Source organism: Amycolatopsis heterodermiae (assembly GCF_034929455.1).
In the GTDB taxonomy this organism is placed as follows: domain Bacteria; phylum Actinomycetota; class Actinomycetes; order Mycobacteriales; family Pseudonocardiaceae; genus Amycolatopsis; species Amycolatopsis heterodermiae.
Window position 1 is genome coordinate 55921 of sequence record NZ_JAYFSI010000016.1, and the last position, 112662, is coordinate 168582.

Annotated in this window: 114 protein-coding genes and 1 riboswitch (2 of these 115 cut by a window edge); of the genes, 44 read left to right on the top strand and 70 right to left on the bottom strand. The window is 71.1% G+C overall.

Features of this window, described 5'->3' with window-relative positions; translation table 11 throughout:
• The 18 genes from VA596_RS43940 to hrcA form a co-directional block, all read right to left on the bottom strand.
• On the bottom strand, positions 1–648 hold the 5' portion of the coding sequence (locus VA596_RS43940) for a permease (protein WP_323335854.1). The gene continues 369 nt to the left of window position 1, outside the view; the window shows 648 of its 1017 coding nt (coding positions 1–648); its start codon is at positions 646–648; its stop codon lies off the left edge, out of view.
• Positions 649–759: 111 nt separating this feature from the next.
• Positions 760–1185 carry a YbjN domain-containing protein gene (locus VA596_RS43945; RefSeq protein WP_323335856.1) on the bottom strand — a complete coding sequence of 142 codons (426 nt, stop codon included), beginning with the start codon at positions 1183–1185 and terminating at the stop codon, positions 760–762.
• A complete protein-coding gene (locus tag VA596_RS43950) occupies positions 1182–1997 on the bottom strand; it encodes an isoprenyl transferase (RefSeq protein WP_323335858.1) in 816 nt (271 codons plus the stop codon). The genes VA596_RS43945 and VA596_RS43950 overlap by 4 nt, the downstream gene beginning before the upstream one ends.
• A 42-nt stretch (positions 1998–2039) precedes the next feature.
• Positions 2040–2801 (bottom strand): DNA repair protein RecO, encoded by a 762-nt coding sequence (gene recO / locus VA596_RS43955; RefSeq protein WP_323335860.1) that lies wholly within the window; start codon positions 2799–2801, stop codon positions 2040–2042.
• A 49-nt stretch (positions 2802–2850) separates the two neighbouring features.
• Positions 2851–3312: a CD225/dispanin family protein gene (locus VA596_RS43960; protein WP_323335862.1), complete on the bottom strand. Its 462-nt coding sequence runs from the start codon at positions 3310–3312 to the stop codon at positions 2851–2853.
• A 70-nt stretch (positions 3313–3382) separates the two neighbouring features.
• Positions 3383–4471 (bottom strand): RDD family protein, encoded by a 1089-nt coding sequence (locus tag VA596_RS43965; protein ID WP_323335863.1) that lies wholly within the window; start codon positions 4469–4471, stop codon positions 3383–3385.
• A 186-nt stretch (positions 4472–4657) separates the two neighbouring features.
• Positions 4658–5107: a DUF2752 domain-containing protein gene (locus VA596_RS43970; RefSeq protein ID WP_323335865.1), complete on the bottom strand. Its 450-nt coding sequence runs from the start codon at positions 5105–5107 to the stop codon at positions 4658–4660.
• The gene (locus VA596_RS43975) at positions 5104–5427 is read right to left on the bottom strand and encodes a CD225/dispanin family protein (protein ID WP_323335867.1); all 324 of its coding nucleotides are present in this window, start codon (positions 5425–5427) and stop codon (positions 5104–5106) included. Before VA596_RS43975 ends, VA596_RS43970 begins: the two co-directional genes overlap by 4 nt.
• A gap of 28 nt (positions 5428–5455) precedes the next feature.
• On the bottom strand, positions 5456–5758 hold the full coding sequence (locus VA596_RS43980) for a CD225/dispanin family protein (protein WP_323335869.1): 303 nt from the start codon (positions 5756–5758) through the stop codon (positions 5456–5458).
• A 1-nt stretch (position 5759) separates the two neighbouring features.
• Positions 5760–6656 carry a GTPase Era gene (era, locus tag VA596_RS43985; protein ID WP_323335871.1) on the bottom strand — a complete coding sequence of 299 codons (897 nt, stop codon included), beginning with the start codon at positions 6654–6656 and terminating at the stop codon, positions 5760–5762.
• Positions 6653–6991 carry a cytidine deaminase gene (locus VA596_RS43990; protein ID WP_323335872.1) on the bottom strand — a complete coding sequence of 113 codons (339 nt, stop codon included), beginning with the start codon at positions 6989–6991 and terminating at the stop codon, positions 6653–6655. The genes era and VA596_RS43990 overlap by 4 nt, the downstream gene beginning before the upstream one ends.
• Complete coding sequence (locus VA596_RS43995) at positions 6984–8330, bottom strand: hemolysin family protein (protein WP_323335874.1); 1347 nt, start codon at positions 8328–8330, stop codon at positions 6984–6986. The genes VA596_RS43990 and VA596_RS43995 overlap by 8 nt, the downstream gene beginning before the upstream one ends.
• Before the next feature lie 9 nt (positions 8331–8339).
• Positions 8340–8909, bottom strand: coding sequence for an rRNA maturation RNase YbeY (gene ybeY / locus VA596_RS44000; protein WP_323335876.1), 570 nt, complete (start codon positions 8907–8909; stop codon positions 8340–8342).
• Positions 8906–9982 (bottom strand): PhoH family protein, encoded by a 1077-nt coding sequence (locus tag VA596_RS44005; protein ID WP_323335878.1) that lies wholly within the window; start codon positions 9980–9982, stop codon positions 8906–8908. Before VA596_RS44005 ends, ybeY begins: the two co-directional genes overlap by 4 nt.
• 90 nt (positions 9983–10072) lie before the next feature.
• Positions 10073–10432 (bottom strand): histidine triad nucleotide-binding protein, encoded by a 360-nt coding sequence (locus VA596_RS44010; protein WP_323335880.1) that lies wholly within the window; start codon positions 10430–10432, stop codon positions 10073–10075.
• Positions 10433–10857: 425 nt separating this feature from the next.
• On the bottom strand, positions 10858–11610 hold the full coding sequence (locus tag VA596_RS44015) for a 16S rRNA (uracil(1498)-N(3))-methyltransferase (RefSeq protein ID WP_323335882.1): 753 nt from the start codon (positions 11608–11610) through the stop codon (positions 10858–10860).
• 8 nt (positions 11611–11618) lie between these two features.
• Positions 11619–12788 carry a molecular chaperone DnaJ gene (gene dnaJ / locus VA596_RS44020; protein WP_323335885.1) on the bottom strand — a complete coding sequence of 390 codons (1170 nt, stop codon included), beginning with the start codon at positions 12786–12788 and terminating at the stop codon, positions 11619–11621.
• 31 nt (positions 12789–12819) lie between these two features.
• Entirely contained in the window at positions 12820–13842 is a 1023-nt protein-coding gene (gene hrcA / locus VA596_RS44025; protein ID WP_323336106.1) for a heat-inducible transcriptional repressor HrcA, read from the bottom strand.
• Between the two features lie 241 nt (positions 13843–14083).
• Here hrcA and VA596_RS44030 point away from each other — a divergent pair, with 241 nt between their 5' ends.
• The 4 genes from VA596_RS44030 to VA596_RS44045 are packed head-to-tail and all read left to right on the top strand — an operon-like array spanning position 14084 to position 16498.
• On the top strand, positions 14084–14488 hold the full coding sequence (locus VA596_RS44030) for a YbaB/EbfC family nucleoid-associated protein (RefSeq protein ID WP_323335886.1): 405 nt from the start codon (positions 14084–14086) through the stop codon (positions 14486–14488).
• A complete protein-coding gene (locus tag VA596_RS44035) occupies positions 14488–14808 on the top strand; it encodes a type VII secretion target (RefSeq protein ID WP_323335887.1) in 321 nt (106 codons plus the stop codon). The genes VA596_RS44030 and VA596_RS44035 overlap by 1 nt, the downstream gene beginning before the upstream one ends.
• A complete protein-coding gene (locus VA596_RS44040) occupies positions 14805–16010 on the top strand; it encodes a hypothetical protein (protein ID WP_323335889.1) in 1206 nt (401 codons plus the stop codon). The genes VA596_RS44035 and VA596_RS44040 overlap by 4 nt, the downstream gene beginning before the upstream one ends.
• The gene (locus VA596_RS44045) at positions 16007–16498 is read left to right on the top strand and encodes a hypothetical protein (RefSeq protein ID WP_323335890.1); all 492 of its coding nucleotides are present in this window, start codon (positions 16007–16009) and stop codon (positions 16496–16498) included. Before VA596_RS44040 ends, VA596_RS44045 begins: the two co-directional genes overlap by 4 nt.
• Here VA596_RS44045 and VA596_RS44050 read toward each other — a convergent pair.
• Both VA596_RS44050 and VA596_RS44055 read right to left on the bottom strand, forming a co-directional pair.
• Positions 16495–17349, bottom strand: coding sequence for an aldo/keto reductase (locus tag VA596_RS44050; RefSeq protein WP_323335891.1), 855 nt, complete (start codon positions 17347–17349; stop codon positions 16495–16497). The two genes, VA596_RS44045 and VA596_RS44050, sit on opposite strands and share 4 nt — an antisense overlap.
• 76 nt (positions 17350–17425) lie before the next feature.
• Positions 17426–18916: a CoA-acylating methylmalonate-semialdehyde dehydrogenase gene (locus tag VA596_RS44055; RefSeq protein WP_323335893.1), complete on the bottom strand. Its 1491-nt coding sequence runs from the start codon at positions 18914–18916 to the stop codon at positions 17426–17428.
• Positions 18917–19051: 135 nt separating this feature from the next.
• Between VA596_RS44055 and VA596_RS44060 the strand changes: the two genes are divergently transcribed.
• Together VA596_RS44060 and VA596_RS44065 are read left to right on the top strand one after the other, a co-directional pair.
• The gene (locus VA596_RS44060) at positions 19052–20689 is read left to right on the top strand and encodes a PucR family transcriptional regulator (RefSeq protein WP_323335895.1); all 1638 of its coding nucleotides are present in this window, start codon (positions 19052–19054) and stop codon (positions 20687–20689) included.
• 28 nt (positions 20690–20717) lie between these two features.
• On the top strand, positions 20718–21080 hold the full coding sequence (locus tag VA596_RS44065; protein ID WP_323335896.1) for an SSI family serine proteinase inhibitor: 363 nt from the start codon (positions 20718–20720) through the stop codon (positions 21078–21080).
• A gap of 95 nt (positions 21081–21175) precedes the next feature.
• Here VA596_RS44065 and VA596_RS44070 read toward each other — a convergent pair whose 3' ends face one another.
• The 3 genes from VA596_RS44070 to VA596_RS44080 form a co-directional block, all read right to left on the bottom strand.
• Complete coding sequence (locus VA596_RS44070) at positions 21176–22609, bottom strand: DUF4153 domain-containing protein (RefSeq protein WP_410171975.1); 1434 nt, start codon at positions 22607–22609, stop codon at positions 21176–21178.
• 635 nt (positions 22610–23244) lie between these two features.
• Positions 23245–24267, bottom strand: a complete 1023-nt coding sequence (locus tag VA596_RS44075; protein WP_323335899.1) for a HAMP domain-containing sensor histidine kinase — start codon at positions 24265–24267, stop codon at positions 23245–23247.
• Positions 24264–24956 (bottom strand): response regulator transcription factor, encoded by a 693-nt coding sequence (locus tag VA596_RS44080; protein WP_323335900.1) that lies wholly within the window; start codon positions 24954–24956, stop codon positions 24264–24266. Before VA596_RS44080 ends, VA596_RS44075 begins: the two co-directional genes overlap by 4 nt.
• A gap of 220 nt (positions 24957–25176) precedes the next feature.
• Here VA596_RS44080 and VA596_RS44085 point away from each other — a divergent pair, with 220 nt between their 5' ends.
• The 5 genes from VA596_RS44085 (at position 25177) to VA596_RS44105 (ending at position 31439) form a co-directional block, all read left to right on the top strand.
• The gene (locus VA596_RS44085) at positions 25177–26730 is read left to right on the top strand and encodes an NCS1 family nucleobase:cation symporter-1 (RefSeq protein WP_323335901.1); all 1554 of its coding nucleotides are present in this window, start codon (positions 25177–25179) and stop codon (positions 26728–26730) included.
• Positions 26731–26740: 10 nt separating this feature from the next.
• Complete coding sequence (locus tag VA596_RS44090; RefSeq protein WP_323336108.1) at positions 26741–27523, top strand: nitrilase-related carbon-nitrogen hydrolase; 783 nt, start codon at positions 26741–26743, stop codon at positions 27521–27523.
• Positions 27523–28905 carry a dihydropyrimidinase gene (gene hydA / locus VA596_RS44095; RefSeq protein WP_323335902.1) on the top strand — a complete coding sequence of 461 codons (1383 nt, stop codon included), beginning with the start codon at positions 27523–27525 and terminating at the stop codon, positions 28903–28905. Before VA596_RS44090 ends, hydA begins: the two co-directional genes overlap by 1 nt.
• Positions 28906–28914: 9 nt before the next feature.
• Positions 28915–29913 (top strand): TIGR03842 family LLM class F420-dependent oxidoreductase, encoded by a 999-nt coding sequence (locus tag VA596_RS44100; protein ID WP_323335903.1) that lies wholly within the window; start codon positions 28915–28917, stop codon positions 29911–29913.
• Between the two features lie 71 nt (positions 29914–29984).
• Positions 29985–31439 (top strand): alpha/beta hydrolase, encoded by a 1455-nt coding sequence (locus tag VA596_RS44105; RefSeq protein ID WP_323335905.1) that lies wholly within the window; start codon positions 29985–29987, stop codon positions 31437–31439.
• A 75-nt stretch (positions 31440–31514) separates the two neighbouring features.
• On the opposite strand, the gene VA596_RS44110 is transcribed toward VA596_RS44105, so the two are convergent.
• Positions 31515–32603 (bottom strand): SAVED domain-containing protein, encoded by a 1089-nt coding sequence (locus tag VA596_RS44110; RefSeq protein ID WP_323336109.1) that lies wholly within the window; start codon positions 32601–32603, stop codon positions 31515–31517.
• A gap of 185 nt (positions 32604–32788) precedes the next feature.
• On the opposite strand from VA596_RS44110, the gene VA596_RS44115 reads away from it, so the two are divergent.
• Positions 32789–34075, top strand: a complete 1287-nt coding sequence (locus VA596_RS44115) for a helix-turn-helix domain-containing protein (protein WP_323335907.1) — start codon at positions 32789–32791, stop codon at positions 34073–34075.
• Between the two features lie 4 nt (positions 34076–34079).
• Complete coding sequence (locus VA596_RS44120) at positions 34080–34817, top strand: toll/interleukin-1 receptor domain-containing protein (RefSeq protein WP_323335909.1); 738 nt, start codon at positions 34080–34082, stop codon at positions 34815–34817.
• Positions 34818–34930: 113 nt separating this feature from the next.
• Here the strand turns inward: VA596_RS44120 and VA596_RS44125 are convergent, their stop codons facing one another.
• From VA596_RS44125 to VA596_RS44140, 4 genes are read right to left on the bottom strand one after another with little or no spacing between them, the layout of a single operon-like run.
• On the bottom strand, positions 34931–36157 hold the full coding sequence (locus VA596_RS44125) for a serine hydrolase domain-containing protein (RefSeq protein WP_323335910.1): 1227 nt from the start codon (positions 36155–36157) through the stop codon (positions 34931–34933).
• 9 nt (positions 36158–36166) lie between these two features.
• The gene (locus tag VA596_RS44130) at positions 36167–36979 is read right to left on the bottom strand and encodes a siderophore-interacting protein (protein ID WP_323335911.1); all 813 of its coding nucleotides are present in this window, start codon (positions 36977–36979) and stop codon (positions 36167–36169) included.
• Between the two features lie 42 nt (positions 36980–37021).
• A complete protein-coding gene (locus VA596_RS44135) occupies positions 37022–37381 on the bottom strand; it encodes a hypothetical protein (protein WP_323335913.1) in 360 nt (119 codons plus the stop codon).
• Positions 37378–37794: an SgcJ/EcaC family oxidoreductase gene (locus tag VA596_RS44140; protein WP_323335914.1), complete on the bottom strand. Its 417-nt coding sequence runs from the start codon at positions 37792–37794 to the stop codon at positions 37378–37380. The genes VA596_RS44135 and VA596_RS44140 overlap by 4 nt, the downstream gene beginning before the upstream one ends.
• A gap of 98 nt (positions 37795–37892) precedes the next feature.
• On the opposite strand from VA596_RS44140, the gene VA596_RS44145 reads away from it, so the two are divergent.
• On the top strand, positions 37893–38600 hold the full coding sequence (locus VA596_RS44145) for a TetR/AcrR family transcriptional regulator (RefSeq protein ID WP_323335916.1): 708 nt from the start codon (positions 37893–37895) through the stop codon (positions 38598–38600).
• A gap of 3 nt (positions 38601–38603) precedes the next feature.
• Here the strand turns inward: VA596_RS44145 and VA596_RS44150 are convergent, their stop codons facing one another.
• The 4 genes from VA596_RS44150 to VA596_RS44165 form a co-directional block, all read right to left on the bottom strand.
• Positions 38604–39524, bottom strand: coding sequence for an NADP-dependent oxidoreductase (locus VA596_RS44150; RefSeq protein ID WP_323335917.1), 921 nt, complete (start codon positions 39522–39524; stop codon positions 38604–38606).
• Between the two features lie 108 nt (positions 39525–39632).
• The gene (locus VA596_RS44155; protein WP_323335919.1) at positions 39633–40325 is read right to left on the bottom strand and encodes a hypothetical protein; all 693 of its coding nucleotides are present in this window, start codon (positions 40323–40325) and stop codon (positions 39633–39635) included.
• Positions 40326–40335: 10 nt separating this feature from the next.
• Positions 40336–41568 carry a radical SAM family heme chaperone HemW gene (gene hemW, locus VA596_RS44160; protein WP_410171973.1) on the bottom strand — a complete coding sequence of 411 codons (1233 nt, stop codon included), beginning with the start codon at positions 41566–41568 and terminating at the stop codon, positions 40336–40338.
• Between the two features lie 48 nt (positions 41569–41616).
• Positions 41617–42033, bottom strand: a complete 417-nt coding sequence (locus VA596_RS44165) for a VOC family protein (RefSeq protein WP_323335921.1) — start codon at positions 42031–42033, stop codon at positions 41617–41619.
• Between the two features lie 79 nt (positions 42034–42112).
• On the opposite strand from VA596_RS44165, the gene VA596_RS44170 reads away from it, so the two are divergent.
• From VA596_RS44170 to VA596_RS44210, 10 genes are all read left to right on the top strand, one after another.
• Positions 42113–42685, top strand: coding sequence for a TetR/AcrR family transcriptional regulator (locus tag VA596_RS44170; protein WP_323335923.1), 573 nt, complete (start codon positions 42113–42115; stop codon positions 42683–42685).
• A 64-nt stretch (positions 42686–42749) separates the two neighbouring features.
• Positions 42750–42836: a putative leader peptide gene (locus VA596_RS50755; RefSeq protein ID WP_371827718.1), complete on the top strand. Its 87-nt coding sequence runs from the start codon at positions 42750–42752 to the stop codon at positions 42834–42836.
• A gap of 103 nt (positions 42837–42939) precedes the next feature.
• Positions 42940–44634, top strand: coding sequence for a nitrite/sulfite reductase (locus VA596_RS44175; protein ID WP_323335925.1), 1695 nt, complete (start codon positions 42940–42942; stop codon positions 44632–44634).
• Positions 44631–44786 carry an Insertion element protein gene (locus tag VA596_RS44180; RefSeq protein ID WP_323335927.1) on the top strand — a complete coding sequence of 52 codons (156 nt, stop codon included), beginning with the start codon at positions 44631–44633 and terminating at the stop codon, positions 44784–44786. The genes VA596_RS44175 and VA596_RS44180 overlap by 4 nt, the downstream gene beginning before the upstream one ends.
• Positions 44783–45478, top strand: a complete 696-nt coding sequence (locus VA596_RS44185; protein WP_323335928.1) for a phosphoadenylyl-sulfate reductase — start codon at positions 44783–44785, stop codon at positions 45476–45478. Before VA596_RS44180 ends, VA596_RS44185 begins: the two co-directional genes overlap by 4 nt.
• Positions 45479–45488: 10 nt before the next feature.
• Positions 45489–46409, top strand: a complete 921-nt coding sequence (cysD, locus tag VA596_RS44190; protein ID WP_323335930.1) for a sulfate adenylyltransferase subunit CysD — start codon at positions 45489–45491, stop codon at positions 46407–46409.
• Entirely contained in the window at positions 46409–47671 is a 1263-nt protein-coding gene (locus tag VA596_RS44195; RefSeq protein WP_323335931.1) for a sulfate adenylyltransferase subunit 1, read from the top strand. The genes cysD and VA596_RS44195 overlap by 1 nt, the downstream gene beginning before the upstream one ends.
• The gene (locus tag VA596_RS44200) at positions 47668–48411 is read left to right on the top strand and encodes a sirohydrochlorin chelatase (protein ID WP_323335933.1); all 744 of its coding nucleotides are present in this window, start codon (positions 47668–47670) and stop codon (positions 48409–48411) included. The genes VA596_RS44195 and VA596_RS44200 overlap by 4 nt, the downstream gene beginning before the upstream one ends.
• Before the next feature lie 193 nt (positions 48412–48604).
• Positions 48605–49237, top strand: a complete 633-nt coding sequence (locus VA596_RS44205; protein WP_323335935.1) for a cyclase — start codon at positions 48605–48607, stop codon at positions 49235–49237.
• 78 nt (positions 49238–49315) lie between these two features.
• Complete coding sequence (locus tag VA596_RS44210; protein ID WP_323335936.1) at positions 49316–49828, top strand: DUF3291 domain-containing protein; 513 nt, start codon at positions 49316–49318, stop codon at positions 49826–49828.
• A 1-nt stretch (position 49829) separates the two neighbouring features.
• On the opposite strand, the gene VA596_RS44215 is transcribed toward VA596_RS44210, so the two are convergent.
• Positions 49830–51110, bottom strand: a complete 1281-nt coding sequence (locus tag VA596_RS44215; protein ID WP_323335937.1) for an alpha/beta hydrolase family protein — start codon at positions 51108–51110, stop codon at positions 49830–49832.
• Between the two features lie 88 nt (positions 51111–51198).
• Positions 51199–51774 carry an ArsR/SmtB family transcription factor gene (locus tag VA596_RS44220; protein ID WP_323335939.1) on the bottom strand — a complete coding sequence of 192 codons (576 nt, stop codon included), beginning with the start codon at positions 51772–51774 and terminating at the stop codon, positions 51199–51201.
• 101 nt (positions 51775–51875) lie between these two features.
• On the opposite strand from VA596_RS44220, the gene VA596_RS44225 reads away from it, so the two are divergent.
• On the top strand, positions 51876–52649 hold the full coding sequence (locus VA596_RS44225) for an enoyl-CoA hydratase family protein (RefSeq protein ID WP_323335940.1): 774 nt from the start codon (positions 51876–51878) through the stop codon (positions 52647–52649).
• 52 nt (positions 52650–52701) lie between these two features.
• Here VA596_RS44225 and VA596_RS44230 read toward each other — a convergent pair whose 3' ends face one another.
• From VA596_RS44230 to VA596_RS44245, 4 genes are all read right to left on the bottom strand, one after another.
• Positions 52702–53523 carry an alpha/beta fold hydrolase gene (locus VA596_RS44230; protein ID WP_323335942.1) on the bottom strand — a complete coding sequence of 274 codons (822 nt, stop codon included), beginning with the start codon at positions 53521–53523 and terminating at the stop codon, positions 52702–52704.
• A 67-nt stretch (positions 53524–53590) separates the two neighbouring features.
• Entirely contained in the window at positions 53591–53950 is a 360-nt protein-coding gene (locus VA596_RS44235; RefSeq protein ID WP_323335943.1) for a barstar family protein, read from the bottom strand.
• Positions 53947–54411 (bottom strand): guanyl-specific ribonuclease, encoded by a 465-nt coding sequence (locus VA596_RS44240; protein WP_323335944.1) that lies wholly within the window; start codon positions 54409–54411, stop codon positions 53947–53949. Before VA596_RS44240 ends, VA596_RS44235 begins: the two co-directional genes overlap by 4 nt.
• An 11-nt stretch (positions 54412–54422) precedes the next feature.
• Positions 54423–54626 (bottom strand): hypothetical protein, encoded by a 204-nt coding sequence (locus VA596_RS44245; RefSeq protein ID WP_323335945.1) that lies wholly within the window; start codon positions 54624–54626, stop codon positions 54423–54425.
• Between the two features lie 59 nt (positions 54627–54685).
• Here VA596_RS44245 and VA596_RS44250 point away from each other — a divergent pair, with 59 nt between their 5' ends.
• The 3 genes from VA596_RS44250 to VA596_RS44260 all read left to right on the top strand — a co-directional run bounded on the left by VA596_RS44250 (position 54686) and on the right by VA596_RS44260 (position 58395).
• Complete coding sequence (locus tag VA596_RS44250) at positions 54686–55651, top strand: quinone oxidoreductase family protein (RefSeq protein ID WP_323335947.1); 966 nt, start codon at positions 54686–54688, stop codon at positions 55649–55651.
• Between the two features lie 150 nt (positions 55652–55801).
• On the top strand, positions 55802–56851 hold the full coding sequence (locus VA596_RS44255; RefSeq protein ID WP_323335949.1) for an alpha/beta fold hydrolase: 1050 nt from the start codon (positions 55802–55804) through the stop codon (positions 56849–56851).
• A gap of 89 nt (positions 56852–56940) precedes the next feature.
• Positions 56941–58395, top strand: a complete 1455-nt coding sequence (locus VA596_RS44260) for an amino acid permease (RefSeq protein ID WP_323335950.1) — start codon at positions 56941–56943, stop codon at positions 58393–58395.
• Here VA596_RS44260 and VA596_RS44265 read toward each other — a convergent pair.
• Genes VA596_RS44265 through VA596_RS44275 form a run of 3 tightly spaced genes read right to left on the bottom strand, consistent with a single transcriptional unit; the run spans position 58392 to position 60380 of the window.
• Positions 58392–59441: an NAD(P)H-dependent flavin oxidoreductase gene (locus VA596_RS44265; RefSeq protein WP_323335952.1), complete on the bottom strand. Its 1050-nt coding sequence runs from the start codon at positions 59439–59441 to the stop codon at positions 58392–58394. The two genes, VA596_RS44260 and VA596_RS44265, sit on opposite strands and share 4 nt — an antisense overlap.
• 19 nt (positions 59442–59460) lie before the next feature.
• On the bottom strand, positions 59461–59817 hold the full coding sequence (locus tag VA596_RS44270) for a nuclear transport factor 2 family protein (protein ID WP_323335954.1): 357 nt from the start codon (positions 59815–59817) through the stop codon (positions 59461–59463).
• 53 nt (positions 59818–59870) lie between these two features.
• A complete protein-coding gene (locus VA596_RS44275) occupies positions 59871–60380 on the bottom strand; it encodes a MarR family winged helix-turn-helix transcriptional regulator (RefSeq protein ID WP_323335956.1) in 510 nt (169 codons plus the stop codon).
• A gap of 107 nt (positions 60381–60487) precedes the next feature.
• Between VA596_RS44275 and VA596_RS44280 the strand changes: the two genes are divergently transcribed.
• Positions 60488–62263: a family 20 glycosylhydrolase gene (locus tag VA596_RS44280; protein WP_323335958.1), complete on the top strand. Its 1776-nt coding sequence runs from the start codon at positions 60488–60490 to the stop codon at positions 62261–62263.
• 218 nt (positions 62264–62481) lie between these two features.
• Positions 62482–63735 (top strand): hypothetical protein, encoded by a 1254-nt coding sequence (locus VA596_RS44285; protein ID WP_323335960.1) that lies wholly within the window; start codon positions 62482–62484, stop codon positions 63733–63735.
• A gap of 40 nt (positions 63736–63775) precedes the next feature.
• Here VA596_RS44285 and VA596_RS44290 read toward each other — a convergent pair whose 3' ends face one another.
• Positions 63776–64339 (bottom strand): hypothetical protein, encoded by a 564-nt coding sequence (locus VA596_RS44290; protein WP_323335962.1) that lies wholly within the window; start codon positions 64337–64339, stop codon positions 63776–63778.
• A 95-nt stretch (positions 64340–64434) separates the two neighbouring features.
• Between VA596_RS44290 and VA596_RS44295 the strand changes: the two genes are divergently transcribed.
• The 3 genes from VA596_RS44295 to VA596_RS44305 are packed head-to-tail and all read left to right on the top strand — an operon-like array spanning position 64435 to position 66032.
• Positions 64435–64881: a pyridoxamine 5'-phosphate oxidase family protein gene (locus tag VA596_RS44295; RefSeq protein ID WP_323335964.1), complete on the top strand. Its 447-nt coding sequence runs from the start codon at positions 64435–64437 to the stop codon at positions 64879–64881.
• Positions 64882–64908: 27 nt separating this feature from the next.
• Entirely contained in the window at positions 64909–65490 is a 582-nt protein-coding gene (locus VA596_RS44300; RefSeq protein ID WP_323335966.1) for a hypothetical protein, read from the top strand.
• 20 nt (positions 65491–65510) lie between these two features.
• Entirely contained in the window at positions 65511–66032 is a 522-nt protein-coding gene (locus tag VA596_RS44305) for a PH domain-containing protein (RefSeq protein WP_323335968.1), read from the top strand.
• Here VA596_RS44305 and VA596_RS44310 read toward each other — a convergent pair.
• Both VA596_RS44310 and lepA read right to left on the bottom strand, forming a co-directional pair.
• Entirely contained in the window at positions 66012–66581 is a 570-nt protein-coding gene (locus tag VA596_RS44310; protein WP_323335970.1) for a Uma2 family endonuclease, read from the bottom strand. The genes VA596_RS44305 and VA596_RS44310 overlap by 21 nt on opposite strands.
• Before the next feature lie 132 nt (positions 66582–66713).
• Positions 66714–68555, bottom strand: coding sequence for a translation elongation factor 4 (gene lepA / locus VA596_RS44315; RefSeq protein ID WP_323335971.1), 1842 nt, complete (start codon positions 68553–68555; stop codon positions 66714–66716).
• A gap of 115 nt (positions 68556–68670) precedes the next feature.
• On the opposite strand from lepA, the gene VA596_RS44320 reads away from it, so the two are divergent.
• A complete protein-coding gene (locus VA596_RS44320; protein ID WP_323335973.1) occupies positions 68671–69291 on the top strand; it encodes a class I SAM-dependent methyltransferase in 621 nt (206 codons plus the stop codon).
• Here VA596_RS44320 and VA596_RS44325 read toward each other — a convergent pair.
• Positions 69288–69662 (bottom strand): VOC family protein, encoded by a 375-nt coding sequence (locus VA596_RS44325; protein ID WP_323335975.1) that lies wholly within the window; start codon positions 69660–69662, stop codon positions 69288–69290. The two genes, VA596_RS44320 and VA596_RS44325, sit on opposite strands and share 4 nt — an antisense overlap.
• Positions 69663–69685: 23 nt before the next feature.
• Positions 69686–70567, bottom strand: coding sequence for a DMT family transporter (locus VA596_RS44330; RefSeq protein ID WP_323335977.1), 882 nt, complete (start codon positions 70565–70567; stop codon positions 69686–69688).
• Between the two features lie 352 nt (positions 70568–70919).
• On the opposite strand from VA596_RS44330, the gene rpsT reads away from it, so the two are divergent.
• Entirely contained in the window at positions 70920–71180 is a 261-nt protein-coding gene (gene rpsT / locus VA596_RS44335) for a 30S ribosomal protein S20 (RefSeq protein ID WP_323335979.1), read from the top strand.
• A 55-nt stretch (positions 71181–71235) separates the two neighbouring features.
• Here rpsT and holA read toward each other — a convergent pair whose 3' ends face one another.
• Complete coding sequence (holA, locus tag VA596_RS44340; RefSeq protein WP_323335981.1) at positions 71236–72216, bottom strand: DNA polymerase III subunit delta; 981 nt, start codon at positions 72214–72216, stop codon at positions 71236–71238.
• Between the two features lie 136 nt (positions 72217–72352).
• Positions 72353–72486, top strand: a riboswitch (SAM riboswitch).
• Between the two features lie 13 nt (positions 72487–72499).
• Between holA and thrC the strand changes: the two genes are divergently transcribed.
• Entirely contained in the window at positions 72500–73765 is a 1266-nt protein-coding gene (thrC, locus tag VA596_RS44345; RefSeq protein WP_323335983.1) for a threonine synthase, read from the top strand.
• 64 nt (positions 73766–73829) lie between these two features.
• Here thrC and VA596_RS44350 read toward each other — a convergent pair whose 3' ends face one another.
• From VA596_RS44350 to nadD, 7 genes are all read right to left on the bottom strand, one after another.
• A complete protein-coding gene (locus VA596_RS44350; RefSeq protein ID WP_323335985.1) occupies positions 73830–76208 on the bottom strand; it encodes a ComEC/Rec2 family competence protein in 2379 nt (792 codons plus the stop codon).
• On the bottom strand, positions 76205–76921 hold the full coding sequence (locus VA596_RS44355; RefSeq protein WP_323335987.1) for a ComEA family DNA-binding protein: 717 nt from the start codon (positions 76919–76921) through the stop codon (positions 76205–76207). The genes VA596_RS44350 and VA596_RS44355 overlap by 4 nt, the downstream gene beginning before the upstream one ends.
• Before the next feature lie 141 nt (positions 76922–77062).
• Complete coding sequence (locus tag VA596_RS44360; protein WP_323335988.1) at positions 77063–77926, bottom strand: DegV family protein; 864 nt, start codon at positions 77924–77926, stop codon at positions 77063–77065.
• Positions 77927–77930: 4 nt separating this feature from the next.
• Positions 77931–78659, bottom strand: coding sequence for a diglucosylglycerate octanoyltransferase (gene octT / locus VA596_RS44365; protein WP_323335990.1), 729 nt, complete (start codon positions 78657–78659; stop codon positions 77931–77933).
• Between the two features lie 3 nt (positions 78660–78662).
• Positions 78663–79277 carry a histidine phosphatase family protein gene (locus VA596_RS44370; protein ID WP_247055188.1) on the bottom strand — a complete coding sequence of 205 codons (615 nt, stop codon included), beginning with the start codon at positions 79275–79277 and terminating at the stop codon, positions 78663–78665.
• Positions 79274–79669: a ribosome silencing factor gene (rsfS, locus tag VA596_RS44375; protein ID WP_323335992.1), complete on the bottom strand. Its 396-nt coding sequence runs from the start codon at positions 79667–79669 to the stop codon at positions 79274–79276. Before rsfS ends, VA596_RS44370 begins: the two co-directional genes overlap by 4 nt.
• 59 nt (positions 79670–79728) lie before the next feature.
• Positions 79729–80298 carry a nicotinate-nucleotide adenylyltransferase gene (gene nadD / locus VA596_RS44380; RefSeq protein WP_392761081.1) on the bottom strand — a complete coding sequence of 190 codons (570 nt, stop codon included), beginning with the start codon at positions 80296–80298 and terminating at the stop codon, positions 79729–79731.
• A gap of 197 nt (positions 80299–80495) precedes the next feature.
• Between nadD and VA596_RS44385 the strand changes: the two genes are divergently transcribed.
• From VA596_RS44385 to VA596_RS44400, 4 genes are all read left to right on the top strand, one after another.
• Positions 80496–82607, top strand: coding sequence for a RecQ family ATP-dependent DNA helicase (locus VA596_RS44385; protein ID WP_323335996.1), 2112 nt, complete (start codon positions 80496–80498; stop codon positions 82605–82607).
• Positions 82608–83127: 520 nt separating this feature from the next.
• Positions 83128–84399, top strand: a complete 1272-nt coding sequence (locus VA596_RS44390) for an MFS transporter (protein WP_323335998.1) — start codon at positions 83128–83130, stop codon at positions 84397–84399.
• 131 nt (positions 84400–84530) lie between these two features.
• Complete coding sequence (gene argS, locus VA596_RS44395; RefSeq protein WP_323336000.1) at positions 84531–86252, top strand: arginine--tRNA ligase; 1722 nt, start codon at positions 84531–84533, stop codon at positions 86250–86252.
• Positions 86253–86263: 11 nt separating this feature from the next.
• Positions 86264–86653, top strand: coding sequence for a PPOX class F420-dependent oxidoreductase (locus tag VA596_RS44400; protein ID WP_323336001.1), 390 nt, complete (start codon positions 86264–86266; stop codon positions 86651–86653).
• Here the strand turns inward: VA596_RS44400 and VA596_RS44405 are convergent.
• Positions 86640–87221, bottom strand: coding sequence for a TetR/AcrR family transcriptional regulator (locus VA596_RS44405; protein ID WP_323336003.1), 582 nt, complete (start codon positions 87219–87221; stop codon positions 86640–86642). The genes VA596_RS44400 and VA596_RS44405 overlap by 14 nt on opposite strands.
• Positions 87222–87279: 58 nt before the next feature.
• Here VA596_RS44405 and VA596_RS44410 point away from each other — a divergent pair, with 58 nt between their 5' ends.
• The gene (locus VA596_RS44410) at positions 87280–87993 is read left to right on the top strand and encodes an SDR family oxidoreductase (protein ID WP_323336004.1); all 714 of its coding nucleotides are present in this window, start codon (positions 87280–87282) and stop codon (positions 87991–87993) included.
• 582 nt (positions 87994–88575) lie between these two features.
• On the opposite strand, the gene proB is transcribed toward VA596_RS44410, so the two are convergent.
• The 5 genes from proB to VA596_RS44435 all read right to left on the bottom strand — a co-directional run bounded on the left by proB (position 88576) and on the right by VA596_RS44435 (position 95069).
• Entirely contained in the window at positions 88576–89685 is a 1110-nt protein-coding gene (gene proB, locus VA596_RS44415; RefSeq protein WP_323336005.1) for a glutamate 5-kinase, read from the bottom strand.
• Positions 89682–91142: a GTPase ObgE gene (gene obgE / locus VA596_RS44420; protein ID WP_323336007.1), complete on the bottom strand. Its 1461-nt coding sequence runs from the start codon at positions 91140–91142 to the stop codon at positions 89682–89684. Before obgE ends, proB begins: the two co-directional genes overlap by 4 nt.
• Before the next feature lie 109 nt (positions 91143–91251).
• Positions 91252–91512 (bottom strand): 50S ribosomal protein L27, encoded by a 261-nt coding sequence (rpmA, locus tag VA596_RS44425; RefSeq protein ID WP_323336009.1) that lies wholly within the window; start codon positions 91510–91512, stop codon positions 91252–91254.
• 55 nt (positions 91513–91567) lie between these two features.
• Positions 91568–91882: a 50S ribosomal protein L21 gene (gene rplU, locus VA596_RS44430; protein WP_003067132.1), complete on the bottom strand. Its 315-nt coding sequence runs from the start codon at positions 91880–91882 to the stop codon at positions 91568–91570.
• Positions 91883–92045: 163 nt separating this feature from the next.
• A complete protein-coding gene (locus VA596_RS44435; RefSeq protein WP_323336011.1) occupies positions 92046–95069 on the bottom strand; it encodes a translation initiation factor IF-2 N-terminal domain-containing protein in 3024 nt (1007 codons plus the stop codon).
• Positions 95070–95609: 540 nt separating this feature from the next.
• Between VA596_RS44435 and VA596_RS44440 the strand changes: the two genes are divergently transcribed.
• The gene (locus tag VA596_RS44440; RefSeq protein ID WP_323336013.1) at positions 95610–97040 is read left to right on the top strand and encodes a S8 family peptidase; all 1431 of its coding nucleotides are present in this window, start codon (positions 95610–95612) and stop codon (positions 97038–97040) included.
• Between the two features lie 12 nt (positions 97041–97052).
• Here VA596_RS44440 and VA596_RS44445 read toward each other — a convergent pair whose 3' ends face one another.
• The 7 genes from VA596_RS44445 to VA596_RS44475 all read right to left on the bottom strand — a co-directional run bounded on the left by VA596_RS44445 (position 97053) and on the right by VA596_RS44475 (position 106586).
• Positions 97053–97883: an ABC transporter permease gene (locus VA596_RS44445; RefSeq protein ID WP_323336015.1), complete on the bottom strand. Its 831-nt coding sequence runs from the start codon at positions 97881–97883 to the stop codon at positions 97053–97055.
• The gene (locus tag VA596_RS44450; RefSeq protein WP_323336017.1) at positions 97883–98689 is read right to left on the bottom strand and encodes an ABC transporter permease; all 807 of its coding nucleotides are present in this window, start codon (positions 98687–98689) and stop codon (positions 97883–97885) included. Before VA596_RS44450 ends, VA596_RS44445 begins: the two co-directional genes overlap by 1 nt.
• A gap of 595 nt (positions 98690–99284) precedes the next feature.
• The gene (locus VA596_RS44455; protein ID WP_323336018.1) at positions 99285–100229 is read right to left on the bottom strand and encodes an ABC transporter ATP-binding protein; all 945 of its coding nucleotides are present in this window, start codon (positions 100227–100229) and stop codon (positions 99285–99287) included.
• A 42-nt stretch (positions 100230–100271) separates the two neighbouring features.
• The gene (locus tag VA596_RS44460) at positions 100272–103622 is read right to left on the bottom strand and encodes a phosphodiester glycosidase family protein (RefSeq protein WP_323336019.1); all 3351 of its coding nucleotides are present in this window, start codon (positions 103620–103622) and stop codon (positions 100272–100274) included.
• 113 nt (positions 103623–103735) lie between these two features.
• Complete coding sequence (locus VA596_RS44465) at positions 103736–104461, bottom strand: maleylpyruvate isomerase family mycothiol-dependent enzyme (RefSeq protein WP_323336020.1); 726 nt, start codon at positions 104459–104461, stop codon at positions 103736–103738.
• Positions 104462–104513: 52 nt separating this feature from the next.
• On the bottom strand, positions 104514–104924 hold the full coding sequence (gene ndk, locus VA596_RS44470; protein WP_323336022.1) for a nucleoside-diphosphate kinase: 411 nt from the start codon (positions 104922–104924) through the stop codon (positions 104514–104516).
• Between the two features lie 114 nt (positions 104925–105038).
• The gene (locus tag VA596_RS44475) at positions 105039–106586 is read right to left on the bottom strand and encodes an alkaline phosphatase D family protein (protein WP_323336024.1); all 1548 of its coding nucleotides are present in this window, start codon (positions 106584–106586) and stop codon (positions 105039–105041) included.
• A 123-nt stretch (positions 106587–106709) separates the two neighbouring features.
• On the opposite strand from VA596_RS44475, the gene VA596_RS44480 reads away from it, so the two are divergent.
• Entirely contained in the window at positions 106710–109064 is a 2355-nt protein-coding gene (locus VA596_RS44480) for a penicillin acylase family protein (protein ID WP_323336025.1), read from the top strand.
• 22 nt (positions 109065–109086) lie between these two features.
• Here VA596_RS44480 and VA596_RS44485 read toward each other — a convergent pair whose 3' ends face one another.
• Entirely contained in the window at positions 109087–109656 is a 570-nt protein-coding gene (locus tag VA596_RS44485) for a TetR family transcriptional regulator (protein ID WP_323336026.1), read from the bottom strand.
• 87 nt (positions 109657–109743) lie between these two features.
• Here VA596_RS44485 and VA596_RS44490 point away from each other — a divergent pair, with 87 nt between their 5' ends.
• The gene (locus tag VA596_RS44490) at positions 109744–110637 is read left to right on the top strand and encodes an SDR family oxidoreductase (RefSeq protein ID WP_323336028.1); all 894 of its coding nucleotides are present in this window, start codon (positions 109744–109746) and stop codon (positions 110635–110637) included.
• Here the strand turns inward: VA596_RS44490 and VA596_RS44495 are convergent.
• Complete coding sequence (locus VA596_RS44495) at positions 110634–111038, bottom strand: DUF4233 domain-containing protein (RefSeq protein WP_323336029.1); 405 nt, start codon at positions 111036–111038, stop codon at positions 110634–110636. The two genes, VA596_RS44490 and VA596_RS44495, sit on opposite strands and share 4 nt — an antisense overlap.
• On the bottom strand, positions 111035–112662 hold the 3' portion of the coding sequence (gene folC, locus VA596_RS44500) for a bifunctional tetrahydrofolate synthase/dihydrofolate synthase (protein ID WP_323336031.1). Its footprint extends 28 nt past the window's final position; the window shows 1628 of its 1656 coding nt (coding positions 29–1656); the start codon falls outside the window, past its right edge — the gene reads right to left on this strand; it ends in the stop codon at positions 111035–111037. The genes VA596_RS44495 and folC overlap by 4 nt, the downstream gene beginning before the upstream one ends.

Genomic DNA, 112662 nt, shown 5'->3' on the forward strand with positions numbered 1-112662 from the left:
GTCCGTCCGGGCCGTCTCGGCGAACACCCGCCACCGCTGGCCGCCCTCGACGTCCGGGAGGCGGCGCAACGCGCGCTCGGTGATCCATTCGAGCTTGCCCCAGCGGGCCCACAGCCAGCCCATCACCATCGCCGTGGCCAGCGAACCCACGAAGCGGGCCAGCACCATCTCCGGCTTGCCCGGGAACGCGACCGCGGTGGCCACCAGCACCACCGGGTTCACCGCCGGCGCGGCCAGCAGGAACGTCAGCGCCGCGGCCGGGGCCACGCCCTGGCCCATCAGCCGACGCGCCACCGGCACGGACGCGCATTCGCAGCCCGGCAGGGCGACCCCCGCGAGCCCGGCGACGCCGACCGCGGCACCGGCCCGCCGCGGCAGCACCTTCTCCAGCACGCGCGCGGGCACGAACGCGGCGATGGCACCGCTGATCAGCACGCCCAGCACGAGGAACGGCAGCGCCTGCACGCACACGGCGACGAACACGGTCGAGCCGGTGCGCAGCGCGGGCACGTCGAACAGCTGCTGCAGCCAGCCCTGGCCGAGGATCGCGACCAGCAGGATCGCGCACAGCACCTCGACCGAGCTGATCCGGAACCGGCGGGTGCGCCGCCGGCCGGTCTCGGCAGAAGGTTCGGAAAGGGTGTCCACGACGGCGATGATGCCAGGGCGCCACGACTCCACGAGACCCGCACGGGCCGCGAACGGCCGGATACGGTCCGTTTGCGACCGGCTTCGACCGTTCGCACCGAAAAAAGGCGGCTACTCCGCGGGCAGGATCCCCGGCAGGTCGGTCCGCAGCTGCGACGCCGTCGACACCACGAGCATCAGCAGCGTCCCCAGCGCCGCCTCGTCGAGGCCCGCCGCCGGGAACGCGTAGCGCAGCGTGACGTCGACGCCGTTGTCGGAGTGACCGACGCCGAGCGTCCCGAACAGCCCCTGGCCGGCCCGCTCGGCGACCGCGATCGCCAGCTCCGGCGCGTCCGCCAGGTCCCAGCCGACCACGCAGGTCAGGCTCAGCACGGTGAGCCCCTCGCCGAGCCGGGTCGCCTGGATCACGCACGGGACGTCGCCGTGGGAGAAGGTCAGCGCGCCGTCGTCGTCGACGTGGACCTCGAGGTAGCGCTCGAGGGCGCCCTTCGCGCTGGTCAGCAGCTCCGCGGTCTCGGCCGCTTCGGTGGCGCTCATGACGACGACGCCTGGTCGACGGCCGCGCCGAAGCGGCGGTCGCGCTTGGCGAACTCCAGGCAGGCCCGCCACAGGTGGGTCCGGTCGAAGTCCGGGAACAGCGTGTCCTGGTAGACCATCTCGGCGTAGGCCGACTGCCACAGCAGGAAGTTCGACGTCCGCTGCTCGCCCGAAGGCCGCAGGAACAGGTCCACGTCCGGCATGTCGGGCTGGTACAGGTACTTGCCGATGGTCTTCTCGGTGACCTTGCCGGGATCCAGGCGGCCGTCGGCGACGTCGCGCGCGATCCGCTGCATCGCGTCGCCCAGCTCCGCGCGGCCGCCGTAGTTGACGCACATCGTCATGTTCAGCGCCGTGTTGTCCTTGGTCTTCTCCTCGGCCGCCTGCAGCTCCTTGATCACCGACGCCCACAGCTTCGGCCGGCGCCCGGCCCAGCGGATGCGCACGCCGATCGAGCCCAGGTAGTCGACCTGGCGGCGGATCGTGTCGCGGTTGAAGCCCATCAGGAACCGCACCTCTTCGGGGCTGCGCTTCCAGTTCTCCGTCGAGAACGCGTAGACCGAGAGCCACTTGACGCCGATCTCGACGGCGCCGGCGGCGACGTCGATCATCACCGCCTCACCGCGCTTGTGGCCTTCGATCCGCGGCAGGCCGCGCTGGTTGGCCCAGCGGCCGTTGCCGTCCATGACCAGCGCGACGTGCTTCGGCACCAGCTCACGCGGGATCTCCGGCGGCACCGCGCCGGACGGGTGCGGATCCGGGGCCCGCAGCTCGTATCGCGACGCCTTGTTCTCGCGTCCCCTGCGCAACACGGCGGGCCTCCCTGGATGGGTGAAAATCGATCAGGTTCGACCCTACTGCCCGCGCACCACGGCCTCCCGGGCACGTCGCTCGACCAGGGGAAGGGACCGGAGCTGACGCTCCAGATGCCATTGCAGGTGGGCCGCGACCAGGCCACTCGCGTCGCGGCGGGTGCCGGGCAGGGTCGACTCGGCCATCGTCCATTCGCCGTGCAGCAGGGCGGTGAGCAGGTCCAGGACCTCGGGTGCGGGGTGCACGGAGCCGGGGACGCGGCAGTCCTGGCACATCGAGCCGCCGGCCGCGACGCTGAACGCGACGTGCGGGCCGGGCAGGCCGCAGCGGGCGCACTCGGTGAGCGCGGGCGCCCAGCCGGCGTAGGACATCGCGCGGAGGAAGAACGCGTCGAGCACCAGGGAGGCGTCACGCTCCCCCGCGGCGAGCGAGCGCAGCGCGCCGCAGACGAGGAGGTAGAGCTTGAGCACCGGCTCGCCCTCTTCGGCCGAGAGCCGGTCCGCGGTTTCGGCGATCGCGCTGGCCGCGGTGTAGCGCTGGTAGTCGGCGACCAGCGGCAGCTGGAACGCGTCCACGGTCTCGACCTGGGTGATCACGTCCAGGGTGCGGCCGGTGTAGAACTGCACGTCGACGTGGCCGAACGGCTCCAGCCGCGCCCCGAAGCGGGACGACGTCCGCCGCACGCCCTTCGCGACGGCACGCACCTTGCCGTGCCGCCGGGTCAGCAGGGTGACGATCCGGTCGGCTTCACCCAGCTTGTGCGTGCGCAACACCACCCCGGTGTCGCGGTAGAGGTTCACCACCCCGACATCGTCCCACTTGCGGGCGACGCCGGGGTGGACCGACCCAGTTTCAGCAGTAGTAGCCGTAGCAGCGGCTGACCGTCGTCGCGGTGGCCGCGACGATGATGAGGATGATCGCCGTGACGCAGCCGATGCCGCCGAGGATCGTGGAGATCAGGCAGAGCGTCTTGGTGGTGCGCGACGCCTGCTCCGCCATCATGTAGTTGCCCTGCATCTTGTACGTGCCGACCTCGTTGGACTTCATGATCGCGAAGATCCCGAGGATGAGCCCGCCGAGGAAGAGCGACGCGATCGCCCAGCCCTTGTAGTCCTTGATGCCGTTGATGTCGCCCCCGGGCATGCCGTAACCCGGGGCACCGAAGCCGCCGGTGGGCGGCTGGCCGTAGGGCGCGGGCTGGCCGTAGGCGGGCATGCCCCCGGACGGCGGGCCGTAACCCGGCTGCTGCGGGAACCCACCCGACTGCGGCTGCTGACCGTAGGGCGGCTGCTGCTGCCCGTAGGGATTGGTCATGAACGTGTACCCCAACTACTCGTGAACTTCCGCCGGAAACCCGGCGGTGGTGCGGAAAGTCGAGCCGCGGCTACTGCTGCGGCGGCTGGCCGGGCTGCTGCGGCGGCTGCTGCCCGAACTGGCCCGGCTGGAGCTTCTGGGTCGCCTCGGCCTCACCTTGGGCCTCGGGACGCAGCATCTGGGTGCGCTCCGCGCCTTCGCCGAACGGCGAAGCGCCACTGTCCGGCCCGGCGCCGGGGCGGAGCATCTGGGTGCGCTCGGCACCTTCGTCGAAGGCACTCTGGCCCGGGGGCGGCGCCAGCGGCTGGCCCGGCTGGCCGAAGCCGCCGGACTGGGGCTGCTGCGGGAAACCACCGGACGGCGGCTGGCCGAAGCCGCCGGACTGCGGCTGCTGCGGGAAGCCACCGGCCTGAGGCTGACCGGGCTGGCCGAAGCCGCCGGACTGCGGCTGCTGCGGGAAACCAGCGGACTGCGGCTGACCGAACTGGCCGGGCTGCCCCGCCTGCGGGTAACCGCCGCCGAACGGCTGCGCGCCGGGCTGGCCCATGCCGGGCTGCCCGTACGGCGAGGGTGCGTCGTCGGCGTTGACGACTACGGTGCTGAGGATCTTGTCGGAGAAGGTCTGGGACTTGTCGTCCCACAGCGGCCACAGCCAGCCGACGTAGCAGGCGAAGCTGTCGACGGCGTGGGCGAGGTCGCGCAGGAAGGCCATGCCGGCGCCGATCGGCTGCCCGGTGGCCTCGCTCACGAGCTTGATCTTCGCGACGCGCTTGCCCAGCGACTGGCCGGTGTTGCCCTGCTGGATCCAGCGGTTGTAGATCGTCCAGCCGAGCCAGGCGAGCCCGCCGAGGAGACCGAGCAGCGACCCGATCTGACCGCCGGTGATGGAAAGCGGGATGACGATCGCGTAGAGCAGCACGACCGGCCCGATGTCGATGAGCCAGCCCAGGGCGCGCTGGCCCCAGTTCGCGTAGTTCTGCGGCGGTCCGAAGGGAGCACCCTGCTGGCCGAACGGCGCCGGCTGCCCGAACGGTGCCTGCTGCCCGTAGGGCGCCTGCTGCCCGTACGGCGGCGGCGCCTGCCCCGGCTGCGGCTGTCCGAACGGCTGCTGGCCGCCGGGCTGCTGCCCGAAGGACGGCTGGCCGTAGGGATCGGTCATGTGGGTCTCCCCCTCGCTGGTCACTCCACCCGCACACCTCATGCGGAACCGGCCCGAATGTACGGCACGGTCCGCGGGAGCGTACTCGGTTCGCGTTCGCCCGCGCGTGTCAGGCGTCCACTGCCCGGGTGAACGTAGCGAAGCTCCGACGCGTTACACGGCGCGCCGGTTCCCCTCCGTCGCGCATCAGACGCGCAAACCGGTGAACGGGGCGAACGGGAGGTTGCGCACGACGAACCAGACGACGAACACGAGGCCGACGGCGAGCGGGGTCCAGCGCCAGTGCAGCCAGCTGTTCACCCAGCGGCCACGCAGCCGCCCGACGGTCCAGGCGGCGGTGCTCCACACGAAGAGGAGGACGAAGACGAGGGAGACGGCGTTGTAGTGCAGGGCAGCGGAGAGGTCGCCGTGCATCAGGCTGTAGGCCATCCGCATGCCGCCGCAGCCCGGGCAGTCGATGCCGAGCAGTGCCTTGGTCGGGCAGACCGGGAGCCAGCCGCCGGGGGTGGTGGGGTCGCCGATCCAGACGGCCGCGCAGCACAGGCCGAGCCCGCCGACGACGGCCATCGGGGCGCTCAGCGCGCGCAGCGTGGCCTTGGCCCCCTGGGCCGGGAATCCCGTGTAGACGGTCGTCACCTCGCCAGCCCCCAGGCCGAGACGCCGACGAACACGAACATCACGACGACGAACACCAGGTAGAGCGCGATCAGGATGCCGAAGGAGATCGCCGACCACATCGCCCACTTGCGGGCCTCGTCGGCGGCCCGGTGCGCCTCGGCGTGGTAACCCTGGAACCACAGGGTGTTGACCTGGTTCGCCTTCACGATGGCGACGATACCCAACGGCAGGCAGCACATCACCGTCGCCAGGATCGCCCAGACCAGGTTGTTCTCCGGGGGCGGCCCGTAGTTCGGCTGCCAGCCGTACGGGGGTTGCTGCGGGTACGGCTGGGTCACCGGGTTCTCCTCCTGCTGCCGACGTTCCTCAGTGGGACGCGGCGTCGTCGAGCAACGTTCCCAGCAGCAGGACGCCGCCGACGACCACGAGGACCCAGAGCACCACCCCGACGACGGCGCCGATGATCGCCCAGCGCCGCGCGGCACCGGCCGCGTGCCGGGCGGCGTCCGGGTCGCCCTGGGCCCAGAGCCGCTCCACCTTGGCCGCCTGGAAGATCGAGACGATCCCGAAGGGCAGGCAGATGATCGCGGCGACGATGCCCCAGGCCAGGTTGCTCGAGGGCGGGGGCCCGGGGTTGTAGTCGGCGGGCGGGCGCGCGGGCTCGGTCACGTCAGAACCCGAGCCGTCGCAGCTGGCGGGGGTCGCGCTGCCACTCCTTGGCCACCTTGACGTGCAGGTCGAGGTAGACCTTCGAGCCGAGCAGCGCCTCGATGTTCTTGCGGGCGGTGGCGCCGACCTCGCGCAGCCGCTCGCCCTTGTGCCCGAGGATGATGCCCTTCTGGCTGGGCCGCTCCACGTAGAGGAACGCGTGCACGTCGATGAGGTCGTCGCGGCCTTCGCGGGGCAGCATCTCCTCGACGGTGACGGCGATCGAGTGCGGCAGCTCGTCGCGGACGCCTTCCAGCGCCGACTCGCGGATGAGCTCGGCGACCAGCGTCTGCTCGGGCTCGTCGGTGAGCTCGCCGCCCGGGTAGAGCTGCGGGCCTTCGGGGAGCCGCTGGACGAGCAGGTCGGCGAGGGCGCCCACCTGGAAGCCGTCCACGGCGGAAACCGGGATCAGCTCGGCGAAGTCCATCACGCCCTGCAGCGCCAGCAGCTGCTCGGCGACCTGCTGCGGCTGGACCAGGTCGGTCTTGGTGACGATGCCGATGACCGGGGTGCGCTTGGCGATCTTCTGCAGCTCGGCGGCGATGAACTTGTCGCCGGGGCCGATCTTCTCGTTGGCCGGCACGCACAGGCCGACGACGTCCACTTCGGACCACGTCGTGTGCACGATGTCGTTGAGCCGCTCGCCGAGCAGGGTGCGCGGGCGGTGCAGGCCGGGGGTGTCGATGAGGACGAGCTGGGCGTCCTCGCGGTGCACGATGCCGCGGATCGCGTGGCGGGTGGTCTGCGGTTTGCTCGAGGTGATGGCGACCTTGGTGCCCACGAGCGCGTTGGTCAGCGTCGACTTGCCCGCGTTGGGCCTGCCGACGAAGCAGGCGAAGCCGGACCGGTGTTCCGTCATCGGTTCAGCACCTCGATGACGGAGCCGCTCGGGTCGGCCAGGATGATCGGCGCGTACTTCGCGATGTCGCGGATCGCGTGCCGGGAAGCTTCCTTGAGCAGGCCTTCGCCGGTGACGACGGCGGCCGCTTCGATGCCTTCGGCACCGCTGGACAGCGCGGCGGCGACGGCGGCCTGCAGCGCGGTGAGCTTGAACGACGGCTGGTCGACCGTGCCCGCCGCGTAGGTGCGGCCGTCGGTGTCGCGGACCGCGGCCCCTTCGGAGGCCTGGATCCGGGCGCGCGAGGACCGGGCGAGGGTGACCAGTTTCTGGTCCTCCGCCTCGAGGTCAGGCATGTTCGACGCTCCTGTCGCGTTCGTCGGGGTGGGTCAGGCGCGTGCGGCGCCGGGTGGTCCGGTCCGCCGGGTCGGTCATCGCCTCGGCGGTGACCGGGTGCACCACCACGGAGGTGATGCGCATCCGGCCGCGCCGGTCCTTGCCCCCTTCGGCGAACAGCCGAAGACCGGCGACCTCGGCTTCGGCCCCCGGTAGCGGGACCCTACCCAGTCGTTCCGCGAGCAGCCCGCCCACGGTCTCCACGTCGTGGTCTTCGAGGTCGATGCCGAACAGCTCGCCGAGGTCGTCGACCCCCATCCGGGACGACACGCGGACGGCGCCGCCGTCGAGCTCCTCGACCTCGGGGCGTTCGTCGGCGTCGGACTCGTCGGTGATCTCGCCGACGATCTCCTCGAGGACGTCCTCGATGGTCAGCAGCCCGGCGGTGCCGCCGTACTCGTCGACGGCGATGGCCATGTGGTGGTGCGAGCGCTGCATCTCCTTGAGCAGGTCGTCGAGCCGCTTCGAGTCGGGGACGAAGGACGCCGCGTTCATCACGGTGTCGACGACGGTGCTCGGGCCGTCCGGGTCCAGGTACCCGGACATGAGGTCCTTGATGTTGACGACGCCGACGATGTCGTCGACCGACTCGTCGATGACCGGGAGCCGGGTGAAGCCGGTGCGCAGGGCCAGCGCCAGCGCCTGCCGGACGGTCTTGGTGCGCTCGATCCAGACGATCTCGGTGCGCGGCACCATGACCTCGCGGGCGATGGTGTCGCCGAGCTCGAACACCGAGTGGATCATCTCGCGCTCGGAGTCCTCGACGACGCCGCGTTCCTGGGCGAGGTCGACGAGCTCGCGCAGCTCGACCTCGGAGGTGAACGGGCCTTCGCGGAAGCCCTGGCCGGGGGTGATGGCGTTACCGATGAGGATGAGCAGGCGGGACAGCGGGCCGAGGACGGAACCGAGGACGCGGACGGGCCCGGCGACGTAGCGACCGATGCGGTAGGGGTGCTGGCGGCCGAGGGTGCGCGGGCCGACGCCGATGAGGACGTAGCTGACGACGATCATCACGACCGCGGTGACCAGCACGGCGATGCCGAGCGGCGCCAGCCGGGTGCCGACGAAGACGGTGACCAGCACGGTGGCGGTGAGCTCGCAGCCGAGGCGCAGCAGGAGCAGCAGGTTGATGTGCCGCCGGCGTTCGGCGACGACCGCGGCCAGGTGCCGGGCGCCGGGCAGGCCCATCCGGGCGAGGCCGTCGGCCCGGGCCTGGGACACGGTGCTGACGGCGGCGTCGGCCGCCGCGAACACGCCCGCGAGCAGCACGAGCGCGATCGCGAAGAGGAGCTGGACCATGGCTGACGCCTAGGGCGTTTCTCCCGGCGGCGCGGGGCTCGGCTCGGCGCTCGCGTCGAGCCCGGCGATGCCGAGGACGCGGTCGTCGGTGTTGCGCTGGGCGTTCTGCTTCTCCAGCGCGGCGACGGCGTCCTGGTACTCGCCGAGGATGCGCTTCTGGAGGCCGAACATCTCGCGTTCCTCGGCGGGCTCGGCGTGGTCGTAGCCGAGGAGGTGGAGGCAGCCGTGCACGGTGAGCAGGTGCAGCTCGTCGATCAGGCCGTGGCCCGCCGTCTTGGCCTGGTCCTTGGCGAACGCCGGGCAGAGCACGATGTCCCCGAGCAGCGCCGGTGACGCGTCGGGCGCGTCCGGGCGGCGGGAGGAGTCGAGCTCGTCCATCGGGAAGGCCATGACGTCGGTGGGGCCGGGCAGGTCCATCCAGCGTTCGTGGAGGTCTTCCATGACTTCGAGGGTGACGAGCAGGATGGACAGCTCGGCGAGCGGGCTGACCTCCATCTTGTCGAGGGCGTAGCGGGCCGCGGAGACGATGGACGTCTCGTCGACGTCGACGCCGGACTCGTTGGCGATTTCGATGCTCAACGCCGGTTGCCCTTCCAGCCGTTGCCCTGCTGCTGGTCCTGGGCGTCCTGCACGGCCTGCCACTTCTCGTAGGCGTCGACGATGTCGCCGACGAGCTTGTGCCGGACGACGTCCTGGCTGGTCAGTTCCGAGAAGTGGAGCCCTTCGACGCCGCCGAGGATGTCGCGGACGACGCGGAGGCCGCTGCGCTGCCCGTTGGGCAGGTCGACCTGGGTGACGTCACCGGTGACGACGATCTTGGAGCCCTGCCCGAGGCGGGTGAGGAACATCTTCATCTGCTCGGGCGTGGTGTTCTGGGCCTCGTCGAGGATGATGAAGGCGTCGTTCAGGGTGCGGCCGCGCATGTAGGCGAGCGGCGCGATCTCGATGGTGCCCGCCTGCATGAGCCGGGGGATCGACTCGGGCTCGACCATGTCGTGCAGCGCGTCGTAGAGCGGCCGCAGGTAGGGGTCGATCTTCTCGTTGAGGGTGCCGGGCAGGTAGCCGAGGCGCTCGCCGGCTTCGACGGCGGGCCGGGTCAGCACGATGCGGGTGACCTGCTTGGCCTGCAGCGCCTGGACGGCCTTCGCCATGGCGAGGTAGGTCTTGCCGGTGCCGGCCGGGCCGATGCCGAAGACGACGGTGTGCTTGTCGATGGCGTCGACGTAGCGCTTCTGGTTGAGCGTCTTGGGCCGGATGGTCTTGCCGCGGCGGGAGACGATGTTGAGGCTGAGCACTTCGGCGGGCGAGGCGTCGCCGGTGCTGAGCATGCCAATGGTGCGGCGGACCGTGTCGGGTCCGACCTGCTGGCCGCCGGTGGCGAGGGTGACGAGGTCGGCGAAGACGCGTTCGGCGAACGCGACGTCGGCCGGGGTGCCGGTCAGGGTGACCTCGTTGCCGCGCACGTGCACGTCGGCGGCGAGGAGTTCCTCGGCGACACGCAGGTTCTCGTCGCGGGAGCCGAGCAGGCTGAGGGCGGCGGCGTCGGGGATCGGGAACCGGGACTGGGCCGCCTGGGCGGTGGTGTCGTCGGTCTTGGGGACGTCTCCGGGGACGTCGGGTCGGGCGGCTCCACCCGGTGCGGTTCCGGCCACGTGGCCTCGGCCCTGCTTTCTCGGTGAGGGACTACTGACCCTCCCGATGCTACTGGCACCCCCCGACAAGACGCAGGCCGGTTTCCCGACTCACCCCTCGTGAGCTCCGAAGAAGCCGAGAGGCTCCCCGCCAAGCACATGAGCATGCACGTGGAACACGGTCTGCCCAGCATCCCCATCAGTGTTGAAGACAACCCGATACCCACTGGAGAGGATGCCCTCAAGCTCGGCAACCTTACGAGCAGTAGCAACAACATCACTCAGCAGCGACGGATCAGCAGCAGCCAACTCAGCAAGGTTCCGGTACCGCTTCTTGGGCACGACGAGCACATGAACCCGAGCCTGAGGCCGAATATCCCGAAACGCAAAGGTCGTCTCATCGGAGTACACGACATCGGCAGGGATCTCACCAGCAATGATCCGCTCGAAGAGCGTCTCGTCCTCACTCATGAGAAGAACCCTAGCGACCGGCCCCCAAAGGCAGCCACACAGGCGAAGGGCCGAAGGCCCGAGCAAGCCAACACGCCTTTTGGAGGACAGCCAGACAAAAGCCGCGGGGGTCCGGGGCTTGCCCCGGCTGGGGGTCTGGGGGTTTGACCCCCAGAAGACACAACGAACGCGAAGCGGCCGAAGCGAAGCGAGGCAAGCGAAGCGGAAGATGCCGCGCAGCGGCGGATCCTGGGGGTCGATCCGCCGCTAGCGCGGCTCCGCCGGACCGAGGGGGGAGGTGCCCGGCGGGGTCTGTGCTTTCCCAGTGGCGCGCCGAAACACTGTGTGGCGCGTTAGTAAACGAGAGTAACGGGTCGGAGTGTGATCGCGCCATAACTGGGCGCAAAATCCAGCCCCTTTTTTCGGGGTGATCTTTTCAGTGCCGGTCACTGCCACCGGGTGGTGAGGGCGCCCAGTGCGCCGAGGGCGACGGCGGCGGCGGTGGAGGTGCGCAGGACGGTGGTGCCGAGGCGGACGGCTCGGGCGCCGGCTTCGCGGAGGGTGTGGAGTTCGTCGTCGGTGATGCCGCCTTCGGGGCCGACGACGAGGAGGAGGTCGCCGGTGTCGGGCAGTGCCAGGTCGGTGAGCCGGTCGGGGACGTCGGATTCGAGGACGATGACCAGCGACATCGTGCTGGCGAGGCCGGCGAGCTCGCGGGTGCCGACGGGTTCGGTGACGTCGGGGACGTGGGCGCGGCGGGCCTGTTTCGCGGCGGCGCGGGCGGTGGCGCGCCAGCGGGCGAGGGCCTTGTCGCCGCGGCCGCCGTCGTCCCACTTGGCGACGCTGCGGGCGGCGCGCCAGGGGACGATGGCGTCGGCGCCGGCCTCGGTGGCGAGTTCGACGGCGAGTTCGCCGCGGTCGCCCTTGGCGAGGGCCTGGGCCACCACGACGCGCAGTGCGGGTGGTTCCTCGGTCCAGCTCTCCTCGACCGTGAGGTTCAGCAGGGCGTCACGGCCGGGCTGGACGGCGTCGACGACGCAGCGGGCCATGGTGCCGGCGCCGTCGGAGAGGACCAGCCGCTCCCCCGCGCGCAGGCGGCGGACGGTCGCCGCGTGCCGGGCTTCCTCGCCGTCGAGGACCGCGGTGCCGCTGGTCGGCACCGCGGAGGCGAGGAAGACCGGCAGGGTGGTGTCGGGCACAGCGCAGCTCAGCGGTGGTTCTTGGCGCGCAGCTTGGAGAACAGGCCGCCGTGCTTGTTGCCGTTGGACGCCAGCGTCGGGACTTCCTCGCCGCGCTGCGTGGCGAGGTCCATGAGCAGCTCGCGCTGGGCCTCGTCGAGCTTGGTCGGGACGACGACGTCGATGTGGACGTGCAGGTCGCCGCGGCCGTCGACGCGGCCCGAGGAGCGCAGCCGGGGCATGCCCTTGCCGGTGAGGACGAGCTCGGCGTTGGGCTGGGTGCCGGGTTCGACGTCGAGTTCGTAGTCGCCGTCGACGAGCGTCGCGATGGGCACGGTGGCGCCGAGCGCGGCCGTGGTCATCGGGATGCGGAAGTTGCAGTGCAGGTCGTGGCCCTGCCGGACGAATACCTCGTGCGGCGTCTCGTCGATCTCGACGTAGAGGTCGCCTGCCGGGCCGCCGCCGGGGCCGACCTCGCCCTGGCCGGACAGCCGGATGCGCATGCCGTCGCCGACGCCCGGCGGGATCTTGGCGGTGACGTTGCGGCGGGCGCGGATGCGGCCGTCGCCGCCGCACTGGCGGCAGGGGTCGGGGATGACCTCGCCGTAGCCGCGGCAGACCGGGCAGGGGCGGGCCGTGACGACCTGGCCGAGGAAGGACCGCTGGACGGACTGGACCTCGCCGGCGCCGCCGCAGGTGTCGCAGGTCTTGACGCCGGTGCCCTCGGTGGTGCCCGCGCCGCGGCAGAGGTCGCAGACGATCGCGGTGTCGACGGCGATCTCCTTGTCCACGCCGGTCGCGCAGTCCTCGAGGGACAGGCCGAGCCGGATCAGGGCGTCGGAGCCGGGCTGGACGCGGCTGCGCGGGCCACGGCCCCGCCCGCCGCCCCCGCCGGCCGCACCGAAGAAGGCGTCCATGATGTCGCCGAGGCCGCCGAACCCGGCGAACGGGTCGCCGCCGCCCGCGCCGCCGCGGCCGCCGCCGTCCATCGGGTCGCCGCCGAGGTCGACGATCTTGCGCTTCTGCGGGTCGGACAGCACCTCGTAGGCGGTCGTGACCTCGCCGAACTTGTGCTGCGCGTCCTCCGACGGGTTGACGTCGGGGTGCAGCTCTCGGGCCAGCTTCCGGTACGCGCGCTTGATGTCCTGGTCGCTCGCGTTCTTCGCCACCCCGAGGATGCCGTAGTAGTCCCTCGCCACCGTCTCTGCTTCTCCTTCTGCTCTGCCCGGCTCAGCGGCCGGACAGGATCTGACCCACGTAGTTGGCGACCGCGCGCACCGCGGCGATCGTGCCGGGGTAGTCCATCCGGGTCGGGCCGACCACCCCCATGCCGCCGAGCACCATGTCCTGGCCGTAACCGATCGAGACGACCGAGGTGCTGCGCATCTGCTCGTCCTCATTTTCCTCACCGATGCGCACGGTGATCGCACCGGGGTTGCGGGTGGCGGCGAGCAGCTTGAGGACGACGACCTGCTCCTCGAGTGCTTCGAGGACCTGCCGCAGCGAGCCCGGGAAGTCCGCGACGTTGCGGGTGAGGTTCGCCGTACCGCCCAGGACCAGGCGTTCTTCCGGGTGCTCGGCCAGTGACTCGACCAGGACCGTGCAGACGCGGATGAGCGCGTCGCGCAGGTCGCCGGGCGACTTGTCGGGCAGTTCGGCGACGCGCGCGGCGGCCTCGTTGAGCCGCCGTCCGGACATCGCCGTGTTGAGCACCGTGCGCAACCGCGCGACGCCGTCCTCGGTGATGACGTCGCCGAGATCGACGGTCCGCTGGTCGACGCGGCCGGAGTCGGTGATGAGCACCAGCATGAGCCGCGCCGGGGTGAGCGGCACCACCTCGAGGTGGCGCACCGCGGCGTTGGTCAGCATCGGGTACTGGACGACGGCGACCTGCCGGGTCAGCTGCGCGAGCAGCCGGACCGAGCGGCGGAGGACGTCGTCGAGGTCGGTGCCGCTGTCGAGGAACGTCGTGATCGCGCGGCGCTCGGCCGCGCTGAGCGGCTTGATCTCGGACAGCCGGTCGACGAACAGGCGGTAGCCCTTGTCGGTCGGGATCCGGCCGGCGCTGGTGTGCGGCTGGGTGATGTAGCCCTCTTCTTCGAGGGTGGCCATGTCGTTGCGCACGGTGGCGCTCGACACGCCCAGGTTGTGCCGTTCGACGATCGTCTTCGATCCGACCGGCTCCTGGTTGGACACGTAGTCGGCGACGATCGCGCGCAGCACGTCGAAGCGGCGTTCGTCCGCGTTGGCCACCGGTTCCTCACCCACTTCGCTCGCTGCTCATGCCGAGTTTACGGAAGCCTGAGCCGGTCGTGCTCAACGCGGCCCGCTCGGGCCCGGGTAAAGAACGGACAAATGAATTCCCATGCGTTGTTTTCCGGAAAAAACTTCGGGTTGTCGGCGGAACCGAAACGGGGTTTGCTGCCTCTGATCCGCATGCCCTCCCCCGACATTCGAGGTCGCCGTGAACACAGTTGAACCCGCTTCGGCCGGTATGCCCGAAATCGTCCGGCGCGCCGCCGAGGCGAAGGCGCGGCTCGAGCACATCTCGGCGACGGCCACGAGCGCCGACGGTGTCGTCACGGTGACCGTCAACACCAGCGGTGCGCTGCAGGAACTCACCTTCGGCCCGCGTGCCGACGAGCTGCCCCGCGCCCGGCTCGCGGCGGCCGTCGTGGCCACCGCGAAACGCGCCCAGCTGCAGGCGGCCCAGCAGCTCACGAGCGTGATGGCGCCGGTGATCGGCGCGGACAGCGACGCCATGAAATTCCTCCGGGAACAGATTCCGGAGCCCGAGCTGCCCGAAGAGGAATCACCCCGGGAATTCGCCCGTAAACCGCCGCCGCGGCCGGGTGACGACGAGGACTTCGGCGGCCCGATCCTGCGCCGGGGGCTGTGATGACCGCCATGAAGGTCGACTTCGACGTCCTCGGCGGCCACGAGGACGAGATCCGCGAGATCGCCGGCAAGGTGCAGCAGGCGCTCGACGCCGCGGGCAGCGCGCAGGCCCTCGACTTCGACGCGTTCGGCATCGTCGGGCAGGTCTTCGCCGTCCCGATCCAGGCGTGGGTCGACACCGCCGACGGCTTCCTCGGCTCGGCCGTCGAAGCCGGGCACGACGTCGCGGACCGGGTGAAGACCGCGCACGCGGCGTTCAGCGAGCACGAGCAGAACACGAAGAACCTGATCGAAGGCATCGGCAAGGAGCTGCCGGCATGACCGAGACGCAGGAGAACCCCCTGGTCGCGACGAGCGAGTCTTCCGGCGGCTTCTGGAGCGGGATGGGCGACGGCTCGAAGGGCGAGCTGGACAACGTCAACGCCCAGACCGGCGGCGCGGGCATCTTCAGCGACGCCGCGTCGACGCTGACCGACGCCCGTAACGGCGACTGGGGCAACCTCGCCATGGACGTCGGCACCGACGCCCTCGACCTGCTCGGCGCCGCGATGGACCCGCTCGGCACGCTCGCGAGCGCGGGGGTCGGCTGGCTGATCGAGCACATCAGCTTCCTCAAGGACGGCCTCGACAAGCTCGCCGGCAAGCCCGAGGCCGTCACGGCCAAGGCCGTGACCTGGTCGAACATCTCGAAGCAGCTCACCGAAACGGCCGAGCAGTACGAGCAGCAGGCCAAGAAGGTCGGGCAGTCGTTCAGCGACTGCGGGTCCGCGGAGGCCTACCAGCGGACGGCGGAGAGCTACGTCAGCGTCCTGCGCGGCGCGGCTTCCCACGCCGGGGACGCGTCGACCGCGATGAACGTCGGCGCCGCGCTGGTCGGCACCGAGCGCGGGCTGATCCGCGACATGATCTCGTCGTTCGTCGGCGAGCTGATCGTCAAGGCGCTGGCCGCGCTGGCCGCGTCGTGGTGCACCTTCGGCGGCACGATCGCGGCGTTCATCGCCGACACGGTCGTCGAGGGCGGGGTGCTCGCGGAGAAGATCAGCACGCGCATCACGAAGATCGTCGAGAAGCTGGAGAGCCTCGCGAAGGGCGCGGGCAAGTCGAAGGCGGCCCTGGAGGGCGCGGCGAACGCGCTGAAGAAGGTGGGCAAGGGCGTCGACAAGCTGGTGGACAAGAGCGTCGACACGGCGGCCGGCATCGAGCGCAAGGCGAACGAGCTGAAGCAGGCCGGCAAGGAGGCGAAGTCCGCCGAGGAGACGGCCAAGGGCTGGAACGAAGCCGCCGAGTCGCACGTCCCCGGCCGCGAAAAGCTCGAAGGCGCGGGCGACAAGTACTCGGAGGACGGCCGCAGCGCGCTCAAGCCGGCGGAGTGGCAGAGGGCCGGCGGCTATCCGGGGTGGAGCACCGCGGACACCGTCGGTGTCGTGACCGAGGGCCGCCGCCAGGAGAACGAGCAGATCGACCGCTACCACGAAGGCCAAGAGGCCTACGAGAAGGAACACCCCGAAGGCGAGGCCGAGTGATCGAGCAGGCCGAGGTGGAGCTGGCCAACCGCCACGGCCGGCTCCACCCCTCGCAACGCGGGAAGCTGCTCGACCTCAACTTCTGGGTCGCGGCCGTCCTGGTCGCCGCCGGTCTCGTGGTGACGGTCCTGCTCGCCGCCGTGGCGGAGACCGCCGCCGAAGTCCTCGGCACCCTCGTGCCGATCCTGGCGATCACCGCCTGGTTCGGATTCGTCTGCTGGCGCCGGCTGGCGGACGTGCGGAGCGGGCAGCTGGTCGCGACCGCGGGCTGGACCCACGACTTCGGCAGGCAACGGCCCGGCGACGAGTACCCGATCGCGCTCTCCACCCGGCTCAGCCAGGGCTACAACGAGCACTACTACCTGAAGGCGGGCGGCCGGACCTACCCGCTGGAGCGGAAGCTCCGCGAGCGGATCCGGCCGGACCGGGTCAACACCGTGCTGGTCACGCCGCGCAGCAAGCAGCTGATCAACGTGCTCCCCGCTTAGGCGGCCGCCGCGCTCAGTGCGTCGAACTCGGCGTCGGTCAGCTCGATGTCCGCCGCCGCGATGTTGTCTTCGACGTGCGCGACCGACGACGTGCCGGGGATCGGCAGCACCACCGGCGAGCGCTTGAGCAGCCAGGCCAGCGCGAGCTGCGACGGCGACGCGTCGTGCTCCTTGGCCAGCGTGCTCAGCGGGCTGTCCGGGCCGGCCAGTGCGCCGGTGGCCAGCGGGAACCACGGGATGAACGCGATGCCGTGCCCGGCGGCGTGCTCCAGCAGCGGCTCCGCGTCGCGCTTGGCCAGGTTGAACATGTTCTGCACGGACACGATCTCCGCGGTCTTCTGCGCCTCCTGCAGGTCCGCCACGCCGACCTCGGACAGGCCGATGTGCCGGATCTTGCCCTCGTCCTGCAGCTTCTTCAGCTCACCGATCTGCTCGGCCACCGGGACCTTCGGGTCGATCCGGTGCAGCTGCAGCAGGTCGATCCGCTCGAGGCCGAGGTGGCGCAGGCTCAGCTCGACCTGCTGGCGCAGGTACTCGGGCCGGCCGACCGGGATCCATTCGTTCGGGCCCTGCCGGGTGAAGCCGGCCTTCGTCGCGATGACGAGGTCGTCGGCGTACGGGTGCAGGGCCTTCTTGAGCAGCAGGTCGGCGACGAACGGGCCGTAGACGTCGGCCGTGTCGATCAGCGTGACACCCAGCTCGACGGCGCGCCGCAGCACGCGGACGGCCTCGTCGGGGTCCTTCGGGTCACCCCACACGCCGGGCCCGGTCAGCTGCATGGTGCCGTACCCGAGCCGGGTGACCGGCAGGTCGCCGCCGATCGTGAACGTGCCTGAGTTCTTCGCACTCATCTTTCGTCCCATCGTTGTCCAGGGGTGCTCCACCGGGTGTCAACCCGCGGAGCACCCCGGACAATCCCGGATCACGTCAGGAGTTGCGCGGGAACCCCAGGTTCACCCCGGCGTGGGACCGGTCGGGCCAGCGCGAGGTGACGACCTTGGTGCGGGTGAAGAAGTGGAAGCCCTCCGGCCCGTACGCGTGGCTGTCGCCGAAGAGCGAGTCCTTCCAGCCGCCGAAGGAGTAGTAGCCGACCGGCACCGGGATCGGGACGTTCACCCCGACCATGCCGACCTCGACCTCGTTCTGGAACCGCCGCGCGGCCGCGCCGTCACCGGTGAAGATCGCCGTGCCGTTGCCGTACGGGTTGGCGTTGATCAGGTCCAGGGCGTCGTCGTAGGACGCCGCGCGCGCCACCGACAGCACCGGGCCGAAGATCTCGTCGGTGTAGATCGACATCTCCGGGCGCACGTGGTCGAACAGCGTCGGGCCGAGCCAGAAGCCGTCGCCGGGCACCTCGACCCCGCGGCCGTCGACGACCAGGGACGCGCCCGCCTCGACCCCGGCGTCCACATAGGACTCGACGCGCTCGTGGTGGGCGCGGGTGACCAGCGGGCCCATCTCGGACGCCGGGTCCCGGCCGTCGCCGACCTTCAGCCCCGCGATCCGCTCGGCGATCTTCGCGACCAGCTCGTCGCCGACGGGATCGACGGCCACCACGACCGACACGGCCATGCAGCGCTCCCCCGCCGAGCCGAACCCGGCGGACACCGCGGCGTCGGCGGCCAGGTCGAGGTCGGCGTCCGGCAGCACGATCATGTGGTTCTTCGCGCCACCGAGCGCCTGGACGCGCTTCCCGTTGCGGGTACCGGTTTCGTAGACGTACCGCGCGATCGGCGTCGACCCGACGAACGAGATCGCCTTGACGTCGCGGTGTTCCAGCAGCCCGTCGACCGCGACCTTGTCGCCGTGCAGCACGTTGAGCACGCCCGCGGGCAGCCCGGCCTCGGCGAACAGCTCGGCGAGGAACACCGCCGCCGACGGGTCCTTCTCACTCGGCTTGAGCACGACGGTGTTGCCGCAGGCCAGCGCGTTCGGCACGAACCACAGCGGCACCATGGCCGGGAAGTTGAACGGCGAGATCACCCCGACCACCCCGAGCGGCTGGGCGATCGAATAGACGTCGACGCCGGTGGAGGCGTTCTCGCTGAAGCCGCCCTTGAGCAGCTGCGCGGCGCCGCAGGCGTACTCGACGTTCTCGATCGCGCGGGCGATCTCCCCGGCCGCGTCCGACTCGACCTTGCCGTGCTCGCTCGTGACGATCTTCGCCAGCTCGTGCTTGCGCGCCGAGAGCAGCTCGCGGAAGGCGAACAGCACCCGCGTCCGGCCGGCCAGCGACGTCCCGCGCCAGCCCGGCAGCGCCGCCGTCGCGGCCGCGACGGCCTCGTCGACCTCGGCCTGCCCGGCGAAATCGACCTGCGCGCGGACCTGCCCGGTGGCGGGGTCGAACACGTCGCCGGTACGCGCGGGAATGCCGGTGAACAGCTTGCCGTCGATCCAGTGGGTGATGCGGTCGGTCACGACGGGCACTCCTTCGCTCGGGGACGTCCCTGCGAGTGTCCGGGCGGGCGCCACGCGGACGCCATCGGCAACGTGTACGCCAGTTGGCTTCCGGCCGTACAGTCTGTCCCTGCCGATCATGCCGGGGAGGTTTCCGTGTACCCGACCGTGGCCGAGGTGCTCGCCCTGCCGGTGCTGCGCCAGGGCCGCCCGCACGTCGTCGCGGGTGCCGCCGGGCTGGACGCGCCCGTGCGCTGGGCGCACGTCGCCGAGGTCGCCGACATCGCGCACCTGCTGCGCGGCGGTGAGCTGGTGCTGACCACCGGCGTCGCGCTGCCCGACGACGGCCCGTCGCTCGCCCGCTACGTCGCGGACCTGGCCGGGGTCGGCGCCGCGGGCGTGGTGATCGAGCTGGTCCGGCACTGGAACGACAAGCTGCCCGCGGCCCTGGTGGACGCCGCCGACCGGCACGGGTTCCCGCTGGTCACGCTCTCGCGCGAGACGCGGTTCGTGAGCGTCACCGAGGCGGTCAACGGCCAGATCGTCGACGCCCAGGTCGCCGAGCTGCGCGCCGCCGAGCGCGTCCACGAGACGTTCACCGCGCTGACGGTCGCGGGCGCCGAACCCGGCGTCGTGCTGGGCGAGGTCGCGCGGCTCACCGAGCAGCCGGTGGTGCTGGAGACGCTCTCGCACGAGGTGCTGGCCTACGACGCGGCCGGCACCGACCCGGCCGAGCTGCTCACCGGCTGGCCCGCGCGGTCGCGGGTGGTCCAGGTCGGCGAGCGCACCGGCTACCACGCGGGCGCGGGCTGGCTGGTCACCGTCGTCGGCGCGCGCGGTCACGACTGGGCGCGGCTGATCGTCGTGTGCGCCGACCAGCCGCCGCACCGCCACCGCGTGGTCGCCGAGCGGGCCGCGTCCGCGCTCGCCGTGCACCGGCTGGTCGCGAAGGACTCCGACGGCCTCGAGCGACAGGCCCACCGCGCGGTGCTGGCCGAGCTGCTGAGCTCGCCCGCGCCGTCGGCGGAGCTGCTGGCCCGGGCGTCCGCGCTGGCCGTGCCGCTGACCGGGCGGCAGCTGGTCGGGGTGGCCGTGCGGCCGCGGCTGACCGGCACCGCGCGCCCGGCGTTGTCGACCCCGCCGGTGCTGCGCGAGCTGGCCGAGGCGACGGCGCTGGCCGCGCGCCGCGCGAAGGTGTCGGCGCTGGTGGCGACCGACGACACCGGCGTCCGGGCGCTGATCGCGCTGTCCCCCGAGGCGAACGCCGACGCGGTGCTGCAGCGGCTCGCCACCGACGTCCACGACGCCCGCTCGAGTGCGCCGGGCGTGCTCGCCGTCGGCACCACGGTGCTGTCACCCGCCGAAGCCGGCCGGACGCTGCTGGAGGCCGGGCAGGTCGCGGCCGCCGCGCTGGGCGCGGGCGCGGAGCGGGTGCTGCACCGGTTGTCCGACGTCCGGCTGCGCGGCCTGCTGCACCTGCTGTCCGGGGACGAGCGGGTCGCCGCCTTCGCGACCCGTGAGCTGGGGCCGCTGCTGCAGCGGGACGCCGCGTCGGGCAGCCGGCTCGTGCCGGCGTTGCGGCACTACTGCGAGCAGGGCGGCAACAAGTCGGCGGCGGCCGCGGCGGCCCACACGTCGCGGACGGCGTACTACCAGCAGCTCGCCCGGATCGAGCAGGTCCTGGGCGTCCGGCTGGAGGAGCCGGAGTCGATGCTCTCGCTCTACGTCGCGCTGCTGGCGCTGGACCTCACCCGGCCGGGCGAAGAAGACTCACCCGGACGTGCAGCACAGTGATCGACTTCGGCCTGCCGATGAGATCGATATGGCCTTGTTCCCGGTTGCCGCCTGCCTGCTGAGCCTGACCTGTCTCGCGCCCGCGCCGCCGCCGGCGTCGACCCTGCAGCTGACCAGCCACGACAACGCCGGCCGGATCGGCTCGGTCGTCCTGACCTGCGAGCCGGCCGGCGGCACGCACCCGAAGCGCGAGCGCGCCTGCGCCGTGCTCGAGGGCGTGAACGGCGACTTCGCCCGGATCACCGCGCGGCACCAGGCGTGCACGCTGATCTACGCCCCGGTGGAGGTCACGGCCGTCGGCACCTGGCGCGGCAGGCCGGCGTCGTACCGCACGACCTACGGCAACCGCTGCGAAGCCGACCGCGACTCCGACGGCGTCTTCGGTTTCTGACGCGGTTTTCGCGCGCGGGAGCCGCCGGGCCGCCCCCACGACGGCCCGGTGGCTCCCGCTCGACGTAGGGACCACGCGCGAGCGGCCCGTTCGGTTCAGCCGCAGCGGCCGACGGGGACGTCACGGGCGGCGGCGCGGCTGAGGTTCCAGGCGGGCCAGCCGTCCGTCGTGTCGTGGCCGAGCATCTGGCGCAGCCCGCACGAACGCTCCGGCTCGGGCAGCCGCGCCGCGACGACCGGGACGGCGTCGGCGGAGAACCCGTACAGGTAACCGTGGTCCAAGGGCTTCCCGGCGGCGGCGCGGTCGAGGTTGGCCTCGGCGATGAGGCGTTCCGGATCGAGGATCGCGAGGACCAGCAGCGCGGCGGCGGCCGTCCCGATCGCGGCGCGGGGCAGCCATGTCGAGCGCAGCTTGACCAGCGACGCGCCCACCAGCACGAAGACCGCGCCGAACCAGAATTCGCAGACCTCGACCAGCAGGCGGAGCACGGTGAAGCCGTAGGCCTGCTGGTAGGTCCACATGCGACTCAACGCGGACCCGACGAGCACCAGGCTCAGCGCGCTGAGCGCCCCCAGCAGGACGCGCTGGCGGAGGCGGTCGCCCTTCGTGACGTCCGGGGCCCAGCGCAACGCGGCGGCGACGATGGCGAGGGTCAGCACGGTGACCGCGCAGAGCTGCCAGAAGCCGCCGCGGGCGTACTCGGCCGCGGTCAAGCCGACGGTGCGCAGGACGTACGCCGTGCCACCGAACAGCACGACCAGCCGGACCCCGACCCAGACGCTGAAGATCAGCACGAGAACCACGAGCGGGACCGTCCACTCCAGACCGTATTTACTCTGATGTGGACGGTCCGCCGTCGCCCGCGCCGCTGGCGCGGCGAGGAAGTAGCACGCCCCGGCGACGAGCAGCGCGGCGACGAGGAAGACGAGACACCACCGCACGACGGTCCCGAAGCTGAGTTCGGGGATCATCGCCTCGACAAGGGCGGCGAAGTCGGGATCGGCACTGGCCAGCAGCGGCACGAAGACCGCGACGAGCGCGGCGGCGGCCAAAACGGCGAGCGCGATCCGCCGCGCGACACCGTCCCGCCGCGCGGTGAACTTCCCGATCCCCCGGCCGGCCCACGGAATCGCCCGCAGGGCTTCGAGCGGGACGGCGAACACGTCGTAGAGCACGGTGTGGACGGTCCGTTTCCCCACGACCGCAAGCGACCCGGTGAAGACGGCGGCCAGCACGCAGAGGACGAACAACCACCCGGACGCCCGGACGGCCCCCATGCCGAGCAGCGCGAGGGAGAGCGCGGCCCACCCGGCGTTCCCCCAGCTCAGGGCACTTGCTTGCCCCTCCCGCGCCCGCCGATCGGCAACCACGACGGCCCCGACGACGGCGAACCCGGTGAGCAGCCACCCGATGCCGGGCCGGTCGACGGGCAGCAGGAGCGCCCCGGCCACCCCGGCGACGGCCGCGGCAGGCAGAACGCCGGGCGGAAGAGGAACAATGGCGGACTTGGCCGGAGGCAGCGGCCGCATCAACACGGGCGGCGCAGCCACGGCCACCCCACCGCGCCCCGCCGCCCCGGGTTCCCCCGCCGGGCCGGTCCCCCGCCGCCCCGCCATCCCGGACCCCCGCACCGCGGCACCCTCCCCAGCAGCGACGTCCCCCACGAACCCCGCCGCACCACGGACTCGCCTGGCCGCACCACGCCCCGCCACCCCGGACCCCCGTCCTACGGCATCGCCCTCCCCAGCAGCAACACCCGCCCCGGCACGTGCCGAGTCGAACCCCTGCCCGGCGACACCCGCCTCCACATCAGCGGCGTCCCCTCCGGACCGCGCCGCGCTGCGGGCCCGCCCCGCCGCACCAGGCCCTGCCACCCCGGATCCCCGTCCTTCGGCAGCGCCCTCCCCAGCAGCAGCATCCCCTCCGGACCGCGCCGCACCGGATGCGCCACCTCCCGCCGCGACCGGATCCGCGCTCTCCGGCCCCCGGGACGCGGCCGTCCGCTTACCCCGCGGCACCCCACCACCAACACTGGACTTCGGCATTTCGCCCGCCTTCTCGAGTTCCCACGTTCACGTTCGCAAATGTCAGACGCCGCTGTGCTCGGCTGGTCGTGAGTGGGAAACCGGGTTAGAACACTGCTTCCCACTCACGAGCCCGGCACTCAGCTGGTCGGGAGGGTCACCCGGATCCGGCCGCCAGTGCCGCCGATGCCGGAGGGCTCGACCACCCCGATCGTCCCGCCGTGCAGCTCCACCGCCCACCGCGCGATCGCCAGGCCCAGCCCCGTGCCGCCGCCCGTCGGGCGCTCGCCGCGCGTGAAGCGCTCGAACACCCTCGTGCGGTCCGCCGGGGCGATGCCCGGGCCCTCGTCGCACACCTCGATGCGCACCTCGCCGGCACGCAGCTCCGCGACGACCCGTACCACGCCGCCCGCCGGGCCGTGGCGGGCCGCGTTCTCCAGCAGGTTCGCCACCACCTGGAACAGCCGTCCGCGATCGGCCGTCACGACCGCGTCCGCCGGGGACACCGACACCTCGAAGCTCACCCCGCGCACCAGCGCCGCCTCGGACACCGCCTCCGACAACAACGCGGACAGGGAGAACGTCGTCTTGTGCAGCGGAATCGCCCCGGCGTCCAGCCGCGACAGGTCCAGCAGCTCCTCGACCAGCGTCGCCAGCCGTTCGGTCTGCTGCAGCGCCGTCTTCAACGTCGCCGGGTCCGCGTCCTCGACGCCGTCCACGAGGTTCTCCAGCACCCCGCTCAACGCCGTGATCGGCGTCCGCAGCTCGTGCGAGACGTTCGCGATCAGCTCGCGCCGCTGCCGGTCGGCGTCGCCGAGGTCGCCCGCCATCAGGTTGAACGCCTGCGCGAGCTCGCCCACCTCGTCGCGCGTGGTGGCGCGGACGCGGCGCGTGTAGTCGCCCTTGGCCATCGCCCGCACCGCGCCCGTCATCTCGCGCAGCGGCCGGGTCATCCCGTGCGCCAGCACCTGCGACAGCACCAGCGCCAGCAGCACCGCGGTGATCGTCGTCTTCGGCGGCAGCCAGCCGATCTGCCAGTTGAAGAACGCGAACGCGACGCCGCCGGAGGCCACCATCAGGATCGCCAGCTTCAGCTTGATCGACCGGACGCGGTCGAGCGGCCGCGGCAGCAGCTCGGCGACCTTCACGACGACCCGCTTCACGATCCCGCCTCCAGCGCGTAGCCGACGCCGTGCACGGTGCGGATCAGGTCCGCGCCGAGCTTCCGGCGCAACGCCTTGATGTGGCTGTCCACGGCCCGGGTGCCCGCGGACGTGCCGTGGACGTCCCAGTCCCACACCTCCGACAGCAGCCGTTCCCGCGGCTGCACCACCCGCGGCCGCCGCGCGAAGTGCACCAGCAGGTCGAACTCGATCGGCGTCAGCTGCGCCGCCACCCCCGCCCGGGCGACCCGCCGCTGGTCGACGTCGATCTCGAGGTCACCGAGCACGATCCGGGCGCCCTGCCCGGAGGAAGACCGTTCGACGCGGCGCAGCAGCGCGTGCACCCGGGCGGTCAGCACCCGCATCGAGAACGGCTTCGTGAGGTAGTCGTCGGCGCCGACGCCGAGCCCGACCAGCATGTCCGTCTCGTCGGCGCGCGCGGTCAGCATCAGCACGGGCACCGGACGCCGGCCCTGGATCCGGCGGCAGACCTCCAGGCCGTCGAAGCCCGGGAGCATGACGTCCAGCACCACCAGGTCCGGCTCCCAGGACGCCTCGGTCTCGACGGCGGCCGGCCCGTCGTGGGCGACCTCCACGGTGAACCCCTCGGCCCGCAGCCGCGCCACGATCGACGCGGCGATCGTGACGTCGTCCTCGACGACCAGCACCCGCCGCCCACCCAGTTCCATGGCGCCGACTCTAGGCACCGGAGGTGGAGACGGTCCGCGCGAAGTGTGGAGATCCTGTGTAGAGGTTTCACGCGCTTTGCCGGAATGTGACCGCCGAACGTGTGACGCAGGTCATGCACCGCGACGGCGTCAACGCAATCGACAGTCTGCGTTCCGACGCCGCGAACAGTGAACAGTCTGCCAATGCCACCTCCGCGCGCCGGGCGCGCAGGATTCCGCAATGGCGCCGACACCCGCAGACCAGCGCGTGCACGACGACGGCCGGGTCGAGCTCGACCCGGGTGACGTCGGGTCTCTCGAAGGCAGCCGGTTCTTCAACGACGAACTGGCACCCGTCCCCGTTGCGAAACGGACCTGGACCACCTACAACTACTTCGCGCTCTGGATGGGGATGGCCCACAACATCCCCAGCTACGCCCTGGCCGCGTCGCTGATCGCGCTCGGCATGAACTGGGTCCAGGCGCTGATCACGATCACCATCGGCAACCTGGTCGTGCTGGCGCCGATGCTGCTCAACAGCCACGCCGGCACGAAGTACGGCATCCCGTTCCCGGTGTTCGCCCGCGCGTTCTACGGCATGCGCGGCGCCAACCTGGCCGCGCTGCTGCGGGCGTTCATCGCCTGCGGCTGGTTCGGCATCCAGACCTGGGTCGGCGGCGAGGCCATCTACGTCATCCTCGGCCGCCTGCTCGGCTCGTGGTGGCGGGACGCGCCGGAGATCGCCGGGCAGCACTGGACGCTCTGGCTGTCGTTCGTGGTGTTCTGGATCGGCCAGATGCTGATCATCTGGCGCGGCATGGAGGCCGTCCGCCGGTTCGAGAACTGGACGGCGCCGCTGGTGTCGGTCGGCTTCCTGATCCTGCTCGGGTACGTGCTGGTCAAGGCGGGCGGGCTCGGCCCGATCCTGTCCGACGGCGGCAAGCTCGGCTGGGGCCCGGACTTCTGGAAGGTGTTCGCGCCGTCGCTGATGGCGATGATCGCGTTCTGGTCGACGCTCTCGCTCAACATGCCGGACTTCACGCGCTTCGGCGGCAGCCAGCGCAAGCAGGTCCGCGGCCAGATCCTCGGCCTGCCGACGACGATGACGTTCATCGCGATCGTCGCCATCCTGACCACGTCGGGCGGGCACGTGCTCTACGGCGAGGACATCTGGGACCCGGCGCAGCTGGCCGACAAGTTCACCAGCCCGGTCGTGGTGGTCGTCGCGCTGGTCGCGCTGGTGCTCGCGACGATCTCGGCGAACCTCGCGGCCAACGTCGTCAGCCCGTCCTACGACTTCTCCAACGCCTTCCCGAAGAGGATCACCTTCGCGGTCGGCGGCGGGATCACCGGCGTCATCGGCATCCTGATCCAGCCGTGGCGGCTCTACTCCGACCCGAACATCTACATCTTCGCGTGGCTCGGCTTCTACGGCGGCCTGCTCGGCGCGGTCGCCGGCGTGCTCGTCGCCGGGTACTGGGTGATCGCCCGCACGAAGCTCAAGCTGAAGGACCTCTACACACCCGATGGGGTGTATTGGTTCAGCGGCGGCTGGAACTGGCGCGCGCTGGTCGCCACGCTGGTGGGAGCCGTTCTCTCGGTCGGCGGTGCCTATGGCGGGCCGTTCCCCGACGGCGGGCTGATCCCGTTCCTCAAGCCGCTTTACGACTACAACTGGGTGGTCGGCTTCGTCGGCGCGTTCGTCGTCTTCGCCGCCCTGTCCGCGTCATCGAACAAGGAGGAAGCAAGTGAGCGTCGTCCGAGCCGGATTGATCCAGCAGCGGTGGACGGGTGACAAGGAGTCCATGATCAAGGCGGCGGTCGACCACATCGCCTCCGCCGCCTCGCAGGGCGCCCAGGTCGTCTGCCTGCAGGAACTGTTCTACGGCCCCTACTTCTGCCAGGTGCAGGACACCGAGTTCTACTCCTACACCGAGGGCATCCCGGACGGGCCGACGACCAAGCTCATGCAGGAGGTGGCCGAGCGCCACGGCGTGGTGCTGATCGTGCCGATGTACGAGGTCGAGCAGCCCGGCGTGTACTACAACACCGCCGCGGTGATCGACGCCGACGGCACCTACCTCGGCAAGCACCGCAAGAACCACATCCCGCAGGTCAAGGGCTTCTGGGAGAAGTTCTACTTCCGGCCCGGGAACCTGGGTTACCCGGTGTTCGACACCGCTGTCGGCCGCATCGGCGTCTACATCTGCTACGAGCGGCACTTCCCGGAGGGCTGGCGCGCGCTGGGCCTGGCGGGCGCGAAGATCGTGTTCAACCCGTCGGCGACCAGCCGCGGCCTGTCGCAGTACCTGTGGAAGCTGGAGCAGCCGGCGGCCGCGGTGGCGAACGAGTACTTCGTCGGCGCAATCAACCGCGTCGGCGTGGAACCGCTGGGCGAGAACGACTTCTACGGCCAGACGTACTTCGCCGACCCGCGCGGCCAGCTGATCGGTGACGCCGCGTCCGACACCGACGACGAGGTCGTCATCCGCGACCTCGACATGACGCTGATCGACGAGGTCCGCGACCTGTGGGCGTTCTACCGCGACCGCCGGCCGGACACCTACGGCCCCCTCACGGAGGCCTGATGACCACCCTGATCAAGGGCGGCCAGGTCGTTTCGCCGTCGGGTGCGCTCCTGGCGGACGTGCTGGTCGACGGCGAGACCATCGCCGCCGTCGGCGCGCCCGGCACGCTCACCGGCGACGAGACGATCGACGCCACCGGCAAGTACGTGCTGCCCGGCGGCATCGACGCGCACACGCACATGGAGATGCCGTTCGGCGGCACGCATTCGGTCGACACGTTCGCGACCGGCACCACGGCGGCGGCCTGGGGCGGCACGACGACGATCATCGACTTCGCCGTGCAGGCCAAGGGGACGTCGCTGCTGTCCACGATGGACAAGTGGCATTCCAAAGCGGACGGCAACTGCGCGATCGACTACGGCTTCCACATGATCGTCTCCGACGTCAACGACCAGTCGCTGAAGGAGATGGAAGCCTGCGTCGACGCCGGGGTCGGCAGTTTCAAGATGTTCATGGCCTACCCGGGCGTGTTCTACTCGACCGACGGCGAAATCCTGCTGGCCATGCAGAAGGCGCGCGAGATCGGCGCCACGATCATGATGCACGCCGAGAACGGCATCGCGATCGACCAGCTGGCCGCGCAGGCGTTCGAGGCCGGGAAGATCGACCCGGTGCAGCACGGCCTGACCCGGCCGCCGGAGCTGGAGGGCGAGGCGACGTCACGGGCGATCCAGCTCGCGAAGGTCACCGGTTCGCCGCTCTACATCGTGCACCTCTCGGCGTCGCAAGCGCTTGCGGCGGTGGCGGAAGCGCGCAACGACGGCCAGAACGTGTTCGCCGAGACGTGCCCGCAGTACCTCTACCTGTCCATTGAGGACCTGGCCAAGCCGGACTTCGAGGGCGCCAAGTACGTCGCGTCGCCGCCGCTGCGGGAGAAGTCGCACCAGGCCGACCTGTGGCGCGGACTGCGGACGAACGACCTGTCCGTGGTGTCGACCGACCACTGCCCGTTCTGCTTCAAGGACCAGAAGGAGCTGGGCCGCGGCGACTTCCGGGCGATCCCGAACGGCATGCCCGGCGTCGAGCACCGGATGGACCTGCTGCACCAGGGTGTCGTCGCGGGTGAGCTGACGCTCGGGCGCTGGGTCGAGACGTGCTCGGCGACGCCGGCGCGGATGTTCGGGCTGTACCCGCGCAAGGGCGTGATCGCCGCGGGTTCGGACGCCGACATCGTCGTCTACGACCCTTCCGCGAAGCAGACCCTGTCGGCCGAGACGCACCACATGAACGTGGACTACTCGGCGTACGAAGGGTTCGAGCTGACCGGACGCGTGCACACGGTGCTTTCGCGTGGGCGCGTGGTCGTCTCGCCCGACGGGTTCACCGGGTCGACGTCCCACGGCAAGTTCCTGTCCCGCGAGCTGAACCAGTACCTGAACTAGGAGCGGGCCATGGACTTCGGGATCGTGCTGCAGACGGACCCGCCCGCGCGGGACGTCGTGCGGCTGATGAAGGACGCCGAGGACGCCGGGTTCCGCTACGGCTGGACGTTCGACTCCTGCGTGCTGTGGCAGGAGCCGTTCGTCATCTACTCGGCGATCCTGGCCGCGACGTCGTCGCTGGTGGTCGGGCCGATGGTGACCAGCCCGGGCACCCGCGACTGGTCGGTGATGGCGTCGACGTTCGCCACGCTCAACGACATGTACGGCAACCGGACGGTCTGCGGCATCGGCCGCGGCGACTCCGCGCACCGGGTCGTCGGGAAGCCACCGTCCACTTTGGCCACCGTGCGCGACTGCATGCACGTGGTCAAGGAGCTGGCCGAGGGGCGCGCGGTCGAGATGAACGACACGACCGTGCAGATCCCGTGGATCCGCAACGGCCGGCTCGAGATGTGGATGGCCGGGTACGGGCCGAAGGCGCTGAAGACGGTCGGCGAGCACGCCGACGGCTTCATCCTGCAGTGCGCGGACCCGGCGATCACGCGCTGGACGATCGGCGCGGTGCGGGACGCGGCGCGGGCGGCCGGGCGCGACCCGGGCGGCATCACGATCTGCGTCGCGGCCCCGGCGTACGTCGGTGACGACCTGGCGCACCAGCGCGAGCAGCTGCGCTGGTTCGGCGGGATGGTCGGCAACCACGTCGCGGACCTGGTCGCGCGCTACGGCTCGTCGGGCGCGGTGCCCCGGGAGCTGACCGACTACATCCGCGAACGGGAGGGGTACGACTACAGCCACCACGGCAAGGCGGGCAACCCGTCGACGGAGTTCGTCCCGGACGAGATCGTCGACCGGTTCTGCCTGCTGGGCCCGGCGTCGGCGCACGTCTCCCGCCTGCAGGAACTGGCGGAGCTGGGCGTCGACCAGTTCTCGCTGTACCTGATGCACGACGACCGCGAGGCGACCCTGGCGTCGTACGGGTCGCAGATCATCCCGAAGCTGACCGCGTAGGGCTCGCCCTACCCCGGTTCCGGGGGTGCGCACCAGCGCGCCCCCGGTCCCGGCGGCGGGACGATCGGCGGATGAAATCTCCGAAACTCCGTGCTGTGCTGGCTCTGGGGGCCGCGGCGGGTGTGGTGGCTTTGAGCGCACCCGCAGCAGTGGCAAGCCCCGCCGGAATCGTCTGGGAAACCTGTCCGGCCGGGTCGCCGGGCGGGTACGACTGCGGCCGGCTCGACGTCCCACTGTCCTATCAGGACCCCTCGGCCGGGACGGCCACGGTGGCGATCGGCCGCCTGCCGGCCACCGACCAGGCCCACAAGCTGGGCACGATCTTCTACAACCCGGGCGGCCCGGGTTCGCCCGGCCGCTTCGCCCCGGCGTTGACACCGGCGTTACACGCCCGTTACGACATCGTCGGGATGGACCCGCGCGGCGTCGGGGCCAGCTCGAAGATCCACTGCTTCACCGACCCGTCGCAGCTGGAGGTGCTGCAGCGGGCGCTCGGGACGTTCCCGCTTTCCGCTGAAGCCGAACAGCAGCAGATCGCGGACACGAAGACCATCACGGACCTGTGCGAGCAGAACGCGGGCCCGCTGGCGAACCACCTGTCGACGGGCACGATCGCCCGCGACCTCGACCGGCTGCGCGCCGCGTTCGGCGAGGCGAAGCTGCGCTACTACGGGAAGTCGTACGGCACGTACCTCGGCGAGACGTACGCGAACCTGTTCCCCGGCCGCGTCGGCACGCTGGCCCTGGACGCCGTTGACGACCCGTCCCGCTGGGCGACCGGCCCGGGCCCGATGAGCTACCGCCTGGCCGGCTACGTCGACGGCCCGCGCGCCCTTCAGTCCTTTTTGGACGCCTGCGCCGCGCGCTGCACCTTCGACTATTCCGCCATCCTCGACCGCCTGGCCACCGGCCCGATCACGGTGACGGACACCGCGGGCCACCAGGTCACCGTCACGTACCAGAGCGCGATCGCCCAGATCCACACCTACCTGACGGACGCCCAGGCGGCCCCGCAGCTGGCGGCGTACCTGCAGTCTCTGGCGAACCCCGCGTTGCCGATCCCGGCCTCCGCCGGCGGACCACCGGACGTCGACTCACTACTGGGCGGCGGCGCAACCCTGTGCTCGGACGCGGCCAACCCGCACGACCCGGCGGTCTGGGCGGGCTACGCCCGCGCGGCCGACCGAGTCGGCCGCGGCTTCGGCCCGTACGACGTCTACAAGACACTGCCGTGCGCGACTTGGGACGTCACGGACACGGGCCGCTACACCGGCCCGTGGAACCGCCCGACAGCGCCGATCCTCCTGCTGGCGAACAAGCAAGGAGACCTGGAAACCCCGTACGACGGAGCGGTCCGAACCGAAAAGCTCCTGGCCAACGCGCGACTGCTGACACTGGACACGTACGGCCACGGCTCCCGCGGCAAGAGCGCATGTGTCGACAAGTCGCTGGACACGTACTTCCTGACGGGCGCGGTACCTGCGCGAGGCGCGGTCTGCGCACCGGACAAGGGCCCGTTCGGCTGAGCCTTGCCAGGGCAACTCGCTGGATCGATCCGACGTCCACAAGTCCGCCAGGGCATGTCTGGCAATCCCCGGGCCTCAATCAGGCAACACCGGAGGGAATGGCTCGAATAGGTTGCTCGCCTCATCAAAGGTGAACGCCGTCCACGTACCGTGTCCCGGGGAAGCCAGGCGGGCACCAAGTGCCACCGCAATCGCGACAGGCCCATTGAGGAAGATCGCGTGTCGTCCTGCGCGCGCCCCAACCGGGAAAGGAGCATCTCTCCAAGCGCGGAAAGTCTGCTCGACCACCCCGACCGAAGTGATGCGGTTCTCAGGAAGATCGGCCGGACTTTGGATCGACAGCAGGTATCCGATGTTGTGCTGACGGCATGCCGCTGTGACTTGATCGAAGAACTGGTCTCCGTGTCCCTGCAGGTCCAAGGCCAGGGCAACCGCGCGTGGATCACCACCATCGATAGCTCGGAGTCGTTCGACGGTCAGCGGTTCGACATCTGCATCCATTGCCCGGAGGGACGTCGCAGGGAAATACGCAGGCGTCCCGTTCGCCTGCCGGAGCGCGTGCACCACCACCTCGCGGGCATGTGTATACCCCAACCTGGAGCCGAACCAGAACGCGACATTCAGCGGCATCGTGGGAATCAAGTTGATCTGACCTGCGTCAGGAGTCAATCGTTCGGCTAATGTCATCGCCGACAACGTTTCGTCAGCAAGAGCACCGACAAGAGCCTGATTCCACCCACCGCCGTCAGACAATTCGACGCCAGCCTTCAGCGTGACCATGCAGGCGCCTCGACTGAAGGCTTCCGCCTGTTGCTCTAGCTGACGAGCGCGCATCAGACCTCTGCGTGCATCCATCGCAGAGACCACGACGCCGACACGCATGCGGCGGCGGGATCGACGCCGGAGCCATAGGCCGAAAACGACGCTAGCGAGTCCAACGCCGCTCGCGAGGACGGAGGGCCAGCCCATCGTCGGACCCGAGCCCATGAACAACTTGACAGCGTCGACGCCGAAGCCTCCCCCGACTACGCCACCCAGAGTCATATTGGCAGTACCATCAGTGATCATGGCTCGTAGAGTCCATGCTTCCCGCCCGATGGCTCCAGCCCCAGCCACGGTCAAACGCGGCGAAGCGGAACCCTCTGAATTAACCACCGCCACCATCCGTTCGGGTACCGACTCCCCGAGGGCGACCGGCTGTCGACTCACCCGACAGGGCGACCCAACAGCCGGCGTCCACGAGCACGCAGACCTGGGGCGATCAGTATGCGTTTCCCGTTTCCTCGATGTCAAGACTGGGAAACATCGTCGTCATCAGGCACAATGATCCAGTGTTGGACGGAGGCAGGATGGCTCGCACGTCGGGACGAGGAACAAGGCCGGAGTTCGGCCCCGAGCTGCGACGACTACGCATAGCCGCAGGCCTGTCGATGCATGGACTCGGCGAGCTCACCAAATTCAGCAAGGGATACATCAGCAAGGTCGAGACCGGCCAGAAGTCGCCGAGCTCCCACTTCGTGCGAGTCACGGACAGTGCACTGTCCGCGAGCGGCCAACTGATAGCACTCGCCAAGGACGTTCCCCAAGAAGCAGCAGACAACACTGACGGCGTTGCCACTTCGGACAACCCTCAAGCTCACGACCCACCCCGCGCGGGGCGCACAGCCACTTTCAAGCCCACCGCGACAGTCTCAGACGCTGACGCCAAATACGCGCTCGACGGTTTTCGAGCCATCCTCGCAACACTTCGAGACCTGGGACAAGCTCTGCCTCCGTCTTCAGTAGCAGAGATGATCAAGCCGCACATCTCCGCACTCAGGAACATGGCGGTTCACACAACACCACAGTTATCCAGGGAAACACTTCGCCTTGCCGCTCACTTTGCGGATTTCACCAGCTGGATGACACAGGAGTCGGGCGACGACGTCACCGCCCTTCGATGGATAGACCTCAGCGTCGAACTCGCCGAGGAAATAGGCGACAACGATCTTATTGCCAACTCATACTTGCGTCGAGCAAATATTGCGATGTATCAGCAGGACGCTTACGGAACGATCCGATTTGCGAAACAAGCCCAGGGATTGAGGCCCGGAGACCGCGTCAAGGCTCTGGCCGCACAACGCGAAGCCCAGGGCCACGCACTGGCGGGCGACTACGACAAATTTCAGTCATGCATAGATCGCGCACGCTCCCTGATGCCGAAAAAAGATGCAAACGCCTCATCTAGTCCAGTAATCGGGCCGACAAGGATCGCAGATCCAGTCGCACTAGCAAGAGGGTGGTCACTATTCGATCTCGGGCGCTGCACCGAAGCCATTGCAATCTTGGAACCACTACTGGAGCAGACTTCAAGAGAACGAAGTCGTGCATGGGCGAGAATAGCAGCCCGACTGGCGCTGGCGCTGGCCAGCATACGCGAGGTCGACCGAGCTTGCGTTATCGCCAATGAGATAATTTCACTCACCCCGGTAATACAGTCAGCAACGATCCGCAGCGACCTGCGGCAATTAGCCAGAATTCTCAACAGGTGGAACTCCAGCTCCGCCGTCCGAGAACTCACGCCTCAACTTTCGGCCGCACTGCTTCCGGTGGCAGAAAAATCCATGCCCGCTCGATTCGAAACACCGGGACAGTAATCCGATGAACAAAGTGTTCTTGTGCTACCGCTCCGGAGATGACTCCTACGCGGCTACCCTTCTCGACGAGAAGCTATCCGACATACTCGGACGAGAGAGCGTCTTCCGTGCGAGTCGATCGATCAGTCCAGGCGAAAGCTACTCGCAAGCCATAGAGACCGCTCTCGAAGCCTGCGAGACGGTACTAGTCATCATTGGCCCAACCTGGCGGGAGCGAATGAAAACTTCGGACAGTCCACTCAGCTCCCCACCCGAAGATTGGGTTCGCAGAGAGATCGTCATCGCTCTGCGACTCAACAAGAGAATCATTCCCATCCTTTTGAGCCGAGCAACAAGGCTTACAGTAGAAGATTTGCCTGCGGACATATCCGAGATCGCCTACAAGCAATACCTGAGATTCGAGCATCGCAACATCGAATTAGATCTCAAGCTTCTAGCACAAGCGTTACACACTCCACAGTCTCATGTCGTCCAGAGTTCAGAAAAAACAATGCCACCACGAATCGCAAAAGAGTTCACCGTTCGCCAAGAAAGGACACAAACAGGAAGGCTGGAACTTGATATCCTCCAACGAGGCTTCGATGGTGCCATTATTGGCCGGTTAACAGGTCGCGGAACCACAGAAGGCCTCACACGAATGGTCAACCTGATCAATCAACTCACCTCTGCAGTCAGAGAGGAGGCAACACCCGCTGCTGACACTTGGGACTCGGGCCCCAAAGAACCGAAGCAACAAGACTGAAGGTCATATCAGACCGGCATCCCTTTCACACGAACACAGCTGCGCACCGATGTGCAGCCCGACTGACGGAGTTGCGCCACGCGAACTTCAGCTCTAAAGATGAGCTCGTCTGATCAGTCCACCAGTGCTTGGTAGACCAGCTGCCGCAGCTGCGGTCGCAGCCGGTAGGTGCTCGACGGCAGCAGCTGTGTGTAGAACCCCACCGTGATGTCCTCGTCCGGGTCCACCCAGAACGCCGTCGAAGCCGCGCCGCCCCAGGCGAACTCGCCGGTGGACGCCAACGTGCGGGCCTTCACCGGGTCCTCCAAGACCGAGAACCCCAGGCCGAAACCGTGCCCGTCGAAGGGCATTTCCGCGAACAGCGGACGGCCGTACGCCTCCAGGTCGACGTGGCCCGGCAGGTGGTTGCTCGCCATCAGTGACACCGTGCGGGGAGACAGGATGCGGACGTCGTCCAGGACGCCGCCGTTCAGCAGCATCTCCGTGAAACGCCAGTAATCCGCCGCCGACGACACCAGGCCGCCGCCGCCCGAAAGACACGTCGGGCGGGACTTGCCCAAGGAGCCGAACGCGTCGTTGCGCGTGATGCCGCCAGTCGCGGGGTCTGGGATGTACAGCGCGGCCAGGCGATCGGTGTCAGTGGTGAAGAAGCCCGTGTCCGTCATGCCCAGCGGGTCGAAAATGCGCGACCGGAAGAACTCGTCCAGTGGCTGGCCCGACACCACCTCGACGACGCGGCCCAGGACGTCCGTCGCGATCGAGTAGTTCCACTCCGCCCCGGGCTGGAACAGCAACGGCAGTGAAGCCCATTGCTCGGAACACGCCGCCAGATCCAGACCCGGCGGCGTGCCCCACTCGAAGCCGGCCGCGCGGTAGATCGCGTCCACCGGGTGGCCGTGGTGGAAGCCGTACGTCAGGCCCGCCGTGTGCGTCAGCAGGTGCCACACCCGGATCGGGCCCGTCGCCGGTTCGGTCAGCGGCTTGAGCGCCGAACCCTTGACGTACACCCGCGGCGACGCGAACTCCGGCAGCCACTGGGAGATCGGGTCGTCCAGTTCGAGCAGGCCCTCTTCGGCCAGGATCATCGCGGCGACCGACGTGATCGGCTTGGTCATCGAGAAGATCCGCCAGAGCGTGTCCGGCTCGACCGGCAGCCCGGCCTCGACGTCCCGCTGCCCGCCGCTGCCGACGTGCACGAGCTTGCCGTGCCTGCTCACCACCGCGAGCCAGCCCGGCAACCGTCCATTGTCGACATACCGGGCGAAGTGGTCGTCGATCCGCTTCAGCCGCGCCGCGTCGAAGCCGGCTTCGGCCGGGTCGACGTCCACCTTGAGTTCCATGCAGCGAGGTTACTTCTCCCGCGCGCGCTCGGCCGCTTTCTCTTCGCGCCAGGCTTCGTCGTCCTTGCCGACGCGCCAGTAGCCGGAGATCGACAGCAGCTCGCGCTGCACGCTCCGCTCGTCGAGCAGGTACCGGCGCAGCTCGCGGACGAAGCCCGCCTCGCCGTGCACGAACGCCTGGACGACGCCCTCACGCCACGGCAGCGCCTTCACCGCCGAGGCGACGTCACCGCCCGACGCGCGGTGCAGCCAGGTGATCTGCGCGTCCGCCTTCGTGACCAGCGCCTGCTCTTCGCTCTCGTCCTCGACCAGGATCACGGCCTGCGCCGGGACGCCGGGCGGGAGCGCTTCGAGGGACGCCGCGATGGCCGGCAGGGCGCTCTCGTCACCGGCCAGGAGGTGCCAGTCGGCCTCCGCGCCCGGCGCGTACGCCCCGCCCGGGCCGGACAGCAGCAGCTCGTCACCCGGCTTCGCCGCGGCCGCCCACGGGCCGGCGATGCCTTCGTCGCCGTGGTGGACGAAGTCGAAGACCAGCTCGCCGGCCTGCGGGTCGAAGCCCCGCACGGTGTAGGACCGCATCCGCGGCCACTGCTCGCGCGGCAGGGTGGCCCGGATCTCCTGGACGTCGAACGGCTCCGGGTACGCGACGCCGGGCACCTTGAACAGCACCTTCACGTAGGCGTCGGTGAACGCGTTCGCCGCGAAGTCCTTGATGCCGTCGCCACCGGCGACGATCCGGATCATGTGCGGGGTGAGGCGCTCGGTGCGCAGCACACGCAGCTTCACCGCGGGCCGTCCGGACCGGCGGGGCGCTTCGGCCATCGGCCATCTCCTTGCTCAGTACTAAGGCTTGCCTAACTCACCCTACGCGCCGGAGCGCACCCCCGGCCAGTCCGGGCGGTCCAGCTCCGCCAGCAACCCGGCGAATCCGGCCGCCACCTTTTCGCGGTACCCCAGGAAGAACCGGTTGGCCAGCGGTACTCCCCAGCGCCCCCACTCGGCCGCGTTGACCACGCGGTGCTCGACGCGTGACCCGGCCGGATCGGCGGTCACGCGGTACTCGCCGCGGTACCACCAACCGCCCTGCACGGCGACGAAACCGCGATCGGCATCGACGTCCATGCGCATCGGGTACCCGCCCGAGGTCAGCCACACACGCAGCCGCTCGAACACCTCGCCCGGCGGCCGGGGCACCACCCCGGCCGCCTCCGCAAGCGCTTTCACCCGCGCGGATCCGACACACGGGTGTTCTGGAACGCCGTGATCAGCCACTCGCCGTTCTCCTCCACCAGCACGAAGCTGACGGTGGACTCGCGGCCCGCGTCGGGGGTCTCACCCCCGCCGAGCGAGGAGCCGCCGCCCACCACGGCGACCGCGACGTCCGGGCGGACGAACCGCACCTTGGTCTCGGCGCCGAGGTTCCCGGTCAGCTTCGAGCCCTTCAACGGCCCCTCGAAGAGCGCGCGGTGCCCGCTCTCGATGGCGGCCCGGCCGGGCATGTTCAGCCCGAAGAAGGTGATGTAGTCCGCGTCCTCGGTGAAGAGGCGGCCGTACGCGGTGGCGTCGCCGTCGTTCCAAGCCTGCGTGAGCCGGTCGAGCACGGCGCGGACGTCGGTATCGGCGGTGGTCGTGGTCATGGTATCCCCTTTGTCGAACGCTGTTCGTCTTACGAACACCGTTCTACATACGAACGCCGTTCGCGTCAAGTACAGTGTTCGTGACCGAGGAGGTTCCGTTGACCGTTCCCCCGCCGCCGTGGCGCCGCGCCCCGCGCCGCCGCGCCGCGAAGCCCGCGCTCTCGCAGGAGCTCGTCGTGAAGACGGCGCTGGAGATCCTGGCGAAGGAGGGGTTCGACGCGGTGACCATGCGCCGGGTCGCGCAGGAGCTGGAGACGGGACCCGCGTCGCTCTACGCGCACGTGTCGAACAAGGACGAGCTGGCGGAGCTGATGCTCGACGCCGTCCTGGGCGACCTGCCGCTGCCGGAGCCCGACCCGGCGCGCTGGGACGAGCAGGTGAAGGACCTGGTGCACGCGCAGATCGACGCGATGGTCGCGCACCCGGGCATCGCGCGGGTGGCGTGGAACATCGCGGTGCCGGTCAACCCCAGCTCACTGCACCAGGGCGAAGCGATGCTCAAGCTGCTGCGCGCGGGCGGGCTGGACCTCAAGCAGGCGAGCTTCGCCGGGGACGCGCTTTCGCTCTACGCCAAGGCGTATGCGTACGAAGCGAGCGGCTGGACGTGGGGCGAGATCGACGCCGACGACGTCTCCGAGCGTGGCGAGCAGATGCTGGCCTACATGCAGTCCCTGCCGGCCGACGCGTTCCCGAACATGCTGCGGATGGGCGAGTTCTTCACCGAAGAGACCGCCACCGAACGGCTGGATTTCGCGCTCGACGTGTTCCTGGCCGGCCTGAAGGTGGTCGCGGCCAGGAACACGTGAGGCTCAGGGGACCAGGACGATCTTGCCGCGCGTGTGGCGCTGGGCCAGCTCGCGGTAGGCGTCCTGCACCTCGGCCAGCGGGTACACGCTCGCGACGGGCACCTCCAGCAGGCCCTTGGCGACCAGGGTCGCCAGCTCGCGCAGGACGTCCGCCGTCGACGCGGCCGCGCTGCCCTCGGCCTTGACGTTGTACTTCTCCGCCGCGGCGAAGTCGATGATCGTGTTGATCCGGCCCGCGTACACCCCGAGCCGCAGCGCCAGGTCGACGTACCCGTCGCCGTAGGTGTCGATGAACGCGTGGACGCCGTCCGGCGCGGCCTTCTCGATCCGCTCCTCGACGCCCTCGCCGTACTCGACCGGCACGACGTCGAGCTCGCGCAGCCACGCGTGGTTCGCTTCGCTCGCGAGGCCGATCACGGTGGCACCGGACAGCTTCGCCAGCTGGACGGCCAGCGAACCGACGCCGCCTGCGGCCCCCGACACGACGACGGTCTCGCCTTCGCGCGGGTAGACCGCGCGCACCGCGGCGTAGGCGGTGGCGCCGGCGACGTACAGCGAGCCGGCCGCCTCCCACGACACGCCGTCCGGGCGCGGCGTCAGGTTCTCCGCCGGCGCCACGACGAACTCCGCCTGGCTGGACCGGGTGTGGACGAAGCCGATGACCTCGTCGCCGACCTCGATCTCCTCGACGCCCTCGCCGAGTTCGGCGACCACACCCGCGAAGTCACTGCCCTGGCCCGACGGGAAGGTCGCCGGCCAGCGGTCGTGCAGCAGGCCGCGCCTGATCGAGATCTCCCCCGGGTTGATCCCGGCCGCGCGGACCTCGACGAGCACCTGGCCCGGTCCGGGCGCCGGGCGCGGGACGTCTTCCACCCGCAGGACGTCCACATCGCCGTACTCGCCGAACCTGATCGCGCGCGCCATGGGCCCTCCTCCAACGTCGTTGCTTGATGCAAGTAACGACGTGGTCCGGAGATTTATGCCCGCGGCGGCGTGTTCGGCAACCGGGAGGACGACACCGGCCAGCCGACTTCAGCCGCCGGTCCGCCGGCGGGCCGCGCCGTCGAGCAGTTCGCCCACGGTCCGGCGGGCCGGGGCGCTACCGGCCGAGTCCGGCGCGGCGATCGCGAGCAGGTCGTCGTCGAGGCGGAGGAAGCCGGCCAGTGCCCGCTGCGCCGCGGTCAGCGAGCCGAACCCGGGCGGAGCCGGGGGTTCGAGGACGTCGTCGGCGTCCCTGCCGAAGGCCTCTTCGTCGCGTTCCCAGTTGCCGTAGGCGGCCAGCCAGCCGAGGTAGAGCGGCCGGAGTTCTCCGCCGACGAGCTCGGCGCGAACTCCGGCGATCTCCGGCAGCAGGCTATCGGGGTCGTGGTCGATGTCATCGGCGTCGTCCTCGCTGACGAAGTCGACCACGACGAACTCGCCCGCACGCGCGATGTCGAGATAGCCGGCCACGTGGTGATCCTCGACGACGCCGGGATCGAGCAGGTCGCCCGGCAGGCGGAGCATCACGCGGCGGGTGCCCCAGTCGGCCAGGTACAGGTGCGCGTCGTAGTAGTTCTCGACCAAAAGGCGCGGATCGCCCTTGAAGTCTCCCCAGTGGTAGTCGTTGACGAAGCTGGTTTCCGTGATCGTCGCCCGGGTCGACAGCGACCGGACGGCGGCTTGTTCCGCTCGGTCCAGCGGACGGTCGATCGCCAGGAACTCGTAGTACTGGTACTCGCTCACCGCGGCGGCGTCATCCCGCAAGCCGGCGGACGACACCGTCGGCCAGCAGGCGTCCGCGGTCGGTCAGCACCGCGCGGCCCCGGGAGTCCAAAGCGGACGGGTCGAGCAGGCCCTCGGCCGCCGCCGCGCGGGCTTCGGCCAGGCCTGGCGCGTCCAGGACGTCGAGCGGGAGTCCTTCGGCGACGCGGAGTTCGAGCATGATCCGCTCGAGGTGCTGGTCGTCGTCGGTGAGCACCTCGCGCCCGCCCGCGGGCGAGTCCCCCGCGGCCAGCAGCGACGCGTAGCGCGCCGGGTGCTTGACGTTCCACCAGCGCACCCCGCCGACGTGGCTGTGCGCGCCCGGACCGGCGCCCCACCAGTCGTCACCGCGCCAGTAGGCGAGGTTGTGGCGGCAGCGGGCGGCGTCCGTCGCGGCCCAGTTCGACACCTCGTACCAGCGCAGGCCGGCCGCCGACAGGGTCGCGTCGATCATCTCGTAGTCCGCGGCCAGCACGTCGTCGTCCGGCGCGGGAAGCTCGCCGCGGCGCACCCGGCGGGCCAGCGCCGTGCCCTCCTCGACGATCAGCGCGTACGCCGAAACGTGGTCGACCCCGGCGGCCAGCACGGCCTCCAGCGTCGCCCGCAGGTCCTCGCTGCGCTCGCCGGGCGTGCCGTAGATCACGTCCAGGTTCACGTGCTCGAACCCGGCCGCGCGCGCCTCGGCGGCGGCCTTCACCGGACGCCCCGGCGTGTGCACGCGGTCGAGGATCTTGAGCACGTGACGCGCCGCGGACTGCATGCCCAGCGACACCCGCGTGTAGCCCGCCTCGCGGATCCCGGCGAAGAACTCCGGCGACGTCGACTCCGGGTTCGACTCGGTCGTCACCTCGGCGCCGGGCGCCAGGCCGAAGACGTCGCGGACGGCGTCGAGCACCGACTTCAGGCCGTCCGCACCGAGCAGTGACGGGGTGCCGCCGCCCACGAAGACCGTCTCGGCGGCGGGCGGCACGACCAGCACGCGCGCGGCCAGCTCCAGCTCGCGGCGCAGGCCTTCCAGCCACGACTCCGGCGACGAGCCGGAGTCCAGCTCGCCCGCGGTGTAGGTGTTGAAGTCGCAGTAGCCGCAGCGGGTCGCGCAGAACGGGACGTGCACGTAGACGCCGAAAGCTCTGCTGCCGAGGCCCTTCAGCGCGCTTTCCGGCAACGCCGGGTCGATCGGTGTGGCGGGGTCGGGACGCAGCACGGGCACCCCCGGATTGTCCACCCCGCCACCGCCCCGGCCGCGCCGAGGGCCCGATCGGGTTAACGGTGCTTACGACGCCGAGGTGTTCGCCGCGACCCACTCCGGGTCGGCCGGGATCATCTCGATGACGTCGAGCAGCACGCCGTTCGGGTCCGCGACGTAGAAGTGCCGCTGCCCGTAGACCTCGTCGACGACCGGCGCCACCAGCTCGACGCCGGCCTCCGTCAAGCGCCGGGCCTCGGCCGCGGCGTCCTCGACGACGAGCCCGAACATCAGCCCGGCCGTCTCCCGCGCCCGGTAGCCGTCCGGCACCGACTCGTGCCCCCGCTGCACGAAGCTGATCTCGTAGCCGGGAGCCCCGGCGTTGACACTGGCGAACCAGTCGAGCTCCACCGTGACGGCCAGCCCGACGACGTCCGCGTAGAAGCGGGTGGTCGCGGCGACGTCGTCGACCAGGTACCCCGCCCCGAAACCCTTGACCTGCATCCCCAGACCCTCTCGTTCAAACCACTGTGTTCGTAGTACTCTAACCGTAGTGGTTTAAATCGGGCAAGGAGGATTCGGCGTGAGGCAGAACACCGAACGGCGGACCGCGCTCACCGACGCCGCCGTCGAGGTGCTGGCCCGGGACGGCGCCCGCGGGCTCACCTACCGCGCGGTGGACACCGAGGCCGGGGTCCCGCCGGGGACGACGTCCAACTACTTCCGCGACCGCGACCAGCTGCTGGCCGAGGCCGGCGCACGCGTGCACGTCCGGCTCGCGGCGGCCGACGAGGTCCTGGCCGACCCGCGCTCGGAACCGCCGTCGGCCGGCCGGGTCGGCGCGCTGCTCGGCGACCTGATGACGCGGCTGACCACCCGCCGCAGCGCCTACCTCGCCCTGCTGGAGCTGCGACTGGAGGCGAACCGGCGCCCGGAGCTGGCGGCGGCGCTCACCGCGACCGTGCGCGAGAGCTTCGAGCTCAGCGTCGGCTTCCACGAAGCCGCCGGACTACCGGGCGGGCGCGACGAGGTGCTGTTGCTCTATCTGGCCCTGACCGGGCTGACCGTCGAGCGGTTGACACTGCCCGAGGCGTTCTCCGGCTACTCGGACGCGCAGGTGGTGGCCCTGCTGATCGACCGCATTCTCCCTGGCTAGTGACCCTTCTCCCACCATCCGGGCACCGCTGGACCACATTGTGGACGCGTGGCACGCTGAGCGCGTGACTTCTGCCGGTGTTCTCCTCGTGGCGCGCCGCCACGTCGACCTCCTGCGGGTCGCCAGTGCCCTCTGCGTGCCCGTTCGCTGACTCCCGATCACCACCACCTGCCACGAACCTGGACAGCGGTGCCGGAGGGAAGGTCGTCTTCGCGTCCTCCGGTGCCACGAAAAGCCTCTCGGAGGACGCCCCCATGGCCTCGCCCACGCGTGACACCCCCGCCCGCCCCGCGCGCGTCAAGCAGAAGCGCGGCGAAGGGCAGTGGGCGCTCGGTTACCGGGAGCCGCTGAACCCGAACGAGCGGTCCAAGAAGGACGACAACCCGCTGAACGTGCGGGCGCGGATCGAGACCATCTACGCCCACCGCGGGTTCGACGCGATCGACCCGGGCGACCTGCGCGGCCGGTTCCGCTGGTTCGGCCTCTACACCCAGCGCAAGCCCGGCATCGACGGCGGCCGCACCGCGACGCTGGAGCCGGAGGAGCTGGACGACCGCTACTTCATGCTGCGGGTCCGGCTCGACGGCGGCGCGCTGACCACCGAGCAGCTCACCGTGCTCGGCGAGATCTCCCAGACGCACGCGCGGGACACCGCCGACATCACCGACCGGCAGAACATCCAGTACCACTGGATCCGGATCGAAGACGTGCCGACGATCTGGGACAAGCTCGAGAAGTCCGGCATGACCACGATGGAGGCCTGCGGCGACAGCCCGCGCGTCATCCTCGGCTCGCCGGTCGCGGGCATCGCCGCCGACGAGGTGATCGACGGCACGCCGGCGATCGAGGAGATCAAGCGCCGCTACATCGGCGACCCGGCGTACTCGAACCTGCCGCGCAAGTTCAAGACCGCCATCTCCGGTCAGTCCGACGTCGCGCACGAGATCCACGACATCGCGTTCGTCGGCGTCAACCACCCCGAGCACGGCCCCGGCTTCGACCTCTGGGTCGGCGGCGGCCTGTCCACCAACCCGATGATCGGCCAGCGCCTCGGTGCCTGGATCCCGCGCGACGAGGTCCCGGACGTCTGGGAAGGCGTCATCTCGATCTTCCGCGACTACGGCTACCGGCGGCTGCGCGCCCGCGCCCGGATCAAGTTCCTGGTCAAGGACTGGGGTGCCGAGAAGTTCCGCCAGGTCCTGCAGGACGAGTACCTCGAGCGCGAGCTGATCGACGGCCCGGCGCCGGAGACCCCCGCGCAGCCGATCGACCACGTCGGCGTGCACCCGCAGGTCGACGGCAAGTTCTACGTCGGCGCGGCGCCGATCGCCGGGCGCGTCTCGGGCGGCACGCTCGTCGCCGTCGCCCAGGCCGCCGAGCGGGCCGGGTCGCAGCGGGTCCGGCTCACGCCGCAGCAGAAGCTCGTCGTCCTCGACGTCCCCGAGGCGCGGGTGCCGGCGCTGCAGGCGGAGCTGGCCGAGCTGGGGCTGGACACCAAGCCGTCGCCGTGGCGGCGCGGCGTGATGGCCTGCACCGGGCTGGAGTTCTGCAAGCTCGCCATCGTCGAGACGAAGGCCAGGGCGCAGCAGCTGGTCGCCGACCTCGAGAAGTCGCTCGCCGACATCCAGGCCCAGCTGGACACCCCGGTCAGCGTGCACCTCAACGGCTGCCCCAACTCCTGCGCGCGGATCCAGACCGCGGACATCGGCCTCAAGGGCCAGATCGTCACCGACGCCGACGGCAACCAGGTCGAGGGCTTCCAGGTGCACCTCGGCGGCGGCCTCGGCCTCGACGCCGGGTTCGGGCGGAAGCTGCGCGGCCACAAGGTGACCGCGTCGGAGCTGACCGGGTACGTCGAACGCGTCGTGCGCGCCTACGTCGCCGGACGTGAGCCCGGCGAACGGTTCCCGCAGTGGGCCGCGCGTGCCGAAGAGAGCGTCCTGCAGTGACGAGCACCGAGCGCGCCACGCCGTTCTACTGCCCGTACTGCGGCGACGAGGACCTGCGCCCGGAAGAGAACGGCGGCTGGCTGTGTTCCGCCTGTCGCCGGGTCTTCTCGGTGAAGTTCCTCGGACTGTCCCTTCCGGAGGTGTCCCGATGACCGCCACAGCCGACTACAAGACCCTCGCCGAACGCGCCTCGAAAGAGCTCGCGGACGCGACCGCGGACGAGGCGATCCGCTGGACCGTCGACACGTTCGGCGACGACTTCATCGTCGCGTCCAACATGCAGGACGCCGTGCTGATCGACCTCGCCACGAAGGCGAAGTCCGATGTGGACGTCCTGTTCCTGGAGACCGGTTACCACTTCCCGGAGACGATCGGCACGCGCGACGCGGTGCAGGCCGTCTACCCGAACGTGCGCATCGTCAACGCGCAGGCCGAGCAGAGCGTCGCCGAGCAGGACGCCGAGTACGGCGAGAAGCTGCACGACCGCGACCCGACGCTGTGCTGCAACCTGCGCAAGGTCGTGCCGCTGCGCAGGACGCTGGGCAACTACTCGGCGTGGGTCACCGGCGTCCGCCGGGTGGACGCGCCGACCCGCGCGAACACCCCGATCGTCACCTGGGACGACCGCAACGGCCTGGTGAAGGTCAACCCGATCGCGGCGTGGACCGACGACGAGTTCAACGGCTACATCCACGAGCACGGCATCCTCGAGAACCCGCTGGTCTCGATCGGTTACCTCTCGATCGGCTGCGCGCCCTGCACAGCCCGCGTGGAGCCGGGCCAGGACCCGCGCAGCGGCCGGTGGGCCGGGCAGAGCAAGACCGAGTGCGGACTGCACGGCTAGGAAGGGACGCATGACGACCTTGGAGCCCGCGACCGACGCGGCACAGGACAACCTGGCCGCTCTGGAATCCGAAGCCATCCACATCTTCCGGGAGGTGGCCGGCGAGTTCGACCGCCCGGTGATCCTCTTCTCCGGCGGCAAGGACTCGACGCTGCTGCTGCACCTGGCGATCAAGGCGTTCTGGCCGGCGCCGGTGCCGTTCCCGCTGCTGCACGTCGACACCGGGCACAACTTCGACGAGGTCATCGAGTTCCGCGACCGCGTCGTCGAGCAGCACGGGCTGCGCCTGGTCGTCGCGAAGGTCCAGGACTGGATCGACGACGGGCGGCTGGAGGAACGCGCCGACGGCCTGCGGAACCCGTTGCAGACCACGCCGTTGCTCGACACCATCTCGGAGCACAAGTTCGACGCCGTGTTCGGCGGCGGCCGCCGCGACGAGGAGCGCGCCCGGGCCAAGGAGCGGATCTTCAGCCTCCGCAACGCCTTCGGCCAGTGGGAGCCGCGGCGCCAGCGTCCCGAGCTGTGGAACCTCTACAACGGACGGCACCGCCCCGGCGAGCAGGTCCGCGTCTTCCCGCTGTCCAACTGGACCGAGGCGGACGTCTGGAACTACATCGCCCGCGAGAAGGTCGAATTGCCGTCGATCTACTACGCGCACCAGCGCGAGGTGTACCTGCGCGACGGCATGTGGCTCGCCGAAGGCCCGTGGGGCGGCCCGCGGCCGGGCGAAGAGGTCACCGAGCGGACCGTGCGCTACCGGACCGTCGGCGACGGCTCGTGCACCGGCGCGATCGAGTCCACCGCGAGCACCGTCGAAGAGGTCATCGCCGAGGTGTCGGCCTCGCGGCTCACCGAGCGCGGCGCGACCCGCGCCGACGACCGGATGTCCGAGGCGGCCATGGAAGACCGCAAGCGTGAGGGGTACTTCTGATGTCCAGCCTACTGCGGCTCGCGACGGCGGGCAGCGTCGACGACGGGAAGTCCACGCTCGTCGGGCGCCTGCTCTACGACACGAAGTCCGTGCTGGCCGACCAGCTGGACGCGGTCACCCGCGCGTCCGTCGACAAGGGACTGTCCACACCGGACCTGTCCCTGCTCGTCGACGGCCTGCGCTCGGAACGCGAGCAGGGCATCACCATCGACGTCGCCTACCGCTACTTCGCGACGCCGAAGCGGTCGTTCGTGCTGGCCGACACCCCGGGGCACGTGCAGTACACGCGCAACACCGTCACCGGCGCGTCCACCGCGCAGCTGGCCGTGCTGCTGGTCGACGCGCGCAAGGGCGTCATCGAGCAGACCCGGCGGCACGCGGCCGTGCTGGCGCTGCTCGGCGTGCCGCAATTGGTGCTGGCGGTGAACAAGATCGACCTCGTCGCCTACGACGAAGCGACGTTCACGGTGATCGCCGAGGAGTTCGCCGCGCACGCCGAATCCCTGGGCTACCCGCGGGGTTCGGTGCTGGCGGTCCCGGTGTCGGCGCTGGAGGGCGACAACGTCGCGACGCGCTCCGAGCGGACGCCGTGGTACTCCGGCCCGAGCCTGCTGGAGCACCTGGAAGACGTGCCGGTCGCGCCGGACCCGCACGACTCGGCGCTGCGGTTCCCGGTGCAGTACGTCATCCGGCCGCGCACGCCCGAGTACCCGGACTACCGCGGTTACGCGGGCCAGATCGCCGCGGGCACGGTCCGCCCGGGTGACGAGATCGTCGTGCTGCCGCAGGGGATCCGCAGCCGTGTCGAGCGGATCGACACCGCCGACGGCCCGCTCGAAGAGGCGGGTTCCGGGACGTCGGTGACGCTGCTGCTGGCCGACGACATCGACATCTCCCGCGGCGACCTGATCGCGGCCGCGGACTCGCCGCCGGCGGTGACCGACGAGATCACCGGCACGCTGTGCTGGCTGTCGTCGAAGCCGCTCAAGCCGGGCGCGCGGGTGCTGGTCAAGCACGGTGCCCGCACGGTGCAGGCGCTGGTCGGCGAGCTGCACGCGCGGTTCGACGAGCAGAAGCTGGCCAGCGTGGCCGCGCCGGGTTCGCTGGAGCTGAACGACATCGGGCTGGTCACCTTGACGCTGGCCGAGGAGCTGAGCGTCGACGACTACGGCGTCAGCCCGCGCACCGGCGCGTTCCTGGTGATCGACCCGAAGGACGGCGACACCCTGGCCGCCGGTCTGGTGGGTGAGCGGTTCTCGTGACGCCTCCCCTGGTCGCCGTCGCGCACGGCAGCCGCGACCCCCGCTCGGCCGCGACCGTGCGGGCGCTGGTCGACGTCGTGCGCGAGCGGGCGCCAGGGCTTTCGGTGCACGAGTCCTTTTTGGACCTCTCGGCTCCCCTCGTCACCGATGTGCTGCGGGGGTTGTACTCGGCCGGACACCGGACGGCGGTCGTCGTGCCGCTGCTGCTGGGCAGCGCGTTCCACGCCCGAGTCGACCTGCCGGCTTTGGTGTCCTCGGTGACCGCCGCGTGCCCCGGTTTCCGCGTCCAGGTGTCGGACGTGCTCGGCGCGGACCCGGCATTGGAAGCGGTTGCCCTGGACCGGCTTTCCGCGGCCCCGCGGCGGCGCGGAACGGGTGTACTGCTGAGCGCGGTGGGCTCGTCCAACGCGTCAGCGAACGCGGTGGTCGCCGCGATGGCCGCGCGCTGGAAGTCCCGGCTCGGGCTCCCGGTGAGCGAGGCGTTCGCGTCGGCGGCCGAGCCGGACATCCCCGCGGCGGCCGCGCGGCTGCGGGAACGCGGGGCGAAGCACCTGGTCGTGGCGTCGTGGTTCCTGGCGCCGGGCCTGCTGCCGGACCGGATCGCCCGGCTGGCCCGCGAGGCGGACCCGGGTGCGTTCGTCGCCGCACCGCTGGCGGACGACCCGCGCGTCGCGGACGTCGTGATCGGCCGGTACGCCACCGCCGTCACCGAACTGCTGCGCGCCGGGGCTCCCGTCTAGACCACTCTGGGTGGTCCGGAACGATCATCCCCGAAGATCACCACCGCCAAAAGGCGAGTCTTATTCACATTTTTGTTACCCAGGGTGCCTGGGAACGGTAAATCCTTGACGGTCTTGTTAACTTGCCGGTAACTATCTAAGCGCTGCGCAGCTCTCTTTCCTCCCCTCCAAAACCGCAGGTAGGTGGATACAGATGAAAGCGCTTCACTTTTCCCGGCTGGCTGCTCTGACCGCGGCCGCGGCTCTCCCGCTGGCCCTCGCCGTCCCGGCCCAAGCGGCCACCACCACCATCGCCTTCGACTGCCAGGCCGACGCCCCGATCATCGGGCCGCAGCAGGTCTCGCTCAACCAGGACGCCGACGTCACCGCACCCGCGACCGTCGCGCCCGGCGGCGCCTTCGACGTCGTCATCGACCCGGCGCCGAACCAGGTGCCCGGCCAGGTCAGCGGGAACACCGTCAAGAACATCAACACCTTCGCGCTGAAGTTCCCGATCCCGGCGAACTCCACCTACGTCGGCGCCGACCTGACCGGCGGCTCCGGCCTCGGCAGCACCGCGCCGGCGATCGCCGTCGCGAACGGCGTCGCGACCCTGAGCTTCCCCGGCCCGATCGCCGGCGGCGCCACCTTCGAGCTGCCGACCATCACCGCGCACCTCACCGCGGGCGCGTCCGGCACCATCGAGACGAAGCTGTCCGGCACCAGCTACAGCGATCCCGGCCTGACCTTCAAGGCGGTGGCGGGCACCATCATCGGCGACATCACCGCGCCCACCTCCTGCTTCCCCAACCCCAGCCCCGTCTTCACCACGACGACCATCGGCTGATCACGTGCCGTCAAGGCCACCTCACGGGCGTCTGACGCCCGTAAGGTGGCCTCAACGGCACTCTTGGGAGGCACTCACTTGGGGTACGAACTCGCAGAAGTCAACATCGCCCGCATGAAAGCACCGATCGACGACCCGTCCTTCAAGGATTTCGTCGACGCGCTCGAACCCGTCAACGCCCTCGCCGACGCCGCACCGGGCTTCGTCTGGCGCCTGCAGACCGAGGACGACAACGCGATCTCGATCCGCGCCTTCGAGTGGGACGTGCGCGGCACGTCCGGGCTCCTGATCAACATGTCCTCGTGGACGTCGGTGGAGGCTTTGGCCGCCTTCACGTATTCCCCGGGGCACCTGGCGATCATGAGGCGCCGGCGTGAGTGGTTCCACCACGTCAAGGACGTGATGACCGCGCTGTGGTGGGTGCCGGCCGGCTACCGGCCGACACCCGCCGACGCCGAAGAGAAGATCCAGCACCTGCGCGACCACGGGCCGACGCCCGAGGTGTTCACGCTGAAGCAGCACTTTCCCGCCCCGGACGCGGCCGTCGTCGAAGCCCGCGAAGGCGACCCGGACTGGCTCTGCCCGGCCTGAGTCAGGGCAGCAGCAGTCCCCAGTAGAAGGCCCACGGCAGGAAGACGAGACCGGCGGCCACCGGGAGCACCCGGCGGCCGTCCGGTTTCGCCACCGTGAAGCCGAACACCACCACCGTCGCGACGGCCAAGGCCTGCAGGACCAGCCACGGCAGCGGACGGCCCAGCAGCACCGGCCCGAAGTCCTTCATCCCCGACGCCTGCGCCCAGCCGAACAGGCCGAGGAACCCGGCGACGGTCGCCAGGCCGAGACCGCCCAGCCAGCGGGCCCGCCGGACCAGCGCGACCACGAACCCGGCGAGCAGCACCAGCAGCACGATTCCCTGGGCCCACGCCGATTCCCACCACGCCAGCGGTGCGAGCGGCTCGGTCGGGCGCTGGGTGAACGACGGCGTCTCGACGTGCACGCCACGGCGGTCGGCCAGCCACGCCGCGACGGCCGCGGGGTAGCCGGGCACGACGCGCGGCAGCCGGTTGAACCCGGCGTCGGTGGTCGCGTAGAGGTCGGGACCGCCGCCGGGGACGAACCGGATGGTGTGGTCCGGGTTCGCGCGCAGGGCGTCGGCGAAGATCCGCGAGCTCTCGACCGGCGCGTGGCTGATGTCGAGGTCGCCCCACAACGCCAGCATCGGCTGCTTCAGCCGTTCGAGCACCGGCACCGGGTCGTAGTACGCCTCGGGGAACAGCCCGGCGCCGACGGCGAAGCGGGTGCCCTGCACCGGCAACGTCCGCAGCAGCGAACCGGAGATTCCTTGGTGGCGCAGCACGTTGCCCCAGTACCACGACGTCTGGCGCGCGCCGCCCATCCCGGCGGAGCCCTCGGTGATCACGTAGGCGACGGCCGCCGAGCGCGTGGCGGCCAGCGGCGCGACCCAGCCGCCTTCGCTGACGCCCCAGACGCCGACGTCCGCCGGGTCGACGCCCGGCTGGGCGCGCAGCGCACCGACGGCCGCGACGAGGTCGTCGGCGAGCATCCCGTAGTCGCGGCTGGTCTTCGAGTACCCGATCGTGCGCCGGTCGTAGACCAGGGTGGTGACGCCGAGGCTGGTGAACATCTCGGCCTGCACGCGCAGGTCGGCGCGCACCTGCCAGTCCGACCCGCCCTGCAGGACGATCGCGGACTTCGGTGTTCCGGCCGGGCGGAACACCGTGGCGTGCAACGGGATCCCGCCGGCGCCGGTGAAGGTGATGTCGTTCGGTGGCTGGGCGGACGCCGTTCCCGGCGTGACCGCGCACAGCACGAGGATCGCGGCGGCGAGCCGCGATTTGCCCCAGGGCAGCATTGAGTGTTCTCCTTGCTTCGGGAGATCGTGAGCGGTTTTCCGTTTCCTGGGTGCCGAGTGGCCGCTCGGCACCCAGGGCCTTCCTTCGTCAGTCCAGGCCGTCCTCCTTCTCGGCCGGCGCGGGGAACGCGAGCAGCCGCGTCTCGACCCGGCGCGCGTCGGGCGGGGTTTCGCCGTCCGGGCGCTGGTAGCGCCGCAGGAGCGCGAGGTAGGCCTCGAAGAAGTCGGCGAGCTCCTCGAGGGTGACGCGGATCGCGCCGCGTGAGTACGGCACGGCGTCGGCCCACTCGCCCAGCGACGGCCGTTCCCGCTCGAACCGTTCGTACAGCTCGGTGTCCCCGGCGAGCCAGAGCCGGTGCAGCTCGCCGATCGCGGCCTTCGCCGGGTCGTCCTGGTCGGTCGGCGACGGCAGGCGCAGGTCGTGCTCGACCGCGCGCCACCAGCGTTCCCGGCCGTGCGCCCGCTCCGGGATCTCCGCCACGAAGCCGTTGTCCGCCAGCACGCGCAGGTTGTAGCTCGTGCCGCCGCTGGTGACGCCGAGCTGCTGGGCGAGCGTCGTCGACGTCGCCGGGCCGCCGGCCGTGAGCAGTTCGAGAATCCGCTGGCGCAGCGGGTTCGCGAGGGCCTTCAGCGCCTTGAGATCGGCGGTCCGCGGTTCGGGCATACCGCCACCATAGCCTTGCACGAGTTTTCGTGCACGTATTTTCGTGCAAGTGCCCGGCGTCACAGCGGCCGCACGGCCCGGGGTGTGTAAAGGTGTCGGTCATGGCTGACGAACTGGTGCACTACGACGTGGTGGGCGGCACCGCCACGATCACCTTGGACTCCCCGCACAACCGCAACGCGCTCTCGGCGCAGCTGCGCCGCGAACTGTCGGAATCCCTGGTGAAGGCCGCCGTGGACGACGCCGTGCGCGTGGTCGTGCTGACCCACACCGGACCGGTGTTCTGCGCGGGGATGGACCTGAAGGAGGCCCGCGGCGCCGGGGCGGGCGACCAGGGCGTCAACGAGTTCCCGAAGATCCTCGAGCAGCTGTGGAGCAGCCCGAAGCCGGTCGTCGCGCGGCTGGCCGGGCCCGCGCGGGCCGGTGGCATCGGCATGGTCGCCGCGTGCGACATCGCGGTGGCCGTGCCGGAGGCGACGTTCGCCTTCTCCGAGGTCCGCATCGGCGTCGTCCCGGCGGTCATCTCGCTGACCGTGCTGCCGCGCCTCAACGCCCGCGCCGCACACGAGCTGTTCCTCACCGGCGACACGTTCGACGCGCGCCGCGCGGTCGAGATCGGCCTGCTCAACTCCGCCGTCCCGGCCGGGGAACTGGACGGCGAGGTCGCCCGGTTCGTCAAGGCACTGGCCCAGGGCGGCCCGAACGCGCTGGCCGCCACGAAGGCCCTGCTGAGCCGTCCCCGCCCGGCGACACCGTCGGACGGCTTCGACGACATGCTCGGCCTGTCGGCGAAGTTCTTCGCGAGCGAGGAAGGCCAGGAGGGCATCCTGGCCTTCGCCCAGAAGCGCAAGCCGAACTGGGTCCCGCAGGACTAGCCGGTACGGCGTTCGGTGCGGCCACCGCACCGAACGCCGGCCGCGCGAACCGTCAACCGGCGAAGAACGCGGCGAGGTGCTCCGCCACCGCCCGCGGGGCGCTCTCGTCGGGGGCGTTGTGATCCGCCCCGTCGAGCAGCTCGACCCGCGCTCGCGGGATCACGCGGCTCAGCGGCTCGAGCACCCCGAGCAGGTAGGCCGGGGCCTTGGTGCCGCCGAGCAGCAGTGTCCTCGCCATGACCTCGGCGTACGTCGCGCCATCGGAGTCGTACCGCGCGACCTCGGTCAGCTCCGGTGGCGTCGTGGGCATGAGATCCCGCATCTCGGCGCCGCTCCGGCCACCCACCAGGAGAGCGGCGAGCGCGAGGAACACGACCCTCGGAGTCGAGCCGGGCAGCGGAGTCAAGTGCGTCCGGTGCAGGAACAGGGCCATGGCGCGGGTTCGCCGGCCGGCCGCGAGCAGCCGCTCGAATTCAGGCAGGAACGACAGGTCGAACGAGCCGTTCAACGACACCGCCGGCTCGTACACCACCAGCCGGTCGAGGGACCGGTCCGCGCGCGCCGACTGCAGGGCCACCAGGCCGCCGTAGCTGTGGCCGAAGACGAGGTGCGCGTCTTCGGCGCGCTGAACAGCGCGAAGATCCTCGATCTCACGCTCGAGGCGGTAGTCCGGGCCCTGCGGACCGCTGGCCCCGCGCCCCCGGCGATCGATCACCGAGACGGCGAACCGATCGGCGAGTTCGCCGGCCAGCCGGTCGTAGTTGTGCGCCATCCGGTTGTTGCCGGGGACGATCACGAGCCCCGGCCCGGCACCGCGATGGGTGTAGCCGATCGCGGTGCCGTCGAGCGAGTCGATCGAGCGATATTCGGTCACGCGCAAGTATTCGCAGCCGGCCCTGGTACGACGCTGGTACCGCGCTGTCAGGCACAGTCAGGCCCTGTCAGGCGTCCGGGAGCACGACCGTGAGCCGCCACGAGCCGGCGTTCGGGCCGAGGGCGCGCTGGGCGTCCGACAGCACGCTGCGGATCGCCAGGTAGGTCTTGGGTTCGGCCTTGCGCAGCGCCTCCGAGCCCGGCCAGATCAGCACGTGCTCCCCCGGCGGCAGCCACGACAGGTCGGTCAGGCAGTCGTAGAGCGCGTCGAGGTTGTGGCCGAAGTAGTCCGGAAAGGACAGTGCGGCGGCGAACGCGCTCAGCGTGCTGGCCTTGTCCACGGTCGGCTGCGAGTTCACCAGGTGCGGGTACGCGCCGCGCGCGAAGGCCTCTTCGGCGGCGTCCTTCGCCTGCTCCCCGGCGGTCATCGGGCCGGGTCCACGACGACGAACGACGCGTAGTGGTCGCCGGTGTAGAACAGCTCGTGCGCCTGGCCGGAGATCAGCCGCCGCGCGCCGCGGTCGGCGCTGCCCGGCGTCTTCACGGTGTACTCGTGGTAGTAGCCGGATTGCTTGCGGGGCAAGCGCTTCTCCCGGTTCTCGAACACGACGTCGTCGTTGCGGGGGTAGGGGAACGGGCCGCCCGCCTCGATCAGCTTCCACGTGTCGGCCGCCTGGGGCGGCAGCGTGGACAGTCCCTTGACCGGCAGGCCGGAGTCCGTGCCCGGCAGGGCCGAGCCGCCCTTGGCGGGCGCGGCGGACCCGGCACTCGTGGAGGGTGCGGCCGGGGAGCCCGACGAGCCGCCGAGGTTGTCCTTGACCAGCCAGCCCCCCAGCACCAGCACGAGGAGCCCGATCAGCGCGGCGGTGATCCGCCTTCGGTTGAACATGGTTCGCGACCCTATGCCGACCCGTCGGACCGGTCGTCGTCACGCCCCGGAGAGAGCCGCTTCGCGAAGAGCCCGACGAGCTTGTCGAGAACCCAGGCGGCAGCCAGGCACAGTGGCACGACGACCACCATCACCAGCACGAACTGGACCGGGAACCACGCCTGGGCGAGCCACAGCTCGACCCCGTCCCACCAGTCGGCAAGCCCGTTGAACACGGTGTGAGCCTACGCGCGCCTCCCGTGCCGCCGCGTCCCAGGGGCGGTACGTTCTGGACATGTTCGCCGTCTACGCGCAGGAACCCAACGCCGAAAGCCCCCTGGACTCGCTCGTCGTCGGCGAGCGTCCCGAACCCGACGTGCCGGACGGCTGGGTCCGCGTGCACGTCAAGGCCGCGAGCCTCAACATGCACGACCTCTGGACGCTGCGGGGGGTCGGGATCAAGCCCGACCAGTTCCCGATGATCCTGGGCTGCGACGGCGCCGGCACCCTCGACGACGGCTCCGAGGTCGTCGTCCACTCGGTGATCAACGCGCCGGGCTGGCAGGGTGACGACACCCTCGACCCGAAGCGCACGCTGCTCACCGAGAAGCACCAGGGCACCTTCGCCGACCAGGTCGTCGTGCCGGCGCGCAACGTCGTCCCGAAGCCCGCCGGATTGAGCTTCGCCGAGGCGGCCACGATGGGCACGGCCTGGCTGACCGCCTACCGGATGCTGTTCGTGAAGTCCGGGCTGCGGCCGGGGCAGACGATGCTCGTGCAGGGTGCCTCCGGCGGCGTCGCGACGGCGCTGGTGCAGCTCGGCCGCGCGGCCGGGTTCCGGGTGTGGGTCACCGGCCGGAGCGAGGAGAAGCGCGCGCTGGCCACGAGTCTCGGCGCGCACCAGGCGTTCGAGTCGGGCGCGCGGCTGCCCGAGCGCGTCGACGCGGTGTTCGAGACCGTCGGGAAGGCGACCTGGTCGCACTCGGTGAAGTCGCTCAAGCCGGGCGGGATCATCGTGGTGTCCGGCTCGACCAGCGGCCCGGACGCGAACGCGGAGCTGCAGCGCGTCTTCTTCCTGCAGCTGCGGGTCTCCGGATCGACCATGGGCACCCGTGACGAGCTCGCCGATCTGCTCGCGTACCTCGACCTGACCGGCGTACGACCGCAGATCGGCGCGGAACTTCCGTTCACCGAGGCGGCCAAGGGCTTCCAGGCGATGCTCGACGGGGACACCGCCGGGAAGATCGTCTTCACCCGCTGACCGCCGTGACCTGGGTGGATGCGCCCGCAACCCGCCCAGGTCACCGCTTGTACCGGCTAGTTCGTGAATTGTCAACGGACTCTTATCGAGATCTGGTCGTTAGCACCAAAGTTCCACCGGAACTCCACTGTGGCCAGCTAATCTGTAGTCATGACCGCAACGAAGCGGCCCGCTCCGGCTGTACCGGGCGGCCGGCCCAGCAGCGACCCGGACCCCGTCCGGGTCTCCTTCCGGCGCTACGCCGGAGTCCGCACCCGCGTCCTCGAGGTCGGCGACCCCGCCGGAGACCCGGAGCCGTCCGCCTCGCGCCGCTCGTTGCGCCGCCGGGCCGCCGCACCGCACGTGCGGCCGTCCGCGCCGAGACTGGTGCTGCTGCACGGTTACTGCGACAGCGCCGACACCTGGCGCCCCGCGCTGGAGCAGCTCGCGGCCGCCGGGATCCCGGCGATCGCCGTCGACCTCCCCGGGTTCGGGGACGCCCAGCCGCTGCGCCCCGGCCCGATGCTGCCGCAGCTCGACGCGTTCACCACCGCCGTCGTCCGCGAGCAGGCCGTGCTCGGCTCGGTGGTCCTGGCCGGGAACTCCCTGGGCGGCACCATGAGCCTGCGGGCCGCGCAGAACGCCCGGCTGCCGCTCTCCGGCGTCGTCTCGATCGCCGCGCCCGGCTTCGTCGACTCCTGGCTGATCCGCACGGTCGCGCGCTACCCGCTGCCGCTGCGGCTGTACTCGTCCCTGCCGCTCCCGGTGCCGGGTTTCCTGGTCCGCAAGGTCGCCGAGCAGGTCGTCCCGCGGTTCCTCTACGCCGACGCGCACGCGGCCGACGCGACCCAGGTGCAGCGCTTCACCGCGCTGTTCCCCGACTACCGCGCCACGAAGAGCCGCCTGGAGCAGGCCCGTCAGCTCGTCGCCGAACTGGCCGACGCCTACCGGCTCGACTCGGTGAAGGTGCCGCTGCTGGTCGTCGCCTGCGGCAAGGACAAGCTCGTCACCGCGGCGTCGGGGCGGCAGCTGCACACGCTCGTGCCGCACAGCAGGCTGCTGGTCCGCGAGGACTGGGGGCACTGCCCGCAGCTGGACGACCCCCAGGAGATCGCCGAGCTGCTCACGTACTTCGCCGCGAGCGCGGTCCGGACCACGCAGGCGAAGCGCGCGGCGGCGAGCGCCGCCGACGCCGTGGGCGAGGACACCGCGGCGGGCTGAGCGCTCGCGCTGTAGCCCGGCGGGGTTGGCGGTAGGTTCCCCCGTTGGGTCCGTGATCCGGGCCGTTCACCGACGTTCGGGAGACGATGATGTCCGCTCCAGGAGGCCTGGGCAGCAGCTCCGGCATCTTCCGGCGCAAGCCGATCGACCAGATCCCCGACGCCTCCGAAGCCGCGGGCCTGAAACGCACCCTGGGCCTGTGGCAGCTGACCGCCATCGGCATCGGCGGCATCATCGGCGCGGGGATCTTCGCCCTCGCCGGCAGCGTCGCGCACGGCGACGACTCGGCGGGCATTCCCGGCGTCGGCCCGGCCGTGCTCATCTCGTTCCTCATCGCCGGCGTCGCCAGCGCCGCGGCCGCGTTCTCCTACGCCGAGTTCGCCGGCCTGATCCCGAAGGCCGGTTCGGCCTACACCTACGGCTACGCGGTGCTCGGCGAGGTCGTCGGCTGGTTCATCGGCTGGGACCTGCTGCTGGAGTACACCGCGATCGTGTCGGTGGTGGCGATCGGCATCTCCGGCTACTTCAGCTTCCTGCTCGGCCAGCTCGGGCTCGACCTGCCGGCGTGGATGCTGGGCGCGCCCGGCACCGGGCCCGGCCACAAGGTCGACCTGTTCGCCGCGCTGCTGTGCCTGCTGATCGCGTTCCTGCTCAACCGCGGCATCCGCAGCGCCGCCCGGTTCGAGACGGTGATGGTCGGGATCAAGGTCCTGATCGTGCTGGTCGTCATCCTGGTGGGCTTCTTCTACGTCAAGACCGGCAACTACACGCCGTTCGCCCCGGCCGGTTTCGGCGGCGCGGTCACCGGCGCCGCGACGGTGTTCTTCGCCGTGTTCGGCTACGACGCCATGTCGACCGCGGCCGAGGAGTCGAAGGACGCGCAGCGGCACATGCCGAAGGCGATCATCTACTCGCTGGCCATCTCGATGGTGCTGTACGTGCTGGCCTGCCTGGTGCTGACCGGCATGCAGAAGTACACCGAGATCGACCCGAAGAGCGGCTTCTCGACGGCGTTCAAGTCCGTCGGCCTCAACGGGCTGGCCACGGTGATCGCGATCGGCGCGATCGTCGGCATCCTCACCGTGCTGTTCACGTTCCTGATGGGCGCCACCCGCGTCGGCTACTCGATGAGCCGCGACGGCCTGCTGCCGAAGTGGTTCGGCAAGACCCACCCGGAGCGCCAGGTGCCGAGCCGGATGACGTGGATCCTCGGCGGCGCGTCCGCGATCATCGCCGGGGTGCTGCCGATCGGCGAGGCCGCCGAGCTGACGAACATCGGCATCCTGCTCGCGTTCGTCGTGGTCTGCGTCGCGGTGATCGTGCTGCACTACAAGCGGCCGGACCTCAAGCGCACGTTCAAGACGCCCGGCATGCCGGTGGTCCCCGCGATCGGCGTGGTGTTCTCGATCTGGCTGATCACGTTCCTGCAGCCGGCGACCTGGATCCGGTTCGCCGTCTGGTTCGTCATCGGCATGATCATCTACTTCGCCTACAGCAAGCGGCACTCCCTGATGAACCGCACGGACTCCGCGCCGCGGGACTAGCGGATCCGGTCGAGGCGTGCGGCGGCTTCGCGCGCCTCGGCCTCCAGCCGTTCGACGATCACGGCGGCCGAGGCGTCGTAGGCGAGCGGGTAGGTCTGGCCGGCCCAGAGCGAGATCGCTTCCGGGTCACCGGCGTTCGCCGACGCCTTGCGCACCGGCCCGGCCATCCGGTTGATCTGCGGGTACGCCGCGGGCGCGCCCTCGGACAGCTCGTCCATGAACCGGTTGACCAGCCCGCGCGCCGGGCGTCCGCTGAAGGCGCGGGTGAACGCCGTCTCGCGGTCGGCGAGGACCAGGGCCTTGCGGTGCGCCTCGGACGTGCCCGCCTCGTCCGCGCGCAGGAAGACCGTGCCCAGCTGGGCGGCCGCCGCACCGGCGACGAGCACGGCCGCGACGTCACCGCCGTGCACCAGGCCGCCGGCCGCGATCAGCGGCACGTCCACGTGGGCGGCGACCAGGCGCAGCAGCGCGAGGACGCCGTATTCGGCGCCACCGCCGGGCCGGCCGGCGTCGTCGGTGAACAGCGACCGGTGCCCCCCGGCTTCGAAACCCTGCAGGACGAGCGCGTCGACACCGAGATTCGCCGCGCGGACGGCGGCTTCCGGCGTGGTGACGGTGACGAGCACCTTGCTGCCGGCCTCGTGCAGCCGGACGACGTCCGACGGCGACGGCGTCCCGAAGGTGAACGACACCACGGGAACGCGCTTCTCGAGCACGACGTCCAGCTTCGCGGGGTACGCGTCGTCGTCCCACTCCGCTTCGCCGAGTTCGACGTCGTATTCGCGGGCGACGGCGAGCAGGCGCTCGCGGTAGGCCGTGAGGTCGGCGCCGGTGTCCGGCTGCGGGACGAAGAGGTTGACGCCGAACGCCCCGGTGGTCAGCCCGGCGGTCCGGTCGATCTGCGCGACCAGCGCCGCGGGTGTGAGCATCCCGGCCGAGAGGAAGCCGAAGGCGCCGACCTCGGTCACCGCGGCGACCAGCTCGGGCGTGGTCGGGCCACCGGCCATCGGCGCGGCGATCACCGGGAACGTCAGCTCGTCGAACATGCCTCCGAGCCTAACTTCCTCAGTCCGGCAGCAGCATGGTGTAGAGCTTCTTGATGCGCCCGTCCTCGACGAGGGCGACGTCGATCCCCCGCACCACCGGCGGCGCGCCCTCCGGGCCGAAGGCCCAGGCCAGGTGCCCCAGGTCGTGGTTGACCAGCGCCGGACCGGCCGCGGCGAACACGAACCCCGGCGACTGGTCCAGCAGGCCCTTGGCCTTGGCGTCCAGTTCGCCGTGCCCGGTCGCCACCCCTTCGGGGTCGGCGAACGTGACGTCGGCCGCATAGGTCGCGGCGATCGCCTCGGCGCGCCGCTCGTCGTCACGCTCGTTGAACACCTGCAGCAGGTTGGCTTCCATCAGCTCGGCCACCGTCGCCATCGCGCACCCCTTTTCTCGAGCGCCATATTACGTGAAACGTCACGCAACTGCCGTCAGGGGTGGTCCGCCGGCCGGGGCAGGCTGCCGTGCTCGACGAGCGCGTCGAAGACCCGCTCGAGCGAGGTCGCCAGCCGCGCCATCTCCCCGGGCTCGAGGGCGTCCAGGAAGGCCTTGCGCACGAACTCGACGTGGTCCGGCGCGGCCTCGCGCAGCGTCTCCCAGCCGGCCTCGGACAGCACCACGTCGACGGCCCGGCGGTCCCCGGGGTTGGCGCCGGTTTCCACCAGGCCGCGCTCGCGCATCCGCTTCAGGTGGTGCGAAAGCCGGCTGCGCTCCCAGCCGATGCGGATCGCGAGGTCGGTGACCCGCATCCGGCCGCCGGGCTCGCTCGTCAGGGCGACCAGCACGTGGTAGTCGGCGAGCGAGATGCCGCTGTCGGCCCGCAGCTGCCGGTTCAGCTCGTACTCCAGGCGCAGGTGCACCTTCATGTACGCGTACCAGACGGCCGTCTCGCCGCCGGAAAGCAGCGCGAACGGCGATCCCGGCTCGAAGTCCCGCGGCACGGCGCGAGCTTAACCACCCGCTCTGGTCTAGACCATCGTCGGCAGAAATGCGACGATCCGGGCAGGCGCGACGGTGATGTCGCGCCCTTCCCGCCAGGAGGTCCCCGGTGAAGACATCCCGCGCACGGCGCCTCGGCCGCGCTCTCGCCGTGTTGGTGCTGGTCGGGGCCACCACGACGGCCGCCCAGCTCACCCCGGTCGCCACCGCGGCCACCCCCGCGCTGCAGTCGATCGTGCCGGTGCCGGTGTCGGTGACCCCGGCGGCCGGGGTCACCTTCCCGCTGGTCGCGACGACGAAGATCGTCACGGAAGCCGGCTCGGCGCCGGCCAAGGACGTCGGCGACTACCTGGGCGGTGTGCTGCGCCGGTCGACCGGCTACGCGCTGCCGGTGTCCGACGCCCCGACGTCCGTACCGTCCGACAGCATCGCGCTGCTGCTGAGCGGCGCGCCCGCTTCCGTCGGTCCGCAGGGTTACCAGCTGGTGTCGACGGCGTCGTCGGTCACCGTGCGGGCCCAGACGGCGGACGGGCTCTTCGCCGGCGTCCAGACGCTGCGGCAGATGCTGCCGGGCAGCATCGAGAGCGCGACGGCGCAGCCAGGGCCGTGGAGCGTCCCGGGCGCGACGATCGTGGACTACCCGCGGTTCGCCTACCGCGGCGCGATGCTCGACGTCGCCCGGCACTTCCACCCCGTGTCGACGGTGAAGCGGTACATCGACCAGCTGGCCCAGTACAAGATCAACAATCTGCACCTGCACCTCGCCGACGACCAGGGCTGGCGCATCCAGATCGACAGCTGGCCCCGCCTGACGACGGTCGGCGGCAGCACCCAGGTCGGCGGCGGCGCGGGTGGCTACTACACGAAGGCGCAGTACACGGACATCGTGAACTACGCGCTCTCGCGGCACATCACGGTCATCCCGGAGATCGACATGCCGGGGCACGTGAACGCGGCGCAGGCGTCGTACGCGGAGCTGACGTGCAACGGCGTCGCACCGGCGCCGCGGACGGACACGGCGGTCGGCTACAGCTCGCTGTGCATCTCGAAGGACGTCACGTACACGTTCATCGCGGACGTCCTGCGCGAGCTGGCGGCCCTCACCCCGGGCCCGTACCTGCACATCGGCGGCGACGAGGCCTCCTCGACGTCGGCGGCGGACTACCTGACGTTCGTGAACAAGGTGCTGCCCCTGGTGGCGGCCACGGGCAAGACGGCGATCGGCTGGCACGACATCGCGAAGGCGACGCTGCCCGCGTCCGCGACTCCCCAGTTCTGGGGCACGTCCACGTCGGACGCGGGGGTGTCGGCGGCGGTTTCCCGTGGCAGCAAGGTGATCCTGTCGCCGGCGAACAAGGCGTACCTGGACATGAAGTACAACAGCTCGTCCCCGATCGGCCTGTCGTGGGCGGGCTACATCGAGGTCCAGGACGCGTACAACTGGAACCCGGGCGCCTACCTGTCGGGCGTGGGCGAGTCCGCGGTCCGCGGCGTGGAATCCCCGCTGTGGGCGGAAACGGTGGTCACCCCGGCCGACATCGACTACCTGGCGTTCCCCCGCTTGGCAGCCCACGCGGAGCTGGGCTGGTCCCCGTGGTCAACACACGACTGGACGGCGTTCCGCACCCGCCTGGGCGCCCAGGCACCGCGCTGGGTGGCCCAGTCGATCAATTTCTACCGTTCGTCACAGGTCGCCTGGGACACGGGCGGTACGACCAACCCGGGCACGTGCACGGCCCCGGCGTGGAGCGCGTCGCAGGTGTACACGGGCGGCAACGCGGTCTCCCACAACGGCCACAAGTGGACGGCGGGGTGGTGGACCCAGGGCGAGGAGCCGGGAACAACGGGCCAGTGGGGGGTGTGGACCGACAACGGCCCCTGCTAGAACGGCCTGCCGGGCCTGCCCGTACCCGCAGGCCCAGCAGCCGCATCATGCGTGATGTTCTTACCAAAATCGAGCAACGGTTGTTTATGCCCCCACCAACGAGGCCCGGGGATTATCCACCACCGAATGAAGTTATTCGAAGAATTGATCCACCCTTGCCAGAAACCGTGACCTGCTGAACCATGGAGCTCATGGACGGGGCCACAGCCAGACACATCATGGCCGAGCAGGACCAGAACGTTCGCGATGCTCTCCGACTGTTCACCCTGAAACTGAGCCGGGAAGCTCGCGCGGCAAGCACAAGCCTCACCCCGTGGACAGCAAAGGAACAGATCAGCCGGCAACGAACGTCACCAGCCAGCTTCGATGCCGCAACGGAATACGAAGCAATTATGGCCAAACAGCGGGCCAGATTCCGACCTCCACCACCGCCCGATCCCGCAACAGCTCCCGAAGCCGTCGCACCGGAGCTTCAACTCCGTCTTGCCGATGCCGGTAGCTGGCTGGCAAAGGCGTGCGCCCTAGCTGACCGGTGGAGCGGGCTCGAGAACTTCGACGGCTGGGTCAGCTTCAATGTGGACAGCGATTGCGGCTACCTGCTGGGACAGGCGCTACAACCGGGGGCAACATACAGCCGCAAATACCTCATGGCCAAAGTGAAGGACATCAGCGAAGGGCTGAACTCGATCAGCGTGAGTCTCCACGAATTCCAGGTACCCGGCTCGCTGATCAAGGTTCCGGAGGTCGTTCACGCACCCCGCTTCGCTCGCCTGAACCCTGGGATTCTCGCCCGCCTCCTCTCAGAAGATCTGGCGGCCCGGATCGAGGCTGGCCGGGAACTGGAGAAGACCGCTGAGACAGCGGGAGTCATGTCACCGCCGATACAGAAATGGGTCGAGGAGGCAAGCGATGTCCTCGGCGGCCTGAGCCCGGAAGTGCTGCACGGCTTCACCCGGCTGGTCTCGGGTTCGGCAGCCTGCGGCTGCCTGGGTGTTACCTCCCCCATCGAACTGGCGCGGGCTTACCTGGCGTTGGGACTTGACTACTTGGAAGAGGTGCGCGAACGCATGCCTGACTACGCGGAAGCATCCGGTCAGCTGGCCCCGGAACCCCGAGTTTCGATGACCTTCGAAGGCGGGACCTTCAACGGCGCCCAGTTCGCCGGCACGATCTCGAACGTCGACTCGACGATCGCAGGAGTCGTCAATCAATCGGGATCGGACACGGCTGCTGCCTTGAAAGCCCTCGAACAGGCAGTGCTTTCCGAATCACGCTGGAGCAAGGACGAGAAGAGGGACCTGCTTGACAACGTCGAGTGCCTGGCGGAAGCAGCCGAGAAACCTCCCGAGAAGCGTAACCGCGGGATGCTCAAGTCGGTCCTCTCGGCGTTGACTGCGGCAGCAGCGGGTGGCACCGCGGTGGGCAAGGTGATGGACTCCTGGGGAGACGTGCTGCACAAGATTCTGCCTTGAGGACACACCAACTGCCCTGGCGCCTCACTTCAACCTGACCTTACGGCTGTGCGGTGTCCCTCCCGGCCATGATCGTCGCGGCCAAGGCGATCCGGTGATCCTTGGTCCACGGTGGGCCGAGCGCCGCGCGGAGGCCGTGCAGGACCTCCTGGGCCCGCGGGCCCAGGAGCGCCGCTGCCTGGCGTTCCACCTCCTTGGCCTCGTACAGGTGGACCGCCCAGCCGCGAGTCTCAGCCAGTTCGGCGAGCACCTGGCGGTACATCACCGAATCGGCGCGGGCCTCGTACGGCACCCGGCGCTGGGTGGCGAGGTCGGCCGGGAAGTCCGGTGGCCATGCCCTCAGCGACATCGACACGATCGGTTCGGGCAGCTCGGCCGCGAGCCGGTCCAGCTCGGCCGATGCCGCGCGGACCGCCGATGCTCGCACCTTCGCCACCAGGTCCGCCGCGGCGGTGTCGTCGAGGTCTTTGCCGTCGTGGTGGATCGGGGCCGCCGCCACGCCGGGCTCGACCAGTTCGATCCGACGGCGGTCCGCCACCCGGTGGTCGGCCGTCGCCGTCACTGCCACTGCCCACCCGAAGTGGTGCGCGATGCCGAGCCGCATGGACCGAGGTTTCCCCGGCCACTGCGGACAGTCAAGGCCGCACTCCACCCGGTGAAACCGGAACACCGGGCGCGCCCACCGGGTTAGCTTGGGGCATGAGCGTTGATCTCGAGCAGGTTCGCACGCTGTCCTTGCAGGAAAACGGCCTCGCCACGGTCTCCACGACGCGCGCCGACGGCACCGTCCACTCCTCCGTGGTCAACGCCGGGGTGTTCGAGGACCCGGTGACCGGCGCGCCCGGTGTCGCCTTCGTCGCCATGGGCAAGGCGCACAAGCTCGCGCTGCTGCGCCGGGCCGGGCACGCCACCGTGACCTTCCGGCGCGGCTGGAACTGGCACTCCGTCACCGGCGCCACCCACCTGATCGGCCCGGACGACCCGGACCCGGCCTTCGACGCCGCCGGGCTGCCGAAGCTGCTCCGCGACGTCTTCATCGCCGCCACCGGCACCCACGACGACTGGGCCGAGTACGACCGCGTGATGGCCGACGAACGGCGGGTTGCCGTGTTCGTGACGGCGGACCGGATAATCGGCAACCGCTGAACCCCGTCCAGCCCAGGAGCCGTCCCGTTGTCCGAGTCCCCGCCCCGCCTCACCATCCCGGCGAAGGTCCTGATCGGCCTGCTCGTCGTCGCCGACGCGGGCTTCGGCGCGGCTCTCGCCCTCGGGCTGGTGCGCGGCCCGTCCATCTGGCTGACCGCAGGTGCCTACGCGGCGACGGTGCTCCTCGCGGTGCTCGTCTACCGGGTCTCCCGCGCCCGCGTGCTCAAGCGAGGCTTCGACGGGCTGCGCGACCTCACCCTCGGCGACGAGGGCATCCGCCTGCCCGCCGGCACGATGAGCACCCGGCTCGTGCCGTGGGCGGAGATCGCCGACGTCACCGCCCGCCGCTCGGCCCGCTTCGGTGACGGCTACCTGCGCGACGCGATCTGGCTCGACCTGGTCACCGGCGAGGGCGTCGAGAGCTCGGTGCAGTGCTTCACGCCGCGCAAGCGCCTCGAACCGGCACCGCCACGAAGACGGCAGTTCGAACAGACCGCGATCCTGGATCCGGCCCTGTTCGACGCCGTCGTCGACCGCCTCCGCCGCGAACTGCGCCACCGCCGGCTGCACGCCGACACCCGCGGCGAACCCCGCCCCCGGCGTCGCTGACGCTCAGGCATACTTCCGCCATGAGCGAATGGCAGCGCATCTCACCTCCCGAGGCGCACCGGCATCTCGCGAAGCGCAACGCCGTCGTCCTCGGCGCCATCGGACTCGCCCTGACCTGGGTGTCCTTCTCCCTGGGTCACGTTTCTCAGGCCATCTTCCTCCTCGTTTTCATCGCCCTCGCCGGCATCGTGATGGCGCTCAACGCCCTCTCGGGGATCCAGGCCGGTCCGGACGGCCTTCGCCTCCGGCGGCTCCTGACCGTCCGCGAGCTGCCGTGGTCCGCAGTCGCCGACGTCACGACCGCACCCGCGCAGCACCTGGGCGCCGACACCTCGTACACCGCGCTCTGGATCGTCACCGCCGACGACGAGCGGATCCAGACCCAGGTGGTGCGCTACGACCACCCGCCGCAGGGCGAGCGGGTGAGCACCCGCAGCTGGCTCAAGCTCGGGCCGGCCGAGTTCGCCGGAGTGGTCGAGGAGCTGCGCGACGCGGTGCGCCAGGCCCAGGAACAGCCGGGCTCAGCCGAGCCGGCCCAGTAGCTCCCGCGGCACGATCCGCACCGGGAACGGCCGCTGCGCCTCGAAGACCTCGTCACCCGCGGCCTTGGCCACCTGCTGGTAGTTCCCGTCCACGTCCAGCTCGAACACCGTCAGCGCGGGTTCGGCCGGGTCGATCACCCAGAAGCCGGCGGTACCGAGCCGCTCGTAGATCGCCTTCTTCAGGTTCCAGTCGTAGATCGCCGTGCTGGGCGACAGCACCTCGACGGCCAGCAGCGGAGGCGCCGGGAGATCCTTCTCGGTGAAGTCCTCGTCCCGGCCGACCAGGACGTCCGGCTGCAGTTCGATCTTGTCGCCCGAGTGCACCGCGAACGGTGCTCCGACGACGTAGAACTCAGCTGGACACACGGACTCGAGCACACCATAGAGCCGATACCCGATTGTCTGATGTCTGAGACCAGGCGCGGGGCTCACGACGAGCACCCCGTCGATGAGTTCGTATCTTCGCCCGTCACCCGGCATCCCCTCGAGGTCCTGCACCGTCAGGGGACCCGAATCGGCGGGATGCTCGATGTCAGCCATGACCGTCATGGTGCTCTCCTTTCGCTCTTCGCACCAGAGCACACCAGAGGGCACCGACAGAAACGGCGTCGAACACGGGTTCGGCGCCTGCATTCACACGGAAGCGTGAATACAGGCGCCGATGTCACATCAGCGGAACACTTACTTCTTGTTCTTGCCGGAGTCCTCAGTGGACAGTGCGGCGACGAAAGCCTCTTGCGGGACCTCGACCCGGCCGACGGTCTTCATCCGCTTCTTGCCTTCCTTCTGCTTCTCCAGCAGCTTGCGCTTACGCGAGATGTCACCGCCGTAGCACTTCGCCAGAACGTCCTTGCGGATCGCGCGAATCGTTTCGCGCGCGATGATCCGGGCTCCGATGGCCGCCTGGATGGGCACCTCGAAGTTCTGGCGCGGGATCAGTTCGCGCAGCCGGTTCACCATGCGGTTGCCGTAGTTGTAGGCGTCGTCCTTGTGCACGATCGCGGAGAACGCGTCCACACCCTCGCCCTGCAGCAGGATGTCCACCTTGACCAGGTCCGCCGCCTGCGCGCCGGCCTCTTCGTAGTCCAGCGACGCGTAGCCGCGCGTACGCGACTTCAGCGTGTCAAAGAAGTCGAAGATGATTTCACCCAGCGGCATGTTGTACCGCAGCTCGACCCGGTCCTCGGACAGGTAGTCCATGCCGAGCAGCTGCCCGCGCTTGTTCTGGCACAGCTCCATGATCGTGCCGATGAACTCCGACGGCGCCAGGATGCTGACCTTGCTGACCGGCTCGAGGACCTTGTCGATCTTGTTCCCGGTCGGCCAGTCCGACGGGTTGGTGACGTGGATCTCCTTGCCGTCGTCCAGCACCACGTCGTAGACGACGTTCGGCGCCGTGGAGATCAGGTCGAGGCCGAACTCGCGCTCGAGCCGGTCGCGCGTGATCTCCAGGTGCAGCAGGCCGAGGAAGCCGCAGCGGAAGCCGAAGCCCAGCGCCACCGACGTCTCCGGCTCGTAGTCGAGCGCGGCGTCGTTCAGCTGGAGCTTGTCGAGGGCCTCGCGCAGCTCGGGGTAGTCGGAACCGTCCACCGGATACAGTCCGGAGTAGACCATCGGTTTCGGCTCGCGGTAGCCGGCCAGCGCGTCCTTGGCGCCGTTGCGTTCGGACGTCACGGTGTCGCCGACCTTGGACTGGCGGACGTCCTTCACCCCGGTGATCAGGTAGCCGACCTCGCCGACGCCGAGTCCCTTGCTGGCCTTGGGTTCCGGCGAGATGATGCCGACTTCCAGCAGCTCGTGGGTGGCCCCGGTCGACATCATCTTGATCTTCTCGCGCGGCGTGATCTTGCCGTCGACGACCCGGATGTAGGTGACGACGCCGCGGTAGGTGTCGTACACCGAGTCGAAGATCATCGCGCGGGCCGGCGCGTCCGCGTCGCCCTGCGGCGCCGGGACCGACTTCACGACCTCGTCGAGGAGCGCGCCGACGCCCATGCCGGTCTTGGCCGAGACCCGCAGCACGTCGTCCGGCTCGCAGCCGATGATGTGGGCCAGCTCACCCGCGTACTTGTCGGGGTCGGCCGAGGGCAGGTCGATCTTGTTGAGCACCGGGATGATCTGGAGGTTGTTCTCCAGCGCGAGGTAGAGGTTGGCCAGGGTCTGGGCCTCGATCCCCTGCGCGGCGTCGACCAGCAGGACCGCGCCTTCGCACGCCTCCAGCGCGCGGGAAACCTCGTAGGTGAAGTCGACGTGGCCCGGGGTGTCGATCATGTGCAGGACGTGGTCCCGGCCGTCGACCTGCCACGGCAACCGGACGTTCTGGGCCTTGATCGTGATCCCGCGCTCGCGCTCGATGTCCATCCGGTCGAGGTACTGCGCGCGCATGGCCCGCTCTTCCACGACGCCGGTGAGCTGCAGCATGCGATCGGCCAGGGTGGACTTGCCGTGGTCGATGTGCGCGATGATGCAGAAGTTCCGGATGAGCTCCGGAGGCGTGAAGGTGGTGTCGGCGAACGTCGTCACTCGAATGAGTCCTCGGAAAGTCGGGGATGGCCACCTCTATGCTCCCATGGCGCTCCGGGTGCGGGTGGGGGTCATCCCCGATGCGAGCCCACGTGATCCGTGGTGCCCTCGAAGTATGAGCACTTCGCACCAGCCGGCACCACCTCCCCAGCCGGATCCGGATGGCTTCAGCCGTGTCCTCGACCGTGCCTTCGGTCACCCTTCGGGCGTGCTCGGCCGCCTCGGCGGCTGGGTCATGGCCCGCGGCAACTCCGCCACCGAACACCGCGTCGTCGACCTGGCGAAGCTCGAGCCGGACGAGACCGTCCTGGTCGTCGGGCCGGGCCCCGGCGTCGGCCTGCACGCCGCCGCCCTGCTGGCCGGGCGCACGATCGGCGTCGACCCCTCCCCCGAGATGCTGTCGCTCTGCCACGAGCGCTGCGGCGACCGGGCGGAGCTGCGGGAGGGGTCCGCGGCGCGCACCGGCGAGCCCGACGGGTCCGTCGACGTCGTCCTGACCGTGAACAACGTCATGCTCTGGGACGACCGCGCGGCCGGCTTCGCGGAGCTGTTCCGCGTCCTGCGCCCGGGCGGGCGGCTGCTGCTGTCGGCCCACGAGAAGTGGCTGCCCGTGAGCAGGCACGTCCTGGCCGACGAAGCCGCCGAAGCGGGCTTCGCCGACCTGCAGACGTGGACCTGGGAACCGCCCGGCTTCGCCGCGCTCGCCGCGCAGCTGCGCGCCGTCAAGCCCGCTTAGCGGGTGTCCGTGCGGATCGGGTGCCCCTCCGGGACCTCGACCAGCACGATGCGCGTGCCGTCCGGATCGGCGATCCAGGCCTCGTCGAGGCCCCAGGGCTCACGCTGGGCGTCCCGCACCGGCGTCAGGCCGTTCGCCTCGAGCTCGGCCAGCGTGCCGGCGAGGTCCCGCACCTGCAGCCAGAGCACCAGATCGGGTGACGCGCCCGCCTCGCCCCGGCCGGAGACCTCCACCGAGCCGTGGCCGAGGAAGAACACGGTGCCGCCGGGGAACTCACGCTCCACGGCCAGGCCGAGGGTGTCGCGGTAGAACGCGGTCGTCGCCTCGACGTCCCGCGGGCGGATCAGCAGCCTGCTCTTCAGGACTTCCATCCGACCATCCCTACCCGAGGTGCTCAGGCCGCCGCAATCGCGGCGATGCCGGACAGCACGATGACCGACCCCGCCAGCCGCCGCACGGCGTCCCGCTCGCCCAGCACCAGCCAGGCGGCGAGGCCGCCGAGCACGATGCTCAGCTCCCGGGCGGGCGCGACCAGGCTGACCGGCGCCATCGTCAGCGCGAACAGCACGAGGATGTAGGCGATCGGCGACAGCAGCCCGACGATCAGCACCTCACGGCGCTGGTCGCGCCAGAGCCGCGTCACCTCGGCACGGCCGGTCCGCGCGCTCGGCAGGAGCACGCCGCTCTGGATGAGCGTGCCGAGGCCGAGGTAGACGATCGGCGGCATGCCGATGCCGGTCACGGAGTGCGCGTCCCAGAGCGTGTAGCCGGCGATGACGGCCCCGGTCAGGACGCCGTAGAAGATCCCGGCGCGCCGGGCCTTGGCGGCGGCCGGGTCGTGCGCGGCGGCGCCCCGGCGGCCGGTGCTGATCACGAGCACCCCGGTGATCACCAGGAACGCGCCGAGCAGGCCTAGCCAGCCGGGCCGTTCGCCGAGCACCAGGACGGCGGCCAGCACCGACAGCAGCGGCCCGGTGCCCCGCGCGACGGGGTAGACGACGGAGAGGTCGCCGACGCGGTAGCCGCGCTGCAGCACGATGCCGTACGCGACGTGCAGCACCGACGTGCCCGCCGCGGCCAGCAGCCAGCTCCACTGTGGACGCTGCGGTTCGACGACCAGCAGCACGGCCGTCACCGGCAGCAGGGCGACGGCGGAAACCGTGTAGTAGAGCCAGACGAACTGGGTACCGCCGGACTGGATCCGCTTGGCGGCGAGGTTCCACGCGGCGTGCACGACGGCCGCGACGACGACGAAGGACAGAGCGGTGGTGTTCACAGGACCCCTTACGGGTTTTCACGCGCGCGAAAACCCGGGTCCTCCAGGCTTTTGTCCCGTGAGATGAACGGCAGGCCTTCCGGACCCGCCGACGGTGCCGCTCGGACCAGGCCCACCGGTTCCTGGTTGTCCTGCTGGCTGGGGCGGACCGGTGACGGAACCCTAGGCACTACCGCCGTCCACCGTACCCCCGGTGATCCGCGCCTCGCCGGACGCGGTCGCGGGCGGTCCGAGCTGGGCTGTTAAGGTTGACGCTCGTTGCCGTGCGGCATTCCGTCATGGAGGAAACCCGCTTTCGCGGGGCCACACGAGCGCGGCGGCGAATCTCACCGAGTGAAAGCAGGAGCGCCTCATGGCCAACATCAAGTCGCAGATCAAGCGCATCACCACGAACGAGAAGGCGCGTCAGCGCAACCAGGCGATCCGGTCCTCGGTGAAGACCGCGATCCGCAAGGTCCGCGAAGCCGCTGACTCCGGTGACAAGGCCAAGGCCGTCGAGCTGCAGCGCGACGCCGCCCAGAAGCTGGACAAGGCCGTCTCGAAGGGCGTCATCCACGCCAACCAGGCCGCCAACAAGAAGTCGGCGATCGCGAAGCGCGTCAACTCGCTCTGAGCCGACCGACTGATTTCTGGAGAAGCCCCGGCTCCGGCCGGGGCTTTCTTCATGTTCAGCGATCGCCCTTGGCCGCCGCCACCTGCAGGACCGCGCGCTCCAGCGCGTAGCCCGGGTCCGCCGCGACGCCCTTGACCTCGGCGTTCAGCCGGGCGACCACCCGCATCGCCGTGGCGAGGCCGTCCTGGTTCCAGCCGCGGGACTGGCCCTGGGCCTTGCGGACCTTCCACGGCGGCATGCCCAGCTCCCCGGCCAGCTGGTTCGGGTTGCCGCGGCCCGCGCCGGAGACGCGGGCGATCGTGCGGACCGCGTCGGCCAGCGCGTCGGCGACCAGGACGTGCGGGACGCCGAGCTGCATCGCCCAGCGCAGCGACTCCAGCGCCGCCGAGCGGTCACCGCTCACCGCCTTCTCGGCCACCGCGAACCCGGTCACGTCGGCCCGGCCGCGGTGGTAGCGGTGGACGGCGTCGGCGTCCACGACGCCACCCGCGTCCGCTACGAGCTGCGTGGCCGCGGAAGACAGTTCCCGCAGGTCGGAGCCCACGGCGTCGATGAGCGCGGCGACCCCGGCCGGGTCGATCTTGCCGCCCGCCCGGCGCACCTCGTGGCGGACGAACTGCTCCCGCTCGGCGGGCTTGGTCAGCTTCGGGCACTCGGTCACCTCGGCGCCGGCCTTCTTGAGCACCGCCGGGAGCGTCTTGCCCGCCTTGCTGCGCCCGCCGCCGGTGTGCACGACGACGAGCACGACGCCGTCCGCCGGGTCCTTCAGGTACGACGCCACGGCGTCGGACAGCTCCTGCGAGATGTCCTGCGCCGACTCGAGGACGATCACCCGGCCCTCGCTGAACAGCGACGGGCTGACCAGTTCGGCCAGCTCAGGCGCTGTGAGATCGGACACCCGCGCCCGCGTCAGCTCGGCCGTCGCGTCCACCGCGCGGGCGGCGGCGAGCGTGTCACGGACGGCCCGCTCGATCAGCAGTTCTTCCTCACCCAGTACCAGGTGCAGCGGGGCCGGGGCGGTGGCTTGCGCGGTCACCCCGGAATCCTCTCACTTGCGCAATCGTGCGCCCGCTCCGGTGATGTCGAGCGGCCACCATGGCACGGCCCGAGGGCCATGTCGTACGGTGTCTTCGAGGCAGCGCTCGTTCCGGTGCGCGCCGAAAACTGAATACCGCTCATCCAGAGGGGCAGAGGGAACGGCCCGACGAAGCCCCGGCAACCGGCGTACAGCCTGTCATCCCGCGATCGCGGGGTAGCTGACGACCACGGTGCCAATTCCGGCCCGCTTCGGCGGGGCAGATGAGGAAAGGAACCTCGCGATGACCGCAACCCTCGGCACGACCTCCACCACCAAGACCCCGGATCTCGGCCCGGCCGTCGAACTGGTGTCGAAGGAAGAGGGCCACCGGCAGCCGCTCGCCCCCGAGTTCGTCTCCGCCGAAGACTTCTCGCCGCTCGAGGTCGCCTACGACTTCGGCCGCGTCCGCCGCGAAGACATCGAGGCCGGCCCCAAGAACATCTGGCGCTACAAGAAGCTCCTCCCGGTTCCGTCCAACGTCGAAGAGATCCCGAACACCGAGCCCGGCGCGACCCGGCTGATCCGCGCCGACCGCCTGGCCAAGGCGCTCGGCCTCAAGCGCGTGTGGGTCAAGGACGACACCGGCAACCCGACGCACTCGTTCAAGGACCGCGTCGTCGCCGTCGCGCTGGCCGCGGCCCGCGAGTTCGGCTTCGAGGTGCTCGCCTGTCCCTCGACCGGCAACCTGGCCAACGCCGTCGCCGCCGCCGCGGCCCGCGCGGGCTGGAAGTCGGTCGTGCTGATCCCGAAGACCCTCGAGCGCGCCAAGATCCTCACCACCGCGGTCTACGACGGCGACCTCATCGCCGTCGACGGCAACTACGACGACGTCAACCGCCTCGCCACCCAGCTGGCCGGCGAGCACCCGAGCTGGGCCTTCGTGAACGTCAACGTCCGCCCGTACTACTCCGAGGGTTCGAAGACGCTCGCCTTCGAGGTCGCCGAGCAGCTCGGCTGGCGGATCCCGCCGCAGATCGTCGTGCCGATCGCCTCCGGTTCGCAGCTCACCAAGGTGGACAAGGGTTTCCGCGAGCTGGGCCAGCTCGGCCTCGTGGACGCCAGCCCGTACAAGGTGTTCGGCGCCCAGGCCACCGGCTGCTCGCCGGTGTCGGCCGCGTTCCGCGCCGGCCACGACGTCGTCCAGCCGGTGAAGCCGGACACCATCGCCCGCTCGCTGGCGATCGGCAACCCGGCCGACGGCCCGTACGTGCTCGACATCGTCAACCGCACCGGCGGCTCGATCGAGGACGTCACCGACGAGGAGGTCGTCGAGGGCATCCGGCTGCTGGCCCGCACCGAGGGCATATTCACCGAGACGGCCGGCGGGGTCACCGTCGCCACGGCGAAGAAGCTGGTCGAGACGGGCAAGCTGGACCCGGACGCCGAGACGGTGCTCCTCATCACCGGCGACGGCCTCAAGACCCTCGACGCCATCGAGAACCACGTGGGCCCGAAGGCCACCGTGCCGGCGTCGGCCGCGGCCGTGAACGAGGCCCTCGGCTACTGACGTCTCCCCCGCCGGGGCGAGCCCAGGCTCGCCCCGGCGGGAACGCGGTGCGGGACAACGGAAGTCAGTGAGGCGGGCCGCGTGGCTCACCTCGGCGGGCTATCGCCGGGCCTGACGGGTCCGGCACCACCGCTGTGTCGCCGTCCACGTCGGTCCGGGTCACCAGGGCTCCGAGCGCTGTCAGTGTGTCCACTGTGGACTTGCTCGGGTGGCCGTAGGTGTTGCCCGCGCCCACGCTGATGAGCGCCGTCCGTGGGGCCACCGCGGCGAGGAACGCCGGCAGCGAGTAGCGCGAACCGTGGTGTGGCACCTTGAGAACCTCCGCTTTCAGGTCGCCGACATCGGCCAGGAGATCGGCCTGCGCCGCCAGCTCGACGTCGCCTGTCATGAGCACGCGACCGGCCGCCGTCTCCGCCCGCAGGACGACCGAGCTGTTGTTGATCGTCGTGCCGTCCTGCGCGCCGGCCGAGCGCGACGGCACGTAACGCGGCCCGAGCACGTCGAGTGCCAGGCCGGGTAGGTCGACCCGCTCTCCCGGGCTCAGCTCCACCAACGGCACCCCTTCGCGGGACGCCTCCGCGGCCACCTGCCGCCACGCCCAGTCCGGCGCACGCCCCGGCCCGACGGCGATGCCGCCGACCGACCGGCCGTCGAAGACCGACGCGAGCCCACCGATGTGGTCGGCGTGCAGGTGGCTCAGGATCAGCAACGGGATCCGGTCGACCGACAGCCGGTGCAGGCACTCGTCGACCGGCCCCGGCTCGGGCCCGGTATCCACCACGACCGCCCGCCCCGGCTCCGACGTCGCCAGCACGACGGCGTCACCCTGGCCGACGTCGCACTCGACCATCGCCCAGCTCCGCGGCGGCCACGCCGGTGCGAGCACCCGCACCGGCACGAACACCAGCAGCGCACCGACGACGAGGATCGCCAGGAGCACCCGGATCCGCCGGTATCGCACAGCGAACACCAGGACCGCGAGCACGCCGGCCGCGAGCAGCGCGCCCGCCCAGCCGCCGGGCCAGGCCACGACCGCGCCCGGTGCCCGCGCGCCGTGCCGCGCCACGAAGATCAGCCACTCGGCCTCCGGACCGGCGAGGTGCACCAGGAACGTCCCGGCTCCCGGCCACCAGGGCCCGGTGACCGTCGCCAGCACCCCGAGCACCGTGGCCGGGGCGACGACGGGTGCGGCGAGGATGTTGGTCACCACCGACACCAGGCTCACCGTGCCCGCCATCCCCGCCAGCACCGGCGCCGTCACCACGAAGGCGGCGAGCGGTACGGCCAGTCCTTCGGCGAAGCCCGGTGGGACGCCGCGACGGACCAGCACCCCGGCCCAGCGCGGGGCCAGCAGCACGAGCCCGGCCGTGGCGAAGACCGACAACGCGAACCCGAAGTCCGTGGCCATCGCCGGGTCCGCCACCACGAGCACGCACACCGCGAAGGCCAGCGCGGGCAACGCCGAACCCCGCCGTCCCAACGCCAGGGCCAACAACGCGACCGCCGCCATGACCCCGGCGCGCAGCACGCTCGGTTCGGGGCCGACCAGGACCAGGAACCCCACCAGGCACAGCCCGGCCGCCACGGCCGACAGCCGAGGGCCCAGCCGAAGTACGCGCAGCAGGAGCAGGACCGCACCACACGCGACGGCGAGGTTTCCCCCGCTGACCGCGGTCAGGTGAGCGAGGCCCGCCGTGACGAACTCCTGCTCGATCCGGGGTGACAACGCGCTCGTGTCGCCCAGGACCAGGCCCGGCAGCAGGCCCGCGGGTTCATCCGGCAGGCTCTGGCTCAGGTCGTGCAGGCCGGATCGCAGCCCGGCCGCGGTCTCCTGCCACCACGGCGCCGGACCCGGCTCACCCGGCGGACCACGCACGGACAGCACCGCCACGGTGAGGTCCGGACCACGCGGCGGCATCAGCAGGCCCGCCACCCGAACCTCCCGGCCCGGCAACATGCCCGCCCACTCCGCGACCGGTGCGAGCAGCAGGACCCGCCCGGACGACACGACGGACTGCCCGTCGACGGACGCCGTGCGCACGTCGGCGGAAAGCACCACGGACCGGGCGCCTGCCTGCTGATCCGCGTAGCCCGCGCTCCGCACCGGCCTCGGCCGTTCCGCGACGACCACCCTGAGCGTCGCGGGCAGCCCCTGGGCCGAGGCCGCGCGCAGGGCGTCCTGCTCGGCGTCGCGGATCCGCGAGGCGACCGGACCGGCGGCGACCAGGCCGAGCACCAGCAGGGCCGCTGCCGCGCCGAGCGCCCGTGACCGGCCACGAGCCCACCAGAGCACCACCCCGGCCAAGGCTGCCGACGTGAGGCCGACGGCGACCGCCGTCCACCAGCCGAACAGGAGCCCGGACAGGGCGGCTAGCCAGCACGCGAGGGCCGCCGGGACCAGCCGCATGTCCTGCCGGGTGTCGGTCGTGGGAAGTGTGCTCATCCGACCGTCACCTGCTCGCGGAGCTTCTCGAACTTGCTTTCGCCGATGCCGTCGACGTCGCGCAGTTGCTCGACCTTCGTGAATCCGCCGTGCTCCGTGCGCCACTGGACGATCCGCTTGGCCATCACCTCGCCGACACCGGGCAGCGTGTCCAGCTGGTCCGGGCTCGCCGCGTTGAGGTCGACCTTCCCGCCGCCGCCTTCGGGGACGCCGGGTGGTGCCGCGGGCGCCGGGATCCCGACCGCGAGCTGTTCGCCGTCGGTCACCTTGCGCGCGAGGTTCACCGCGCTGAGGTCCGCGCCGGGGTCGGCTCCCCCGGCGGCCCGCAGGACGTCCGCGACCCGCGAGCCCTGGGGCACGGTGACCAGGCCGGGCGACCGGACGCGGCCGATCACGCTGACGACGAGACCGGCCTTCGGCGCCGCCGCCGCTTCACCCGCGGGTCTCGCGCTCGGCAGCGGAGGCGGTGGCTCGGGGGCCGGACGGCCGCCCAGCAGCGCGACCGAGCCGAGGACGAGCAGCACGACGGCCGCGAAGACACCGGCGATCGCCCAGCGGCGACGGCCGGCGCCGGTCGCTCCGCCCGGCAGCCAGCGCCGGACCAGCCGGCCGCCCGGCCCGACCGTGCTCGCGTCGGGCGAGAGCTGGTCGGCCAGCCAGGCGAGCCGGTCGTTGACGGGGAGGCCCGGATCCCGGGCGGGCTGCTCGAACACACGATCGACGTTAGGGGTCGCGGGGAGGCGTCGACAGGGGCGCCGCCGCGTCCTGTGGACAACCGGGGTGTTGTGGATGGATCCCGCCGGCCCGGTCCGGGTGCGGCCGTTTTCGTCGTACCCGGATGAGATGCTGGAGGGTCAGGCGTCCGGCCGGGCCGGCACCGTGCGCTGCACCACCACACCCAGCACACCGGGCCCGGTGTGCGCGCCGATCACCGCACCCAGCTCGGAGACCACGCAGCCCCCCGACCGGGGCACTGCCTCCTCCAGCCGGTTCGCCAGCTCGACCGCCCGGTCCGGCGAGGCCAGGTGGTGGACGGCGAGCTCGACGTCGTCGTCGTCCGCGGCCCGGGCCGCCAGCTCGACCAGCCGCGCGATCGCCCGGTTCATGGTGCGGACCTTCTCCAGCGGCAGGATCCGGCCGTCGGACATGTGCAGCACCGGCTTCACCGCCAGCGCCGTCCCGAGCAGCGCCGCGGCCGGGCCGATCCGGCCCCCGCGGCGCAGGTACTCCAGGGTTTCCACGACGAACAACGTCGACGAGCACTTGGCCGCGGTCATCGCCGCCGCCTCGACCGCCTTCGGATCCGCTCCGGCCGCCGCGGCGTCCGCGGCGTGCAGCGCGGCGAACCCGAGGCCCATCGCGGTCGTGCGCGAGTCGACCACGCGCACCCGGTCCGGCCCGACCTCCTGCGCCGCCAGCACCGCCGCTTCCCAGGTGCCCGACAGCTCGCGGGAAAGGTGGACCGAGACGACCGCGTCCGCGCCGTCGGCGAACGCCGCCCGGAACTCCTTCGCGAACTCGGCCGGGGTCGGCCGGGACGTCGTGACGATCTTGCGCTGGCTCATCGCCTCGGCGACCGCCGCCGGGCCGGTCTCCACGCCGTCGAGCGACACCACGCCGTCGACCAGGACGTGCAGCGGCACCACCCGGACCTCGTGCCGTTCGGCGAACCCCTCCGGCAGGTGGGCGGTGGAATCCGTGACTACGGCGACCGACACGCCGTCAGCCTACGTGGCCGCGGGCCGCCACCGGCGCCAGCAACACGGACATGGCCCGGCCCACCGCGGCGTGTCCCGCCCAGCCCCAGTGCATGCCGTCGGGGTTGCCCGCGCCGCTGAGCACGTGCTCGCCGACTACCTCTTTCAAGTCCAGCAACGGAACGCCGGCGCGCTCACCCCAAGCTCGCATCGCGGCCTCGGCGGCCGGACGCGCGGTGTGCACGCCGCCGTAGGCCGCGGCCCGGTGCACCGACGGCAGCATCCCGAAGATCGGCAGCTCGGGACGCAGGACGCGCAACGCTTCCACGGCGTTGTCGAGGTACTGCACGGTGAGCTTCACCGGCAGCACCCGGGGACGGCCGCGGAACGCGACCGACAACCGGGGCTGCGCGGCGAGATAAGCCTTGCGCACCACCCGTCGCAGCGGGTCGGGCCGCAGGTACTTCAGTCCCGATCGCAGGTAGGTCGGCAACGGCGAAGGCAGCGTGTCCATGCTCCCGATCGCCAGCACGACGGCGTCGGCGTGGTGCAGGTCGGCCCAGACGCGCGGATCGCCGGTCAGCGACCACCACACGTCGCGGGCAGTCCAGCCGATCCCCGCGACCAGCTCCGCGGTACCGCCGACGGCCGCCGCGGCGACGTTCGGCCACAGGCGCGGCTCGTCCGCGGCGCAGGGCCCCTCGGGGCCGTGAAAGCTCAGCGAATCGCCGAACACCAGCAGGCGTGGCCCCATCGGCTAGCCGGTCATCCCCGCGTTGTAGGCGTGCAGCCGCCACTTGCCGTCGCGCAGGCCGAGCTCGACCCAGTGGCAGTTGGCGATCCCGCCGAGGGACGGCCAGATCTCGACCGGCAGCTTCAGCAGGCCGGCCGTGAGCGCGATGATCAGCCCGCCGTGCGCGGCCAGCAGGACGGTGTCGCCGACGTCGGAATTGGCCTGCTGCAGATCGGACACGACCTCGCCGGCGCGCTCGGCGACGTCGAGGCGGTTCTCGCCGCCGGGCGGTGCCCAGGTCGCGTCGGTGCGCCAGCGGGCGCGTTCACCGGGGTACTCGGCGTCGACCTCGGCGCCGGTCTTGCCCTGCCACTCGCCCAGGTGCGTCTCGCGCAGGCGCTTGTCGATGCGCAGCGGGACGCCGATGGCGTCGGTGAGGACGGTGGCGGTGTCGGTCGCGCGGCGCAGGTCGGAGGCGATCACCAGGTCCGGTGAGAACCGGGCCAGTGCGGGGACGGCGAAGCGGGCCTGGTTCCAGCCGACCGGGGTCAGCGCCGAGTCGAGGTGACCCTGCATCCGCCCGGCGGCGTTGTAGTCCGTCTCGCCGTGGCGCCAGAGCACCAGCCGCCGCGGGCTCACCGGGCGTCCGCGTCCTCATCGGCGGGCGGCTCCTCGAGACCGGCCACCTCGATCCGCGGGCAGTCCTTCCACAGCCGCTCGAGGCCGTAGAACGTGCGCTCCTCGACGTGCTGGACGTGCACGACGACGTCGACGTAGTCGAGCAGGACCCAGCGGCCTTCGCGGGCGCCTTCGCGGCGGACCGGCTTGTGCCCGCTCTCCCGCAGCTTCTCCTCGACGTTGTCCACGATCGCGCCGACCAGGCGCTCGTTGGACGCGGAGGCGATGACGAAGGCGTCGGTGATGACGAGCTGCTCGGACACGTCCAGCACGACGACGTCGCTGGCCTTCTTGTCCGCCGCCGCGTGTGCGGCAGCTACGGCCAGCTCTCGTGCCTCGGACGTGGCTGTCACAGTGCTCCTTTTCGGATCGGGTTCGCCCGAGAAGGGTACCCGCCGCGACCAGCGGTGCTTCAGTCGCTCTTCCGGTAGAGATCCTTTTTGGTGATGTAGCGGACGACGCCGTCGGGAACGAGGTACCAGACCGGCTCCCCGCGCTCGACGCGGTCACGGCAGCCGGTGGACGAAATCGCCATCGCGGTGACCTCGACGAGGCTCACCTTCCCGCTGGGCAGGTGGTGCGAGTTGAGCCGGTAACCGGGCCGCGTGACGCCGATGAAGTGCGCGAAGTCGAACAGCTCCTCGGCCTTGTGCCAGGTGAGGATCTGCTCGAGGGCGTCGGCGCCGGTGATGAAGTAGAGCTGGTCTTCGGGGTACTCGGCGTGGAGGTCGCGCAGGGTGTCGACGGTGTAGGTCTGGCCGGCGCGGTCGATGTCCACGCGGCTGACCGAGAAGACCGGGTTGGACGCGGTCGCGATGACCGTCATGAGGTAGCGGTCCTCGGCCTTGGTGACCTGGCGGTCGGTCTTCTGCCAGGGCTGGCCGGTGGGGACGAAGATCACTTCGTCGAGCCCGAACCGGGACTGGACCTCGCTGGCCGCGACGAGGTGGCCGTGGTGCACGGGGTCGAAAGTGCCGCCCATGACCCCGATCCGCCGTGGTGACATGAGACCCGAGCCTATACATCGGACCGGCGGGCCGTCCGGTCCAGCAGCACACCTCGCCCGACCGTGCGGAGTTTGTGATTCAGATCACATTACGGCCGGTATTCGACACGAACGGTCCGTTCGCGACGCCGCCGATTCCCGGTTCGTCGGTGCCATGGGGTAGACGTGGGGACGTGGACACGACCAGCACCACCCCAGCACTCCGCGAACGCGCCGAGACCCTCCTCCGGGCCCTGGCCGGCGATTCGGCGAAGCTGCGCGAAGACCAATGGACGGCCATCGAGGCCTTGGTCGCGCAGCGGCGCCGTGCGCTCGTCGTGCAACGCACCGGGTGGGGCAAGTCGGCGGTGTACTTCCTCGCCACCGCGCTGCTGCGGGAACAGGGCAGCGGGCCGACGGTGATCGTCTCGCCGCTGCTGGCGCTGATGCGCAACCAGATCTCGGCGGCGGCGAAGGCCGGGATCCACGCGGCGACGATGAACTCCGCGAACCCGCAGGAGTGGGAGCAGGTCCAGGCGGCGGTCGCGGCCGGCGAGATCGACGTGCTGCTGGTCAGCCCCGAACGGCTGAACAACCCGGACTTCCGCGACAACGTGCTGCCGAAGCTGACCGCGAGCACCGGGCTCCTGGTGGTCGACGAGGCGCACTGCATCTCCGACTGGGGCCACGACTTCCGGCCGGACTACCGGCGCCTGCGCACGCTGCTGGGCGACCTGCCGGACGGCGTGCCGGTGCTGGCGACCACCGCGACGGCGAACGACCGCGTCGTCACCGACGTCGCCGAGCAGCTGGGCCTGGGCACCGGCGGCGACACGCTCGTGCTGCGCGGCACCCTCGACCGGGAGAGCCTCCGGCTGTCGGTGTGCCGGCTGCCGACGTCGCAGGCGCGGCTCGCGTGGCTCGCGGAGCACCTGGCCGAGCTGCCGGGGTCGGGGATCATCTACACGCTGACGGTCGCGGCGGCGCACGACGTCGCGTCGCTGCTGAAGGATCGCGGTTACCCGGTGGCGGCCTACACCGGCAAGACCGACCCGGCCGACCGGCAGGCGGCGGAGGACGATCTGCTCGGCAACCGCGTCAAGGCGCTGGTCGCGACGTCCGCGCTGGGAATGGGGTTCGACAAGCCGGACCTCGGGTTCGTCGTGCACCTGGGCGCGCCGTCGTCGCCGATCGCGTACTACCAGCAGGTCGGGCGCGCCGGGCGTGGCGTGGAGCGCGCGGAGGTCGTGCTGCTGCCCGGCGAGGAGGACCGGGCGATCTGGGCGTACTTCGGGTCGCTGGCGTTCCCCGACGAGCTGCGGGTGACCCAGGTGCTGAACTCGCTCGCCTACGCCGACCGTCCACTTTCGACGGCCGCGCTCGAGCCGTCGGTGGAACTTTCCCGCTCCCGCCTGGAAATGGTGCTGAAGGTGCTGGACGTCGACGGCGCGGTCCGGCGGGTGAAGGGCGGCTGGGAGAGCACGGGCGAAGACTGGCAGTACGACCGCAGCCGCTACCAGCGGGTCGCCGAGGCGCGTGATCGCGAACAAGAGGCGATGCTCGGTTACCTGGCGACCGACGGCTGCCGGATGGAGTACCTGCGGCGCCAGCTCGACGATCCCGAGGCGACCCCGTGCGGGCGGTGCGACAACTGCACTGGCCAGTACTGGGACACGTCGGTGGCCGACGAGGTCGTCGACGCGACGCGGGAACGCTTGCAGCGTCCAGGAGTCGAGGTCGCGCCGCGGAAGCAGTGGCCCACCGGAATGTCCTCTTTGGACGTCCCGGTCTCCGGCCGGATCGGCGCCGACGACCAGGCCGAGCCGGGGCAGGTCCTCGGGCGGCTGACGGATGTCGGCTGGGGCAACCGGCTGCGGGAACTCGTCGGCCCGGCTGCGCAGGACACGGACGTGCCCGACTCGGTGTTCAAGGCGTGCGTGCAGGTGCTGGCCGGGTGGCAGTGGGCGGAGCGGCCGGTGGCGGTGGTCGCGGTGCCGTCGTCGACGCGGCCGAAGCTCGTCTACAGCCTGGCGACGCGGCTGGCGGACATCGGCAAGCTGGACTTCCTCGGCGCGCTCGACGCGGACGGCCCGCCACCGCGGCAGGCGAACAGCGCACAACGGCTGGCCGACCTGTGGCGGCGGCTGAGCATGCCGGCCGACCTGGCCTCGACGTTGCCGGCCGGGCCGATCCTGCTGGTCGACGACGTCATCGACACCGGCTGGACGATGACGCTGGCGACCCGGCTGCTCCGGCGGGCCGGGGCGCCCGCGGTGCTGCCGTTCGCGCTGGCCAGCACGGCCTGATCCGGGCCGCTCGGCGGGTTCCGTCTGCGGGGTGGGTCGGTTGGCGGGGCCGACGTGCGTGGATGGGCCGATGTCGCGTGATCGGCGGCGGGATTCGCGTGATTGAGCGCGGATCCCGTGTGCTTGAGGGCGGGACTCGTGTGATCGGGGGCCGGACTCGCGTGATTGGGCGGGCGTCTCGCGCGCTTCGAGGGGCACCACCCGTGATTGGGCGGGCATCTCCCCTGATTGGAAGGGCATTACGCGTGATTGAGCGGGCATTACGCGTGATTGGGCGGGCATCACGCGCGATTGAAGGGGCATCTCGCGTGATTGGAAGGGCATCACGCGTGATTGGGCGGACGACACACGAGTCTGGAGGGACGACACGCGTACCCAGGTGGACGACTCGCCTACCTGGAGGGACGACACGCGTGCCTGGGGATGATCCGGTGGCTGCGGAAAGGGATGGTGGGGATCTTTCGTACTGCGGGAGGATGTGGCAAAGTCGCGTCCACCTTCGGGGGACGTGGAGGCTGCCATGACCGTGCAGGTTCAGCACCGGCTGCCCGTGCGCAAGCTGTTCGCGGCGAGCGCCGGCAACGCGCTGGAGTGGTTCGACTGGACGATCTACGCGACGTTCAGCATCTACTTCGCCGGCACGTTCTTCCCCTCCGGCAACGACACCCTCGCCCTGATCAACACGTTCGCCACCTACGCGCTCGCGTTCTTCTTCCGGCCGCTCGGCGGCGTCCTGCTCGGGCGCTTCGCCGACACCCGCGGCCGCAAGCCGGCCATGATCCTCACCATCCTGCTCATGGCGGGCGGCTCGGTGGCGATCGGCGTGCTGCCGACGTTCGCGCAGGTCGGCTGGCTCGCGCCGCTCCTGCTGCTGCTCGCCCGGATCGCGCAGGGCCTCTCGCTCGGCGGCGAGGTGTCCAACGCGTCGGCCTACCTGGGCGAGATCGCGCCGGCGGAGCGGCGCGGCCGGTACTCGGCGTTCTTCTACATCTCGACCGGCTCCGCGGTGCTCGTCGCGACCGTGCTCGGGTTCGTGCTCGCGCGGACACTGGACAAGGCGCAGCTCGCGTCCTGGGGCTGGCGGCTGCCGTTCCTGCTGGGCGGCGTCTTCGGCCTGGTCGGGCTGTGGCTGCGCCGCAGTCTCGCGGAGACCGAGCTGTTCGAGCAGACCAAGACCAAGGCACGGAAACTCGAGCGGCCGCTGCTGACCACGTTGACGCACCACCGCAAGGCCGTCGGCCGGCTCGTCGGGTTCTCCATGCTCTCGACGCTCAGTTACTACACGTTCTTCAGCGCGCTCACGTCTTTCGCGGTGAAGAACCGCCACGCCGACGCCGATGCCGTGTTCCTCGCGCTCTCGGTCGGCACGGCGTTGTTCATCGCGCTGCAGTACCCGATGGGCGCGCTCGCGGACCGCGTCGGGCGGAAGCCGCAGCTGCTCGTCTGGTCCGCTGCCACGGCGGTCGTCATCGTGCCACTGTCCACTTTGATCGGCCCGAACATCGGCGGCCTGCTCGTCGTGTTCTGCGTCGGGCTCGGGCTGTACACCGCGATGACGTCGATCGCGCCGGCCATCATGAGCGAGCTGTTCCCCACCGAGCTGCGCGGGCTGGGGATCGGCGCCTGGTACAACCTGACCGTCGCGGTCTTCGGCGGCACCGCTCCCCTGCTCATCACGGTGTTCGGCGCGATCTCGCCGACGCTCTACTTCTGGTACGTCGCCGCCGGGGCCGCGATCGCGTTCGCCGTGATCCTGACGCTGCCGGAGACCAAGGGCAGCGAGCTGGGGTAATCCCTTCGTCGCCGGCCGGTGGCGCTCGCTAGGCTGTGATATCCGGGGCTCCGCCCCGCGCCGGGGGCTTCGCCACCCGGACCCCCTCAAGCGGTTGAGGCTCCGCTGACCGAGCCCGAAGGAGGGACACCGTGCACACCGCCGACGTTACCGAGGAGCTGGCGCGCCGCGTGGTGGCCGCCGCCGGCCGGGCCCTGGACGTGGAGCTGACGCCGGAGCAGGCGCTGATCCAGGCGTCGCCGCGTGACGGCGTCGACTACCAGGCCAACCTCGCGATGAGCCTCGGCAAGAAGCTCGGCCGGCCGCCGCGCGAGGTCGCCACGCTGATCACGGAAGCCCTGAAGCTGGACGGGATCGCCGAGGCGCCCGAGGTCGCCGGGCCCGGGTTCCTCAACTTCGTGCTGCGCAAGGACTGGCTGGAAACGCGCACCGCCGAAGTGCTCGGCGATCCGCGGCTCGGCGTGCCGCAGACGGCCGGGCCGCGCACGATCGCGCTCGATTACAGCAGCCCGAACGTCGCGAAGGAGATGCACGTCGGGCACCTGCGCTCGTCCGTGATCGGCGACGCCCTAGCGCGCCTGCTGCGCTTCGCGGGTCACGAAGTGCTGCCGCACAACCACCTCGGCGACTGGGGCACGCCGTTCGGCATGCTCATCGAGCACCTGCTCGACGTCCCGTCCGGCGAGCGCGCGATCGCCGACCTCGACGCGTTCTACCGCGAAGCACGCCGGAAGTTCGACAGCGACGAAGCGTTCGCGACGCGGGCGCGGAACCGCGTCGTGCTGCTGCAGAGCGGCGACGAAGAGACCCTCGCCGTGTGGCAGACGCTCGTCGACGAGTCGACCCGGCACTTCAACGAAGTCTACGCCCTGCTCGGGATTTCCTTGACGGACAAGGACATCTACGGCGAGAGCTTCTACAACCCGTACCTCGCCGCGGTCGTCGACGACCTGGAGACGGCCGGGCTGACCGAAATCAGCGACGGCGCCGTCTGCGTGTTCCCCGAAGGGTTCCGCAACCGGGACGGCGACCGGCTGCCGCTGATCGTCCGCAAGCGCGACGGCGGCTACGGCTACGCCGCCACGGACCTGGCCACCGTCCGGTACTGGACGGCCGAGCGTGGCGCGACCGACCTGCTCTACGTCGTCGGATCGCCGCAGGCGCAGCACTTCGCGATGGTGTTCTCGGCCTGCCGCAAGGCCGGCTGGCTGACCGGGCACGCCGAGCACGTCGGCTTCGGCACCGTGCTGGGCGCCGACGGCAAGACGATGCGGACCCGGGCCGGCGAGACGATCAAGCTGGTCGACCTGCTCACCGAAGCCGTGACGCAGGCCGCCGTGGTCGTCGCCGAACGCAGTGAGCTCGACGCGGCGGGGCAGGCCGAGGTCGCCCGGGCCGTCGGCATCGGCGCGGTCAAGTACGCCGACCTTTCCGGTGACCGCGAGCGCGACTACGTCTTCGCCTGGGACCGGATGCTCGCGAAGGAGGGCAACACCTCGGTGTACCTCCAGTACGCGCACGCGCGGACGCGGTCGATCCTGCGCAAGGCGGGTGGCGAGCCCGAGGGCACGCGGATCCTGCTGGACGAGCCGGCCGAACGCCCGCTCGCGCTGAAGCTGCTGCGGTTCGGCGAGGCCCTCGACGCCGCGACGAACGCGTACGCGCCGCACAAGCTCTGCACGTACCTTTACGAGGCCGCAGTCACCTTTTCCCGGTTCTACGACGATTGTCCGGTCCTCAAGGCGCCGACCCCCGAGCTGCGCGCGTCCCGGCTGCGGTTGACTACGCTGACGGCGAACACGCTCGCGCTCGGGCTCTCCCTGCTCGGCATCGCAGCGCCCGACCAGCTGTAGTGGAGACCACTGTGGAACTGCCCGGCGACCTTCTCGCCCTGCTGCGCGAGCCCAGCCTCTGCTTCCTGGCGACGTCGATGCCGGACGGCTCGCCGCAGCTCACCCAGACCTGGGTGGACACCGACGGCACGCACATCCTGGTGAACACCGTGCTGGGCCACCAGAAGCAGCGCAACATCGAGCGTGACCCGCGGGTGGCGCTCAACGTCGCCGACCGCGAGCGGCCGTCGCGCTACTACGCGATCCGCGGGCAGGTCGTCGAGATGACCGAAGACGGCGCCGTCGAGCACATCGAAAAGCTGGCGCAGCGTTACCTCGGCGGCCCGTACCCGTGGTGGGGCGGGCGCGACCAGACGCGGCTGCTGCTGACGATCAAGCCGGACCGGATCAACCCGACGTAGGCGCCAGCAGCGCCACCAGTTCGCCGGCCATTTCCGGGCCGATCGGCTCGCGGGTCGCCAGGAGCCGGTACCAGAGCGTGCCGAACACGACGTCGATCACCGTGCCGGGGCCGACCCCGGCCGGGAGTTCGGCGCGCTCGCGGGCGCGTTCGACGATCTCGCCGAGCGCGTCGCGGCGGCGGAACAGGAAGTCCTCGCGGAACCGCTTGCCGAACTCCGGGTCGATCTGCGCCTGCGCCATCAGCGCCCGCAGCGTGTCCGCGACCTGGGACTTCGTGCCCAGCGCGTAGGTGCGGTCGAGGAACAGCGCGAGATCGGCGCGGAACGACCCCTCGTCGGGGATCGGGACCTGCAGGTCCGCCTTCGTCGCGAGCGCGTCGAGCAGGACGTCGGCCTTCGACGGCCACCAGCGGTAGATCGTCTGCTTGCCGACGCCGGAGCGTGCCGCGATCCCCTCGACGGTCAGCGCGCCGTAGCCCGCTTCGGCGGCCAGTTCGAGCGTCGCGACGAGGATCGCCTGTCGGCTCTGCTCACTGCGCTTGCGGCCGGGACGGGACTGGTCGGTCATGGGATCCGATGGTACCGTCGATTTCGAAACGAGACGTACCGGTTCGAAATGGGGAAACATGAGTATCGCTCTAGTCGCCGGCGGCACCTCGGGCATCGGCCTGGCGACCGCGCGGCGCCTGCACACGCGGGGCTACGACGTCCACATCACCGGGCGCGGCAAGGAACGCCTCGACGACGTCGCCGCGAGCGACCCGCACCTGACCGGGCACCAGGCCGACGGCGGGGACGCAGTGGCGATGGCCGCGCTGGCCGAGTCGCTCGGCACGGTCGACGTGCTGGTGGTGAGCTTGTCCGGCGCCGAAGGTCTGGGGCCGATCGCCGAGCTGGACCTGGCGATGCTGCGCCGGGCCTTCGACGCGAAGTTCTGGGCGCACCTGACGACGATCCAGGCCGTGCTGCCGCACCTGGCGGCGGACGGCTCGATCACCCTGCTCGGCGCGATCAGCGCCCGCGCCTCCATGCCGGGCACGGCCGGGATCGGCGCGCTCAACGCGGCGGTCGAAGCCCTGGTCAAACCGCTCGCGGTCGAACTCGCGCCGCGACGAGTCAACGCGGTCTCCCCCGGCGTCGTCGACACGGCATGGTGGAGCGGCTTCCCGGACGAGATGCGCGAAGGATTCTTCGCGCAGACGGCGGCTTCGATCCCGTCCCGCCGCGTGGCGACGGCGGACGACGTGGCCGAGGTGGTCGCCCTCGCGGCGACGAACCGCAACCTGAGCGGCACGGTGCTGGAAGCCGACGGCGGGGCGCACCTGGTTTCGGTGGGCTGAGCCGGATCACGTGAGCCGCGGGGCATCACCCGTGATCAGACGGGCCTCACGCGTGACTGGAGGGGCATCACACGTGACTGGAGGGGCATCACGCGTGATTGGAGAGTCGACACGCGTGATCAGGGAGACGACACACGTACCCAGGTGGACGACACGTGTACCTGGATAGACGACACGCGTTCCTGGGCGGACGACACGCGTACCTGCGTGGACGACACGCATGCTCGGAGAGGCATCGCGCGCGACTGGGAAGTCGACACACGTGCCTGGAGAGGCGACGCACGTACCTAGGCGGACGACACGCATGCTTGGAGAGGCATCACCCGTGATTGGGAAGTCGACAACCGCACCTGGATAGACGACACGTGTACCTAGGCGGACGACACGCGTGCCTGGGCGGACGACACGCGTACCTGCGTGGACGACACGCGTGGCCGAAGAGGCATCGCGTGTGACTGGGGAGTCGACACGTGTGATTGAGGGGTCGACGCGCGTGATTGGGTGGACGACACGCGTGGTGGGAGGGGTGTTGCGTGTGGCGGGGGGGGGGCGACGTGTGGGGTTGGGGGACGGTGCGGTGGGTTAGCGGCGTAGGGGGACCAGGTCGTCGGCGTGGACTACCTCGCGGCGTTGTTCTGGCGGTAGCTCGGGGGTTGAGCGGCCGATCAGGTCCGGGAGCTCTGTCGCGTCGAAAGCCACTACGCCGCGGGCTACCGCGCGGTCGTGGGCGTCCACCAGGTCGACCACGTCGCCCGCCTGGAAGTCGCCGTCCACGCCGGTGATTCCGGCCGCCAGCAGGGAGCGACGGCGGCGGACCACCGCCGTCACCGCGCCGTCGTCGATGCGGAGCTTGCCTGTCGTGTCCGCCGCGTAGCCCAGCCAGAACCGGCGGGCCGACAGGCGGGTGTCGGCCGGGGCGAACGCCGTGCCCGGCGACGCCGTCGTCAGGGCCGCCGACGCCTCCGAAGCCGCCGCGAGCAGGACCGGGATGCCGGCGCCGGCCGCGGTGCGGGCGGCGGCCAGCTTGGACACCATGCCGCCGGTGCCCAGGCCGGAGCTGGAGATCCCGACCGAGATACCGTCCACATCGGACTCCGAGAGCACCTCGGTGAGCTTGCGGGTGGCACCCTCGCGCGGGTCGCCGTCGTAGAGACCGTCCACATCGGACAGCAGGATCAGCGCGTCGGCGCCGATCAGGTGCGCCACCAGGGCGGCCAGCCGGTCGTTGTCGCCGAAGCGGATTTCCTCGGTGGCGACCGTGTCGTTCTCGTTGACCACCGGGACCGCGCCGAGCGCCAGCAGCCGCGAGAAAGTCCGCTGCGCGTTGCGGTAGTGCGAACGCCGCACGACGTCGTCGGAGGTGAGCAGCACCTGCCCGACGGTCAGCGAGTACCGCCCGAACGACTCGGCGTACGCGTGCGCCAGCGCCAGCTGCCCGACGCTCGCCGCCGCCTGCTGGGTGGCGAGGTCCTTCGGCCGCTTGCCCAGCGAAAGCGGCGCCAAACCGGCGCCGATCGCGCCGGAGGAAACGAGCACGATCTGCGTGTCCCGGGCGACCCGGGCCGCGATCGCGTCGACCAGCGCGCCGAGCCGGACCGGGTCGAGACCGCTGCCCGCGGTGGTCAGCGCCGAGGAACCGACCTTGACCACCAGCCGCCGGGCGGCGGCGATGGCCTCCCGCGTGCCGCTCACGCGTCCAGGTCCACGTCGGCGCCTTCCGGCTCGTCCGGGCCGTCGCGGCGGATCCGGCGGGCTTCCTTGCGCTCGGCCGCGCCGATCCGGTCGTGGTTCTCGAGGCGGACGTCGGTGCCGCGCCCGGACAGGTGCATCGCGACGCTCGGCGTCGACGGCTCCCACTCGAACTGGACGTCGCCGATGGTGACCGGGCTGCCCGGCCGCGCGCCGAGCTTCGCCAGCTTGTCCTCGACGCCGAGGCGGTTGAGGCGGTCGCCGAGGTAGCCGACGGCCTCGTCGTTGCCGAAGTTCGTCTGGCGGATCCACCGCTCCGGCCGCGAGCCGCGCACGATGAAGGCGCCCTCTTCCTCGGGATCGACCTCGACGGTGAAGCCTTCGTCGTCGACGGCCAGCGGCCGCAGCACGATCTTCTCCGGCTCCAGCACCGGCTGCATCTCACGGTACTGTTCGACCACCTTGGCGAGCGCGAAGGTCAGCTCGCGCAGACCCTTGCGCGACGCCGTGGAGATCTCGAACACCTGCAAGCCACGGGCTTCGAACTCCGGGCGGACGAAGTCGGCGAGCTCGGCGGCCTCCGGGACGTCGATCTTGTTCAGGACGACCACGCGCGGGCGCTCTTCGAGCTTCCCGCCGAGGCCGGGCGTGTACTTCGCCAGCTCCAGCTCCAGAGCGTCCACATCGGACACCGGGTCGCGCCCGGGCTCGAGGGTGGCGCAGTCGACGACGTGCACCAGCACCGCGCACCGCTCGATGTGACGCAGGAAGTCGAGCCCCAGGCCCTTGCCTTCGGACGCGCCGGGGATCAGGCCGGGGACGTCGGCCATCGTGAAGACGGTGTCGCCGCCGGTGATCACGCCGAGGTTCGGCACCAGCGTGGTGAACGGGTAGTCGGCGATCTTCGGCTTGGCCGCGGACAGCACCGAGATCAGCGACGACTTGCCGGCGGACGGGAAGCCGAGCAGGCCGACGTCGGCGACCGAACGCAGCTCCAGCACGAGGTTGCGGGCCTCACCCGGCTCACCCAGCAGCGCGAACCCGGGCGCCTTGCGGGCCTTCGACGACAGCGCGTGGTTGCCGAGACCGCCGCGGCCGCCCTGGGCCGCGACGAACGTGGTGCCGGGGCCGATCAGGTCGGCGACCATCTCGCCGTCCTCGGTGAACACGACGGTGCCGGACGGCACCTTCATCACCAGGGTCTCGCCCGCCGCGCCCGCGCGGTTGCCGCCCTGGCCCAGCTTGCCGCTGCCCGCCTTGGCGTGCGGGCGGAAGTGGAAGTCGAGCAGGGTGTGCACGTTCGGGTCGACGACCAGCAGGACGTCGCCGCCGTTGCCGCCGTTGCCGCCGTCCGGGCCGCCGAGAGGCTTGAACTTCTCGCGGTGCACCGAGGCGCAGCCGTTGCCCCCGTCACCGGCGGTCAGGTGGATCACCGCGCGGTCCACGAAACGGGACGCCATGACTTGCCTCTTTCATTCGCGAGCGGGGGATACACAAAACAAACGAGGGGTGGCACCGGATATTCCGGTCCCACCCCTCGTTCGAGGTCTAGCGTCGAGAACCGAAGACTCAGGCCTCGGCTGGCACGACGATGTTGATCGTCTTGCGACCACGCTTCTCGCCGAACTGGACCGCACCGGCGGCCAGCGCGAACAGCGTGTCGTCGCCGCCACGGCCGACGTTCACGCCCGGGTGGAACTTGGTGCCACGCTGGCGGATCAGGATCTCGCCGGCGTTGACTTCCTGGCCGCCGAAGCGCTTGACGCCGAGGCGCTGCGCGTTCGAATCGCGACCGTTGCGGGAGCTGGACGCACCCTTCTTGTGAGCCATGGCTCAGCCCTTCTTTAAAAAGACTCGGTCTGAAAAAGCAGATCCGGAGAAGTTCTTACAGGGAGATGGCGGTGACCTCGACGCGGGTCAGCTTCTGCCGGTGACCCTGACGCTTGTGGTAGCCCGTCTTGTTCTTGAACTTGTGGATCCGGATCTTCGGACCCTTGGTCTGCTCGACGACCTTGCCGGTGACCGAGACCTTCGCCAGCGCGTCGGCGTCCGTGGTGACATCGCCACCGTCGACGTACAAAACGGCGGGGAGAATGTGCTCGGTGCCCGGCTCGCCCTCGAGCTTCTCGACCTCGACCACGTCGCCGACGGCAACCTTGTACTGCTTGCCGCCGGTCTTGACGATCGCGTACGCCGACACGGAAGTCTCCTGCATTACTCGACAATGGGTGGGGGCCCCGCGCGATCGGCCCGCCTCCGGGAAGGCGGTCCTGTTCTCACGCAGGCGGCCTACTCTGGTGGTAGGCCGTACTACAGGTTACGTGGGGTGCCCCGGTGCGTTACCACCGGGGTCCCCTAGTCGTTCAGCTTGCGCTCTGCTCCGAGGCCTTGACCGGCGGCCCGGCCGGGCGTGACGCGGCCCGGCGCGGACGGCGCCGGGTGGAGCGCACGGCCGGTTCGGGCACGCTGACCTCGGGTTCGGCGACCGGCTCAGCGGCCTCCGAAGACTCTGTGACGGGCTCTTCCGCCGGCTCGGGTGCCGACGAACGCTCGACGGACGGCTCCTCCAGCGGCACCGGCGTCTCGTCCGCCTCGGTGGTCACCGGGACGTCGGCGACCTCCGAAGCCGGCACCGGGGCCACGACGGCCTCGTCCGGCGTCTCGGTGGCCTGGGAGGCCTCCGCCGTGTCGGTCACCTCGGGGACGGGCCCGTTGCCGTTGAGGGCACCGTGCTCGTGCGGCTGTTCCTTGACGGCCTTGGACGCGTTCGCCATGGCCGCCACCGCGGACGCGATCGACTCGCGCTTCTCCGGCGGCGGAACGACGTGCACCTCGTCCTTGACCGCTTCGGCCGGCTGCGGCGCGGCTTCCTCGCCCTTGCCACCACGGCCGCGCGACCGGCGGGAGCTCTTCTCCCCGCCGCCACCGCCGCCGTTGCCACCACCGTTGCCGCCGCCGCCGTTGCCCCCGTGGGAGTGGCCCGTGCCGCCGGCCGTGCGCTGCGGCTCGGTCGAGACGACGACGCCGCGGCCCTTGCAGTGCTCGCACGGCGTCGAGAACGCCTCGAGCAGCCCGGTGCCGATCTTCTTGCGGGTCATCTGGACCAGGCCCAGCGAGGTGACCTCGGCGACCTGGTGACGCGTGCGGTCGCGGCCGAGGCACTCGGTGAGGCGGCGCAGCACCAGCTCGCGGTTGGACTCGAGCACCATGTCGATGAAGTCGATCACGATGATGCCGCCGATGTCCCGCAGTCGCAGCTGGCGGACGATCTCCTCCGCCGACTCCAGGTTGTTGCGGGTCACCGTCTCCTCGAGGTTGCCGCCCGAGCCGGTGAACTTGCCGGTGTTGACGTCGATGACCGTCATCGCCTCGGTGCGGTCGATCACCAGGTAGCCGCCCGAGGGCAGCCAGACCTTGCGGTCGAGGGCCTTGGTGATCTGCTCGTCGATCCGGTGGTCGGCGAACGCGTCACCGGTGCCGGTGTAGCGCTTGACCCGCTCGGACAGCTCCGGCGCGACGTGCCGGACGTAGTCGTTGATGGTCTCCCACGACCGGTTGCCCTGGATCTCCAGCTTGGCGAAGTCCTCGGTGAAGAGGTCACGCACGACCTTGACCAGCAGGTCCGGCTCTTCGTAGAGCATGGTCGGCGCGCCGCCCTTGCGGCCGGAGCCGGCGTCGGCCTTCTCCTTGATGACGTCCCACTGGGCCTTCAGGCGGTCGACGTCGCGGCCGAGCTCCTCCTCGCCGATGCCCTCGGAGGCGGTGCGGATGATCACACCCGCGTCCTCCGGGACGATCCGCTTGAGGATGTCCTTGAGCCGGCGGCGCTCGTTCTCCGGCAGCTTGCGGGAGATGCCGGTGGCGCCGCCCGCGGGGACGTACACCAGGAAGCGGCCGGGCAGCGAGATCTGCGTGGTCAGCCGGGCGCCCTTGTGCCCGACCGGGTCCTTGGTCACCTGGACCAGCACGGAGTCGCCGGTGGAGAGCGCCTGCTCGATCTTGCGGGCCTTGCCCTCCAGGCCGGCGGCGTCCCAGTCGACCTCACCGGCGTAGAGCACGGCGTTGCGGCCGCGGCCGATGTCGATGAACGCGGCCTCCATGCTCGGCAGCACGTTCTGGACACGGCCGAGGTAGACGTTGCCGACGATCGAGCCGGAGCCCGACTGCGTCACGAAGTGCTCGACCAGCACGCCGTCCTCGAGCACGCCGATCTGCGTCGACTCGCCCTTTTCGACGACGACCATCGTGCGCTCGACCGCCTCGCGGCGGGCGAGGAACTCGGCCTCGGACAGGATCGGGGCGCGGCGGCGGCCGGCCTCGCGGCCGTCACGGCGGCGCTGGCGCTTGGCCTCCAGGCGCGTCGAGCCGCGGACGCTGCGGACCTCGTCGCGGGCCGGGCGCTCGCGCTCGGCCTGCTCGGCCTTGGCCTGGCGGACGTGGGTGACGGTGTTGGGCGGGTCGTCGGTGCCGGTGTCGCCGCTGTCGTCGCCGTCCGAGCCCTTGCGGCGACGGCGGCGGCGACGGCGCTTGCTGCCGCCTTCACCGTCGTTGTCGCTGTCGTTGTCGGAGTCGTCTTCGGGCTCCTCCACGGTGTCCGGCTCGTCCTTGACGGCCTTTTCGTCCGTGTTGCCGTTACGGGAGCGGCGGCGCGCGGGCTGCTGCTGCGGCTGCTCCTCCTCGGCCTGGGCGTCGTCGCCGTCGTTCTCGTCACTGCCGTCGGCGCCCTTGCCGCGGCCGCGGCCACGGCGGCCGCGGCGGCGACGGCGGCGGCTGTTGGCGTCGTCACCGTCGTCGTCACCGGAGTCGGTGGCCGGCGTGGTGTCCTCGGCCTCCTCTTCCTCGGCGACCTCGGGCTCGGGCTGCGGGTGCTTCTGCTGCTTCACCGGGGCCGGCGGCTCCGCGAACGGGTCGGCCGGCTTGCGGGCCGGCTTGGTCGCGGCGGGCTCGGGCGGCAGGAAGACCGGCGACGGCGCGGCGAACACCGGCAGGTGCGCACGGGTCTTCTGCCGCGGCCGCGGCTTCTCGGCCTCGGCGGCCGGCACCTCGGGCACGGCCGGCGCGGCGGACCGCTGCGGCTCGGGCTCGGGCTCGGCCCGCTCGGCCGGGGCCACCTCGACGTCACCGCCGGAGGCCGGGGCCGCTTCGACGTCGCCGCCCGAGAAGGCCTCGGCGACCTTGAGGGCCACTTCCCTGGTCACGCTCGACTGCGCGCTGCGGACGCTTTCGCCCAGTTCGGCCAGCTTCGCGAGGACGTCCCGGCTGTGCGACTCGAGCAGCTTGGCCAGCGCGTGCACCCGGATCCGGGCGGGCAGGTCGGCCAGCGGGCCGGTCGTGGGTGTGGCGGGATTCCCGCCGGTGTGCTCGGCGGGTGTTTCCGCGTTCGACATGTGTCTCCTCCGCCCCCGGGCGCGTCTGCCGGTTCAACCCGGCAGGGACGCGGCCGCGCAGGGGCCCCTTTCTGTTCGTTCCGCCGTGGTGGTCACCAGCGGCGGGAATCCTTGCCCGACGACCGGGCGCCGCACCATCGACTCCCGATGGCGCGCAACCCGGTCAAAGGTCTGCTCGGCGGCGTGCGTGCCCAGGCCTCACGGCCCCCGGGCCGCCCGCCACGTCGTCCAGCCACCCGGCTCGCGGGCGGCGACGCGCGTGGTGCTGGTTCATGCACTTCACCGGGCCACCGCTCCGCAGGCAGCACCTCTCACGTGCGCCCCGCGGCCCAGCGGCCATCCGCAGTATCCCACACCCGGTGACTGCTCCGGTGTACTCGGTACCTCCGGCAGGCCGCCCGGGCGCGCCGCGAGGGCACCGGCCGGGCGAACTTGGCCGAAGAGCTTGTCCGCCGGGCGCGCGGTGGCTAGCGTGCGGCTCGGGGTGGCCGGGCGCGCACGCGCCGGCACCCGCGGTTCCTGCGTCCGGTGGGAGGTCAGGTGTCCCTGCTGGCGCGGCCGATGCGGGCGGCCGTGTGCACCGTCCTGGTGCTTTCGGGATGCGTCACCGCCGGTCCGGCGCTGGCCGACGAGTCGTCCTGCGCCCACGGGCGGACCCTCCGCTACGTCGTCACCTTTGACCGCGGCACGGACGAGACCGCCGCACGTTCGGAGATCTCCGGCGCCTGCGGCGCCACGACCGTGTACTACCCGCAGATCGCCGTCGCCGTGGCGACCTCCGGCGATCCGGGGTTCGGGTCGCGCATCGGGCTGGACCGGACGTTCAGCGCCCAGGGCGAGCGGCTGGCCGCCCAGCACGCGACCGACCCGGTGAAACCGCAGCCCGCGCGGGCCGCGCTGCCGGCGACCGACCCCGCGGCGGTGCCCGCCGCGGACCTGACCGACCGGCAGTGGGACATGCAGGCGATCAACGCGGGCTGGGCGCACAAGGTGTCCGAGGGCAGCCGCGACGTCGTCGTCGGCGTGCTCGACTCGGGCATCGACCCGGCCCACCCGGACCTGACCGCGGCGCTGGACCGCGACGACTCCGCCGGCTGCCTCACCGGCGCCCCCGACCAGGACCTCGGCGCGTGGGCGCCGACGACGTCGGTGCACGGCACGCACGTGGCCGGGATCATCGCGGCGGCCGACGACGGCCACGGCGTCACGGGGGTGGCGCCCGGCGTGCGCGTCGCCTCGGTCAAGGTGATCGACGACCGCGGTTACGCCGACCCGGAGGCCGCCGTGTGCGGGCTGATGTGGGCGGCGTCGCGGCACATGCAGCTGACGAACAGCAGCTTCTTCGTCAACCCGTGGTCGCTGTCGTGCATCCGCGGCGACGACCGCGGGGTGGTGCACGAAGTGCTGGCCAGGGCGGTGGAGTACAGCACGGCGGCGGGCACGCTGAACGTCGCGGCGGCGACCAACGAGGCGGTCGACCTCACGCCGTCCGCCCGTTCGGGCACCCCCGGCGCGGGCACCGGCTGCGAGGCCCTGCCCGCCGGGCTGCGGGACGTCGTCGCGGTGTCGGCCGTCGGCGCGGACCGGGTGAAGGCGGGGTACAGCTCGTACGGGCTGGGCGTGATCGACGTCACCGCGCCCGGCGGCGAGACCGGCCAGTGCGTGCTTTCGACGGTCCCCGGCGGGTACGCGCCGCTGTGCGGGACGTCGATGGCGGCCCCGCACGTCGCCGGGGTGCTCGCGCTGCTGGCGTCGTCGCATCCCGGAGCGGGCCCGCGGCAGCTGCGGCGGATCCTGGACGAGCAGGCGACGCCGATGCCGTGCCCGGCCGACTACGACCTGACCGGGGACGGCACCCAGGACGCGTACTGCGCGGGCTACGAGGGGTTCAACGGCTTCTACGGGCACGGGATGGTGGACGCGATGGCGGCGGTGGCGCCGCGGAGCGGGCGGCCGGACCCGGCTCGCTGAGCCGCCGTCATGTCAGGTCAGCAGGAGCTTTGCGATGCGGCGGGTCGACGCCCAGAGGCCCACTCCGCCCAGGGCCAGCAGGTAGGCGAGGTTGCCGAGCATGCCCGTCGAGAGGATGCCGGTCGCCAGGCCGCGCATCAGCTCGATCGCGTGGTAGAGCGGGAAGCAGCGGACCACCCACTGCAGGGGCTCGGGGTACACCGTCAGCGGGAAGAACGTCGTGGAGAACAGGAACATCGGCATCAGCACCAGCTGGATGTAGTCGAACTGGGCCGTCGACTTCACGAACGTCACCAGCGCCATGCCGATCGCCGAGAAGGCCAGCCCCACCAGGAGCGCCGCCGGGACCATCAGCAGCGCCCACCACGACGCCAGCAGGCCCATCGCCGCCGCGATGCCGAGGAACGCCACCGCGTAGACGCCGCCGCGCAGGATGGCCCAGCCGATCTCGCCGAGTGCGACGTCGAGCGGGCCGATCGGGGTCGCCAGCATCGCGTCGTACAGCTTCGCGTAGCGCAGCTTGAAGAACAGGTTGAACGTCGACTCGAAGACGGCGCCGTTCATCGCCGACGTCGCCAATAGAGCCGGGGCGACGAACGCGACGTAGCTCATCGGGCGGCCGTCGGGGCCGGTGACCTCGCTGACGAGCCTGCCGAACCCCAGCTGGAACGCCAGCAGGTAGAGGAACGGCTCGGCCGCGCCGGACAGGAAGATCAGCCAGCTGTTGCGGTAGACCATGGTCGCGCGCTCGATCAGCGCGCTCGCCCGGCCGGCGTACAGCCCGGGCGGGAGGATCCGCAGCAGCAGCCCGACGCGCCTCGGTGGGGCCTGGACGTTCACCATCAGACCACCAGCCTCTCGTAGAACGCCCGGTGCGCCAGCGCCCACCCGGCCGCGAACAGTGCCGCGAGCACGGCGAAGTGGCCGAGCATCGCCCAGCCGCCGACCCCGCCGACGCTCACGCCGCGGGCCAGCTGCGAGCCGTGCCACAGCGGGGAGAGCCAGGCCAGCCAGCGGATCGCGGCGGGCAGCTGGGAGATCGGGAAGAACGTGCCGGAGAACAACGTCATCGGCATCACGACGAAGCGGAAGATCAGCCCGAACCGCTGGCCCTCGTCGGAGGTGCGGGCGGCCAGCGCGGTCATCGGCGTGGTGCAGGCGAGCCCGGTGACCGTGCCGGCGACGATCACCAGCAGCACGCCGGGCCCGGTCCAGGCGCCGAAGAACAGCGCGACGAACGCGTAGATCGCGCCGGCCAGGGTCAGCCGCAGCGCCGACCAGATCAGGTGGCCGCCGAGCACCTGCCCGGGTGACACCGGCGTGGCGGTGACGGCCAGGTAGTCCTTCTGCCACTTGAACCCGGAGAGAACGGGGTAGCTCGACTCCCCGACCGCCTGCTGCGCGGCACCGGCGGCGAGCAGCGCGGGCGCGATGTACTGCAGGTAGGAGAGGCCGCCGGTAACCGCGCCGGGCCGCACCTGCGACCCGAAGCCCAGCCCCATGGCGGCGAGGAACAGCACCGGCTGGAGGCCGGTGGAGTACAGGGTGGTCAGCCAGTGCCGGCGGTACCAGGTCCAGTGCCCTTCGACGCGCAGCCAGGCACCGTGCCACTTGCCGACCACCCGGCCGGAGGACTCGACGGCAGTCATGGCCGCCTCCTGCCGCGGGTGTGGCGGTTCGGGAGTGGGTGAGCCGGTGCCGAGGGGCCGGAGGGAGCGTGTGTCGGCTCTGGCCGCCGGATCGACCTGGGCATGCGCTGGTGGGTGGCGATTCGGCCAGCGATGGAGCGATAGGCAAAGGCGGTGGCGGCGCAGCCCGCGGTCGCGGCGCAGCCCGCGGTTGCATTGGCGGCGCGACCGGCAGTGGCAGCGGCGGCGCGACTGGCAGTTGCGATGGCGGCCCAGCCCGCGCTGCCAGTGGCGGAGCGACCGGCAGTGACGACGGCGGAGCAACCCGCAGCGGCGATGGCAGTGCAGCTCGCGCTGCCGGTGGCGGAGCGACCGGAAATGGTGGCGGCGGTGCGGCGGGCAGTGGCGAAGGCGGTGCAGCTCGCGCTGCCAGTGGCGGAGCGACCGGCAATGGCGGCGGAGCGGCGGCCCGCGCTGCCGGTGGCGGCGCAGAGAGTGGTGAGCGGCCGGGAGGCGGGAACCGGCCGGTGGCCGCGATCGGCGGGGGCGGGCGCCGGCCGAAACCGGTCGGACGGTGGGGCGGTGGGGTGGGCCGGGCGGGTCGGTTCGGTTGGCATCAGTCCACCAGGGTCCGGCCGGTCAGTCTGAGGAAGACGTCCTCCAGGGAGCTGCGGCGTACCAGGCTCGACAGCGGCCGCAGGCCTCGGGCGTGGGTGCCTTCCAGGGCCGCCTCGCCGTTGTTGCTGTAGAGCAGTACCCGGTCCGGTAGCACCTCCACCCGCTCCGCCAGGCCCTCCACCTGCGACGCCGCCGACTCCTGCTCCCCCGACGCGAACCGCAGCTCGACTACTTCGCGCGTCGAGTAGCGGCTGATCAGCTCGGCAGGCGAACCCTCCGCGGCGATGCGGCCGTGGTCCATCACCACCAGCCTGTCGCACAGCTGCTCGGCTTCGTCCATGTAGTGCGTCGTGACGATCAGCGTGGTGCCCTGGGCCTTGAGCCGGAACAGCCGGTCCCACAACAGGTGCCGCGCCTGCGGGTCGAGACCCGTCGTCGGCTCGTCGAGCAGCAGCAGCTCCGGGTCGTTGACCAGCGAACGCGCGATCGTCAGGCGCCGCTTCATGCCGCCCGACAGCGGGTCGACCTTGTCGTCCGCGCGGTCGGTCAGCTGGGCGAACTCCAGCAGCTCCGCCGCTTTGCGACGAGCAGAAGCCCGGGACAGCCCGAAGTAGCGGGCGTACACGATCAGGTTCTCCCGGACGGTCAGCTCGACGTCCAGGTTGTCCAGCTGCGGCACCACGCCGAGGCGCGCGCGGATCCGCGGGCCCGCCGCGTCCGGGTCCAGGCCGAGCACCCGCAGGTCACCGTCGGTCCTCGGCGACACGCACGCGATCATCCGCATGGTCGACGACTTCCCGGCGCCGTTCGGGCCGAGGAAGCCGAACGCCTCCCCGCGCCGCACCTCGACGTCGATCCCGCGCACGGCTTCGAACTCGCCGAACCGCTTCACCAGTGCCTTGGCCTGCACCAGCGCCGGCTCCCGCTCCTCCGTTTGGTCCACGTCCCGAACACTAGGACCCGCCACCGACAAAAACCGAACGGTTTAGCCGCGAACGGTCGAAACCAGCGTTTTCGTCACCCCGTTGACCGTTACCGACAACCTCGCGACCCCCGGGCGCAGCGCCGTCAGCACGCCGGTCGACGGGTCGAACGACGCGACGTCCCACGGCGCCGGCGGCCAGCCGCCCGAGGCGATGTGCGTGCCCCACGCCCCCGTCCAGTCCGCGCTGACCGGGTACGACACCGGGACGTCGCGGGTGCCCTGCCGCAGCGTCGCGCGCACGTCGGCGCGGGCGCCCCGGGCAAGCTCCGCCGGACCCGCCACCGTCAGCGAGTCGACGTTCGGCCGCGTCTCGAACCGCACCGGCTGCGCGCGGTCGGCCGGGTCGACGCGCAGCAGCGTCCAGCCGACGAACCCGCCGTCGCCCGGCGCGGCCGCAGGCGCCTTGCCCGAGTTGCCGTTGACCAGGTACGGCACACCGTCCACACGCGACAGTGAGAACACGCCCGCGTGCGAGGCGATCGACGCCGCGGGTTTGCCGGACGCCTGCTCGAAACCGGTCAGCCAGCTGGTCAGCAGCGCGGCTTCCTTCGGGTCGGCGAGCTGGGAGTTCCCGGTCGGGCTCGGGTCCTTCACCGGGTGGTGCATCGCGACGACGACCCCGCGCACGTTCCGGTCGGCGGCCGCTGAGTCGAGCGCCGAGCGCAGCAGCCGGACCTGGTCGAACCCGCCGGCCCGCAGCGAACCGCGTGACGAGTCGAGCAGCACCAGCCGGATCCCGTGCAGGTCGACGACGCGGTGGGTGACGCCGAAGACGGCCTGGAAGTTGGCCAGCCCGTTGCCGCCCTCGGCCTCGTGGTTGCCCGGCACGTAGTACCACGGCGCCTTGCCGTCCAGCTCCTCGGAAATCACCTGCCGCGCCAGCGTGAAGTCGGGCGGGGTGCCGCGGTCGACGAAGTCGCCGTTGATCAGCACCAGGTCCGGCTTCGCCGCGACGGCCTCGCGCAGCGCCCGCCGCGCCTGCGCGACCAGCGGGCCCGCCGGGTCGTCCGCGGTGAACTGCGCGTCGCTGACGACGGCGACGCGCAGGCCGCCGGCGAGCGTCCCGTCGGTGACCAGCGCCGGGTCGTGCGGCGCCGGGTCCGCGGGCACCGTCGCCGACGGCGCCACCTCGAACGTCAGGTCGTCGAACACCAGATGACCCTCGTACTGCTGGTCCGGCACGTTTTCGACGGCGTAGAAGCGCGCCAGCCGCTGGCCGTCGGGCAGCCCGGCGGGCACCGTCGCGGCGACGTACCGCCAGCCCGTCCAGTCCACGTTCAGCGAGAGGTCCACAATGGACGCGACGTTGGCGCCGTCGCGCAGTTCCGCCCGCAGCCAGGCACCCTTGCCGTCGCCGTTCACCCACAGGCCGATCTTCTGCGTGCCCTTCGGCACCGGCAAAGCCGCCGACGGCGTCACGTAGGCGGCGCGGGTCGCGGTCGTGCCGGTGAGGCGGTAGTCCAGCGCGAGACCGGCGCCGCCGTCCCGGCCGGGTGCCGCGGACAGCGCCGCGCCGACGACCGCCGGGTACACCGTGGCCGCCCAGCCCGCCGGGCCGTCGAACGGCGCCGCGACCTGCGCGACCGTGCCGACCGAGGCTGCCAGGTGGGTGGTCAGGCCCGCGGCCGTCGCGGTGATCGCGGAGGCGCCGGACGCGGTCAGCGCCGTCACCGAGTAGCCGTCGCCCGCCGGGGTCACGCGCACGACCGAGTGGTCGTAGTCGAGCTTGACGTCGCCGGGCTCCAGCCAGGTGCCGTACCCGTCGGCGTCGTAGCCGTAGACCTTGAACGTGCTCGTCGCGCCGGCCGCCGACAGGGCCACTTGCTCGGTGCTCGTGCCGAGCCGGACCGGCTTGCCCAGCACGGAAAGCGCCGTCTTCCCGGACGCCCGGCCCGACTTCGCGACGACGTCGACCCCGCCGGGGCTGTGCCCGGTCACGACCCCGTGCGTCACGGTCGCCCGCCGGAGGTCGGACGTCGTCCAGCGCGGGTCGGCGGCGACCGCGGCACCGGTCTCGTCGTGGCCGTCGGCGACCAGGTGCCGGGTCAGGCCGGACAGGACGCGGGTCGCGTCGGCCGTCGCCACCGCGGGGGCGGGCGCGAAGGCGGTCAGCCGTCCGCTGCCGGGGACCGTGCCGAAGCCGATCCCGTTGGGCACCAGGCGTTCCCCGCCGTCGGAGGGTGAGTTGCGGATGCTCGGCGCTGCCTCGCCTTCGTTGCGCGCCAGGAGCGTCGACGAGCCGCCGCCGTCGAGGTTGATCGCGTCGTCGGCCCCGAGGCTCTTCATGTGCCGCGCGAGTTCCAGCTCGGTCATGCCGCGGCTGTCGGCCTGCCGTCCGTCCACTGTGGCCAGCCAGAGCTTCGTGCCGTCGGCGGAGAACCCGACCGCGGTCCGCGGGTGCATCGCCACGTTGTCGACGGGCTGCACGACGCCGTCGCGCAGCAGGACTTCGTTGCCGCCCACCGCGACCGCGATCTTCCCGGCGTCCGTGCGCGGCGCGTACGCGACGCCGACCGCGTCACCCGGCTTCAGCGCGGCGAGCGCGTCCGCACCGGACTCGCGGGCCAGGAGCACGGTCGTGCCCGCCGCGATCGGGCCGTCCGCGGGCGCCGTGCGGACCTGCGTGACGACGCCGTCGCGCAGCTCGACCTCGAGCACCCGGGACGCGCCGGCCACCGACGTCGCGCGGCCGGAAGCGCCCCACAGCGGCGTGTAGACGCCGATCGCGTCCCGGTCGAGGACCGGGCTGTTGAAGTTCGCAGCCTTCACGGCGGTGCCGCCGGGGAGCGTGACCGTGGCTTCGAGGAAGACCGACGCGAGACGCGCCTTGCCTTCGTCGGTGATCGACGCCGTGAGGTTGTGGCCGGCCGCGGGCGCGGTCTGCAGCTGCCCGTGGTCGACGCCGACGCCGATCGGCGCGCCGGTGGCGTTGATGTCGAAGAAGTCGCCGTTCACGCCGGCGACCGCGCCGGCGCGCGCGACCTGCTGCGAAAGCGGCGTGCGCGCGGAAACCGTACCCGGGCTCAGGTAGGTGGGCTTGAGCACCTTGCTGTGCAGGTCGACGGCGAGGGTGTCCCCGCGGATCCAGCCCGCCGGGTCGTAGCGGTCGAACTGGGTGAGGTTCAGGCCGGGGGCGACCTCGGTGGTCGCGCTGCCGGTGACGAGGCCGTCGTCGGGGTCCGCGGCGGCGAACGTGACCGGGCCTTCGTGGGCCGACGACGCGGCGGGCGCGGCCTCGATCGGCGGGGTGCCGAGCGGCGCGTACAGAGGGTCGGCGTGGGCCGGGACGACGATCGCCGACGCGAACAGCGCGACGAGCGCGCCGGAGAGAACCGTGCGTGACTTCTTCACCGGGTACCCCAGTATCGAGTGAGAGAGTGAGCCGGACCAGCACAGCGCAGCGGCACGGCCACGGGAAGGCTTCCCGGTGAACGCCGCCTGAATGGTCTAGAACAGCTACCGGGTCAGGGGGTGAGCGGTGCGGCGAGCAGGGCGGCCGCGGCGGCGCCGTCGGTCCGCGGTGCCGGGCCGGTGCGCTTCCACAGCCGCAGCAGGAGATCCCGCGCCGGGGCTTCGACGGTCGCGGCGCCGTCGGCGGCCGGGCCCAGCGCGGGCGGTTCGCCGGGGTGGACGGTCCAGACGTCACCGGTGTCGGTGGCGCGCAGCGCGACGGGCCCTGGCAACTGGGGCACGGGGTGCCAGCGGGTGACCCGCGGCATCAGGACGGCGAGGACCTCGTCGACGCCGTCGGCGGCCACGGCCGGGTCGAGCGCGAAGTCCTGGCCCGCCGCGTGGCGGGCGTCGGCGAGGTGGACGGCGGTTTCGTGGACCTGGCGGCGGTACCAGAACGCCTTGGTCTTCTCGGCGCCGCCGAAGTGCCAGCAGCGGTCTTCGGGGTCCGCGGCTTCGAGCGCGTCCAAGAGCTGCTGGGCACTCGATGCGTACCAGGACGCGAGGTCGGTGCCGGGGCCGTTCGTGAAGCTCTGCCGCTGGGATTCGCCGGTCGTGACGACGGAGGCGGCCCAGCGGTGGACGTTCCCGAGGTGCGTGCCGAGGTCGGCCAGCGTCCACGCGCCGCAGTCCGCCACCGGGGCGGCGGGGTCGGCAGTGCGCAGGACGCCGGTGAACCCGCCGGTCAGCTCCCGCAGCACGGGCAGGTAGTCGCGGGCCGGGAACGGCATCGTCGTCACGGGGTCCTCCGGGAGGGAACCGGGGCCACGCGCGGCGTGGCCCCGGTGTCGATCACAGGTCGGGGAACCAGAGCTTCAGCTCGCGCTCGGCCGACTCCGGCGAGTCCGAGCCGTGGACCAGGTTGTACTGGGTCTCCAGGGCGAAGTCGCCGCGGATGGTGCCCGGGGTGGCCTTCTCGACCGGGTCGGTGCCGCCGGCCAGCTGGCGGAACGCCGGGATGGCGCGCGGGCCCTCGACGGCGAGCGCGACCAGCGGGCCCGAGGTGATGAACTCCAGCAGCTCGCCGAAGAACGAACGCTCCTTGTGCTCGGCGTAGTGTTCCTCGGCCAGGGCCTGGGGCACGGTGCGCAGCTCGAGGGCGACGAGCTTGAGGCCCTTGCGCTCGATCCGCGAGACGACCTCGCCGACGAGGCCGCGCGCGACGCCATCGGGCTTGACCAGGACCAGCGTGCGTTCAGTCACGACGGTGTTTCTCCTTGTTGCGGTTGCGTGTCGGTGCGCGCGAGCCTAGCCGACCCCCTCGACGGCCTTCGTAGTCGACGTCACAAACCGGGCGGGCGGGCCCGGCGACCGGCGTCAGCGGCCCTGTGGGTGCAGCTTCTTGGACCACAACGACGCACCGGTCGCGTCGCGCAGGTCCACCGTCAGGTCGCCGCTCGGGCCGTCGACGTTCAGCTCGCCGAAGTGCTGGAAGCCGTCGATCGGGGCCGTGTTCGCGGCCGGTGGGGCGTGGACGAACACCGCTTCCGGGCCGAACGTCGGGTCGAGGGTGTTGGGGCCGAACGCGCCCGCGTTCAGGGGCCCGGACACGAACTCCCAGAACGGGTCGAAGTCCTGGAACGCCGCGCGGTCCGGCGAATAGTGGTGCGCCGCCGTGTAGTGGACGTCCGCCGTCAGCCAGACGACGTTGCGGACCCGGCGGCGCTGGATCTCCCGCAGCACCCAGGCCAGCTCCGTCTCGCGGCCGCCGGGCGCGCCCGGCAGGTTGTTCGCCACCGCCTCGATCGCGGTGCCGTCCGGGACGACCAGGCCCAGCGGCATGTCCGCCTGGACGATCTTCCACGTCGCCGTGCTGCGGCCGAGCGCGTCGGCCAGCCAGCGGGCCTGGCGGTCGCCCAGGATGTAACCCGGCTTCGTCTGGTCGGCCGTGTTGGCGTTGCGGTAGGTCCGCATGTCCAGCACGAAGATCTCGGCGCGCGTGCCGTACTTGAAGCTCCGGTAGACGCGGCCGTCCACCGCCTGGCGCGAGTCGATCGGGTGCCACTCGTGGAACGCCTGGTACGCCCGCGGCGCCAGCACGTCGACGCGCTTCTCGGTGTACGCCGGGTTGTCGAGGATCTTGCCCGGGTACCAGTTGTTCAGGACTTCGTGGTCGTCCCACTGGACGTACGACGGCACCTGCGCGGCAAAGCGGCGGAAGTGCTCGTCGAGACGGTTGTACGCGTGCTGGCCGCGGAACTCCGCCAGCGTCTCGGCGACCTTCGACTTCTCGGTCGTCACGACGTTGCGCCAGGTGCGCCCGCCCGGGAGCGTGACGGTCTCGGTCAGCGGGCCGTCGGAGTACACCGTGTCGCCGCTGTGCAGGAACACGTCCGGGCGCCGCGCGGCCATCGCGGAGAAGATCGTCATGCCGCCCAGGTCCGGGTTGATCCCCCAGTTCTGGCCGACGACGTCGCCCGACCACAGGATCCGGGCGCTGCTGCGGCCGACCGGCGCCGTGGCGAACGTGCCCGTCAGCGGCTCGCTCGTGGCGCGCCCGTCCAGCGACTCCGCCGTGACGCGGTAGTGGAAGTCGGTGCCCGGCGTCAGCCCGGCGACGCGGATCCGGCCAGTGCCGTCACTGTCCGGGCCGACGAGAGGTCCGGTGACGCGGCGGGCGTGCCGGAACGACGGGTCCCGCGCGATCTCGACGACCAGCCGCGACGGCCGGTCCGCGCGCGACCAGACGACGGCGGACCCGGGCGTGACGTCCCCGGACTGGACGCCGTGGGTGAGCACGGGCCGGTCGCGGCGCACCAGCGGCGTCGCGGCGAAGGCGGTGGACGGCAGCACGAGCGTGGCGGCGGCGCCGGTCAGGCCGGCCTTGAACAGCGTGCGGCGGGAGTGGCAGGTCGGTTCGGTCATGGGCGGATCAAACCCCGCCCCGGCCAACGCCGGATGGCGCGCGGGTGAACGGAATCCGGGGGATTTCCCCCATGGCGGACGTCCTCGCCGTCGGTAACGTGGCGATCACGACAAGGGGGTCAGATGAGACCATTCAGGAAAACCCTGGCTGTGCTGACGGCCGCGCTCACCATCACCACGCTGGGTACCGGGATCGCGGAAGCGGGCCAGGACGGCGCCAAGGCCGTCCTCCGCTACACCGAACACGGCATCCCGCACATCGTCGCGAAGGACTTCTCCGGACTCGGGTACGGGTACGGCTTCGCGGCGGCGACCGACAACGTCTGCGAGCTCGCGAACATCTACCTGACGGTGAGCGCGCAGCGTTCGAAGTACTTCGGCCCCGGCGGCGAGGGCTACCCGTCGCTGTCCGAAGCGGGCAGCAACCTGCACAGCGACCTGTTCTTCCAGCAGCTCAACGACTCCCACGTCGTCGACCGGCTGGTCGCGCAGCCCGCGCCGCAGGGGCCGCGGCCCGAGGTCCGCGAGATCGTCTCCGGGTACGTCAAGGGCTTCAACGCCTACCTCGCGCGCACCGGCCGGTCCGGGATCTCGGACCCCGCCTGCCGCGGCGCCGACTGGGTCCGGCCGATCACCGAGCAGGACTTCTACCGGCACTACTACGCCATCGCGATCACCGGCGGGCAGGGCGTCTTCACCGAAAGCCTGTTCACCGCACCGCCGTCCGGCGCGACACCGGCACCGGGGACGGCGGGCCAGCTCTCGGCGAGCGTCCGGCAGGCGCTCGGCGGGAGCGGCCTCGGCAGCAACGGCATCGCGATCGGGTCCGAAAGCACCGCTGCGGGCCAGGGCAGCGTGCTGCTCGGCAACCCGCACTACCCGTGGCAGGCCGGCCGCCGGTTCTGGCAGAGCCAGCTGACCATCCCCGGCCGGTTCGACGCCGCCGGCGCGAGCCTGCTCGGCATGCCGTTCGTCCAAATCGGGCACACCGCGGACGCCGCGTGGACGCACACGGTGTCCACCCCCGTCACGTTCGGCTTCTTCGAAGTGCCGCTGCAGGCGGGCGACCCGACGACCTACCTGGTCGACGGCACGCCGGAGAAGATGACGTCCCGCGACGTCGCGGTCCAGGTGCGCCAGGCCGACGGCTCGCTGAAGCCGGTCCGCCAGACGTTCTGGTCGACGCGCTACGGGCCGGTGATCGGCGACTTCCAGGGCATTCCCCTGCCGTGGACGGCGAAGTCGGCGTACACGGCGCGCGACGCCAACGCCACGAACCTGCGCGGGCTCAACACCTGGTTCGAGCTCGACCAGGCCCGCAGCACGGCCGACGTCTCGCGCGCGCTCAGCAGCACCCAGGGCGTGCCGTGGGTGAACACGATCGCCACCGACCGGGCGGGCCACGCGCTGTACTCCGACGTCCAGGTCGTACCGCACGTCACCGACGAGCTGGCGGCGAAGTGCAGTACTTCTTTGGGGCAGCAGACGTTCCCCGAGGTCGGACTGGCCATTTTGGACGGTGGCAAGTCGTCGTGCGGCTGGGGCTCCGACCCCGGCGCGATCGAGCCGGGCATCTTCGCACCCTCGCGGCTGCCGCAGCAGCAGAGCCGGGACTACGAGCTGAACACCAACGACAGCGCCTGGCTCGCGAACGCGAAGACCCCGATCACGGGCTACCCGCGGATCGCCGGCGACATCGGCACCGAGCGCAACCCGCGGACCCGGGAAGCGTTGCTCACGGCGGAAAAGGGCGGGTTCACGACGGACTCGATGAAGAAGACGCTCTTCGCCGACCACAGCCTGATCGCCGATCTGGCGGCGGCGGACCTGGCGAAGCTGTGCGCGTCGTTCCCCGGCGGGCAGGCGCCGTCGTCGTCCGGCCCGGTGCCGGTCGGGCCCGCCTGCACGGCGTTGGCGAGCTGGGACCACACGTACTCGCTCGACAGCCGTGGATCGCTGCTGTTCCAGCAGTTCGCCGCCAGGCTCGGCGCGCTGCCCCGCTTCACCGTGCCGTTCGACCCGAAGGCGCCGGTCACCACGCCGAACACGCTCAACACCGGGAACGCGGACATCCGGAAGGCGTTCGGGGACGCGATCACCCAGCTGCGCACCGCGGGCCTCGCGCCCGACGCCCGGCTGCGGGACGGCCAGGCCGTCACCCGCAACGGCGAGCGCATCCCGATCCACGGCGGGCAGGGTTTCCTCGGCGTGCTCGACGTCGTCACGCCGCAATGGGATCCGGCCCACGGGAACACCGAGGTCGTGCACGGGTCGAGCTACGTCCAGGTGGTCGGGTTCAGCGGGCGCGCGTGCCCGGACTCCTCGACGTTGCTGACGTACTCGCAGTCGGCGAACCCGAAGTCGCCGTACTACAGCGACCAGACGAAGCTCTTCAGCCGGGGCGAGTGGGTGAAGGAACGCTTCTGCGAAGCCGACATCCTGCGCTCCCCCGCGCTGCGGGTGGTCGTGCTGCGCTGACGTCCGCGGCGGAGGCGGACGCTCAGGCGCCCGCCTCCGCCGTGAGGCCGCGGAGATCGGCGAAGGTCTCGTCCAAGTGCTCGTCCAGGGCTCGCGAAGAGTCGTCGAGCCAGGCCTGGACGGCGTGGTGGCAGGTGGCCCAGCCGGTCTGGGCGGCCAGGCCGGCCAGCCGCTCACCGACTCCGCGCCGCCGCAGTGCCTCGGCCAGCGCTTCGGTGAGGTACGCGTGCTTGGCCAGCTCGCGCTCGCGCAGGGCGGGGGTCGCGGCGATGACGGCCAGCCGCGGTTCCGAGAACGGGCGGTTCCGCTCGAGGATCTCCCCGGCCTTCCGGAACGCGCGGAGCAGGACGTCGAACGGCTCCAAGCCGTCCGGCGCCGCGGCCACCTCCCGCACCATCGCGTCCCGCAGGTCGGCTTCCCCACCGAAGAGCACTTCGCGCTTGTCCGAGAAGTGGCGGAAGAACGTGCGCTCGGTGACGCCCGCGCGGGCCGCGATCTCGGCCGTCGTCGTCCGGTCGAACCCACGTTCGCCGTACAGCTCCAGCGCCGCCTGCTGCAGGCGGCGGCGCGCTTCTTCTCCGCTTCGTGGCACCCCGTGAGCCTACCCGGTAGCGCCAGTCACTGACGCTACGAGGTACGGTTCGTAGTGTCAGTCACTGGCACTACGCGGGAGAGTCCCATGCACGTCTTCGTCACCGGCGGTTCCGGCCTGACCGGCCCCGCCATCGTCACCGAACTCGTTTCCGCTGGTCACAGCGTTACCGGCCTGGCCCGTTCGGACGCCTCGGCCGCCCGGCTCGAGGCTCTGGGCGCCATCCCGCACCGCGGCTCGTTGGACGACCTCGGCAGCCTGCGCGCCGGCGCCGAAGCCGCCGACGGCGTCGTCCACATGGCGTTCGGCGGCGACTTCGCCGACCCCGACGACATGATGCGGCGCGACCGGACCGCGATCGAGGCGCTCGGCCAGGCCCTGGAGCACACCGGGAAGCCGTTCGTCAGCACGTCCGGCACGCTGGTCATGCCCGCCGGCCGGGAGAGCACCGAGCGGGACGAGCCCGACGCGACCGGGCGGGGCGCGTTCCGGATCCCCGGCGAGCGGGCCTGCCTGGGCTTCGCCGAACGCGGTGTGCGGTCGAGCGCCGTCCGGCTGGCCCCGACCGTGCACGGCCCGGGCGACTACGGCTTCATCGGCCTGCTCGTCGACACCGCGCGCAAGACCGGCGTCTCGGCCTACGTCGGCGACGGCGCCAACCAGTGGCCCGCGGTCCACCGCCTCGACGCGGCGGTGCTGTTCCGCCTGGCCCTGGAGCAGGCTCCCGCGGGCAGCGTCCTGCACGGTGCCGCCGAGAACGTCGTCTTCAAGGACATCGCCGAGACGGTCGCCCGCGGGCTCGGCCTGCCGACGGCCGCGCTGACCCCGGAGGAAGCCTCGACGCACTTCGCGAGCCCGTTCCTGGGCACGGCGTACGCCTTCGACGCACCCGTCTCCAGCACGCTCACCCGGGAGCTGCTCGGCTGGTCACCGAGCCACCCCGCCCTGCTCGACGACCTCGAGCGGGGCGACTACCTCTAGGCCTGGGGTTGCTGCTGGCTGGCCAGGGTGCCAGCCGCCATCCGGCGGGCGACGTCCTTGCGCAGCCACAGCAGCCACAGCCAGACCGCCAGGAAGATCACGCCCAGCACGGCGATCGCGGGCAGCCAGAACACCAGCACGATCAGCACGACCTGCAGCGCGAGGAGCACCGGGACCGTCCACGGGCGCTTGACGAACCCGCACAGGACGACGTGCAGGAGCGCGACGGCCAGCACCGTCCAGCCGGTCGCCGTGCTGATGCCGCCGCCCAGCTTGTTCACCACCGGCAGCGCCAGCGCCACCGTGATGCCCTCCAGGATCAGCATCCCCGACATCACGCCGCGGAACCCCTTCATCGGGTCCTTCGGCTTCGGCCGCGGGGCCGGGGTTTCCTCGCTCACGACGGCTCCTTCCCGAACAGCGTGCGCGCCTCGCCCGCGGTGACGACCGAGCCGGTGACCAGCACGCCGCCGCCCGCCAGCGGCTCCTCGGGATCGTCACTGGTCTCCACCAGCGCGATCGCCGTCTCGACCGCGGTCTCCAGGTCGGTCTCGGCGACGACGCGGTCCTCACCGAAGATCGAGATCGCCAGCTCGTTGAGCTCTTCCAGCGGCATCGAGCGCGGGGACGAGTTGCGGGTGACGACGACGTCCGACAGCACCGGCTCGAGCGCGTCGAGGATGCCGCGGGCGTCCTTCTCGGCCATCACGCCGACGACGCCGACCAGGCGGCGGAAGGCGAACTCCTCGGCCACGGTCGCCGCCAGCGCGCGGGCGCCGTGCGGGTTGTGCGCGGCGTCGAGCAGCACGGTCGGCGCCGCGCGGACGCGCTCGAGCCGTCCGGGGTTCTCGACCTCCGCGAACGCTTCGCGCACGGCCTCGACGACCAGTTGCTTGTCCTTGCCCGCGCCGAAGAACGCCTCGACGGCGGCCAGCGCGAGCGCGGCGTTCGCGGCCTGGTGGGCGCCGTGCAGCGGCAGGAAGACCTCGTCGTAGACGCCGCCGAGGCCCTGCAGCTTCAGCATCTGCCCGCCGACGGCGATCTCGCGCTCGAGCACGCCGAACTCGCTGCCGGCGCGGGCGACCGCGGCGTCGACCTCGACGGCGCGGTCCAGCAGCACCTTCTGGACCTCGGGGTCCTGCTCGGCGATCACCGCGACGGAACCGGGCTTGATGATCCCGGCCTTCTCCTTCGCGGCGCCGAGGATGTCCGGGCCGAGGTACTCGATGTGGTCGAGGCCGATCGGCGTGATGACGGCAACGTCGGCGTCCGCGACGTTCGTGGCGTCCCAGGCCCCGCCCAGGCCGGCCTCGATGACGGCGGCCTCCACGGGCGCGTCGGCGAAGGCGGCGAACGCCATCCCGGTGAGGATCTCGAACTTGCTCATCGCCACGCCGTCGGCGGCGGCGCCGTCCACCATGGCCACGTACGGCGCGAGGTCGTGCCACAGCTCGGCGTAGCGCGCGGCGGAGATCGGCCGGCCGTCCAGCGCGATCCGCTCGGTGACCAGCTGCAGGTGCGGGCTCGTGTAGCGGCCGACGCGCAGGCCCATCCGGGTCAGCAGCGAGTCGATCATCCGGGCCGTGGAGCCCTTGCCGTTCGTGCCGGCCACGTGCAGCACCGGGTACCCGCGGTTCGGCTCGCCCAGCAGCTGCACCAGCGCGGAGATGCGGGTCAGCGACGGCTCGATCTTCGTCTCCGGCCAGCGCTGGTTCAGCTCGGCCTCGACGGCCATCAGCTCGCGGCGGGCCTCCGGGCCGTCCGGGTGGCCGTACGCCTCGGGTACGCCCTGGTCGTCGAGCTCGTGCAGCTCGGCGTCCTCGGCGGTGATCATGTCGGGCACCGGGCCGGTGGCGAGGTTGTCGCCCAGCTGGCCGATCCCGCCGATCCCGCCGCGCGAGCCGCCGCCCGCGTCGAACGCGGTGTCCCGCGCGTCCAGTTCGGGGTCGGTGTCGTCGTCGTCCTCGTACCCCTGGGCGCCCAGTTCGTCGACGCCCGCGAAGCTGTCCAGATCCGACAGGTCCG

Coding starts and splice junctions, on each gene's coding strand:
- nadD (WP_392761081.1), bottom strand. CDS start 80,298: ATGGGCGGCACTTTCGACCCCGTGCACCACGGCCACCTCGTCGCGGCC.
- VA596_RS44165 (WP_323335921.1), bottom strand. CDS start 42,033: ATGCAGGTCAAGGGTTTCGGGGCGGGGTACCTGGTCGACGACGTCGCC.
- VA596_RS43945 (WP_323335856.1), bottom strand. CDS start 1,185: ATGAGCGCCACCGAAGCGGCCGAGACCGCGGAGCTGCTGACCAGCGCG.
- VA596_RS44110 (WP_323336109.1), bottom strand. CDS start 32,603: ATGGTGGCGGTGGTTAATTCAGAGGGTTCCGCTTCGCCGCGTTTGACC.
- VA596_RS44215 (WP_323335937.1), bottom strand. CDS start 51,110: ATGCTGCCCTGGGGCAAATCGCGGCTCGCCGCCGCGATCCTCGTGCTG.
- VA596_RS44240 (WP_323335944.1), bottom strand. CDS start 54,411: ATGTTCAACCGAAGGCGGATCACCGCCGCGCTGATCGGGCTCCTCGTG.
- VA596_RS44450 (WP_323336017.1), bottom strand. CDS start 98,689: ATGACTGCCGTCGAGTCCTCCGGCCGGGTGGTCGGCAAGTGGCACGGT.
- VA596_RS44225 (WP_323335940.1), top strand. CDS start 51,876: ATGGCTGACGAACTGGTGCACTACGACGTGGTGGGCGGCACCGCCACG.
- VA596_RS43990 (WP_323335872.1), bottom strand. CDS start 6,991: ATGCCTGACCTCGAGGCGGAGGACCAGAAACTGGTCACCCTCGCCCGG.
- VA596_RS44185 (WP_323335928.1), top strand. CDS start 44,783: ATGACCGCCACAGCCGACTACAAGACCCTCGCCGAACGCGCCTCGAAA.
- VA596_RS44435 (WP_323336011.1), bottom strand. CDS start 95,069: ATGTCGAACGCGGAAACACCCGCCGAGCACACCGGCGGGAATCCCGCC.
- VA596_RS44255 (WP_323335949.1), top strand. CDS start 55,802: ATGACCGCAACGAAGCGGCCCGCTCCGGCTGTACCGGGCGGCCGGCCC.
- VA596_RS44205 (WP_323335935.1), top strand. CDS start 48,605: ATGAAAGCGCTTCACTTTTCCCGGCTGGCTGCTCTGACCGCGGCCGCG.
- VA596_RS44175 (WP_323335925.1), top strand. CDS start 42,940: ATGGCCTCGCCCACGCGTGACACCCCCGCCCGCCCCGCGCGCGTCAAG.
- VA596_RS44090 (WP_323336108.1), top strand. CDS start 26,741: ATGATCAAGGCGGCGGTCGACCACATCGCCTCCGCCGCCTCGCAGGGC.
- VA596_RS44065 (WP_323335896.1), top strand. CDS start 20,718: ATGGCCTTGTTCCCGGTTGCCGCCTGCCTGCTGAGCCTGACCTGTCTC.
- VA596_RS44350 (WP_323335985.1), bottom strand. CDS start 76,208: ATGAGCACACTTCCCACGACCGACACCCGGCAGGACATGCGGCTGGTC.
- era (WP_323335871.1), bottom strand. CDS start 6,656: ATGACGGAACACCGGTCCGGCTTCGCCTGCTTCGTCGGCAGGCCCAAC.
- octT (WP_323335990.1), bottom strand. CDS start 78,659: ATGGGGCCACGCCTGCTGGTGTTCGGCGATTCGCTGAGCTTTCACGGC.
- thrC (WP_323335983.1), top strand. CDS start 72,500: ATGACCGCAACCCTCGGCACGACCTCCACCACCAAGACCCCGGATCTC.
- VA596_RS44445 (WP_323336015.1), bottom strand. CDS start 97,883: ATGGTGAACGTCCAGGCCCCACCGAGGCGCGTCGGGCTGCTGCTGCGG.
- VA596_RS44130 (WP_323335911.1), bottom strand. CDS start 36,979: ATGGCCGAAGCGCCCCGCCGGTCCGGACGGCCCGCGGTGAAGCTGCGT.
- VA596_RS44265 (WP_323335952.1), bottom strand. CDS start 59,441: ATGTTCGACGAGCTGACGTTCCCGGTGATCGCCGCGCCGATGGCCGGT.
- VA596_RS44035 (WP_323335887.1), top strand. CDS start 14,488: ATGACCGCCATGAAGGTCGACTTCGACGTCCTCGGCGGCCACGAGGAC.
- VA596_RS44325 (WP_323335975.1), bottom strand. CDS start 69,662: ATGGAAGTCCTGAAGAGCAGGCTGCTGATCCGCCCGCGGGACGTCGAG.
- VA596_RS43995 (WP_323335874.1), bottom strand. CDS start 8,330: ATGGTCCAGCTCCTCTTCGCGATCGCGCTCGTGCTGCTCGCGGGCGTG.
- rpmA (WP_323336009.1), bottom strand. CDS start 91,512: ATGGCTCACAAGAAGGGTGCGTCCAGCTCCCGCAACGGTCGCGATTCG.
- VA596_RS44390 (WP_323335998.1), top strand. CDS start 83,128: ATGACCGTGCAGGTTCAGCACCGGCTGCCCGTGCGCAAGCTGTTCGCG.
- VA596_RS44070 (WP_410171975.1), bottom strand. CDS start 22,609: ATGCGGCCGCTGCCTCCGGCCAAGTCCGCCATTGTTCCTCTTCCGCCC.
- rpsT (WP_323335979.1), top strand. CDS start 70,920: ATGGCCAACATCAAGTCGCAGATCAAGCGCATCACCACGAACGAGAAG.
- VA596_RS44030 (WP_323335886.1), top strand. CDS start 14,084: ATGCCCGAAATCGTCCGGCGCGCCGCCGAGGCGAAGGCGCGGCTCGAG.
- VA596_RS44405 (WP_323336003.1), bottom strand. CDS start 87,221: ATGACCGACCAGTCCCGTCCCGGCCGCAAGCGCAGTGAGCAGAGCCGA.
- VA596_RS43965 (WP_323335863.1), bottom strand. CDS start 4,471: ATGACCGATCCCTACGGCCAGCCGTCCTTCGGGCAGCAGCCCGGCGGC.
- VA596_RS44475 (WP_323336024.1), bottom strand. CDS start 106,586: ATGACCGAACCGACCTGCCACTCCCGCCGCACGCTGTTCAAGGCCGGC.
- obgE (WP_323336007.1), bottom strand. CDS start 91,142: ATGGCGTCCCGTTTCGTGGACCGCGCGGTGATCCACCTGACCGCCGGT.
- VA596_RS44310 (WP_323335970.1), bottom strand. CDS start 66,581: ATGACGGTCATGGCTGACATCGAGCATCCCGCCGATTCGGGTCCCCTG.
- VA596_RS44115 (WP_323335907.1), top strand. CDS start 32,789: ATGGCTCGCACGTCGGGACGAGGAACAAGGCCGGAGTTCGGCCCCGAG.
- VA596_RS44320 (WP_323335973.1), top strand. CDS start 68,671: ATGAGCACTTCGCACCAGCCGGCACCACCTCCCCAGCCGGATCCGGAT.
- VA596_RS44250 (WP_323335947.1), top strand. CDS start 54,686: ATGTTCGCCGTCTACGCGCAGGAACCCAACGCCGAAAGCCCCCTGGAC.
- VA596_RS44105 (WP_323335905.1), top strand. CDS start 29,985: ATGAAATCTCCGAAACTCCGTGCTGTGCTGGCTCTGGGGGCCGCGGCG.
- VA596_RS44080 (WP_323335900.1), bottom strand. CDS start 24,956: ATGGAACTGGGTGGGCGGCGGGTGCTGGTCGTCGAGGACGACGTCACG.
- VA596_RS44120 (WP_323335909.1), top strand. CDS start 34,080: ATGAACAAAGTGTTCTTGTGCTACCGCTCCGGAGATGACTCCTACGCG.
- VA596_RS44125 (WP_323335910.1), bottom strand. CDS start 36,157: ATGGAACTCAAGGTGGACGTCGACCCGGCCGAAGCCGGCTTCGACGCG.
- VA596_RS44410 (WP_323336004.1), top strand. CDS start 87,280: ATGAGTATCGCTCTAGTCGCCGGCGGCACCTCGGGCATCGGCCTGGCG.
- VA596_RS44235 (WP_323335943.1), bottom strand. CDS start 53,950: ATGACCGCCGGGGAGCAGGCGAAGGACGCCGCCGAAGAGGCCTTCGCG.
- cysD (WP_323335930.1), top strand. CDS start 45,489: ATGACGACCTTGGAGCCCGCGACCGACGCGGCACAGGACAACCTGGCC.
- VA596_RS44050 (WP_323335891.1), bottom strand. CDS start 17,349: ATGAGTGCGAAGAACTCAGGCACGTTCACGATCGGCGGCGACCTGCCG.
- VA596_RS44195 (WP_323335931.1), top strand. CDS start 46,409: ATGTCCAGCCTACTGCGGCTCGCGACGGCGGGCAGCGTCGACGACGGG.
- VA596_RS44220 (WP_323335939.1), bottom strand. CDS start 51,774: ATGCCCGAACCGCGGACCGCCGATCTCAAGGCGCTGAAGGCCCTCGCG.
- VA596_RS44305 (WP_323335968.1), top strand. CDS start 65,511: ATGAGCGAATGGCAGCGCATCTCACCTCCCGAGGCGCACCGGCATCTC.
- VA596_RS44010 (WP_323335880.1), bottom strand. CDS start 10,432: ATGAGTGAGGACGAGACGCTCTTCGAGCGGATCATTGCTGGTGAGATC.
- VA596_RS44260 (WP_323335950.1), top strand. CDS start 56,941: ATGTCCGCTCCAGGAGGCCTGGGCAGCAGCTCCGGCATCTTCCGGCGC.
- VA596_RS44295 (WP_323335964.1), top strand. CDS start 64,435: ATGAGCGTTGATCTCGAGCAGGTTCGCACGCTGTCCTTGCAGGAAAAC.
- VA596_RS44085 (WP_323335901.1), top strand. CDS start 25,177: ATGGCGCCGACACCCGCAGACCAGCGCGTGCACGACGACGGCCGGGTC.
- hydA (WP_323335902.1), top strand. CDS start 27,523: ATGACCACCCTGATCAAGGGCGGCCAGGTCGTTTCGCCGTCGGGTGCG.
- VA596_RS44290 (WP_323335962.1), bottom strand. CDS start 64,339: ATGCGGCTCGGCATCGCGCACCACTTCGGGTGGGCAGTGGCAGTGACG.
- VA596_RS44140 (WP_323335914.1), bottom strand. CDS start 37,794: ATGACCACGACCACCGCCGATACCGACGTCCGCGCCGTGCTCGACCGG.
- VA596_RS44150 (WP_323335917.1), bottom strand. CDS start 39,524: ATGGCGCGCGCGATCAGGTTCGGCGAGTACGGCGATGTGGACGTCCTG.
- VA596_RS44490 (WP_323336028.1), top strand. CDS start 109,744: ATGCACGTCTTCGTCACCGGCGGTTCCGGCCTGACCGGCCCCGCCATC.
- VA596_RS43960 (WP_323335862.1), bottom strand. CDS start 3,312: ATGACCAATCCCTACGGGCAGCAGCAGCCGCCCTACGGTCAGCAGCCG.
- VA596_RS44100 (WP_323335903.1), top strand. CDS start 28,915: ATGGACTTCGGGATCGTGCTGCAGACGGACCCGCCCGCGCGGGACGTC.
- VA596_RS44285 (WP_323335960.1), top strand. CDS start 62,482: ATGGCCGAGCAGGACCAGAACGTTCGCGATGCTCTCCGACTGTTCACC.
- VA596_RS44270 (WP_323335954.1), bottom strand. CDS start 59,817: ATGGCGACGGTGGCCGAGCTGATGGAAGCCAACCTGCTGCAGGTGTTC.
- VA596_RS44040 (WP_323335889.1), top strand. CDS start 14,805: ATGACCGAGACGCAGGAGAACCCCCTGGTCGCGACGAGCGAGTCTTCC.
- VA596_RS44480 (WP_323336025.1), top strand. CDS start 106,710: ATGAGACCATTCAGGAAAACCCTGGCTGTGCTGACGGCCGCGCTCACC.